Raw genomic sequence first — 115,343 nt, forward strand, 5'->3', positions numbered from 1 at the left:
TGTACTAACCCCCTAATAGACTGGACTAAATTTTAAAAAGAGTTTAGAACCAATTAAATTAGGGAACTATGAAAAGAGAAAGAAGAATTTTCAGTCCGGAGGATCGCTTAGCTATTCTTCAAGAAGGACAGCGAGAAGGCAATGTTGTTACTTGTCGGAAGTATCATTTATCACCTAGTCTATATGCTAAGTGGAGGACTAAATACCTTTCCAAAGGAGTTGAAGGGTTAAAGTCTGCCTATAAGCGAATAGATCCAGAGCTTAGAGCTTTGGAAGAAGAAAACGAACGATTGAAACGAATTATCGCTCGACAAGCATTGGAGATAGAATTCAAATCAGAGCTTTTAAAAAAAAGCCCTGTGCTAACCAAGACAAGAAGATGATCGTCTCACAATACATTCAACAGGCTCCTACACGTATGCTTTTATCTTGGTCTAACCTTCCTTCCAGCGTTTACTATTATAAGTCTACAGGTGGAAAACCGGGCGTTAAAGCCAGTTCTCATACGTGGAAACAAGATGGAGAGAAGGTCGAAAATCAGATCGTTATCGAGCAAATTAAAGACATCCTCTCGCAAGAATTTTGCTGCTACGGGTATGAAAATGTAACAGGGGAATTACGCAAGCTTGATTATTACATTAACAAGAAAAAAGTTTACCGATTAATGGACGAACACAACCTGCTTTTGGGTAAAGTGATACGAACCAGCGGCAAACGCAAGTTTGTCCAGCACCGTAAGATTCAGGCTTCCTATCCAATGGAATACCTATGCCTAGACATTAAATACGTCTATGTACACGGCGAAAAAAGAAACTTTTACTTGCTAACAATCATCGATGTCTTTTCTCGTAAAATCGTGGATCAGATATTTCAAAAAAGCATCAAACAAATTGATGTCATCAATGCATTTAGACGAATAAACAACGAATACGGAATCAAAGGAGTAACCATTCGAAATGACAATGGATCTCAATTTATCGCCAACAACGTAAAGCAATACCTTCGCACAGCGGAAGCCAATCAAGAGTTCACTCACATCGCAACACCGGAAGAAAATTCCTACATCGAAGCCTTTCATTCCATCATTCAGCGGGAAGTAATCGAACGTTACGAATTCACGGGGTTTTATGATGCAAAACAAACAATATTCGCACACACCATCTGGTATAACACCCGAAGATTCCACAAAGCAATCAAAATGACACCCATTGAAAAATGGGAACAAAATATCCACATCACGAACCAAAAACGTCTCGAACAAAATTTATCCGAAAACCAAAACGAAAATGTGGATGATTTAAATCAAAATTATAAATACTTTAGACAAAATTTAAACCCAAAAACAAACAATTATTACACAACTCTTTCAACAAATGTGTCCAAGTAATTAGGGGTTGGTACAAGATGCCTATGGCCTAGTCAACGTGAATATTGGAAATGGCAATACAACAGCCACGCAAAGCATGAGCACGGCGGGCAAATACACGAAATTTGATGCTGTCATCTGGGATGCAAATCCAAAGAAACTGAAAGTGGACGTGAGCTTTGACCAAGGCAAAACATTCACACAGGTTAGCACGCAGACCCTGAATTATTCAGCCTATGCCTTGTATGCGGAAAGTGTCGACTACCAAAATGTTCGCTCCGCTCCCACGAAATTATCTCAATTCACGGATGATATTCAAGTGGTTTCCAAAAAGGACTTAGACCCGATCAAAGCGGATATCCTCAAAAACAAACAGGATATTCAAGGAATCCAATCGGCCAATTTACAAACCACTTCACAGGTAGCTGTGATTAACCAATCGATCACCGATATCAATGTCATGAACGATGTACAAAATCGTCGTTTAGACCAATTAGTCACGCAAGCGAATGAGGTGAATGGGGTCATCACGAATTTGAATTTCACCTACGAAAGGTTGCAAAACAAATCGCCGGATACAAACCTAGGTGGTACCAATGCAAGGGATGGACTTTATCCAAGCCAACGCGCCGTGAAAGCTTATGTAGATGCACAAACAACACCGAATGCCACAACAAGCATTGCAGGTAAACTTATTTTGGCAGGAGATTTATCCGGAACATTCTTTGCTCCTACGGTTCCCGCTTTGATCACCAAAGAGAACACCGCCAACAAAAGTACCGCCGCGAATCTAGGGTCAACCAATCCCAGTGATGTATTATTCCCGACTCAAAAAGCGGTCAAAACCTACATAGACGCCCAAACTACGCCGGAAGCAACAACCTTGATCCAAGGAAAAGTGCAGTTGGCAGGCGATCTAGCTGGAACCGCCTCCGCTCCCACCGTACCCGCTTTGGCATTAAAGGAAAACCTGACGAACAAATCAGACAATTTGAACTTAGGCAACAGTACAACACTTTATCCTACGCAAAATGCGGTTAAGACCTACGTGGACGCACAAACAACTCCGGAGGCAACAACCTTGATCCAAGGAAAAGTACAGTTAGCGGGAGATCTTTCTGGAACCGCTTCCGCACCTACTGTACCGGCTTTGGTATTAAAAGAAAATCTAGCGAACAAATCTATTGCAACAAATCTAGGCGCCTTAGCAGCCAGCGACACCTTATATCCCTCACAAAAGGCGGTAAAGACCTACATCGATGCGCAAACAACACCGAACGCAACGACCAATGTATTGGGTAAAATCCAATTAGCCGGAGACCTTTCCGGCACGGCCACATCGCCTAGCGTTCCGGGCTTAGCGCTGAAAGAAAATGTAGTGAACCGCAGTACGGCTACCAACTTAGGGGCGACTGCACCGAGTGATACCTTGTATCCAACGCAACGGGCTGTCAAAACCTACATCGACGCGCAAACGACGGCAGATGCCACAACAACGACCTTAGGAAAAATTCAATTAGCAGGAGATTTAACAGGAACGGCTGCCGCTCCCCGACTAGCTACTAATGCGGTGAAATTTTCGAATTTGGCAGATAGCACGGTGACGACAACGAAGATTGTGGATGGGAATATCACCGATGCGAAAATCGCTTCGATGCAAGCGAGCAAGTTGACAGGCAATATCTCCGTAGCCAACGGCGGTACGGGCGTGAGTACACTGACTGGTATGGTTCGTGGAAATGGAACAGGCGCATTCAGCCAAGCGAGCTATGGCAGCTTTTATGATTTAAGTAATCAAATCGCCGCGGTAGCTGATTCAGCCGTGGCCATGAAACTAAGTAATACGGATTTTGCATCCGGGATTTCGGTGCAGAATGATTCGCAGTTGCGGTTTATCAATGAAGGGATTTATAACATTCAATTCTCGGCCCAACTGGATCGCTCGGCGGGAACAGCTGCTCAACTAGTCAAAATCTGGTTGCGGAAGAATGGCGTGAATGTACCCGCGAGTGCAACGGAGGTTGTTATATCCGGTGGATTAAATACCGCTGCGACAGTCGCATCATGGAACTTCTTTCAAAATCTAGCCGCTGGTGATCAGGTAGAATTAATGTGGAGCGTAACAAACCCACAAGTCTACATCGCCTTTAAAGCAGCGACCACCAGTCCAAGCAGGCCATCGGTACCTTCGCTCATTGTGACAGTGAATCAAGTATTTTAAAGAGAAGCCCGCAGCAAGCGGGCTTTTTTTATGCCAAAGCTTTCAGTGCCCGAACCAGCTGGTCGAGTTCTGCGGTAAACGGGAATCCAACAGAAACATACGTCCAACTACTCATCGGACTCGCGCCCGTTGTAATTTTGTGGGATAATACCTCTTTGCTACATCTCGCTAATCCCAAGCACAAAAGTGCCCATGTTAATTTTCTCATTCATTTAATGCTTTAACCAATTTGATAGATTGTGATTTGCCAGTCACGAGGGAAACCACCTTCATCACATAATTTCCGGCCGCAAGGTAAGACAAATCAACAAGCTCGTCATTCCCAACATTTGATTTACTCCAAACAATAGCGCCTTTGATATCCGTTAATTCCGCTGTAACCAGCGTACCAAAATCGGCCGGGTAACTGATTTTTAGACTTGACACAAAAGGATTGGGAGAAAGCATCAGCGGACTATCTTCCTTCTCCGTAGCCAGTACAATCTCACAGCCACTCGCATCAATCTTTGCACCTGAAACCGTGTTTGGACACTTATCCAATGCATTTTTCACCCCATCCCCATCATCGTCTGGACGTTTGTCCAAACTTTTATCCTTAATAATCAAGAGGTAATTTTCCCTGCCCTTCACACTGGGATCTAAATCTAAATTAACCGAAGGCTGAATTACCTCCAATGCTCCATCGCCATCTAAATCTGCGTAATCATAGGCATGTCGGCCTAAGTTATTCGCCAAAGGACCATAGTTTTTATCGGCCGTCGTAAACAACGAAATGTAATTAGGCTTCGATTTATGTTCAAACTTTTTGGTCGATGGATTAAAAGCAAAATATTGAAAATCAGCTGAATTATTCCAAAGGTATTTCGGCTCCAAGGTATTAACATAGGGAACTAAATCCAGGTTCCCATCTTGATCCAAATCGATGAAATACATGCCACTCTCATTCGTAAACCACTTAGCCAAATTCTTCTGATCCGGTATGAATTTTGCTGTCGTATTACTTAGCACACCTTTCGTATTGGTATAAACGACCACTTGGTTATGCGGTTCAATCAGCGCTAACTTCGCTGGCTGAAAATCCAAACTTCCTAAACCCGAGTACTGATTCGTCAGGTAACAAATAAACTCCGGATTACCGTCGCCATCCAAATCTTGCTTCTTGAACGCACGCATACTCTGATTCCCCGGGTTGATGGGATCTTTGGCATCATAAACCAAATCCAACGCTTTAGGATTCTGAAAATCGAATCGCCCACCGCCCAAATTATCAAATTGGTATAAAAAAAACTGCTTCGAATCACGCTTCTTCCCAACGCCCAGAAGTTCAACTTTACCATCTAAATTCAAATCATCCAGAATCAATCGACCTTCCGGAATCGTGATATCTGTGGGATATCTCGTCAATTTAAAATCCCCTTTCCCATCATTCAACATGATTGAAAAACTTCTTCCGTTCCGCGAATCAGCCATTTGAACCAAATCGACATCACCATCTTGATCAATATCTACAGATCCAATCGACTGAATGGAGTCAAAAATATTAGTCGGATCCTTTGCCCGTTCTGCCGAAATATCGATTTTGTTCACTTCATCAATTAGGTACGTTTGATCTTTGATGGTATAATAGCGGTTCAGCTTAAATTCCGAAACACTGTAATCCCGATCTACCCGATGATTATTGTTTTTTTCTAACCAAAATTGAAGATTAGGGTAATTCTGAGGACCTCCCATATCCCAATGGTAGCTTTCCCCTCCAGGAAAAATCTCCATTTTCCCATCTTTATCCACATCCAATAAGTCATAATTTTGGATGCCGTGAAAAATACTATAATCCAAGTAATTCGGATTGCGGTACACCTCAAAACTAAAATTTCCCTTATTTTTCAGATACAAGGGAACAGAAGTATGTCCCATCGCGATGGGTGTTTTAACACCATCAATATAGGTACTTGAATGAATGATATCCATCTTCCCGTCTTGGTTATAATCCAATAGAATTGTCCCTCGATCAAAAGGCGGATGAAATTCCTCCAAGCCATTCACGATGCGCCCGTTTTCATTTTCAAAAGCAAAAGGATTCTTAATCGCATAAATATCAACAGTCTCCGTACTTTTTACTTTGACAGGATTAACCAAATAAGTATTAACGACATCACACACATCACCAATACCGTCCTTGTCGGCATCCGCCTGATCCGGATTGTAATTCTTCGGGCAATTATCTGCATCATCCAACACACCATCTTTATCGACATCGCTTAGGTTCAACTCGACAATATCGATGTTATGATCCATGCGAATTTGCATGATTTCATAAATACCATCACCATTAAAATCGTATGGCATTTTAAATCCTTTCCAGTATCCCCCTTGGTCAAAAAACTCACTCGATTGGTCATTCGTAGGGAATACGACGGAGCGTTTAACCATTTTCTTGCCATTATTGATGAAAATAAAATACCCCCATTGGTCATTTTTCTTTTCATACCAACCGTTTTGCGGGACGATATCGACCAAGCCATCATTGTTCACATCGACCAAATGGATTCCATTGGCATGCGAATTTGTATTATCATAATTCAATCGATTATCGAACCATTGGGCAGAAATCTCCTCCCCTTTTAGGTTATAGATGCCTATTTTATTCGGCCGATTTTCCCCTTGCTTGTTGTTACCCCACTCTTGCGTAATCAGCTCTACCGTACCATCCTTGTCTAAATCAACGAAATAGGTACTCCAATCGTTGGTAATTCCATACGGAAATTCCCGTTGTAAAGTCCCGAAATCCTGGGCGCCATTCGGATCAAAAGCGCGCGTCAAATCATTCTTTCGGATCTGATATTGCTGCACAACATATTGATTATCAGACACATTCCAAGACGTAAAAGGAACAATAGAATTCGTGCTTTTATCCCAAACCTGCTCGTAATGCATCAAGAAATAAAAATCCTTGTTATCGACCACCTTGCCTCGGAAGGGTGCTGCTTCCAATTGATTACAACAAAAGCCAATTGGATTCGCATTCGGATATAAAAACTCCCGTTTCCATTGGTTATTGGCATCCAGCTCATAGGAATAAAACAAATCAAACAGGCCAGGCTTCCGTTGATACACATCATTCCCAAATTGACCTCCGATATGCCCAAAAATCACATTCGGGATACCATCCCGGTCTACGTCCAAAATGATGGGCTCTTTTTGATTCAAATAATCTCCATTGTTCAAGTCGCCTTGAAAATAGTCATCCGCTTTGACATAGGTAAATCCAGTCCCCGTATTGATTAGGTAGTTATCCGGATAATTATTCTTCCCGCCGATGAAATTTGCGGGTTGATTACCCGCCTTGCCATGGTAGTTTTGCGTGAATTGGTAAATATCCCGCTTGCCATCGCCGTTGAAGTCGGCCGACAAGCCCGTCACAAACCCGAAATCGGAATTTTGTTTGACACGGTAATTCACGTCCTCTACCAATTGCAATTTCCCATTGACCGTTTTCTGAACAAACAAGGCACTTATGTGGGCCTTTTCCGGATTTCCTGCATAATTGACAAATAAATCTTTCTTGCCATCGCCGGTAAAATCTTCGAATTCTAAGTAACGGGAAACGTGAAAACGATCCGTTAGCCCAAGATCACTGAGCAATTTGGGCGTACTCGCATCAAAAGCCAGTACATTTTTATTAACTGATTTTACGCGGATGTCCTGCGCACGACTCGTAAAGCACACAAAGGCGCTCAAAATAAGGAGTACTTGTATTTTCATAAATTAGTAGAATATTACGTATTCAAAATACTTTTTTTCTAGCGAGAAACCCGTGCATAATTCCGTTATTCACGTTATTGTACACATTTGACCGCGCAATAGACATGATATTTTCATCGAATTTCTTAATTTGCAGCATAACATGATTAGCGTGACCCAACTAGTTCGAAACATCATTCTATTTACTTGCATTTGCCTGAGCTTGACCAGCCATGCATTTGATTATTACATGGATTGGCTTCCTGCGCATGCTACATTGCGCTATCGGATTAATTTTAGCACACATAAATTAGAAAAAGAAATCAGTACGGATCAATGGGAAATCCAAGGTGATGTAATCATGGATGAACAAGAACTAATGCCTTTATCGGCTAAGAGTGCGCACCCTGATTTTTTCATTCTTCCAAATCAAAAAATTCGCTTTACCATTCAAGGAACGGGCTTAGTCTATGACTTTGATTTGCGGACATCCGTCTTTAAGCGCATCGATCGCACAATCCACAGTGGATATAATTTTAGCGCAACACATTTTTATCGGAATGATGTTTTGTACTCCGTAGGAGGCGAAGGATTTTGGAATTACAACAAACACATCACCTATTTTGACGATAAAACAACGAAAGAATGGGAAATTTTACGCCCTAAAAATAAGGGTCCCGAGATGATGTCTGATGGATTCCAAGGCTATTCAAAACAGGATGACGCCTTTTATTCAGGTGGCTCAAATAATAAAAACTATTTAGAGGATGAAAAAATCGAATATTCGAAGGTATTCCAACGCTTTAATTTCAAAAATAAAACCTGGGAAGTTTTAGGGAATATTTCAGATAAAATTCCATTAGTTGAGCACCGTATAATTTATTGGAATGGAACCCATTTTGTTCAAATGGCGCGTGATCGTATCTACATCATCGATCCAATGAAAAATGAAATACATCAGTACAAAGACAACGGCACCTATTTTGAAGGAGGTAGCAGCTATTACATCAGCGATGACACCATCAAATATTTTCATTATGCCGACCGAGGTCCACTTCAAATCATACCCGTTAATAGCCTTCTGAAAAAATCAACGTACCTAGGCAAGTTTTACCAGGTAGACTATACGAAATATTTTTTAGGTGGGATCATTGCATGTATAACACTTGTTTTAGGGGTTTGGATTTATCATAAAAAACGCAAAATTGAACCTACCTTCGATCCGTTGGAGCGTAAATTACTACAGGCACTATTGGCCGCGGGAGAAAATTACATCCCCACGAATGAACTGAATGACATCTTAGATTGCGGAACAAAATCCCAGGAGAACCAGCGACGCATTCGCTTCATGACCATCAAACAGGTGAATGAGAAGTTGGCCTTCTACTATAACATCAACAACGCCATCGAACGCACTGCCTCGACAGAAGATAAGCGTTTGATCACCTACCGCCTGAAAAAGGGCGTGCGAGAAAAGATCAAGGCAATCCTATAACATGACATGCATCACGTTTTGCGTGATCGCTGTTCGTTACATTTGGGTTCACAAAACAACGATCAGCATGGAAACCTTAGCAATTTTCGTAGAAAACATCAAGTGTGGCGGCTGCATGAGTGGCATCAAAAAGGCTATTTTAGAATTCCCGGGTGTACAATCCGTGGACATCAACCTCGAAGAGGAGAAAATCACGATTCAGGGTGAGCAATTAGACAAGGAATCCTATGTCAAGAAAATGGATGGCATGGGATACCCGGAAAAAGGACATAATACATTCCTGAAAGAAGCCAAATCCTATGTGAGCTGCGCGATAGGGAAAGTGACGGCTTAGGATAAAATGACGGCCAACTGGGAGGTAAATTCCTCCCAAGAGGCATCGTCCAGTACAAACGAGTGATCCGTATTCAATGGAATGATGTGAACATAGGAAGCCATGGGAATACTACTGATTTTCTCAGGAGCCCCATACGCATCTCGAATTCCTTGAAAAACATACATCGCCTGCCGCATCCTTGGCAAATACTTTACACGGTAGCTTTGCATCCCAAACACAGGATGAATAAATGGATATCCTAAGGCAATAACCGCTTTCACGGGAAACTCCATGGCTAAACGCGAGGCAACCAGAGCTCCGGCAGAACGACCCAAAATATATAGGTCTACCTGATCCCAATCCAATTGCTGCAAGGTAGGACGCAGCTGCCAAATGCGTCTCTCTATCTTCACTTTACCTAAATAACGTTCAAGAGGGGTAAGAAGCCGGTGAAGCGCAGTTCTCAAAATATTGAAAACACCAAAATATTTGAGAAAATGCACGAGTTGCGGGGAGCGTGCTTCGATGGGCATTTCACTCGAATTTTCCATGACCGACAAATCAAAGGATTTAACATAAGCCATTAATTGGGCATGAAATAACGCATCCGCAGATCGATTTTCGCGCCCACAAATTAGCATGACTTTTCGCTTCATCGCACAAAAAAAAGCCTCAACGAAAATCATCAAGGCTTTATCATAATCCTAGTTCTAAAAATACATTTTACTAAACAAGTGTTCAGAGAGATTTACTTTTTCATCACAATGATAATACGTATGAATCATATAAATAGGTCAACTTAGGTTTTAACATACAAAAATCCCATTCAAAAGAAAAGAATGGGATTTAACAATACATATTCTACTAATGACTTCTATTCGCGAACTAATGTAAAAGGGACGTCAAACCACTCTTCTTCAATGATACCTACAAATATCCCTGTGATTGTATATTTTATATCGATTCGGATGTCTTCGCCAATAAATCGGATTATTAGGAATGCTTCATCTTCAAAAACAGTCGATATTTGATAATTCATCAATCGTTCCATTAACTCTTGCTTGGAATATTGATTCAAATACCCCAGATAAGCAAACTGGCTAAAACCTCCCATTTTATTATTATTTAATTTGATAACGAGCTGATACCATAAATCCTAGACTAGCAGCTAACATTTCTCCTTGGTCGTAAGACACATGAAAAGAGTAGGTTAATCGTTCATTTTGGATACGATTTACGCGTAGACTGTATGACTGCTGCTGAAAAGTAGGTACAGGATTACGAGAAGGCCTTAAATGTGTTTGAATAGATCGAGACCCCCGAAATACCCAATCAAAATCCTCCGTAATATGCCCACGCATTCCCAAATAAATGACATTAACAGCATTGTAAGTGAATTGATTTCCACCCTGTATTGTCTTCGTATCCCGCATAATTAATGGGGTTCCTATTTCATCTGCCTGGTACCACCAGCCGGTAGAACGAGCGCCATTATACATGTATTCGATTTTTTCCCCATTGTGTGTGTCAACGGTGTTGAACAATTTTGCAATCCAAGACCGATAAAGACCTTGATTGCCTGTATAAAGATGTTCAACCAAAACACCTTCAATTAAATGTTGACCATCCAATCGAACGGATAGTCCTGTCAATCCATCATCAGCAGGAGTCAAATTAAACGCTGCACCTTGTTCATAGGCCGTCTGTTTATAAAATAGAACCCGCCCCCAATGTGTTTTGTATTCCGCAGCAATGTCAAAAGATCCCAAATGATTCCCATATTGATTATCTGTGTCGTCCGAAGTCGTATTGGGGTCCATCGCGACCCAATGCTTATTTTTTAATACTGTGACCACATAGAAATAGGTATTCAAACTACTAGGATACACATTAATCGCACGTTTTGTCGTGAGTGGAACAATCCGGTTTCCGCCCCATTGCACCTGGTGATTTAAGCCTCCGAATAAATTTAAACGGGAATCTGGCCGACCGATACGCCCGTATAAACTCTTCTGATGCAACATCACATTTTCCAAGGGTCCCCGGTTGTCAAAGTATCCATGTGCATAGCTCATCTTCAAACCGATCCACTGATTGAAAATATTGAGGTAACCCGGGGTGCCCAATTGGATTTTAGGCATGGGCAAAGCATTCCCAGACCAGGCATAAAACCCGGATGTCAAGGTCGTATCTCCTAAGCCATAAACTTCTTTCTTTCGTCCAGCCCACAGCTCCCATCCACCTCGCCGACCACTGATATAGGCTTCTGTAAGGAATAAAGTATTTTGCGATCCTACCCAAGTATTTACCTCTAGGCCATATTTCCAGTCATAGCGCCTCAAGGGATTGTAAGTTCGTGATAAAGAAATTTTTGTTCCCAATCCAGGATTTTCTAAAGGGACTGAACCGTATTGCAAACTACGCATCCAAAATGGAGTACTCTTTGAATCCGAAGCTAATGCTTTCAATTCAACATCAATGTGGTCATTCGTATCCACAGGAGCAGAAAAAATAAAAAGTAAGAAGGTTAATATCATGATTGAGTTTCCTTTTTAATCGTTGAGTAATGCGTTCGTTCCTCCGAAATTTGTGTACTTAATAATTGATTCAATTGCTCCAATCGTTCAATGCGATTCGTTTGTACTTGATTTCGTTTACTTAACGTGTACAATTCTTTGATAAGTAGAAAGGACGTAAACGAAATACCAGCTAATAAGCCGGAAGCGAAGTAGATATACATCATGGCATAAAAAAATTATGATTAATAGGCATTTTCATCCCCTACAAAGAGGAAGTAGATTGTTAAAAAACAAATCTTTAAATCTTGGATTATATTCCAATTTTCTATGTATTCAATGTCTTTTTGTATACGCGCTTGTAGGATTTCTTGGCCATCTACCTCGCCACGTAATCCACTGATTTGGGCAAGTCCTGTAATACCAGGCTTAACAAAATGACGAAAGGTAAATCCCTCCACTAGGCGCTGGTAAGTCTCTGAATGATAAAGCATGTGCGGCCGTGGACCTACCACACTCATATCCCCGAGTAGCACATTTATAAACTGCGGAAACTCATCCAAACTCGTCTTCCGAATAAATGCACCTATCCGCGTCAGTCGCACATCATCCTTCACGGCTTGCACACGATCGCTTGCATCATTCACCCGCATCGACCGGAACTTATAACACCAAAAAACCTTATTTCCACGGCCTGTCCGTTGTTGTTTGAAAATTACAGGCCCCTTGCTTTGCAGCTTGATGATCACCGCGAGAATCGGATATAACCAGGACAAAACGAACACGATGACCACTGCGCTAAAAACGATATCAAATCCTCGTTTGATCATCCGATTAGCTAAGGTATCAAGCGGTTTCACCCGATGCGTGATGAAATGAATCCCTAGCTCCTGCTGAACAGGGTAAGCCCAGCGCCGCTGATCCATAGCGGAAGGAACAATATTCAATCGAACAAACTTCTTCTCCGCCTCTTGAAACAGATAGTTTAAATCATGAATGTAATGGGTAGGGACGCAAACAAAGAGTTCCCGGATGTTTACTTCTTGAGCATAATCAATCGCGCGCAACACCTGTATGTACAGAGGCAAGACATCTTCAGATCTACTTAAGACCTTTTCCTCGTTGATAATACCCGCAAATTTTCGCCCATGGTATTGCATCTCAAAACGGGAGGCCAGCTGAATAGCATCCAGATTCAATCCATAAATACCAATCCGATTAAAATGATTCGAGCGATTTTCGATAATGTAATCAATCCGAAGAAGTAAAAATCGAACAGCAAAAATGAAGAAAAACAACAAGCCGACCTTGATAAAAATAACTTGCTCAAAGTAAAAATGCCCGGTATTCCATTTTAAAAAAAAGGCAACGACCAGTTGTTGGACCACAAGGGCTCGCCAGGACTGGCGTAAAAGCACATCGAGTTTATATTCCACATAAGCCCGATAAACACCCAAATAGAGGGATAACATAACCCATATAGAGACATTAATCCCCAAATTATGGTAAACAAGAAAACGCGGGCCACTTGGAAAATAAACTTGAAATAAGTCCACTAGAAAATAGGTTAACCCAAAACAAAATGTATCTGCTAGTAGTAGCAGGATAGCTCCCAAGAAACGTTGACCGGATCGCATTAAGCGTGCGTACTGAAAATAGAATTATTTTTAAATGGATATTCCGCAATCATTTGGGAAACAACGGGATCCGAAGCCATACGTTGCAAACCCGCGATGTGGTTCGCATGATGTGCATCTGTTCCGGCAAAGTCATACAAGCCCTCGCGTAGATAAGTGTGGGCAACCTGCATGACTTCTTTTCCATAATAGCCCCCCAGGGAAAGTAAATTCAATTGAAATAAAATCCCCGTGGCACGGATACGTTCCAGCATCACAGCTGGCTTGATGTAGGCATAACGTTCCGGATGTGCCAAAATAGGGATATAGCCCACTTTTCGTAATGCAAATAAGGAATCATGCCAGTGATAAGGCAATTCCATGTAAGGAAACTCAACCAATACATAGCGATGATTAGGTCGATTAGGCAAGCACAATAGTCCCGAGGGAATGATACGATCAAAATAATCGTCCAACATGTATTCCGAAGCAAATCCCTTGAGATTGACCTTTTCAGGAATCGTAGATGACTGAACCAAATCAAAAGCCGCTCCAATACTCGCAGGACTATTCAGGTAAATCCCCGCGGCCGTATGTGGCGTTGCGATAATTTCTTGAAAACCTAAGTCAGCTAAACCTTTTAATAAGAAGGCGCTTTGGTCTAGGTTTTGGGCCCCATCGTCGATGCCGGGAAGGACGTGATTATGGATATCCACGTGGATTCCCCAGGGAACGAGCGGAATAGGTTCTTTTTTACGATAAAGCCAGGAGAACATGATTTGAATTAGGTATTACCTATGAGAATTGTAATAAAATAGCTTTAATACTGAATATTAGTATCAAAAAAGCACAACGCTAATTGAAGCAATTCGTCTTAGAGTCTGTTGATCTAATCAAGAGGTACATTTGCCTTCCAATTAAATTTTGTTTTTATTGAATAGTTAATATTTCAAGCAGTATCCCAAGCTAAAACACAACGATTATGTATTCCACCCTTCATTTAGTTCATTCAAAATACCCGATAAGAGCAACCACATGCCGCGAATGCAAATGTTAGATATAACAGACTAAGCTAAATAGTAAAGAGTGAACTATAATTAGCAAACGGCAATATTCAGTCAGAAGAACATTGAAATAACCTAACCTTTTTTTACTATAATGAGGCCATTTAACCAAGAGAAATAGACACTTTGTAGCTTAAAATTAATATATGCAATAACGTTTGAACAATATTGGATTGATAAAGTCAATGCTTTCGAATTGCGCAAAATTAAAATGACATCCCACGAAAAACACCTATTAAAATCATGCCAAATGAAAGGTAGCATGGCATTTAGAGTTTCCGAAATACAAAAACTTAGTTCAAATTATGAGGAAAGTCTAGAAAGTATTTACATACTTATTAGCAATTTAATTCACAATATATAGATATAAATATTTTAAAATACATTAAAATGAAACACGATAATATATACCAATTAAAAATATTTATTTAAATGGATCTGTATATAAACCTAGCTTCTGTTTTAAGATGAGGTAAAAAAAAGGAAAATCATCAATTAAATAACGCTTCCATAAACGTCTAGGCTCACTCATCAACCTGTAAAGCCATTCTAAATAAAATTTTTGAATTATTTTGGGAGCCCTTTTTATATTACCAGCCTCAAAATCAATTGTAGCGCCTAATGCCATAAATATATCAATATTTGACATTTCAGATTTGTATTTCATAATCCACTTTTCTTGCTTAGGCGCACCAACACCCACAACTAAAACATTGGCACCAGATTTATTTACAATATCAATAATTTTAGAACATTCATTCTCATTCTTTTCAAACCCGAATGAAGGAGAATGAGCTCCAATAACGATTTTCCAACCAACTTTTTCATTAATGTTCTGCATCGCAACTTTTCCAACCCCAGGTGCTGCGCCTAATAGAAATATACTAATATTTTTATTCGCATTATGGAAGTTATAAAATGCAGGTAAGAATGAAGATCCAGGTATCACTTCTTTAAAACCTTTACCTAAGAATTTAGCTGCAAGGTTAACTATTCGACTATCACAAACTACCCAATCAGCAGTTTTATAGCAACATAAAAAATCGTAATCTTTTTGAAGCGTTACCAAGTGATCAACGTTAGGGGTAAATAATACTCCCTTTTTAAGTTGGTGCAATAATTCATTTAAAGTAAGAGAACTAATCTCAATGTTGAAAAGCTGAACTTTATCCATTATTTACTTAGCTATAATGCGAACCAATAAGAATAATCCAATGAATATTTAATATCAGTGGATCTAGCTTTTATATACCTAGCAGGGTTCCCTCCAACTATAGAATGAGGTAAAACATCTTTAGTTACAACACTACCAGCTAAAATAATTGCCCCCTCATGTATTGTAACGCCTGGCATAATCAAGCAATTGGAAAAAATAAAAACATTATCTTCAATAAATACAGGAGCTCCTTTTGTTTTAAAAAGTGGATCATCTATGTCATGACCTAACGTATAAATTTTGGTATCATGCGCTATTCCTACATTATTCCCAATATTAATACCTCTTCTATTGTCTAGGTAACAGCCAAAATTTATAGTAGAATTTTTCCCCATTGAAAAATTGCCAACATGGAAAAACTTAACATTACGATGTATAAAAGAATGCTTATTTACCTTTATACCAAATAATTTTAAATAGAATGACCTTAACGAAACCGGAAAAAAGTTAATGGTTGTATTTAAAAATTGTACAATTAAAAACTTTAATTGAAGCAAAATTTTGATTTTCATATTTTTATTTTTGATTGATTACCCTTTCGAATAGGTTCAACCAAAGATTATATATTTTATCTACAGAGAATCTTTTACTTGTATGGATTGCATTTTTAGCCATCTCTTGCAAGAGATTTTGATGTTTCATTACTTTTTCCAAATTTTCGGCCATTAATTTAGAATTAAATCCATTCTCATCAGGACTCACTATAATTCCATCAAATTCTGATCTTATTATATCATAAACGGCAGGATAACTTCCATAAACTATAGGAACTACTCCAAAATGCATACATTCTGCAATTACCAAAGGAAAGCCCTCATATTCTGATGTAAGAAGAAGAATTGAGGATCGTTTATAATATTCCTTGGGATTCTGGAATCCTTCAATCGTAACATTCCTCAAATTCAAATCTTTTATTTGACTTATTATATTTGATTTTTCTGGGCCATCACCAATTAAAGTTAATTTCCAATCAGGATTGTTTGATTCAATTAAGCCCCATGATTCAATTATCCTACTAACTCTTTTTTGATTGTGATCTAAACGTCCAACATAAATTACCTCTCTCCGTTTTTCCGATTCACTATAGTTAAAGTTCTTATCATCAATCGTAATTGGATTTGTAATTACTTCAAGTTTATTACAATGTTTTAAATTGATGAATTTTTTAAAAATGGGAATAAAACTTTGAGATAGTAAAATATAAGCATCACTTCTAAAATATACATAATGCATGCTTTTAGCAGTTATAAATTGAATCGCTTTTTTTTTAATTTTCAATAAATACTTGTTAAAACCTCTTGAATTGGCAATAGAAGTTTTAACTTTTACAAGTCTATCGTTATTATTTGGAACATTATGCTGAACAGAAATGTACTTGACTGATGTCCCCTTTTTTGCATTAAATGCTAGAAGAGTTGGTTCAAATGGAAGTCCCCACTGATTTATAATAATATCAATATTATTCTCAATGATAATATCTTTTAATTTTAAAACATTACTTTCTGAATATAGGGGTAAATCAAGTACGTGAATTACAATTCCCTTATTCAACTCATTAGTAAGTAATTCAGGAGGTTTTTCAAAAGCAACAAAAGTTACTTTATGTCCTTCGTCATAAAACTTATTTGCTAGAATTTGGCTTACAACTTCAACACCTCCTATTGCGTAGTTTTTCATTAAAAATAGGATGCGCATATTCTGTTTGTAAATAAAAAATCGAATCGAATTACAGATTTAAAACTAAATAACGATAAAGTATACCTATTTAAGTTAGTGAGCCATCCAATTTGATTAGTTATTGTATTAACTTGATATTTTATAAATAATTCTATTTTTAAAGTCACGTAAAAGTCCATAAAATAGGCATAAAATAGGAAAAGTAACTGAATTGTTTTTCTTGCATATTTTCCACCATTCAATACTTGTTGAGTAATTGTTTGAGCTGACACCTCCTAAACTAAATTTAGAAATACAGGCTTGAATCTGCTTAAACTTATAATTTTGTAAATAAGCACGTTGGATCAAATCAAAATCAGCTGCTAATTTGAAAGTTATATCAAAACAATCAAGGGCTACTATTACATTTCTTTTCATAATTAAACACTGATGATTTCCAAAAACTTTGAATCTGACTACTTTATAATCTAGTGCATACAAATTAGTCTCTTTTCCTTCAGGGGACACAACCGTATAGTTTCCATATACAATATCATAACCTTCCGAATTTTGTATTAGGGTTTCTATAGCATTGGGTTCTAACTCATCATCTGCTCCCAAAAAATAAACCCATTCTCCATTTGCATATTGAATACCTTTATTCATTGCATCAAATATTCCTTTATCTTTTTCAGAAATATAGAATAAATTGTCAAATTTTTTCAGAACATTAAGAGTACTATCTTTTGATAGGCCATCAATTATCAAAAGTTCTATATTTTGATAAGTTTGATTTTTGACACTATTAATTGCTTTATAAATAGTTCTGTCTGCATTAAGGGTTACTATAATGACTGAAACTAAATTTTTCATATTATAATTAAAATGGAAAATTTTTAATTTTTAATCTGAAAAATAAAATGGCTTTACAAATCTTAAAAAAAATGGCCTGCTTGTATTTTCTAAAAAAATCAACTGGATAATCATATAATTCAAAAGATATAATATCTAACTCATCTTTTAAAGACTCAATTTCTTTTCGAGAACCAAAAACACTAAAAATTTTAGACCCATGCCGAAATGATCTTAACCATCTAAATTTCATTATATTGGGATGAAAATTTAAACAAAAATTACCATAAGTTTCAAACTCACTAAATCCTTGAATAACTTCTGGATCTGTTGCATAAATACATTTTTCAAACCATTTTTCATTCGAGCTATATTTATAAAAACTGCTTTGCTCAATATTTAATAGCATTGATTTCATTATTTCAGTATCAATAATCATATGTTCTGATATAAATGAATGCGTGGCAATTATAGGTAATTTCAACAGACGTTCAATCGTTTCAAAATAAGGTTTATGATTTTCTGATTTAGGCAAAATATTATATTTGTCACCGTCGATAAAAGTCAGAGGATTTAATGCAACTGTATCAGAGTCCCAAATTAAATAGCATTTTTTAGCATATTGGGATTGAGAAAAAGCCAACTTAAGTAATTGTTGAAAGTACCAACCATAAGCCTTATCATTATGACAATGATTATTTAACGCCTCTTTAATTACTGACATATTAAGACCATCAATTAATTTGTTCTCATCAATAAGAACAATTGACTTTTGCAATTGTATATATTTGAAGTTCCTTGGGTCTGTAATTATATAAATAGTTGATGGAGAAAGATTCTTGAATATGAAATAAAAATTTTTATTTAAAAAATAGCAATCTTTAAGTGAAACGCATATGACAATGTCAATTGAATTATTCATTTTCATCTATTTTATTCCTTAGAACTTCAAGATACTTTTTTCCAAATTTCAAATCTGGCTCCAAGTAGTTGCCTTCTGCCCATTCATTCCAAGCTTTAATAAATAAAAACTGCTCGCCTTCTCTATCTTTTAATTGCTTCAAAACGCCATCTAATAATTTCCCCCACAATGTTGGTGTAGAATTGTGAAGAATTGTTGCTGCCCTATGGCTTCTGGGTGAATGATCGTAATTAGGTACAATACAAGGAAAAACATTAGTATTCTTGTTTGTTTCCTCCAAAACATGTTTTAAGTATTTCTTATATGAAATAATGTGTGGCCATTTGAATATGCGCTTCAAAACCCCCAAATAGAAATATTTGAAAAAATTATTATTTATATTTTTGGAAGAACCAACATATTCTACAATACTAGAATCATACTTATATTCAAATGGCTTATTTGCATTTTTATGTTGGGAATTAAAGGCTATAAAATGAATCCCATCTAGCCCATTCTCTTTAGCTAATTGATTCCAAACGTCTATAAAAATATTTACATCTGGTAAAGAGTATGGCTCATATAGCCCAAAAATAGGTTTATTATTGATTCTAATATATCTATCATCCAAAAAGAATTTCAACACTTTTCGAAAATGATTTTTATAGTCACCTATTCCTGGATATGTTTGCCTAAGAAGTAGTTTATCTTTGCCTTTTACTCCTTTTGAGTTCCAATTTTTTGCGTACCATGAATGATTTGCCCAACATAGTGCAAATGGCAATGTTATATTTTTATTTTCAAACATTTGTTCGATTGGCATTTGCATCATTTGCTTGCCTTCACCTAACCAATAATGCCAATAAATAAAACCATCAATTCCATATTCTCCAGCCATTATAGCTTGTTGTTCTTGAACTTCTTGCAATCTTAGATCATAAAAACCAAGATCTCCTGGAATTCGGGGTTGATAGTGTGTTGGAAAAAGTGGCTTTGCTTTTGATACATTTGTCCATTCAGTAAAACCTTTTCCCCACCAAAAGTCATTCTCTACAATTGGATGAAATTGCGGTAAATAAAATGCAAATACTCGTACTTTTTTAAAATTAGTTTCCAAAGCTACTTTAAACTTTAATAAATTAAATTATTCCGAAATCAATTCTTTTTTTTTTAAAAAATCTACATTATTATTTCTTACTGTAGTTTCAATCAATACAAAACAAAATGCTTGCAAAGCTAAATTACCCGCTCTAAGAATTTCGATTGTTGTAAATGATATTATAAGAATATACATAAACCAAACACCTAGGTACAAGTGCTCTTTTTTTGTTTTAATTCGATATGCTTTTATTGAATAAAATATTGATGTCAAAACCGGTATAATCCCAATTACCCAACTCATACTTAATAACCCCCAGTCGACCCAAGTTAGTCCTTGAGAAAGCAAAGAATCCATATATTTACCATAAGAACTCGCTTTGATATTATTCTCTTTATCGCCTCTTTGGGGCAGACCTGAACCTAACAGATATTCAGAATTACTTTTAAAATGCTCTGTCATGTAATAATTTAATTGCAACAACCTAACGTAATCATTATTGCTGAGGTTATCAGTTTTTTGTCTTTCAGACATAGAATTTAATTTATTAGAAACGACTTCCAAATTGAGTACAAATAGGGAAAATATGGATATCAAGATGGAATAAATTAGTAGACGACGATTAAATCCAATTATTTTAATTACAATTATTGAAGTCATTAAAACAATCCCTAGTAGCATTGTTCTAAAACCCATGAGCAAAATTGACAGTAATGTTGCTAACAACAGTAATAAAAAAAATAATCTATTTTTTTTATTTATCAATATTTTATTTAAACTATAAAAATATCCTAGTGAAGCTAGGCCCTGCCCTACTAAACGAACTCTAACATCATTAGCCTCATACTCTTGATCATTATATATGAAAACCATGCTTGGATAAACAGAATATTGATAAAAATATGCGACGCAAAAAAGTACAACTAAAATCACTAATACCCTTTCCATTGCAACTGCAGGAAGATTAAAAGCTTTTATCAAAAAATAAAATGTTAAAGCATATAGATAATTATATTGCCAGAATGATTCCATTAGTGTTTGATTCCTGAAATAATAACATGAAAGCATGCTAATGAAAAGACCAATAATAAATAAAATTATGTATCCTTTGAAAATACTTGGTCGTTTGTAATCAAAAAAAATAAATGGTAATCCCAAAAAACAAATAGCCTTAGCACCTTTACTCTCCCCCCCAAAAAAGTCCAACATTATTAGAATAATGACCAAAAGAAAATAAACTTTAACTCTATTATTAAATAATTTATTATTCAAACTGTCATAAAAAAATATACTAAAGAAAACTACTAATACAAACTGCATGAATTATAAAAAGTGAATAAGGATAAATTAAAAATTTGCATCTTTTTAATTAAATTATAATCTGAAATTACTTGAGAAATTTGATCACTTTGGCCGGTACTCCACCAACAACAACATTTTGAGGAATATCTTTTGTAACAACAGTATTTGCTGCAACAATAACACCGTCACCAATTTCAACTCCCGGCATGATACTAACTTTATCACCAATCCAAACATTATTTCCAATTAATATTGGACCTTTTGAGTACAAACTCCGTCTACATGGCATAATTTTAGATTCCTCAAGTAGAGAAGCTCCATGAGAATTATCTGTGATTGTAACCCTTCTTCCTATTAATACCCCATTTCCAATTTTAATAGAATTTATTGAAGTAATAAGACAATATTCTCCGATCGAACAATTATCACCAATTTTAATCGAAGAAGTACCTTTTTTACTGTTATCAGAATCCCAAAAGGTTATTACTCCATGTCTTCCTATACTAGTATTATCTCCAATTTCAATATATTGCCCGCCTTTCAAAAAGCAATCTTTTCCTATTAACGATTTTTCTCCAATTTGGAAAATATTATTACTTAACCACAATGTGTAAAAACGATCAATTCGGCCGCTCAATTTTCGACTGTAATTATAACTGTAAATAATATGCAAAACTTCAAATATAAACTTTATTAACTTAGAGTTAGTCAACATGTGATTTTTAGTGTATAAAATTAATTATTAAGTAATTTTTCATAAAATCTTTCAATATTGGTAACATGTTTCTCAATTGAATATTTATTAATAACTGTTTGATATGCGACACTTGTAATTTTATGATAATCCACGTCAGAAAGCCTAATAACTCTTTCTAAATTATATAAAAGTTCAAAATCTGTATTAAACCTGAAGCCTATTTCCATTCCATTTCTTTCGAATCCAATATCAAACTGTTCCTTGGTTCCAGCTGTATTTTTCCCAATTACTAAGCAATGATTATACATTCCTTCGACAGTAATAAAACCGAAACCTTCAAAACGACTAGGCACAATTAGAGCGACAGCCTCTTCCATTAATTTGTCTACATCATCGCGTTGACCTAATAACAAAACCCTCTTTTCCAATTTTAATGCAGCAATTAATAGACTGCATTCTTGTATATACTTTTCATCCCCACTCCCTGCAAATAGTAATTGATAATCATTATTTTTAGAAGCAAATTCTCCAAATACTCTCAATAATTTTTTTACTCCTTTTGCTTCCTCAATTCGTCCTACGAACAAAAAAAAGTTGCTTTTTTTAGGTACTATAGTATGTTCTCGATTAGCTACAACACCATCATAAATTATTTGATCTTTATTTTTGTCTAAATGCCAGTAATCAAATATATCTTGAGTAATACTTATTGAAAAATTATTAGGATGTCGATTTTTTTTAAAAAAATCGCTCTTGGAAGGGAAAAAACGAATATCAAAATCTAAATCCTGATATTCTCTAAGGTGCCAAACATGCTTTATTCTCAATTTAAGTGCCACTTTAAATCCAATATCTAATGGCCCCACATTTGTGTGTATAATGTCTGGGTTAATTTTTTTTGATACTTTTAATAGATACTTGTAAGCAATAAAATTCGAATATATTAACTTCAATAACCTGTATAAAAATTTAACTTTTGAACCTAAAGATTTGAATGGTGGATAAGCAGTTAAGTAATAAGTTGGCAAATAAATACATTTCACACCAAGATTTTCAACTTTTTTCGAGAAAGAACCTTTTTGAGGAAATATTAAAATGATCTCATGTTTATCACACAAGCCTTGAATAAGATTATATAAAGCTGTTGATGCTCCTCCAGGACCGCCACAGCTAGCAACATATAAAATTTTCATTTCAAACTATCAGACAAATAATTGATAGATGCTTGTTTAATTCTCTCTCTCTTTTCGTCCACTTTTGACCAATCAATGGGTTTGTAAACAACTTCGTCATTGTATGATATTGCTCTATCACTCAAATTCAACGATTTCAATAGCGATATGCTCCTTGAATCTTTTCCATCTCCCATTAAAATAGAGTAAAAAGGAACTTTGAATAAAGTTGAAAAAACAGTCCCATGAAAAGATGAACACAAAACAAAACTTGCGTATTTGAACAGGCCAAGATACTCGCTTGGAGAAGCACTTCTACAAAATGAGCTATTCTTAGTATCAATTCTAGCGGAAAGATAGACTATCTCCAAATTTAATTTTTCAGCAACCTTTTTAGCTAAAACTTCATTTTTGCTATTATTTCGCACTTGGTATAATAGCAGGTAAGGTTTTGATGATAAAGGTCTAACAGCAATTTTATTCCACAAGTTAATATCTGTTAGAAGTGTAGGATCTGCGACAACATTAATATTTCTACTTGTAAGTGGTTGCAAATGTTCTTTGAGGCTATCTTCTCTAACACCAATAGAATCAAAATTATTTAATAATCTTGCAATTAAAGACTTTTCTTTTTCTGACATATTGGGGACTTCCATGCTCGCAGCATAACTTACTATTTTTATTTTAGTATTTTTATTTTTAAAATTTGCCCAATAATATTCATCAAAGCCACCGGTTAGGTCGTAATTCCATACTTGATCGCTTCCAACTATAATTGCGTCATAATTATCCTCTAAAGAGTCAAAAGCTATATTTGAATCTATGGATAAATTAGATTTTATAAATAGGTTAAAAAAAACACTTCTTTTATATCTATACCACAAGAGATATAATTCAGGAAAAAATCTCAGACCTTTGCCTATAAAAAATTGACGCAAATTGACAATTTTATAAGCCCCCATTATTTCTTTATTTATGTGATCTATAAATTTGACATCATGTCCTAATTCTTTAAGTACTTCTTGTAATGCATATGCTTGCAAAACTGCACCATAATTATGTGCCCTATGGAAAGTTAATATTCCTATTTTCATGTAATTACTTAATCGTATTTTTTGTTAGGAGTTCATACCTATATGAAGAAGCTATTTTGAAATCTACAGGAGGAATACCACAAGATACCATTGCAATAAATACCTCTGACTCTTTTACATCACAAACTACTCTAAGCTTTAAATCTTTTTCCAACGAATTACTGCAGTTGAGTATACAAGCTCCAATTTTGTAATAATGCAAAGCATAAAGCAAATTCATCGCATACATTCCGCCATCTATAAAAACTTGATTTCTTTCTGCGACACTTGAAAACACACTAATCTCTGATGTGATTATTATTAATTTGTTAGTTAAATGTCCAAAACCCCTATTTCCACCTTGGATAGTTAGTATAGAATTTATATGTATTTTGTCTTCAAAAACATATGTCCTCCAGCTTTGTCTATTACAGGCAGAGGGGGTTGTTCTCGCCAAATCCAATGCGGACAATATTGCTTTCATTGGGACATTTTCATTCGTATAATTTCGTAAACTTGATCTAGATTTAGCAAATTGTGGAAACTCGGACTCAACGTATTTGAAATAATCATTTGCTGTTATTTCCTTCTGCTTACTTATCGGAATCCCACTTACTAAATTTTTCAATTTTTGAATTGATACAACTACTGAATCTTCTAAATTAAAATTCTGCTGTTCATGGAATTGTTCGTACTCCCAAATTACTCCAACAGCATGTCGTAGTTGTTCTTCCTCTTCTCCAAATAATTGTATGTATTGCATGCAATTATCCACTAAACTTAAAAGTAAATCTTTTCCAAAGCCTAATCTTGGATCTGGCATGGTTAAACCTTTTTCAATCACGTGATATTCTCGTACTATTTTACCTATTAATTGCTGAGCTGAATTAGTTCCAAATGAATCTGAATATTTTAAATATCTTTTCATATCAAACTCATAGGCTTTTTTAAAGTTTCTTTGAAGAATAAATTGTACTTTTTTTTGTTTTACATATTCAAATACTCTAACAGGTAAAATCAATTTAATTATTCTAACGAACTTCATATTGATTTTTTAATTGATTCTAATAAAAAAGATTTTTCATTTTTCGTAAGAGCAAGCAGATAGATTGTTGTAATTGACGTGATTAATCCTATAACAGATACTACTAAAAAGTTAGTAAAATTTTCTTTCAAATTCTGAGAAAGGATGAAAGTTGGAATATAAGCTACAATTGTAACAATTACGGAAGGTAAAATTACATGCAAAATAAAACTCGAAATAGGAAATTCAATCATTTTATTGAGCATTACCAAACGTAAAACCAAGGAAAACATAGAATTTAAAATCGCTAAGTAAAATACGATTTGCACAGGGTAACCCATTTCTAAAAATAAATATGCTAAAGGCAGATTTAAAAGCATCATTCCTCCCACAACTGACTGATAATTTCTTATTTTTCCTGTAGCTTGAGCAGCTGTTTGCAAAGAGTAGGAAAAGGATTCTATTAATGCAGACACAATATTAAGTCTAGTAAACATCACCACATTTTCCGGAACTATTTTGAGCCACAATGCGATTATGAAATGTGTTTTCAATAAAACCGGCATAGTCAACAAAAAAAGCAACAAAAATGAAAATTTAGAGCTTTGAAAAACCAATTTCAGCATTTTTTCATTTTCTCCATCAGCATAAAATTTAGTGATCTGGGGTCGAGCTGCTAACATAAAATTTTGAACAAATTGATTAATCGAACTGTTCACTTGATAGGCAATTCCACGTGCCGTATTTACAATTGGTCCAAAAAACATATTCAAAATAATATTTATTCCATTATTATTAAACACGCCTGCTAGGGCTCCAAACAAATTCCAACCAGAATAAGATGCAATTTCTTTGAATAGATTTGTATTCCAATACAAGCTAAAATTACATTCTTGAAATTTACGCTTACAGTACGACCGATAAATCAAAGTAACTATAGTAGTTACCCCAAAAACAAGTATTGAATACAATTTCAATTTATCTAATGAGAATACTAGTAATAGAAAAACAACAAATAACTTTAGCAATACCTCCAGAATGCTTACCCAAGCATAAACATTCATTCGTTCATGTGCAATAATTGCTGCATCATATGGTATGGTGAACATTGTCATCATAAACGAAAAGATAGAAAATTGATATATCCAATTGGCTGCTTCAATTCTCGCAACAGGAATTGTCATTTGAGTATTCAAGAACCAAAGACCAACAGTCTCAGACAACAATAATATCACGATTGCAATCAAAATATAGATATTCATTGTCATACTAAATATCATTTTTAGTTGCTCATAATTTTTTCTTCCCAGCTCAAATGCAAAAAAACGCTGAGAAGCAGAAGCCATTGTTCCACTTAAAAAAGAGAACATAGTCACAACTCCACCAACAACATTATATATACCATAATCAACAACACCTAATGTATTAAGAACAACCCTTACTGTATATAGTGATACTGCCATTGTCAGTAACATTCTAAAATAAAGTAATAAAGTGTTTTTCGCTATTCGCTTATTGTTTGCTGAATTGGACATTATTTCTCTTGGCTCATTTAGTTTTTTGTGCTTTTTAGAAAAAAAGAATCTAATTCCATAAAAATCTAATCTACCAGAGTTGATTTCTCGATTGCTAAACGCTCATAAACCTCTTTAACAGCTTGGCTCTGGTACCGCGGCACAACTAAGATGGTATCCTCGGTCTCCACGACAATCAAATTATCAACACCAATTATCTCAACATGCTTTTTCGTTTGACTAATCACAAAATTTGAATTTGCCACTTCATCTTTCGAAACCATTCGATCTTGATAATCCCACATGGCATCAAAAGACCCCAAATCTGACCACGCCATTTCGGCCGCAACAACTTGCAAGCGTCTACTCTTTTCCATGACAGCATAATCAACACTTTTAGATGGGATTTGCTTCATGTATGCCGCTGGAATAATGTGATCTATTTGTTTATTCCAGGCTTCTTTGGATGCATGCAAGATTTCCGGCTCATAGGTCTCTAATTCAGACAAAAAGACACCCACCTGAAAACAAAATATTCCCGCATTCCACAAATAGTCACCAGATTCAATAAAATGGGAGGCCGTTTCCAATGTTGGCTTCTCTCGAAAGGAAAGTACATCATTACCCTTGTATTGAATATATCCATAGCCCGTTTCCGGGTAATTAGGTTGAACGCCAATCGTAACGATAAAACCCTTGCATGCCAACTGGTAGGCCTTGCTTACCGCCTGAAGGTAAGCTTTCTCATCCCCGATCATATGATCGGATGGACAAACCAAAACGATATCCGTTGGATTTAGCCCCAGACAAGCTAAACAAATCGCTGCCGCCGTATTTCTAGGTTCAGTCTCCGTAACAAAAGACACCTGATCCATACCTTTAGAATCAAAAATTTGTTTTGATAAATGCTTGGTGGATTGATTGCCAACAACAAGGGTTCGATTTGTCAATGCTTGATTCCTTTCAACAGTAAGCTCAAATAAAGATTTACCCTCGAAAAGTGTAAGATATTGCTTAGGACAAGATTTCCTAGATAAGGGCCATAAACGACTACCTATTCCACCCGACAACAAAATGTTAATAATTTCCAACTTAAGAATTTTTTGAACGAGTTAATTTTGACCAAAGAGATCGCTTCTTGCCTTTATCCTCTGCGTAATAGCCGTACCCATATCCATATCCATATCCATATCCATATCCATAACCGTACCCATAACCATAACCTGTACCATACATCTTCATGCCTCTTGGCTTTAATCCATTATAAATCAAATTCAGCTTATTGAATTTATTGGAGACAAATAATTGCTGGATGAAATCCAAGTAGTTTTTGGTCGTGTAATTATGGCGCAACACATACATCGTTGCCTGCGCATGATGTGCGAGTACTTGCGAATCCGTCACGAGGGAAATTGGCGCGGTGTCCATCACGATGTAATCAAAGCGAACTTTAAGTTCTTCCATCATGGCTTGGAAAGCATCTGAACCTAATAATTCAGTAGGATTGGGGGGAATGGCACCGGCTGAAATCAAGAATAAATTTTCAGACTGTGGTACCGCTTGAATAATATCATCTAATGAGGCCAAATCAATCAAGTAATCTGTCACACCGCTCCCTTTCGCCAAGCCGAAATATTGACGTACTTTGGGTTTCCGTAAATCCAATTCCATAATCAAGACCGAACGACCCGTCAGCGCGATGGTCGCCGCTAAGTTTCCTGAAACGAAGGACTTTCCCTCTCCGGAGATGGATGATGTCACCTGAATCACATTGCCCTTTTCTTGATTCAATCCCAGATAAGCCAGGTTCGTTCGTAACATCCGGAATTGCTCCGCTAAAATCGTTCGCTTTCCTGCCTTCACCACGATGTGTTCCTCAGAATCTCCCTGTGCTAATTCACCCAAAATAGGCGCCTTCACCCGGCGCTCGATGTCCCCGCGGAACAAAACTGTTGGATTATAGGTCTCCTTGAATAATACATACAAGACGCCTAATCCAATACCAAGTGCCAGGCCAATCAAGTAAATAATATTTCGTTGGGGTTTGATGGGTGCAGGGCTGAAAACAGCAGGTTCCACGACCCGACTGTCCGCAATGGCCGAAGCAGAAGACAAGGCTGACTCTTCACGTTTCTGCAACAGAAAAATATAAATAGTATTCTTGATGGTTTGCTGACGACTAATCTCCACCAAGGCCTTTTCTTTAGACGGAATATCTACGAGCATGGCATTGCTTTCCTTGAGCTTTTTCTGCAAGTTGGCCTGCGCTGTCTTCAGATTCACTCGAATACTACCAATATTCTCTAATATAGAGGGTTTTAGCGCCGCGATCTCTTCGCGCAGCTGCGCCTGCAAATCCGACTGACCACCCGTTACCTTAGAAATACGAGATAATTGTAATTCTGCCTCATATAATTTGCCTAATAATTGTACTAGCGTGGCATCGTTTATGCCCATTAAGGATGGAACGACAGCCGAACTTGGCTTTTTAGCAGTAACATATTGTTCGATATCCTTTAAAACAGAAAGCTGAATACCAATTTCAGATAGCTTTTGATCATGTTCCTTAACAGATTCTAGAAAAAGTTTTCCTTGTTCACTTATATTGACAATTCCCTCGCGCGTCTTGTAATCTTTAATATTCTCCTCTACATGTTGCAATTCATCCGATACAATACCTAAACGTTGCTCAACAAACCTCAACGTATTTTTTGCAACTAAATTTTTATCCTCAATGGCAAATTCATCATATACCTTAAACAATTGATTGATCACATCGCGCCCTTTGTGTGGCACAATCGTCTCCATACTCAGATAAATAACGGTAGACTTTTTCGTACTCGCCTCCGCCTTTAAACTTGTCAAAAATTGCGCCGCCACATCTGCCACCGCATGCGTTTTAAGTAAAATCGTATAGGGCTTCGGCAAATCCTTTGCCGGAACAAAGGAAGGATTCAGCGAAACGTAATAATATTGTCCATTTAAATAGAGGCGTGAGCCTAGTGGATAAGATTTACCTTGTATGGAGAAACGTTTTTGTTGGAAATCAACATCGACAGGAATAGATACTGACATGCTTTGCACCGAATCCTTTTGCATCGCGACCAATTGAAGTGGTGCTTGCTCGCCATATAATTCACGATCCAATACATTCCCAATATGCGTTTGTGTCGTATATAGGTTTAAGTCACGAACGACTTGTTCCATTAAAGGAGCCGATTGAATAATTTCAATTTCGTTGTCAACGACCTTCTTATCCCCAAAAATATCCAAGGCATCCAACATTTGAGCTGCACCTGCCCCATTCTTATCATCCTTTACGAGCAATTTGGCATTTACCTGATATACCGGCGGAGTGTAACGCAGGTAAAAGAAAGAACCCAAGACACTTAAGAGGACAGTTAAGACAAATACAGGCCAAAAAGGCAGATAGGTCTGTGCAATTTGGGTAAATAAATTGCCGTCCTGTGATTGATTCAAATCGAATGAATCATCAAATTCTGATTGCATGAAATACTATTTAAAGAAGTTGTTGACTACGAGTACAAGCAAGGTCGCACTGCTGATGATGGCCGGTAGATACACCGACGTTTCGCTGCCTAAGTAGGATTTCGCTTTGTTGGGCTCTACATAAACCACATCATTGCTTTGAAGATAAAAATGCTGGGATTGAAATAGCTCCATCTTGTTTAAATTGACACGATGAAATTCTTTCTTTCCTTCATTTTCATGTATAACGAGAACATTGTTTCGATTTCCATAGGCGGTTAAATCCCCAGCCATGCCTAACGCTTCCAGCACAGAAATACGTTCATTGGAGACATTGAAGGTCGATGGACGTACTACCTCCCCCAGAACGGTCACGCGGTAATTCATAAAACGGATACTGATTACAGGATCCTTTAAATAAGGAATAAGTGCAATTTGTAGCGCTTGCGTCAGTTCCGATTTTGTCATTCCTTTTACGGTCAGTTTTCCAATTTTAGGTAATTGTATACTACCTTGATTATCAACGAGTAAGCCAGGCGTTACCGATTGTGTCATGAAGTTGGCCCCCGCCGCATTGTTGGCCGGCACCGCATTAACACTATTAAACAACGCGGAACTTTGGGGATCAGAACTACTGACACCAATGAATAAAATATCTCCGATTTGAATGCTCGGCTCGTAAGAATGTTGAGCCAGTGTGAGGGTAGTGTCTTGTTGGCCTTTAAAATAAGCCAACTCGCGATTAATACCACAGGATCCTAAAAACAATGCGATGGACGCAAGTAGGATTAAGCTTTTGTATTGCATAAAAATTGTTTAGTAGAACACAGCTTCGCTACCTTGAGTCACATGAACATACTACACACAGGAAGTAATGAATGACAAAAGGAATTCAGAAACACAAAACAACTTAATCTGAATTCAGATATGCATCAAAAACGGTTTTAACACAAAAATCAATAAGTAGGTTATTATCAGCAAGATGACCGTTAAATAAATTCATTTTTGTTATAACACATTTAACATAATGTGGCAAATATGACATACTATATTTAGTGATATAACCTATCTGTTCTAACATTTATAAAAACGTTATGGTAATCATTTCAGGCATCTTTCTTGCGTTAACGCTAGGCGTCACTATTGGACTTAATTTCAAGCGTATTCAAATTCACCCGAGGCAAAAAAATCTAACACCAGAAACAAATATTAAGGTTTCAGGGGAGCAAAAACATACGTTAATTCCATATTTGGACACCCTGGAAATTCGATTTATAAAACGAATATTAAGTCAAGAAGATAAACTATTATCAGTAAATGAGGCCAATGAAATATTACGCATTGAGCGATTGTCCAAAGAAAATCAACGACAGCGCAGACACATTTTTCTTAAAGAGCTCAACTTGAAATTAAAAATGATTTATCAAGTACCTGAATGCATCGAGCGGAAATCGACGGAATTAGATAGGCGATCAAAATATTACAGTCTACATGAACAAATCAGCAAAGAATCTATTGAAGAAATGCTGATAGAGGAAAATAGCAAATAGCTTTTAAATACCGTTAACTAAGCTAAAACAAATTAAGATGATTGCTATTAACCTAATTCACTCATTTACAGCGAAAAGTAAAACCTGTTATTCTATTTACAATGTCACAAATATGCCATTGTAAGCCTTATATTCCCATGTCAAATTTGCGGCATGGAATCAAGCAAAAAAGAGATTAGCAGAAAAGTAGGAGCCAATATTCGAGTAATTCGATTGGCTAAGGGCTTGACCATCGAGAAACTCGCTGCCGATGCGAACATGGAATATACACAGCTGAGTAGGATAGAGCTTGGACAAATAAATACCAGTTTATTTCAAGTTTACAAAATTGCACAAGCGCTCGATATCAAGATGTGTGAATTATTCCAAAACATCTAAAAAAAACCTCCCTGAATCTCAAGGAGGTTTTAAATAATCCTAGTTCTAATTTTTTCTATGCGGCAACCGGGAAATGCGAGCATTCATCCAACTGCGTACACCGAAATTTTATCTCGCAATTTACAAAATTCTAATCCGTTCTTCGCTGACATCCATCAGGATAATTTCTATAAATTAATTTTTTATCCTTAATATTACCGCAAATTGTCCTTGACTCAGGTCAAAGATTCAATGCATAAGCTTAGTTCTATAAACATTCTCCATTGGCTTTTTATTGCCTTCTTTTTTGTTTCCTGCAAAAACGAACTCTACCACGTTCGAGCGATTCATTACTTTTAGTAATATCTCTTTGGCAATCCTTTCTGGTTTGCCAAAGTTTGAGACGTCTTTCTGCGTCGTTTCCTTATGCTAAAGCCTACTCTTTGGCAATCCTTACAGGTTTGCCAAAGTTTGAGACGCTTTTCGCGTCGATTCCCCCAAGACTTACCTCCACTTAAAAAAAGGAGACACGATCACATCATGTCTCCTTTTCTGATAACTATGCGCGAGAAATCGCTTCTCTACGGGAAAACTAATTCGCCGTTAATTCAAACAGCTCCTTATCCAATTGCGGTTTCACCACACAGGCATTATCCAAATGCATGGTCGGCGTAGCACTCGCATTGTAAGCAGGCCACGTAGGCAAACCTTTGTGATTTGGATTACCTACACGCGCAAAATTGATCCACGCTTGGCTGACTTTGTCGGCCAACACATAAGCTTCTTTACCCCCACCCGTCATGTTTTCACAACGCGCAATGTTATTAAAGCAAAATGGCAATTCGAAACAGTGCATCGATTTATACTTGCCATCCATCACGGGCGATTGCCAAGTGAACAAATACATAAATACCGGCGCTGCATTCAAGGCCGACTTCATATTCGCTTGAACCACCGCACCAGGACGGAAACGCGTATCCACATCCATTAAATCAGATGGCTTCGTATCCGCAGGATAAGCTTTCTTCACCGCAGCTTTAAATGCCTCCGCTTTGTCACCATAGGTCTTTTTGATATAAGCCTCTACTTCCTCAGCACTTGCATTCGACATGTTGGTCATCAATGACGGCATGAATTCATTCTTCACGGTACCAATCATCAAAGGAACGTCCTTCGACAATTTCATCGCCTCATCCGAGAACAATTGGTAAGGCAATAATTCGCTGTCGATGCTTGGGCCCCAACTTAAGCCAAAACCCACAACCGGTTTGCCAGCTGCTTTCATTTGAGCGGCAACCGTTTGCAATGCTTTATTTCCTGCATTTGCCAAAGTCGCAAAGGGTAATTTTTGTAAGGAATCAACTTTCTCGGCAGGGATATTCAAGGCCTTCAACACCTCAGCGGTAATCGCTTGTGTTGTTGACTTTTCCAACATTGTTCCACGGAATGCACCACTTTGGTTGATCGCTTTGTGAAACAAACCTTTGGCAGATGGCATAGCCATCAAGGTATTCACCTTCGCGCCACCACCCGATTGACCGAAAATCGTCACGTTGTTCGGGTCTCCACCGAACTGACTGATATTCGCCTTCACCCATTCCAAAGCCGCCTTCATGTCCATCACGGAATTATTCGCCGAATACTTATACTTTTCGCCATAAGCTGACAAATCCAAGTAACCCAAAATATTCAACCGGTGATTGATCGATACCACAACCACATCCCCTTTTTTCGCTAAATTTTCGCCATCGTAGGACTTCAACTCCTCCGCAGAACCTGCCGTAAATCCACCTCCGTGAATCCAGAACATCACGGGACGCTTCTTCCCATCCTTAATCCCGGGCGTCCAAACGTTGACACGCATACAATCTTCATTCGTATAGCCCCATGAGTGATCAAAAACGAATTCCGATTCGTCTTGTACCTGCGTCGTAGGATTCATTAGTGGTGCCACAGGACCATAGGTCAAGGAACTTCTAACATTCGTCCATGCTTTTGGCTTATGAGGAGCCTCAAAACGATTTGCCTCCGCATAGGGAATTCCCTTGTAGGTATAAATACCTCCATGTACATAGCCACGAACTTGACCGGATTCTGTAGGCACAACGGCCACATCTTTACTTAACGTAATCTGCGCCTGCGCAGCCCACGAGCCCATTAGGCAAACGCCCAAGGCTAAGAATAACTTTTTCATTTTTGATAGGTTTAGCTATTGTAGTAATTTGATACAATAATAAGCTTTTTTTCCGAATTCCCTCCTCTCTTTGGCAATCCTTTCTGGTTTGCCAAAGTTTGAGACGCTTTTCTGCGTCGATTCCCTAGGCTAAAGCATCCTCTTTGGCAATCCTTCAAGGTTTGCCAAAGTTTGAGACGCTTTTCGCGTCGATTCCCTAGGTTAAAGCCTAGGGTTATCATCACGCTTAATTATAACCCCAGACTTTAGTCTGGGGATTACAGACTTTAGTCTGCGGCTCGTCCGAAGCAAACCCCACAGAAACCCCTAGGCTAAAGCCTAGGGTTATCATCACGCATACTTTATAACCCCAGACTTTAGTCTGGGGATTACAGACTTTAGTCTGCGGCTCGTCCGAAGGAAACCCCACAGGAACCCCTAGGCTAAAGCCTAGGGTTATTAAAAATTTTATACCTTTACAAACCTATAAATTACGACCATGAAAAAAAGAATACTCCTATTTGCATTCCTAACCATCAGTGCCATCTCAATCATGTCACTGCGCAAAAGCCCTGCTAAACAAGTCGCTATCGACGGACCCGCAGAGAAAACCTACACCCAATATTGTGCCTCTTGCCACGGCGAGAAAGTGGAAGCTTTCGTTGACCGTCAATGGAAACACGGCAATAAAAAAGAACAAATCATCGCCAGCATTTCTGGCGGCTATCCAGAATTAGGCATGCCTACCTGGAAAGAAGTCCTAACGGCACAAGAAATCGAGAAATTAGCTGATTTAATCGTTGAGAATTTAGCGGGCGTGGAGCAATATAAATTTGCCAACAAGCCTTCGAGCAACATCTTCAAATCGGATGGCATGACGATTCAATTAGACACGATCGTGACAGGTTTGGACAGCCCATGGGGTTTTGCTCAATTACCAAACCTCGATTATTTAATCACAGATCGTGCTGGTAAATTGTATTTGGTCGACCAAAAACAAAACAAAACAGTCATTACTGGAACTCCTGCCGTGATGGCTAAGGGTCAAGGAGGTTTATTGGACATCACCCTGCACCCCGCATACGAACAAAACGGATGGGTTTACATGTCTTATTCCAAATTCAGAATAGAAGCTGGACAAACAGAAACTACAACGGCCATCGTACGAGGTAAAATCAAAAACAACCAGTGGGTTGAATCACAAGAAATTTTTGAGGCGAAACCTTACACAAAAACCTTCCACCACTTTGGATCTCGTTTGGCATTCGATAAAAAAGGATTCCTGTTCTTCAGTGTAGGCGAACGCGGCATGGAAAAAGTATTCCCACAGGCTTTGGATAATGACAATGGAAAAATTCACCGCATCAAAGACGATGGCAGCATTCCAGCAGATAATCCTTTCGCCAAAAGCGCACATCCTTCGGTTTATACGTATGGCCAACGAAACCCTCAAGGCTTAACGCTAAACCCAAGCACAGGGGCTATTTGGGAAACAGAACACGGTCCACGCGGTGGCGATGAAATCAATATCATCCAAGCAGGTAAAAACTACGGTTGGCCTGTGATTTCCTATGGCATCAACTACGATGGCAAACCCATCACAGCGATCTCGAAGAAAGACGGCATGGAACAACCTATCTCGTATTGGATTCCTTCCATTGCACCTTCGGGATTGACTTTCGTGGTAGGCGATAAATATCCGGCTTGGAAAGGTAACTTGATGGTGGGTTCGTTGCGTTTCAACTACCTAAACCGTTGCGTCATCAAAGACAACAAAGTCATCAAACAAGAAAAGGTATTAGTCAACCTAGGTCGCATGCGAAATGTGAAACAAGGCTCAGACGGATATTTATACGTGGGGACAGAAAACCCGGGTATGGTCTTCCGATTAAGACCTTTATAACTCTTCAAAAAAAGCCTGATTCGTTCAGGCTTTTTTTTTGGCCACTCATCCTAATCTTGTTGGCCATGCAACGCATTCGTCGGAAATTGCATCTCGTATTTTTCATTAATTAATTATTCAATCCGCCTACATGCGTTTCATACTTTTATTCTTACTCATTTCCAGTACCGCTTTTGCACAAAATTCCTTGCAATTTCACTTGCAGGATAACAACAGGCAGCCTCTCCCCTTTTCAACGGCCATCCTAAAGAAATTGCCGGATTCAACGCTCTACAAAGGCTTTTTGACCGACGAGAATGGCTTGGGCAAAATCAATAAAATCCCCGCGGGCAACTATGTCCTACAAGTTCAATCCACAGGTTTTGCGAGCAAAAAACTGAGCTTACCCAGCATTACAGAAACATCCCAAATCGACCTAGGCATCATAAGCCTCTCGCCATTGACCAAAGAATTAGCAGAGGTCGAAGTACGTGCCACAAAACCACTCATCGAAAAAAAACTGGATAAGACCATCGTCAATGTGGAGAACTCCGCCATGGCTGCGGGAAATACAACCATGGAAGTATTGGAGCGTTCTCCAGGGGTCATCGTCGACAAAGACGGCAATATTTCCCTGCGTGGTAAATCAGGCGCGAAGGTCATGATCGATGGAAAAATCTCTTATTTGACCGGAACGGATTTGGCCAATTATTTACGCAATCTTCCCGCCGACCAAATTTCTACCTTGGAAATTATGACCAATCCTTCGTCGCGTTATGACGCCGCAGGAACCGGTGGAATTATCAATATCCGATTGAAGAAGAATGCGAACATCGGCATGAACGGTTCCGCGAATGCCACCTTAGCGCAAGCCTATTTCCTACGTCAAGCCTTAGGAGCTAACCTGAATTACCGAAATAACGGTTGGAACTGGTTCGGTAACGCCTCCGTGGGCCAGCGACCAAACATGGAACGCAACTATTTATTGCGCAGATTCACGGCCCAACAAGAGAACTGGGAACAAAGTTTTCGCTATGCCAACCAAAACAAAAATGCGCAAGTTAAAGGCGGTGTCGATTGGTATTATTCACCCAAAACGACCTTTGGCATATTACTTTCCGGAGGATACAATTACAACAGTCTAAACGACGGGCTGAACCAAACGGTTCAGATGAACAGTCAAAATGAAGTCTTGTCACGCCTCGACACCTACAACTCTTTGGAAAACCCTTTCTTCAATTATGCTGCCAATTTCAATTTCAAACATACCTATGACTCCACTGGGCGTGAATTAACGATTGACCTGGATCACGCGCGGTTTGTGGATGAGAGTCAAAACAACTACCGCTCACGCTATGTAAACGCACTTTTTCTACCCGTAATGCCGGACTCATTATTGCGCACCAATTCCGCATCGTTCATCAACCAATATTCCCTAAAGTCGGACTATGTCATCCCATCTTTTTTAAAGGCTAAGTGGAGCATGGGTATGAAATCCTCGTGGGTACAAACCGACAACGATTTGCAGTTCCGATCGAAATCGGCACAAGCGGCCTACTATAATTTCTTAACGGGCCAAAGTAATCGCTTTGTCTATACCGAACAAATCCACGCCTTATACCTGAATACCGAAAGGGCGATTGGGAAATGGAGTTACCAAATTGGGCTTCGTGGCGAATGGACCCTTGCGGATGGAACCTCATCCGCCTACACGGGTGAAGCCGACATGACCTTCCACCGGGATTATTTGCAGATTTTCCCGAGTGCCTTCTTACAGTATGAAGCCTCAAAAAAGCATACTTTGGGCATGAATTACAGCAGACGGATCGACCGACCGGGTTATTCCGATCTAAATCCCTTTGTCTTCTTCTTAGATAATTATACCTACAATGTGGGGAATCCGATGTTGATGCCCCAACTCACCAATTCATTCGAATTGAGTCACACCTACATGGGTGGAATTTCAACTACGTTGGGCTATAGCCACACGGATCAGGTGATTACCCAACTTTTGAAGCAAGAAGCCGAGACGCGCAAGACCTTTCAGACGACGGCAAATATGGCGCAGCGCGTTACCTATAGCCTAGGAATCTCCCTACCGATCCCGATCAAGAATTGGTGGACAAGCAACACGGATATCTTTATAAATCGGGCGGAATTGACAGGAAATATTTCGACCGCGAACATCAACACGGCGGGAAACATGTTCTACGTTTCCTCGAATCACACCTTTACGCTTCCCAAAGACTACAAAATTGAATTTGGTGGAAATTACTTTACGGGTGGACTCGAAGGCGCCTTTTTATTCGGTGCTGGAGGATCTTTGAATATGGGAATTCAAAAAACCATCATGAAGAAACGTGCGACCATCCGATTGAATGCACAAGACATATTGTACACATCGAACCCACCGGTAACCATTAAATATGCGGATTTGGATGTATTGGTTCGCCCGAAAAACGATTCACGCGTTGTCCGTTTGAACTTCACTTACCGATTTGGAAATGCTGCCATTAAAGGTGCTCGTCAACGTTCCACGGGATTGGACTCCGAAAAAGGACGTGTCAAAGGAGCGAATTAATCCTCCTCACCGGCTTCGTCTTCGTTGACCGCTTTCCGATTTTTAAGACCCGAATTTTTCTTCGAGCTGAGTTTAAACGCAAGACCGATGTAGAAAATTCGGGTTTCTTTTTTCTTTTTCAGATCATTGACAAAACCAAAAGGCCGCGAATCATAAACCGTCTGTTGCGTATTAAACACATCATTCAAGCGGGCATTCAATACCCAGGATTTCCATTCTTGCTTGAAACCCAAGTCCACGGTATAAAACCCTTGAATAATACCTAAGGGATGAATTTGGGCCGATTGATAAATGGCGCTCAACTGCACAGATGCCTGCGGTGTGAGATTCCAAATTTGGCTTAAACGACCATTCCAACTCCAGCGATTCAAATTCAAGGATTGTTCCTGCACCTGACCTTGCAGATCCGTTTGGTACAAGGAGCTCGTCACATTCACCTTCCAATTTTTCATCGGACTGATCGATGTAATGTTTTCCAGTCCCCAAGTCTCCGAATGCGAGATGTTCTCAAAGCGTGTCAACGTCGTGTCACCTTCCATCAAGGTTCTTACGCGACCCACCAATTGATTAACCCGACGGTAAAAAACCTGATTCGTCGTATGCAAAGTCCCTACATCCAAAGAATGTTCTAGCTCGAGTAAATACGTTCGCTCCGGCTGCAACATCGGGTTACCTGATTGCAAATTCAAGGGATCCGCGAAGGAAATAAACGGATTCAAGGCCTTAAACGATGGCCGATTAACCCGAGAACTAAGGCGCAAACCCAGCTGCTGGTTTTTCGTCAATTCCTTTTCCAATGAAAACGAGGGAAATAGCTGCACATAATTCAAATTAGCCTGCGTTGCCTCGGCACGCAAACCACCTTGAAAATCCCAGTTTTTACCTGCGTAGCGGGCAGCGCCATAAATCGCATGAATACGTTCCACATAGGTAAATGCATTGCTTCGTTTGGTATCTAACTCCCATGTTCCCTTCAATTTTTCATAGCGAAAATCCGTGTCAAAGAAGCGTTCTGTCACCTTAAATCCATAATCGAGGCGCAGTTTCTTGGACCATTGAGTTTCCCAGTCTCCTTGCAAAAGCAAGGTGTAATTCGAACTAAGCGCAGAAGATTGTTCAATCCGATTAGGAAAATTCGTGTTGGGGATATCGAAGCCATCATAGAAATAGCGCTGCGTGAAATCGTTTTGATCTGAACCTATGTTTCGAATCCATAAAAAATCAAGGTGAGCCGTTGTCTTTTGTTTAGCAATTGTTCCCAAGGAAATCAACACATCCATACCTCGATCATCACCACGCTTATCGGCATCACGTATGTAATAGCGATCCGCCGAACGAATAAATTGGGACAAATTTTGCCTGACTTCATTGTTATGATCTTTCGAATACCGCGTGATTAACTGCGTGCCTAAACTCCAGCGGGGATTCAAGCGATATTCGAGTTGGCTTTGCAAGGCATGGTTATAATCCCGATTCACCTCAAAGGTTTCTTGTTGGATTTGGGCTAAGCCATAGAGGCTCGAATTCTCCCGATAAAGTTGTTGGTAATTATCCCGTATGGACTGTTTGAAATTATAATCAAACGCATAGGTCAAACGTTTATAACCATTGCCATAGCGGGTCGAAAAGGCCAATTGGTCATGCGTTCCCCATTGCATATTTGCCTGCGCTTGCTTGAAACCTTTGCCTTTTTTCAAGACAATATTCAAGATTCCGGAGCTCCCTTCCGCCGAATATTTTGCCCCTGGGGAGGAAATAATTTCGATGTAATCGATGCGATCAGCCGGAAATAAACTCAGCGCATTCGCTCTGGAAGAGGCCAAAATACCCGAAGGTTTTCCATCAAAATAGATGGTGAGGCTTTGGCTACCGCGGTATTGAATGGTTCCATCACCCGCTACATAAATGGAAGGAATGTTGGCGAGCACATCCTGTAAGTTTCCGCCTAAATTGGTCAGATTCGCACTCGGATAAAAGACTTGCTTTCCGTATTCCGGCCTACTGGCCTTTACCTCAACATTGCTGAGCGTATCAACCTGTGCCGAAACATGGAGCGAAACGAGGAAAAAAAAGAGTAAGCTAAGCTTCCGCATCAGCCGAAAAGGTTTCATTATCCTTGGAATAATAATAAGCCTTTAATTGAGCAACGCCTCGTTGGTAATCTACCTTCACCACCTGCACCCGGTGAATCGGCTGGCCTGTTTTTTCAATCAGATCCTGAAGTAACAGGGCCTTTTGATCCGGTTTGACAAGAGCAAGGTTTTCGTAGGTTAATACCTGAAAGTTCTCGTGTGTTAGCGTTAAGAATCGGCCTAACAAAAAGGTCACGCCTACTAGCAGAGAATTAGCTAAAATCAACATGGCATAATTCTCGAGTGACGCGATGGAATTGATGATACCTAGCGTGACAACGAGGAAAAAATAACCCATTTCCCCGATCGGCACGGTAACTGTCCGGTAGCGAAACATGGAGAACATGGCAAAAAGACCAAAGGCAAATCCAAACTTCAAGTCGGCCGCTGCCAACAAAAAACAAAGCACAAATAAGATGGAATTGAATAGAAAAAAGGTAAATACGAAGTCCTTATTCTTGTATTGCGGGTAATATATGAATCGGATGACCAAAAAGGTAAAAAACAAATTGATCAAAAACCGGAGTGCAAAAAGCTCAATCATGTAAGTTAAATTTTTCAAATGTACGGAAATAATTAACCGCTTCGTAATCCGTCCAGCGCATAAAATTTAATCGTCGAAATCAAGGCATTGATGGGCCCGCGCTCCTAAGCCGTCGATAATGATGAATGTCATTCGAAACACGCGAAGAATTATCCTGATAAAAACTTAAATTGCATCTACATAACCCTGAAGAAATATGCAATCGAAAATGAAACGAAATGAATTCCTGAAATCCATGGGATTAAAGGGAGCATCCTTATTAGCTGTTTATTGTGGTGCAAGCGCGTTAAGTTCTTGCCAAAATGAGGCTTTAACGCCGGCATCCGCGGTTGATTTTAGCTTAGATCTTTCCAATGCATCGTATGCTGCTTTGAACACCGTAGGCAAATATGTCATTTACAATCAGATTGTAATTGCACGTGTTTCATCCACGAGTTTTGCTGCTGTTACCCAAATATGTACACACGAGGGAAAAGCACAGGTGATTTACAATGGAAGTAAATTCTATTGCAATGCGCATGGAGCAACGTTCAGTACGACAGGAGCGGCATTATCCGTGACAAGCAAGGCCTTAACGACGTATCAAACCGCTCTAACGGGCACAACACTCCGGATATATGCGTAACCTATTCATAGCATGTGTTCTTTTTTTGGGATCTATTCCGCTTCGTGCACAGGATGACCTGATGGCCATGTTGGAAAAAGAGGATGCCAAACAAACGAATTACACCTTGGCGACTTTCAAAGCCTCCCGACTGATCAATGGTCAGACGGTCGAGACGATTGCCAAACAACACCTCAACTTCTGGATTTCGCATCGTTTTGGGGCGATTAATTCGGGCTTTATCGATAATTTTTTGGGGTTGGATGAGGCACGGATTCGACTTGGTTTGGAATACGCGATTACGGATCGCTTGCTTATAGGAGCGGGTCGTTCTACCATCGAGAAAACCTATGATAGCTATGTCAAATACAAATTAATTCGTCAATCCAATAAGATGCCCGTCACGGTGACGGCGTATGGGAGCATCGCGAGTAATACGATGAAAACGGGCTACACGATGGAATCTGGTACGGTGATGCGGTTCAACAACAATTTACAGCGGCAGACATTTATGGGCCAATTATTAATTGCTCGGAAGTTTTCGGATAAATTATCTGTGCAGTTGATGCCAACCCTCTTCCACAACAACCTTGCCGAAAATATCTACATGGAAAACACGCAGGCAGCAATGGGATTTGGAGGACGTTATAAATTGAGCAATCGACTGAGCGTGTCGGCGGAGTATTATTATAATTTAATCGAAAAAGAGGAATACGAAGAAGCTGCAGGCCAAAAATACCCTTACCACAATTCATTGGCGATTGGATTCGACATTGAAACCGGCGGGCACGTGTTCCAGTTGCATGTGACAAATTCACGTGGCATGATTGAGAAACATTTTATCGGCCAAACGATCGGTACCTGGCAAAACGGGGATCTTTTTTATGGCTTCAACATGGCGAGAACCTTTAGCTTCGAACCCAAAATCAAAAAATAATGCGCAATCTTTTCATATTAGCACTTTGCCTGGTTGGATTATCAGCAAACGCCCAATTATACGCCACCCAAACGGGTGAAGTATCCTTTTTTTCCAAGACTCCGATGGAGGATATCGATGCCGTCAACAAACAAGTGGGTAGCATTATTAATTCAGCGACAAATGAGGTAGCTGTTCAGATGCGTGTAACAAATTTCATCTTCCCGAATAAGTTGATGCAAGAGCATTTCAACGAGAACTATTTGGAGACAGATAAATTTCCTTCAGCGACTTTTAAAGGGAAAATCAAAGAGAGCGTTGACCTCAAAACGCCCGGAACCTATGCGGTAACTGCGGCAGGAACAGCGAACATTCATGGAATTTCAAGACCCGTGGAATTAAAAGGAAGCATCGTTTCAAACGGCAAGACCTTACAGCTAACCTGCACCTTTGATATTCGTTTAGATGAATACAAGATTGATATCCCCAAAATTGTCTTTGCCAAAATTGCAGAAGTGGTGAAGGTAAAAGGCTCCTTTCAGTATAACCAACGCTAGATGAAACGATTCGTATTTTTCGGAATGTGTCTATCGCTTTGGGCGTGTTTGGAAGACAAGAACATCGAGATTATCCCACAAGAAAACAAGGTCGATTCTGTTGTCACCGAGGTACCTAGCACGAATAGCACCTGTGATACGATGGCGATATCTTTTGACAAGTCGGTTTGGCCTATATTGAACACCAACTGCGTTTCTTGCCATAATGCAAGCAATCCATCCGCGGGCGTGGATCTTTCTACCTATGCCAAGATTCAAACCTATGTCAAAAATGGTAAACTGTACGGATCCATCACACACGCCCTAGGTTATAAACCCATGCCCTCGGCAACAAGTAAATTAAGTAGCTGCGACATCACGATCGTTCGAAAATGGATACGCGGATCCGCGCCGAGTGGAAATATTTTGGTGGATCTTAACCCAGCCAATCCCGTGAACCCAGTCGTAGATGTGCCGGTCACTAAACCGCCGATTACTGTTAATTGCAGCCCTGATACGGTTTATTTCCAACAAAAAATATTACCCTTGTTGGTCTCCAACTGCGCCATGAGCGGTTGTCACGATGCCATTTCAAAGAAAGATGGGGTTATATTGACGGATTATGCCAACATCATGCGCGAAGTCAAAATCACGAATCCGGCGGGAAGTGATTTATATAAATCCCTGATTGAAACGGGTGAGGACCGGATGCCGCCGGCAGGTCCGCTTTCGACCGAAAACATTTCGAACGTGTTAACTTGGATTAAGCAGGGAGCGAAAAACAATTCATGTGATGCTTCAGCAAGTAATTGCGTGACGACAAATGTCAGCTTCAAAAATGTTATTCAACCGTTGTTGGCCACCAACTGCACGGGTTGCCACAGTGGGACACGCCCATCGGGGAGCATTGATTTGACGACCCATGCGAATGTGCAGAAATATGCAGCTAATGGTCAATTGTATGGTTCCATTGTGCATCAAACAGGCTATAAACCGATGCCCTCGGCGAGTGTTATATTGAGTACGTGTGAAATAGACCAAGTAAAATCTTGGATCACGGCGGGGTCATTAAATAATTAACACATGCAAAACTTGATACAGGACTCAACTGTCGAATGGACTGATTTAGGTGCAGGAATTAAACGAAAAATCATGGCCTATAATGATAGCATGATGCTGGTGAAAGTGGCTTTTGAGTCGGGGGCTGTAGGTGTTTTACACCAGCATCCCCATACGCAGGCATCTTATGTTTCCAAAGGTGTATTTGATATTAGTATTGATGGTGTAACAACGCGTTTACATGCGGGAGATGTCTATTTTGTTCCCTCCGAATTAATTCACGGTGCAGTTTGTATTGAATCCGGTGAATTAGTTGATGTTTTCAGCCCGATGCGCGAAGATTTCGTGTGATTTGTAGCAGGGTGATAGGTAGATAGGGTGATAGGTCGGCAGGGTGTCCACCCAAAAAACTGATTTTTCAGTTAATTTCATTGGCTTAAACTCCCCTTTTCGCAATTTATCAAGAAATCGATATACGTTTTCATATAGTGGACCGTTGACTAACGCTGCCGGGGTCTGAAGACCCCGGCAGCGTTTACCCCGGCTATACGTTAATCGAATCGTAAACGACAACTTTCTTCCATAAGTGTGAATTGTTTTTCACGAATTCCAAGTGAATCGGATGATCCTGATAGACTTTTTGACCAGCCTCATCATCGAAAAACATGAGTTCTGAGACATCCCAAGAAGTATCTACGACATCGCGCTTTTCAGTAGAAGCGAGCGTACCAATGTGAATCTGTTTGATTGTAGGGATCCCTTTCAAGGTTTTTAATCCCGCAATTAATTGCTTTTTATCCGCTTCTGAATTGGGGTTGTTCAACCAGAAAAACACGTGATGCAATAAAGGTTTTTCGGCAGAAGTTTGGGAACCTACGAGACCCACAAGAGGCGTTGCAGCTAAAAATGTTCTTCTTTTCATAATTTAATAGGCTATCTTTAAAATTGAATCAGCAAGAAACAAAGACTTGCAGATTTTTAAAAGCATTTATCTATCAAAATTATCCCCATGAACTACAAAGAAGTTCAAGATTCTGAGACCACCTATACCGAGTTAATGATTCCCTCTTATGCCAATTTTGGCGGGAAGGTACACGGAGGAATTATACTATCCTTATTGGATAAAGTTGCCTACATCTGTGCGTCCAAGCACAGCCATCAATACTGTGTGACTGTTTCCGTGGAAGGAGTCGAATTCAAAAGTCCGGTTGAAGTGGGTGATTTGGTAGAGATTAAGGCATCCGTTAATTATGTGGGTCGGACCACGATGATCGTAGGCATGCGTGTCGAGTCATTTAACCCGCGCGATGGCATTGTCCGACATACAAACTCCTGTTATTTCACCATGGCGGCGAAAGATGAACATGGAAATCTAACCGAGGTGCCAGGCCTGAAATTAACGACCGAAACGCAGGTGAGACGTTTTTGTGAGGGCAAGATTATTCGAAAATTGTCGCAAGAGAAACGTGAAATCTTGAAATCCGATTTGGCCTTAGCCGAAATGAAAGAACAATGTGCGCAGGAACGCTGTTCGATCACCATCTAATTCAAGTAAATTTTGATGCGCTTGGTCTTTAGCTGTTATAAACCGATAACAAGCTATGAGTCAAGTACATGAATCCTCTCGCAGAACCTTTCTAAAGAATGCGGCATTATTAACATCAGCGGCGGCATTTCCCGCTTTCATCTCCAAAAATTCAGGCGACAAAGTCAATTTGGCCTGCATCGGAATAGGAAACCAAGGGGGATTGGATGTCATGTCCTTATACAATACCGGTCTTTGTAATATTGTCGCGCTTTGCGATGTGGACATGGGGGCACCCCAAACCTTGAAGGTTTTGGAAAAATTCCCAGACGTACCCCGTTTTCAAGATTTCCGACAATTATTTGATAAAATGGGCAATCAATTCGAGGCCGTTTCGATTGGAGTGCCGGATCATTCCCACTTCCCTATTACGATGATGGCCTTGAGCATGGGTAAACACGTGTTTGTGGAGAAACCGATGGCGCGTACCTTCCATGAGGTTGAATTGATGATGGCTGCTGCACGTAAACATCCTAATTTGGTTACCCAAATGGGAAATCAAGGTCACTCGGAAGCCAATTATTTCCAATTTAAAGCTTGGAAAGAAGCGGGCATCATTAAAGATGTGACAGCGATGACAGCCCACATGAATTCCCCACGTCGTTGGCATAGTTGGGACCCCAACATCAAAAAATTCCCAGCGGCGGAATCGATTCCAAGCACCTTGGATTGGGACATTTGGCAAGGTGTCGTTTCGCCCCAACATGATTACCAAAAAGATTTCGTTAATGGGCAATGGCGCTGCTGGTTTGACTATGGCTTAGGCGCTTTGGGAGACTGGGGAGCACATATCATGGACACGGCACATGAATTTTTAGAACTGGGATTACCTACGGAAATTAATATGTTGCGAGCAGATGGACACAATGACTTCTTTTATCCGATGTCGTCGACAATTCAGTTTAAATTCCCATCACGCAAAAATATGCCAGCGATGGATATCACTTGGTATGATGGAGTCAATAATATTCCTCCGGTTCCGGCTAATTATGGCACTACGGAATTAGATCCAAACATTCCCGCGGCGAGTAATGGTAAAATCCAACCCGCAAAATTGAATCCCGGTAAAATCATTTACAGCAAAGACTTAACATTCAAGGGTGGATCACATGGATCAACACTTTCGATTTTAGGCGATGCCGGCAAGGATCTTAAATTACCAGATGTTCCCAAAAGCCCATCGAACCATTATGCAAACTTCTTGAAGGCCTGCATGGGTCAAGAGAAGACTAGATCTCCCTTCGCGATTGCTGGACCATTGAGTCAAGTATTCTCATTAGGTGTATTGGCGCAAAAATTGAATACGAAGCTCGTTTTTGATCGAGAGACTAAATTGATTACCAATAATAAATTGGCGAACCAATTATTAGTTGGCCCCTCACCTCGTAAAGGTTGGGAGCAATACTACAAGATCTAACGTTTATAGATATTCGGATAAAACCTCAAGTTTCCTTGATCGTCAAAATCCACGAGGCTATACCAGATAACCAGTGGAATATTGCGTTGAATGGTCAAGTAGGTTTGGGGTTTATCTGAATAAGCCGCTTGCGCATCGAGCGTATCGATGGCTGTGGAGTTCGGTTTCAACAACCAAGAACCAAGTGTCAAGGGTTTTTCCAAGCGGATACAGCTGTGGCTGTAGAAGCGTTTTTCTTTTGCAAACAATTTCTTTTCCGATGTATCATGGAGATACATCTTGAATGGATTATCAAATTGAATTTTCAAAATCCCTAAGGTGTTCCATTTGCCGGTTCTTTGGCGCATAGAATATGGGAAATAATTGGCGTTTAAGCGATGCCATGGAACTTTCTCGGGATCAACCTTTCGATTTTGTTGGTCAAATATCTCCAAATGACTCGCATAAAAATAGCGGATATTTTTCCGGATTTCAGGAACGAGCTCCTCTACACTGATGCTGCGAGGTACACTCCAATGCGGTGTGATAATGAGGTTTTTAATTTTGCTCGACAAGGTTTTACTTGGTCTACTCGGTTTGCCTAATACGACCTTCATTTGCAATACCTGTTTGTGGGATTCGAAGGCTTTGAGTTGGGTCGAGGGGATGTTGACCAAAACGAGTGAACGGTTAGCACGTACAGCGGCGAGCCAGCGATATTCGTTGGCCGCTTTAGCTAACAACTGCTTTTTCTCGGGGCTGTATTGGGAGGAATCTTGTAATACGTGAAGTATTTTTCGTACTTCATTCTCTTCATTAATTAGACGATTAGCTAATTCTTTAATCTTGAGTGTATTCCACAATTCGCCATAGCGTTTTTCGTATGCCTCGCGGGACAGTTTGAAATCATAGCCTTGAAAGCGAAGATTAGGTGCTTGCTTCCCAAACTTCAAGTCCAGCATGAATTGTTGGACTGCTTTTTTGGCTGCACTGCTATCGTTTGGGGGATATTGATAATCTTTTGAACGCAAACCAAGCGATTCGGCTTGTTGCATCAAGGAGTCGAGGGGACTCTGCGCGTGCAACGACGTGCTGATCAATAAAAATAAACAAATGATGTATTTCAATGTATCTGGGCTCGCTTCTTAACCTTTGGCAATCCTCCAAGGTTTGCCAAAGGTAGTGTTTTTGAAGGAGAGTTTTAGGGCATAAAACAGATTATCAATTAGCTGATCTTAAAAATCAGTTGGTGTCATTTCAACATCCCATAAAAAACCTAGCTTTGGCAAACCTTGGAGGATTGCCAAAGCTTAAGGACGGCGAGCGAGTTTTGTTTTTTCTTTATCTCGCGTAACCGAAAGAATATATCCAATACTAATCATCGTGAAGATCAGCGAGGTACCTCCTGCAGAAACCAAGGGTATCGGTTGGCCCGTGACAGGAATTGCACCTACGGCAACGAACATGTTTAAGAATGCTTGGCTGACGATGGAGAAGGTAAGGCCGGCCGATATAAGTCCTCCGAGGGGCTTAGCGCTGTAGGAGATGGCAAGTGCCCCACGCCAAAACAGCCACATAAACATGGCAGGCAGCAAAATACCAGCAATAAGTCCCCATTCCTCCACGATGATTGCATAGACAAAATCGGACTCAGCCTGCGATAAATGAAAACGAAATTGGCTATTCCCCGGACCTTTGGGCTGCATTCCACCCGAGGCAATGGCATAAAGGCTTTGTTTTAACTGAAAATTCGAACCTTGATCAGCGATTTCAATTTCCTCTTTGCTTTGTCGGCCCATCATCCGATTCATATAGACTTCCACACGATTAATAATGGTCGCAGACCTTTGGCCTACCCCAGAAAAAATCAGCGTAACGGCGAGGACGGCAAAAATGCTAAAGACCAAAGTGATCGTCCTCCCGGGTACTCGCCCAAAAATCATTAAAACGATGGAGGTACCAAAGACGATGACACTGGTAGAAAAGTTGGACAAGAATATCAAAAAACAAGTTCCGCCAATCTTGAGACATATCGCTACGAGCACGGATGGGTTGTAGGCATCCGGATCGGCTTGTCTGGCAGCAAACATCTTCGACAACGAAATGGTCAAACACAATTTGGCCATATCTGAAGGCATAAAACTTAGCGGGCCGACCTGCAACCACCGGCTGGCACCTCCTGCTTCTCGACCATAGACATACGCTAATCCAATCAATAGCCAGGACCCAAAGAGAGCCATATCGACGTATTTTGTAGATTTCAAGTAATCCATACGTGAAAAAATCCCCATGGCGTAAAATCCACCGACCAAAATAAGTAGCGATTTAAATAGGTGTTGGAGCGGAATAAGCGGGCCATCCATGGTCAAACGACCTTTGGCGGAAAATTGGACAACCACCCCAATGATGCTTAAAAATATGACAATTAATAAGATGTGGATATCCCCTTCAAAGTGTTTTTTGATACGTTCTGAAATAGTGCTCATGGATTTTTTTTGCGAATGTAAAGCTGCAAAATCCTTACATGAAACGGGTTAGTTACCCAAAAATAGAGTGACACTTTTAAGCTGAAATACGCGCAATCGAACCTGTCAAATCATTGATTACCAAGACACTGCTGCCATTTCAAAATGACAATTTACAAAAATCGACACCTGTCAGTTGTATTCGAAACCTGACTAATTTTACCCCATGGCAATCGAACTCGAATTTATCAATTTAGTGGTACGCAAAAGTACCTTGGTGTCAAAATACCAGGGAGGCATCGAACAATTCAAGAAAGACCTTCCGAATCAATCACTGCGTGAAGATGAGGAACTGGTCCGATTTGGCTGCATGAATTGGCATGACTTGGAACATTTCACCGACATCATTGTAGGAAAAGGCTTGGAATACAAAGATCAAGAAACGAAAGACTTTGTGGTAATTAGCTCTTTGCAGGGAGCTCTGTGGGAGGTCGATTGGATTCAATTTTCTAAAAATACGTGTTTCGCCGTTCCCCTCACTTAACCTTTGGCAATCCTTCTCAGGTTTGCCAAAGGTAGTTCTGAAAATGGAATTTAATTGATTTGAAAAGTTGATTATCAATAACCTGATTTTGATTATCAGTTTTACGATCGTTATTTAAACGTGCTCCAACTACCTTTGGCAATCCTCCTCAGGTTTGCCAAAGGTAAAAAGGAATGCCATGCGACCTAATAACACAGGGTTCATGACAAATCAGTACAATTTTATTAACTTGTCTCCAATTAAATGAGCCATTTGGAAATACTTGCGCCCGTGTTCGGCATCTTCACATCGTTTATCCTGTTGTACTACCTCAGTTCCTTAAACAGGTCTAACATCTTTTTAGCACTCTTTTTCTTGTGCTGCAACCTCGTTGTGATGGTCTATTTCGGCTTGCATTACAGTAAAATGGAATTTTGGGAAGGCATTTGCTTTGTGCATTTCTTGCCCCTCTCCTTCTTACTAGGCCCAACCCTGTTCTATTACGTTAAACACACCGTTTCAGAAAATAAATCGTTTAGCTGGACAGATGCTTTACATTTAATCCCCGCCATTTTTGTTGGCTTTGCTACCTTGCCCTTCACCCTATTGCCTTTGGAAGTTAAAACCCAAATGGCCCATCAAATCGTCAATTTCACAGAAGATTATAGCTTAAACTTCAATTGGGTTACCTTTGAGCAATTACTCTATGGCCGGTCCATTCATGTGATCTTGTACGCCTGCTTGTCGGTCGGTTATTTCTTCTGGAACAAACAAATGCTATTGAAAAAATATGGCAGCATTCCGAGTAACCACCCGATTATCCAACGGTGGTTTTTCACACTAATCACCTTACAAGTCATCATTGCTTCCACCAGTTTGGGGCACATGATTACTTTGTACTTTAAACCCGTGTATTTTCTAGGCATCTCATCCCTAAGCATATTTAGCGAGGAACATTTCTTTCGCATTTGCGGAGGTGGATTTTTCATCCAAAACTTCTTCTTATTTCTATTCCCCAATATCCTTTACGGAAACATTTCCTATTCGCTTGATTTGGATTCTGCGTCCACTTTCCAGAAAATCAAATCCAGTTTTGCCAAACAAGTCAAAGCCCTTGAAAACACATCTGAATTTGAGTTGCAATTAGTTCAATACCTCACAGATGCCCCCTTCATCAAAAAGGATTTCACTTTATCTCAAATGTCTTTTGACCTGAAAATTCCGGAACGAAATCTGTCGGCATACTTCAATAACGATTTGAATAAAACATTTGGGGAATGGAAAAATGACCAACGAATTGAATATGTCGTCAAATTAATTGAAGAAGGTCACGCCAAAGTCTATACGATTGAGGCGCTTTCCGCAGAAGCAGGATTTCAATCAAGATCCAAATTCATTGACGCATTCAAGAGTAGACAAGGCGTCACACCTTCTGCCTTCATTAAATCAAAAAAGCCCTCTACTAACTAGCAAAGGGCTTTCTGCATTACCTACTTCATCTAATATTAAGGTTGGATCCCGAGTTGTTTGAAAAACGCTAGGTTATCGAAGAAATCTTGCTCTTCCGTAATTTTACCACCGATGATGGTTGCAATCGTACAACCAATCACATCCACAGATTTTCCAGTCGCGGGAATACCAAAAAAGTTCCCTGTATGTTTTCCTTTAAATTGCCAGTATTTAACAAGCTTGTTTCCGGAAGCAAATGTTTCTTTGATGATGAATTCGCGGTCTGAAAAGCCGGTTACATAATTGTCATAATAGGCTTTGGCAGCTGCCTTCCCCTTGGTTTCTGGGACCGTATGCAAAACCACATTTTCTGCATAAGCGGTATCCAAAATATTGGTACGTCCTTCGTTGATGGCTACCTCCCAAACGCGCGAATAAAACGCGATATTTTCAGCAGCGATTTTTTCATTTTGTTCACTTTGTGTCGTACAAGAAAACAATGTTCCTGCCGTAACTAAAAGCATTAAGATTTTTTTCATTTCGTTTTATTGGTTAATGATCAAAAGTAGCCATTACCTACCCAGTACTTACCCAATCACGCATCTAATCTGTTCCCAAAAATGCAAAAGGGGACAAAGTGCCCATCCAAATTATTCGATTAGAGAATCAATCTTACTTTCTTGCTTATACAATTTTAAAAATCAAAAAACACATGAAAAAAATCGTACTCTTGGGTGCATTTGTTGCATCTGCATTGATGGTGAATGCACAAACAGTTGGAAAAGTTTTCGTAGGAGAAAACGAAGGAAAAGGCTTCCAACTAGGCTCTGATAAAAGCATGAATACCGTATTAGAAGCTACAAAAGCTTATAACGCTGTAAACCACGAAGCGGAAATCGCACTTTGGTCAGCCGAAATGGTTAAAAAAGATGGCGAAAATCACAAAAAAAGCATGGCATCGTTGACATCAGTGACCAACAAACCAATGGCCATGTTACCAATTAAAATTCAAGGATCAAATAATGAAATCGTAATGGTTCAATCTACGGAGGAGCGCGTTTTCAAAAATGGATCAAAGCAAAATTTAAATTTATTTGAATTGTTTTTCATCGACAAGGCAGGTAAAATTGAAAACTTCCAACAATACGTTAACATACCAGCTACAAATGAATATGGTAAAACTTCGGGAGGTAAATACATCTCAAGTAAACCAGGATCAGAAGCAGATGGTAGATCTTTACAATTTTCAAACCGTGGTGAAGTCGCTGCGATCGAAAATTTAGCGAAGGCATGGAACGCGATGGATGTGAAAGCTTTTGCTGACATTATTGCAGATGAAGTAAGCATTGAAGCTTATAACGGAACAAAATCTAAATTAACAAAAGCAATGCTTCCTGCGGAGTTCGCTCAATACAAATCATTGGATTGGAAACCAGGCTTAATTCTTCCTTTTAAATTGACAAATACAGACCCAGCGTCTGGCATTTTGGTATACTCATCAGAGAAGCGCGTCTTGAAAGACGGTACTGTTTGGGATAAAGAATTGGTGGAATTATTTGGCTTCAACTTAGCAGGCAAAATTGATTCGATTACCCAATTTGCAAGAGAAAAAACAAAAAAATAAATTGATTTAGTCCGTGTGCATATCGCACACGGACAATTTTTTAAACCCAAATAACCATGAAAAAACTTACCTTATTATTCCTTGCAATCTTTGCAATCACAGCGAGCACATTCGCACAAAACAAACCCATTTACATCAACATCGCATTTCACAAATTGAAGCCTGGCCACACAATTGACGAGGCAATGGCACTCGAAAAGCGTTGGAAAGTTATTCAAGAAAAACGTAAAGCAGCCGGATTGATTACAGGCTGGGCTGCTTATAAGATTTTAAATGAATACAAATCGGAGTCTGTTGATTACGATTATGTATCTATGAATGCATCGTATGACTTGAATAAAATCACGGAATATCCGATGGATATGTTTAATGCGCTAGTTAAGGAAGATCCAAACATGTATACAATTCTTGAAGAGACCGATAAAGTTCAATCTGTTATGCGTAATAAAATCACAAAAGCTATCGAATACACAGGTAGCTCAAATGATATGAATTCAGTGGTTTTAATGGAAACCATGAAAACAACGACAACAAACTATTTTGCCTACATCGATTTCGAAAAGCAAGTAAAGGCCATTCACATGGATCGTATTAAGGCGGGAAATATTCAAGAATGGGCATTTTGGCAACATTTGGCACCTATGTCGGATGATGGTCCTGGCCAATTCACTACAATTACATTCTTCAAAGACTTATCTAAGCTTGATGAAGATTCTAGCCCATCATACATCAATGGTGCGAAGAAATACATGAATTTGACGGTAGACCAATACCTTAAAAAAGCGGATTCATTACGTAAAATCAACCAATCCGTATTATTAAAATACGCAGTAGGTACATTCAACTAGTTCTAATATCAGGCCAACTCATTGAGTTGGCCTTTTTTTTTAAATCCCCACAAATCATGAAAAAATTAATGCTAATCGCTTGCGTAATCGCAGGTGGAATGATGTCTTGCTCGAAGCAAGAAAGTGCAATGCCTGAAGGGGCTGTCGGCTATGTCATAGACAAATCTGAAAACATTGAATTAACGAAGAAATCCATGCAGGCGCTAAGTGATGGAGATTCAGCAACATACCGAGCAACTTATTCAGAAGACGCTGTCTTTTATGACAATGCAGATACCATTACGTTGGACCAAAACGTAGCTATGTTTGCCAACATGAAAGCCAAAGGCATCACCATGAAATTAGATAAAATCGGAGAAATCACCGAAACGATTTACAATAAGCCGGGCTATTTTGATGCCGACCACTTCGTATATGCATACGCTTGGTTTACTATGACCCGAGGAGACAAATCGGTGAAAGTTATCATCCACTCCGTTGATGGAATAAAGGACGGCAAGCAAGTGGTTGAATGGTTGCGATATGACACGAAAAAGATTAGCGAAATCATGCAATAATTCTATTACCCCCCCCACTTAACCTTTGGCAATCCTCATCAGGTTTGCCAAAGGTAGTTGAAAAAGGAGGACAAACGTCTTCCTTTTTTTATAAAATCAGTATCTTGATTAACCAAAATTACGCCATCCGATGAAACACATTATTTACCTCGCCGTTGCACTCATTTCCTTCGGCAGTTTCGCACAAAACTTGCCCGCGGGAGACCCGGCCCAACTCGGTTTATCGAAAGAAGGTCTTGCGCGCGTTGATGCCTTCATGGTAAAGGAATCAGAAAATCAACACATTCCTGGGTCGATCGGCATGATTGTCCGCCATGGAAAAGTTGCTTATAAAAAAGCCTTTGGCAAAGCGAATCTTGAGACGGGTGAAGCGATGCGCACCGACCATCTGTTTCGGATGGCCAGTATGACTAAAATTATTACCGGAGTTGCGGGTCTTAAATTATTCGAAAGAGGATTATTTACGATGGATACGCCGCTGGAGACAATATTGCCTGAGTTTGCCAACATGCAAGTTTTGGTCGGATATGATACACTGAAACATCAATTCATCACGCGTCCTGCCAAAAATAAAATCTTAATGAAGCACGTATTTACACATACGTCGGGCATTGCCTATCCTCCCTTCTCAAGCCTAGGCCGCGAAGGGTATTTAAATGCGGGCGTTACGATTGCTTTTCCAAAGGGTGACACCAAACTCACACTCGCTGACATCATTCACAGCACGGCAAAATTACCACTAGTACACGAACCTGGTGAAAGTTGGACCTACGGCATGAACCTCGAGGTTTTAGGTCGCGTAATTGAAGTATTGGATGGCCGCACGTTCGCCGACTTCCTGCGCCAAGAGATCTTTACACCTTTAAAAATGACACGGACATTTGTGGGTGTTACGCCAAACGAATGGAATAACATGTCACAAGTATATACACAAGACAAGTCGGGAAAAAAGAGCGTCTACACGGATGAGGTAGGCAAGAAATTATTAGGGTTTTCAGCGGACATGTCGATGGACTACTATAAAAATACAAATACATCATTGGCCATGGGTGGAACGGACGTCGTTAGCAATGTAGACGATTATGCCCGTTTCTTCCAAATGTTATTGAATTACGGTCAGTTAGATGGGGCACAAATTTTGAGCAAAAAGACGGTCGAAATGATCGAAAAACCGCTATTCGACGTACATACCAATGACGGAGTCGCGATGGGCGTAACCGGGCGTTCACAATTCAAAGCAGGCGTTACGGTTTACGTATATCCAGAAGAGCAAGCCAAGTTTGAAACCATTTCAGCAGGTTCGTATTTCTGGAAAGGCTATTTTGGTACCCAATATTGGATCGATAGAAAGGAAGATATGTTTGCTTTGATTTTCTTCCAGCTCGCTCCGGAGCCTACCAATTTTAATGAAAAATTCAGACACCTTGTATGGGGAAGTATTGCTAAATAACAAAATCATGAAAAAACTAGTCGCGCTATTATTCACTCTCGTTGCTCTACAAGCAACTGCCCAAACGGCACAACCCGCCACCCTTCACGGCGCTGTAGCTTATGACATTCCCTCGAAATTCATCAAGAGCAACATTCGGGTTTCCGTTTCTGTACCGATGGGTTACGATCCTAAAGCTGACACAAAATACCCTGTGCTGTATGTTTTAGATGGCTTCTATTCTTTCCCCTTGATGCACGAAATGCACAAGATGATGGCTGGAGAAATCGAACCAGCTATTATCGTAGGGATTGGTGACGATCGCATAAGTCTGCCCGAATGGATCATTCAACGCTACCCGATCTTGAGTTTTGACAATGTAGCCTATGAAGATTCTTTCCAAGTGGCCATGGCATTACGTGGCGCTCCGGTGAAATTGCATTCTGGAGATGGCGCTTTGTATTACGATGCGATCAAAAAAGAGGTCATCCCTTTCATCGAGGCGAATTACAAAACTTCTACTGACCGCGGTTTAACGGGGCACTCGTTAAGTTCCTTGTTTGCTAGCCATGTCTTATTTAAAGATCCAGGTTATTTCTCCAAAGTAGGTATCAACAGCGCTCCCCTATTCGTCAATGACGATGAAACGATGCGTTTAGAGAAAGAATTTTATGCTTCGAAAAAATCCTTACAAGGGAAAATATTCATTTCTGCTTCCTCGTTAGAAGGCAAAAACCTTTTCGAGAAAAGAGCTTTGAATTTAGCCAATGCCTTGAAAAGCAGAAACTATCTGGGGCTAACGGTAAAACACCATGTGTTCCAAGATGAAAGTCACGTATCTGAAATAGGCGCCCTAACCGGCAAAATTCTCTATTTCTTCTATGGTCTCCCCGTCGATCGAACACTGGGAAAAGGCCATAAGGCAGACAAATAAATTAAAAGGCTCACCATCATTGGACTGAACCCCAAAAGTTTGACAAAGTTAGTAATTAATTATTAATGTGATGAGCTCGGTATTGCACCGGGCTCATTCCGTTTAAATTCAGTTTGATTCTTTCATAGTTGTAGTATTTGATATATTCATTGATTTCTTTTTTAGCTGTTTTATTGACTCATATTTGTTTAGGTAAAATAGTTCTGATTTTAATGTTCCAAAGAAGTTTTCCATGACTGCATTGTCCAAGCAGTTTCCTTTTCTAGACATTCTTTGTGGGATTCCATTGTCTCTCAAAACAGCTTGATACTGCTTCATTGGGTATTGCCAGCCTTGTTCACTTACGGCTTACGCTTTTTGTCTGCTTGAACTAAGGCTTGAAGCTTTTTTAGCAAGTCATTTTCAGCCCTTAGGTATTCATTTTCCTTAAGTAATTCTTCTTCTCTTGTTAGAGGCTTCTGGGCTTTCTTTACGTTGGGTTTGATGGAATTTGACATCTTAGCTGGTCGTCCTTTAGGTTTAGAATTCAAGCCCGCTACACCCTCTATTTCATATACCTATTCCCATTTGATAATTGTCGACTCACTTGGGATATTGAATCGTGCGCAGGCTTCCCGTAAAGATAGAAATTCCTTTTTAATAGACTGAAGCACCATGAGCTTAAAAGATGGCGTGTAGAATTGGTATTTTCTTTCTTTCAGCCCATCCTTGCCATATCGTTCATAGAAACGATACCAAAGGCGTAAATTAGTGATGTTAACTCCTTTTTTTTGAGCAACTGCTCGTATCGAGCAGTTGTCTTTGACTACAGCTTCAACACATTGAAGCCTAAACTTGTAATCATACTTGTTTCTTTTGTTCATAAAAATGCCCCCAATAAGTGTCTAACTTTTTGGGGGCAGTCTACATCCGGTGAGCCTTTTTTTATTTAATCGCGTTCTCTATCGCCAGCACTTTCTTAGCCTGTTCGTAGTATTTGCTTTCAACTAAAATATAGTCTGTATCAAAGGTGCTGATGGAAAACAGCGGAATTTGATTATCTGCTAAAGTCTTCGACAAAGCAGCCAAAATACCCGTCAACGAAAAATCGAGCGGACCTTCTACTTTGAAAACCTTCCAATTTTCAGCCTTCTTAATTCCTGCCGGTGCATAGCGCTGATCGACCACGATCGATAACTCGTCACTCGTTTTTGCGATGGAATAAAAGCTACCCTGATAAGCCCATTCTGGAACTTTGGCATCGGGCGCTAGCCGACAAACCGCATAGGTATCTGGCATGAGGGATAAAGTTAGATTCCGCTTCTGCGCTAGACTTAGAAAACTGATGGATAATAACGCTGCTGATAGCACAAGCGTGCTTTTGATTTTTGACATGAATTTTTATTTAGTGCTCCCCCGCTTAACCTTTGGCAATCCTCCTCAGGTTTGCCAAAGGTAGTTGAAAAAAGGAGACCGAAATCCCCCTTTTTTACGATTATCAACTACTTGATTTTTTTTATTTTTTCTGCGCTTCCGAATAAATATACTGTTGAATATTTTTCACTTGTTGGGCCGTAAAACGATTCCCAAAATTCGGCATACCCTTTGGCAAGAAAATCCCCTTACGAACGATATCATCAATCATATTCATGATTTCAGGTTTCGAATAAGTCAGATTAGGAATAGAACCACCCCCTCGCAAATCATGACAACCACCACAATTAACCGTAAATAACTTAGCCCCTTCCGCCAATTGTTCAGATGTAGCCATTACGGCAACATTCAATTTAGACTTTGGTTCTGCAGGAATGAGCGCCGGCATTTTACCCTTGCCCCCAATCTTAAACGTAAAGATGCGACCCGGCTGTATCGTTTCCGTATACTTACTCCATAAACCCATAACACCACCCCAGCCCACGGCAACGGTCACATATTGCACGCCATCAACTAAATAGGTAACTGGAGGTGCAATAATTCCAGATTTCAAATCAGCCTCCCATACCTTTTTACCCGTTTTAGCGTCAATAGCTGAGAATTTACCTTGTGCATTTCCTTGGAAAACTAAATCCGAAGTAGTCAAAACACCCGCATCCCAGATCGAAGCACCTGCTGAACGCCATACCTCTTTTCCCACAACCGGATCCCATGCAATAAGACGGCCCTCCATTTTATGGGCTTTGGGATCATCAATAGTCTTCTTCGTTTCATCAGGGTTCGATCCTGTGTTCCATGTCAACGGATCATATTTAAAATCAGGACGGTTTCCATGCGGATAAGACATTTCACGCGAAGGAATATAAACCAATTTCGTCACAGGATTATAGGCCATTGCCTGCCAGTTATGCCCACCGATGGGTGATGGAGAAACCAATTTGTTGAATTTCTCATAGCGACTGTTTGGCGTCTCTACCGGTCTACCCGTTTTTAAATCCACGTGCGTTGCCCAGTTGACATAGGTATAGGCATCCGCCTTTAACAATTCCCCTGTTTCACGATCCAACACATAGAAGAATCCGTTCTTTGGCGCCTGCATAATCACCTTACGATCTTTTCCTCCAATTTTCATGTCGGCCAAAATCATTTGTTGGACAGCCGTATAATCCCACGTCTCGCCCGGTGTCGTTTGGTAATGCCATTTATATTCACCAGTCTTCACATCCACCGCCACAATCGACGACAAAAACAAATTATCTCCACCACCTGGACTCCGAATTTCCCGATTCCATGGCGAACCATTTCCGGTACCTATGTAGACTAATCCCAACGCGGGATCATAGGCAAAACCATCCCAGGCCGTACCGCCACCACCAATTTTCCACCATTCCCCTTTCCAGGTTTTGGCAGCATCTTCCATGGCTTTCGACTCAAAACCCTTCTTAGGGTCGCCCGGTACCGTCCAAAAACGCCAAGCTTCCTTGCCATCTTCTGCATCGTAAGCAGACACATAACCGCGAACACCTAAGTCGGCACCTGAATTACCAATAATTACCTTTCCATCATACACTCGAGGTGCTCCTGTAATCGTATAGGCACGCGCGGTATCGACCGTAATCACCGACCAGTTCAATTTTCCGGTACTCGCTTTGATAGATACCAAACGACCATCTAACGTCCCCGCAAAAATATTGCCTTTGTACATCGCGATACCCCGATTGACAACGTCACAACAAGCCTTCAAACCTGTTTGCTTGGGTACCTCTGGATCATAGGTCCAAAGAATCTTGCCCGAACGGGTGTCGAGTGCATAAATCACCGACCACGGTCCACTCAAAAACATGATACCATCCACAACAAGCGGAGTTGCCTCAATTCCCCGATTAGTTCCTAAGTCGGTAGACCACGCCAAAGACAATTGACTCACATTATCCTTGTTGATCTGCGTCAACGGACTAAAACGATCTTCCTTGTAATTCAATCCATACGATGTCCAGTCACCCGGAGCATCTTGCGCATTCGTTAATGCATCGTCATCGATCGCCGAGGTCACATCGTCAATATGAGCTTCCGACCCTTTGGGAGCATCCTTTTTTTGACATCCAGTCAAAGCAGACGCCATTGCAAGCACAAAAATTAGTTTTTTAAGCATGGTTTAGAAGAATTTGGCATGTTTCTCTATTTTCCGATAAGGGGATTTCAAGAAATCTAGCACGATGGAATTGAAAATATCTTTGTAATATATGGGGGTGGAATGACCCGAATTTGGCAAAATCCAAAGATAGGATTTCGGAATTAGCTCCGCAATTTCAAGGGTATGTCGGGGAACGATCACATCATGATCACCTCCAATCACGAGCGTTGGGCATTGAATTTTAGCTAAAACAGAAGGTCGGATTTGCGGTTGAACTTGCATCATGTGATGTAGCTTTATCAATCGTTTGTTTTCCAAACTCGCGGGTAAATGCGACAAACTATCGACGTAATGATTTTCGTTTTCAACCACCCAAGGATCTACACTAACACCGGCATCTGGCGTTAAATTTGCTCCTGTAATGGCAAGCTTTTTAACCTTTTTCGGGTGCCGACTCGCTAATAACAGTCCATTGATACCACCATCACTCCAACCGATAACCTGGGCGGAATCAATTTTTAAATGGTCTAATAATCCCGCAAAATCATCCGCCATCATTTCATAGCTCAGAGAATCTTTCGTGTCAATTGATTTCCCGTGCGAACGGTTATCAGCAATGATTACGCGGTAATGCTGACTAAAAAAGGGAATTTGATTGGTAAAGTCGGCGATCGAACCACTATTCCCATGAATCAACAACAACGGCTCCCCAGAACCATAGGATTCATAATACATGTTGAAACCACGAATGGTAGCATATTTCCCAACTTGGGGATTTTGGCCAAAAGGTTTTTGGGCTAAAACAGAAGTTGCGAATAGTAAAAAACAGATTGATAATTTCATATAGTCAAATAGGTCATTTGAAAGTAAATTAACCAATTTTCTGGAATACAAGATGTTCCAAAAAGCGTATTTAGGAACAATTCGTTCGCTAAAATCATGCGAAATATGCCATAAAACCCGATATTGAGACAATGAAAAAAATTATATGCCTTTTGTGTCTATTGAGCCTAGGAGCTTCTGCACAAGAACCGTTGACAAACCCAAACGCCACGGGATACGTGGTCAAATCAAAGATTAATCCAATGTCGTATCATTTGGGTGTGTCGCTTCCCAACAATTACGACACCAAAAAACAATATCCCGTTTATTATGTTTTGGATGGTTTTTATTCAGCTGAAATTGCGCATGGGGCACACAAAACATTGAAATTTTACAACGAAATCGAAGATATTATTGTCGTAACCATTGCAGGGAATGAACAAAACAATTCCACGGCTTGGTTTGCAAACCGTTGGCCTGATTTAACATTCTCACCCAACCCTTCGGACGACAGTTCAGCAGCTATTTCGTGGAAAATTCCGGCACCTGGCTTAAAATCAGGAGGTGGCGAACGTTTCTTACAGGTTTTGACGAAGGAGATATTTCCGTTTATCGAACAGCGCTATTCAACGAATGGACATCGTGGGATTTCGGGCCATTCTTTGGGGGGATTATTTACGGGCAATGTATTATTTCACTCGCCGGAGTTATTTGATCGTTATGGCATCAACAGTCCTTCCTTTCTTGATTGGAACAAGAACGACATTCTCCTCGCGGAAAAGAAGTTTTCAGAGACACACAAGAGCCTACCGGTTAAGGTATTCTTATCTTTTGGTGGCTTAGAAGGTGCTGATAATATTGAAAACTTGCGCGAAATTGAGCGCTTAATGAAAGCCCATTATGCGGACATTGTCACGAATTATGTTGTTTTCGAAAACGAAACACACGCCTCGGTCGCATCAGCGATGATCAGTCGGTCCATGCGGTATTTGTATGCCAGACCGCGGAAAAAATAACCCCACTTAACCTTTGGCAATCCTCCTCAGGTTTGCCAAAGGTAGTTCTGAAATGGGGAATAAAATGGCATGTAATGATGATTATCAATAAACTGAATGCGATTATCAGTTTTACGATCGTTATTTAAACATGCTCCAACTACCTTTGGCAATCCTCAAACCAGGTTTGCCAAAGGTAAAGGGAGAAAGTTCTTACCAGCCATACGTCAAAGTTAGGCTATAATTTCGAGGGGTGATTGGATTCACCGAATTATCATCGTGCACATTGTAATTAATCACATCGCCCAGATTAGCCATTCTAGCGCGTAAAGACATCTTTTTATAGGTATACCCGGCAGTTAAGTCCGCCTGTAAATAGGCAGGCAATGCAATGAGTCGATAGGCGTCGTTGGCCACCAACACGCGCGTCGACCGACCGGCAAATCGTTCCCCGATGTAAACCGTCGTCAGACCCACTTGTAATCCCTGATGCCGAAATTGAATTCCGACATTTGCCGTGTGGCGCGGGTTATATTTCAGCAAACTGCCTTCGATGTAGGTATTGCTTTTGACATACTTCGTCTCATTGAAACTATAACCACCCGAAAAACTAAATCCAGCCACGGGCTTCGACATCAAGTCCAATTCAATCCCCTCGCTCTGAACGGAACCGGCCATTTCTTTGACATAAGAATAGGTCGTGGCATTGACCAATGAATTTTGGGCCAAATTATTATTCAAAATCCGATAGGCCGTCACATTCACCGAAACTAAACCATCCCAAATGTCATTCTTCACCCCTACCTCGTATTGATCAATCAACGAAGGAGGCAAGGCCTGGTTGTTGATATCCACACCCGTATTCAAGGTAAATGAATTCGAGTAACTCGCAAAAAACGCATGATTTAAGCTAGGCTTATATACGATTCCCAAACGGGGTGAAAATGCACCATCAAAATTAGATGAGGATGTCGTTTTCTTTGTCGTATAGTTATAAACGTCACTGAGTGTTTGTTGGTAAGAATAGCGAATCCCCGCCAACACCTTCCACTGCTCATTGAGGTGTATCAAATCCTGCGCATATATACCAAAGCGGCGAATCGGGGCCATGGTTTTCGTCAAAGGTGTCATGGCCGGTTGGTCATTACGAGCTGACGATAACGCATTGCTATATACGTTGACCGTATCGTAGCGATTAAACTGATTATAGGCATAGGTATCCGTGTCATAAAAATCGGAATCCACGCCTAGCAAGACTTGATGTTTCATGCCCGCAACCTTCAACGATCCAATGAAATCCAATTGGCTAATCCCGTAGCGCTCCTCGACTTCCGACTTCTGTAAATTGCGAATCCATTGCCCATCCGACGTGATTAAGGAACCTGCATTGGGACGCGTGTTTGAAAATAAATTACTACTGTTTTGGCGCAGGCCGCTCATCCATTTAACCGTCCATCGCTCGTTTATTTGATGTGTCAATGTGGCGTTCAGGCTACTTTGCGCCGACTTGATGTTTGACCAAGCAACACCCAAAAATCGCTCGCGAGGGATGTCAACAATTTGGTAATTAATGATTCCCGCACCAAAATCAGGCGTTCTTTGGTCGGCCAAATAATCCCCTTCCAAAATCAATTCCGTCTTTTTACTTAGCTTAAACAAGATCGATGGATTCACATAAACGCGTTCAGAAGAAACTCCTACCCGAAAACTATTGGCCTGCTCGGCACTCGCGTTCAAGCGGACGGCGATGTTTTGGGAAAGGCCGCCATATACGTCGACCGAAGGCTTGTACATGCCCCATGAACCCGTACGTAGACTTATCTCACCGCCGAAATTAAATTTAGGTTTCTTCGTCACCAAATTTAACACACCCCCAGCGGCCACATTTCCATACAGAATCGCAGCACTACCTTTCAGAATCTCCACTTTCTCCACACCACTCAGTTCCGAAATCATACCATTCGCGTAACGCATTCCATTCTTAAAGGTATTTGAGCTAGCCATCGAAAAACCACGCGCAGCAATCTCCTCTTGGTAGCCACCCGTAGCACCGAAAATATAAACCCCATTCGTGTTCATCAACACATCACTCATGCGGTTTACTTGTTGGGCCTCCAACAAACTTTTATCCAGCGTCACGACACTTTGGGGCAAATCCATGGGTTTGATAAGCAATTTCCCGATGGTAATCGGCTTTTCGTTCTGACTGACATAGCCTACGACAACAATTTCTTTCAAATCATTGCTGGCCTCAACCAATTCCAAATCCAAATGAAGTGTTTTATCTGCAACCAGATTTACTTTTTCTTGCAAGGTTTTGTAACCGACAAATGAAGCTTGCAAGGTGTACATACCCGGCTTCAAACCTTGAAAAGTGAATTTTCCTTCGGCATCCGATGGTTTTCCGCGCTTTAACTCGATTAACCGAACAGAAACACCAGGAACGACCTGCTGTTTGGCATCTCGTACAACACCTTCAAAAGAAGCCTGCTGCCCATAAACCACTGTAAACGAACACATTAGTAAAATTATTAGGCGTATCATATACTTATATTTGTTTAGACTAATTATAAATAGAGTCCAAAACTAAATCGCACACGCCGCAATTGCAAGCTTATTTAGAATTATTTTAAATAAGTGGGGATAAAAAAGAAATCACCCCGCTTTACCTTTGGCAATCCTCCAAGGTTTGCCAAAGGTAGTCGCAAGGAATCAATTAAATGTGTAATGAAAAAAGGTTATCAAGTTACTGATGATAATTATCAATTGAGAAATATGTGAAATTAGAATTCCGCACTACCTTTGGCAAACCTTGGAGGATTGCCAAAGGTTAAGCTATGAAGAACAAATACCTCGTATCGATTATCTTATTGACTTTTTTCGTCATCTCGTTCATTTCGAATATCATCGGGCCTATTATCCCCGACTTGATTCGGACCTTTCATCTGAGCCTTACCTTAGTTTCACTCCTCCCCTTTGCCTTCTTCATTGCCTATGGCGTGACGTCCATTCCGGCAGGAATTTTACTCGAAACATTCCATGAGAAAAAAGTGATGTTGATGGCTTTTGGCCTAGCAACTTTAGGGTCCCTGCTCATCGTTTTGTCGCCGCATTACCTAACTGCCTTATTATCTCTTTTCCTCATCGGCAGTGGCATGGCGATGTTGCAAGTCGTTATCAATCCGCTGCTAAGAACCGCAGGTGGCGAAGAAAACTATGCGAATTATTCGGTTTGGGCGCAGTTAATCTTTGGCTTCGCCTCGTTTTTAAGCCCGATGGTTTATCAATATTTCATTGGCATAAACCTACCCTGGCTTAGTTTGTACATCCTTTTTATTGGCATTTCGGCGGTCATGATGCTCGTAACAGTTAGCACCCCATTTCCCAAAGTCGAATTAGCCCACGACGAGAAACCGGGTGCCATTGCCATCCACCTCGAACTCTTCAAAAACAAACAAGTGATTTTGTACTTCTTAGCCATGCTCTGCTATGTAGGCACCGAACAGGGAATCGCGACATGGATATCGCAATTTCTCCAAACCTACCATGGATTAAATCCGCAGATTGATGGCGCCAATACGATCGCCTATTACTGGGGTCTGATGACCGCCGGAGGTATCTTAGGCATTGTTTTATTGAAATTATTGGACAGCCGAATTGTACTGGTGGCCTTCACCTTTCTAGCTATGATAGCGCTCGCTTTTGCGCTCTACGGCAACGCCACCATAGCACTAATCGCTTTCCCGTTAATTGGATTTTTTGCCTCCGTTATGTACCCGATTATCTTCTCATTGGCCCTAAATTCAGTCTCCGAACACCATGGATCCTTCGCCGGCATCATCGTTACCGGCATCGTGGGTGGCGCCATTTTCCCCTTCATCGTGGGTGGTATTGGTGATATTTTTGGCCTAAAAACAGGCATGAGCATCCTGTTTTTAAGCATGGGCTATATTTTTAGTATTGGTTTTTGGGCCAAACCTTTGGTTTCCAATAAGCGTATCTTCGATTAAAGTACCAAATCACCCCATCCTTGTCGGTAGGTTCTCCGCAGAAACTGATTCGCCGGTTCGTAATTCGTGACACGCATATTGGCCCCATCCCATTTCAACGCCTTGTAGCGTCCGCTATAGGAATAGCCTTCCATGGCACCATAGACGGGATCCATCTTTTTGACCTTTTCGCGGATGTTGAAACTCCTCAACAATAAATTACCCAATAACACGGTTTCCGTCAAGGGTCCGCCATAGCCTTCAAAAGGAGAACTCACCTCCATATTTCCATAACCCGCGATACTCGCATCAATCCACTGCCACCAGTGTCCATCCATGCCGCCTTTCACCCGGGCATATTTTTGCGGGATGTGACTCGCCGCCTCTTGCAATTCCTTCGAAAACAAGCGGGGATGTGAACCACCCCAGCCACAGGCAATGACGCCTTTGGTACCTACAAATAAAGTAGAACCCTCAAAATCATTTTCACCCGGATAATCCCCAAGCGCGTCATTCATATTCACGTCGGGTGCCAAAGCCTGTAAACGCTCCGGCGTAATCCCGCCATCCATCCAATACAAATCCAAATCCTTGCCATTGTTCATCGTAAACCGATATTTCAAGGAACTCGAAATAGGTCCACTTTCCGGATAGGCCGACTCCTTAAATACGCCACTGTAGGTCGTGGAAGCACTCCCCGACACCTCATGCGGATAACCCAAATTCAATAACTTAAACGGAGGTCCCATGATGTGGCATCCCATATCACCCAAGGCTCCCGTACCGAATTCCCACCAGCCACGCCAGTTGAAGGGCACAAGATTCTCAATGTAATTGGTTTTGGGGGCGGTTCCCAACCATAAATCCCAGTTTAATTCTTTCGGAATCCGACTCGGGGTTTTCGGCCAGGCAATGCCTTGTGGCCACACGGGACGGTCGGTCCAACAATAGACTTTGGAAATCTCGCCAATCAAATCCGCTTCGATCCATTCGCGCATGGTTTGCATGCCCTCACAAGAAGCGCCTTGATCACCCATTTGAGTAACGACCTTGTATTTTGAAGCGGCTTGCGTGATGATGCGCGCCTCGTGAATGTCATGGGTCAAAGGCTTCTGCAAATACAGATGCTTTTTCATCTGCATCGCGCGAAGACCCACTAAAGCATGATTATGATCCGGAATCGCGACGGTTACCGCATCGAAATGCTGGCCCTCTTTGTCGAAAAGCTCCCGCCAATCTTCGTAAAACTTCGCCTTCGGAAATTGCTTGCGTTTTGGAGCGGCTTGTCGCTGATCCACATCGCATAGAAAACCGATAGTCGAATTGTTATTGGGTGTTTTGGCTAAATGCTGAATGTCATTATCCCCCTCGCCTCCACAGCCGATGGCCGCGATGACCAATTTATCACTAGGTGCGACAAATCCCTTACCCCCTAAAACATGTCGGGGAACGATAAAAAAACCCGCAGAAGCGAAGGTACTTTTCTTTATAAATTCGGAACGTTTCATTTTTTCAAGGGTCTAACAGAAACTTCTTTAAAATACACCACATCTTCATCGCCGTGGTTTTGTAAACCAAAATACCCGGAATTCGGTCGGCGACCTGGGAAAGGTTCAAAATCAAATTTACGCGCCGGAACCGGTTCGCCTTCGCGGTAATCGGTTACAAGCTGATCGTTCAAGTACACAATCGTACGCGGACCATCCAAGGTGATCAATAAGGTATTCCATTCAGGACCCGGTTTTCCCGGCTTGCTTTTGGGTTTTGTAAATGCATAGAGCGTACCGCTGATGTGGTATTCGTCTTCGTTGGACGTTTCCGGATGGTTGTCAATTTGCACCTCATAGCCGTAAAATACGGGCATCCATTCTTCCTTAGGTTCCGCTGGCACACGAATGAATACGCCTGAATTGCTATTGAAATTTTGCATTTTGTAGACGACACGGATTTGGCAATTGCCTAATTTTCCACCCGTCCAATACAAGAGTCCCATGCCACCTTTGCTGGCTAATAAGCCATTCTCAACGAAACGGGAGCCTCCGCCTACGTGTTTCCAACCGGTCAAATCTTTGCCGTTGAACAAGGGTTTCCAAGTTTGTGCATGCAGGTTGAAGCTCAGCAAAAACCACAGGATCATTAAATAGTTATTTTTCATTTTGGTCAACTTGATGGATAAATTCAATTACTCCTTTCATATAGACTTGTTGGTCATCCCACATCGCCAAATGGCTTCCGTTCGGGCAGTACAAATAAGAACCCTTTTGGACCATTTTACTTTGTTCCTCCATGGCTTTAGGATCCATCGTATCGTATTTCGCGCCAATCATCAAGGTAGGCACTGAGATTTCTTTCAAGCGATTTTTGATATCCCATTTCGCCAATAAACCTGAAATCCCAAACTCGGACGGCCCTTGCATTTGGGTATAAATAAGTCCATTCGCATGTTTCAACGAACGATTCAGCGCATCAGGCCACTCCTGCAAGCGGCAAATGTGTTCGTGGTAAAAATTCGGAATCAGTAATTCCATGTAGCGCGGATTGGCGAAATCTTTTTTGGCCTCAATCGCACGAAGCTCCTTTAGCACGGTAGGATTCATTTGTTTGGCCAACACCTCATCCGCGTATTTCCCGTATTCGGTTGCGCTGGCAACCATGTTGGAGACCAACAAGCCCTTCATATTTTTCTGGTATTTCAGCGCATATTCCATGCCGAGGATGCCACCCCAGGAATTTCCTAAAATGTAGAAATTTGAGGCATCTGCCCCGATGGCCTTGCGAACTTGTTCGACCTCTTCGACGAAACGCTCGTTGGTCCATAAAGTCGTGTCGCTTGGCTGGTCACTGTAATAGGACCCCAGCTGGTCGTATTCGTAAAACTCAAAACCCTCCCGCTGGAAGAAAGTCTCGAAACATTCCATGTATTCATGCGTCATGGCGGGTCCGCCATGGAGCAATAAGATTTTGATTTTGGGATTATTGCCAAATCGTTTGGTCCAGACCTTGAACGTGCCTTTCGGGGTTTGAATGGGAATCATGCGGACCCCGGCTGCTTCGAGGGTATCAGCATAATTGAAATAGGAGGAAAGATTTGTTTCGCTCGTTGTGCAGGATTGCAAAGTCCAAAGAATGGCAAATAGCAGGAATATTTTTTTCATAGCGATGGGTTTAATTTCAGAAATATACAAAAAAACCTTCTCCCCCACTTAACCTTTGGCAATCCTTGAAGGTTTGCCAAAGGTAGTTTTTTCCAAGGAGAATTCTGGGGTCAACAAAATCAGCTTGTTGATAATCTTTATCAGTTGGCGGATGCGAAAACAATCGGCTACGAGCTACCTTTGGCAAACCTTGGAGGATTGCCAAAGGTTAAGGTGGTTTTTGTTTTAAAAGCTTTTGGAGTACTTTTGACGTCGATGAGCACAAAAAATCCCAAGGTATTTTTCATTACCCCACCATTTACCCAATTAAATACGCCCTACCCTGCGACGGCCTATTTAAAGGGGTTTTTGAATACCCTTGGATTGGAATCGCATCAGGCCGATTTAGGTTTGGAAGTCATCCTCCAATTGTTTTCGAAAGCAGGGCTCAAGCAATTATTTGCCAACATTGAGGCATCGGGCAAAAAACTGAATGAAAATGGGCAGCGAATGTTAAGACTCCAACAGTCCTATCTCCGTACCATCGACCCGGTTATATCCTTTTTACACGATAAAAACCCAACACTCGCACATGTCATAGCCGAACAAAATTACTTGCCAGAAGCGTCGCGTTTCCAACAAGTCACGGATTTAGAATGGGCATTTGGCAGCATGGGTGTACGCGATAAAGCGAGGCATTTGGCCACCTTGTACTTAGAAGATATTTCCGATTTAATCATTGATGCCGTGGATCCGCATTTTGGATTTAGTCGGTATGCGGAGCGGCTCGGTAGATCCGCCTCGAGTTTCCATGAATTAAACGTGGCATTAGAAGCTCCACTAACGTACATCGATGAAATATTGGTGGAAATATTGTCGGCTAAAATTCAGAGCGAAAAACCTGATTTGGTAGCCATTACGGCTCCCTTCCCGGGCAATTTATACAGTGCGTTGCGCTGTGGGCAGTGGATCAAAAAACACCATCCCCAGATCAAAGTCGCCTTTGGTGGCGGATATGCGAATACCGAATTGCGTTCGTTACAAGAACCTCGTGTGTTTGAATTTGTCGACTTCATCACGTTAGATGATGGCGAAACGCCCTTGATGAATCTGTTAGAACATTTGCGAGGCGAACGGGAATTAAGCGATTTGAAACGCACGTTTTGTTGCATCGATGGGCAAGTAACCTACTTGAATGGCTCCAAAGATTCAGACGTCAAACAGAAAGACGTAGGCGTTCCGGATTACACGGATTTGCCTTTGGACAAGTATTTATCGGTCATCGAAATCGCGAATCCGATGCATCGCTTGTGGAGTGATGGTCGGTGGAACAAACTGACGCTGGCCCATGGTTGCTACTGGGGCAAATGCACGTTCTGTGACATTTCATTATCATATATCAAAGACTATGAGGCTGCGACCGCACCGATGCTGGTCGACCGCATCGAGGCGATGATTGCCCAAACCGGCAACAATGGTTTTCATTTTGTGGATGAGGCCGCGCCGCCGGCTTTGATGCGCGATGTGGCGTTGGAAATTATCCGAAGGGATTTGACGGTGGTGTGGTGGACGAATATTCGTTTTGAGAAGAGTTTTACGAAGGATTTATGCCAATTACTCGTTCGATCAGGCTGTATTGCCGTTTCGGGCGGATTGGAAGTTGCTTCGGATCGGTTGCTAACCTTAATTGACAAGGGTGTCACCGTTTCCCAAGTCGCCCAGGTTGCGGATCATTTTACGCAGGCGGGGATTTTGGTCCATGCCTATTTGATGTACGGATTTCCGACGCAGACCGCGCAAGAGACCGTAGATTCATTGGAAGTGGTACGCCAACTCGTCGAAAATCAGGTGATACACTCGGGTTTTTGGCATCAATTTGCTTTGACGGCACATAGTCCGGTGGGGTTGAATCCGGATGCCTATCACATAAAAATATTGAATCCGGAACCGGGCAGCTTTGCGAATAACGATTTGGAACATGCAGATCCGCAGGGGACGGATCATGCGCAGTTTAGCGAAGGGTTGAAAAAGTCCTTGTTTAATTACATGCATGGCATCGGGTTGGACATGCCGCTGCAGGAATGGTTTGAATTCAAGGTTCCACGGACACAAATTCCGAAAAATTACATCGCGCGCATATTGACGCAGCAAGATGAAAAAATACCAAAGGCAAATGCCAAAATTTGTTGGCTCGGTCTCGTCCCCACATTGGGCAAGGTTTCTCCTGGTAAAACGGCTTTGTGCCTGAGCATGGGTCGGGAGGAAGTTGAATTGTTGGTACCTGAGGCATTGGGTACTTGGCTCGTTGACATATTGGCCCGCATATCGCTGGGCCCTGATAAGACCTGGACGTTTGATGAATTCCAAAAGGCATATAGCCAGTCGGGCCTTGGTAATTTTGAGCAATTCTGGCAGGGGGACATCGTCGAAGAATTGCGGGAAATAGGCTTGTTGGTGGTGTAACTAGATTATCAGAAAACTGATTTAATTAATCAATTTTAACTTGATAAAAGTCGCTGCATCGAACTACCTTTGGCAAACCTGAGGAGGATTGCCAAAGGTTAAGGGGGAGGTGGCAAAAAAAAGACCACATCCGTGGCCTTTTCGATATCAAGAGTAGACAATTAATTATAGAACCAAAGTAAGCTTTACTTTTTTGCTGCTTGCTTTCACGTAAGTACCTGTGGTTTCAAGCGATAAACTCGTTGCTGAGGGTGCAGATAGGACCGTAAATTCCAACACACCATTCGTTCCGGAGGGAGCACCTTCCGTACTTGTCAAACCGGATAAAGTCAATTTCTTGGCATCACTCGATAAGCTATACGTCCCAGTAAATTTCTTTCCATCAAATTCCGTTAAACTCACCGCCGTACTGCTCGATAAATCCAAGCGAAATTGGCTGTAACCCGCCACGATATTGGCAGAAGAAGATTTGTCAAATTGCGTCGTGCCGTCCCATTGAACAACACTGGCCGACCACACTTTTTTCACTAATTCAGCGGCCGTGGGTGCAGGCGCTACGGGCGTGGGTGCCGGGTCCGCCGACTTGCTGCAAGAAAATACAAGAAGCGCGAGCGCTACGATGAGGATGTTTTTCATATTCGAAACATTTACGATTCAATGATACAATAATCTTGTCGCGTCCCCAAAGAATTCTTATTTAACGGCCGAAATCTCCCGAGGTTTAGCAAACAAATAATTGTAATTTGGCGGGAAGAAAACATGCCCCCCCATGAAAAAGCTGATCGTTCTTATATTGATATTGCTTCCGTGTTTGGCGATTGCACAAGATTCCACTTTCGTGCGCGTCGAGCTAAAACAAGGTTCGCCTGTGGAGGGTGTCTTAAAAAACCAAAACGACAAGAGCATCAGTCTTGAAATTCCCGGCACCGGGCTTTTGACCATTCCCTGGGAAAGTGTACAGGCCGTTGTCCGTTTAGCCAAAGATGAAATTCCAGGCCAGGGAGGGCGCTGGGCGAATCCGCATCCCAACCGCTATTTCTTCGGTCCATCGGCGATTCCATTAAAAAAGAGGGATAAGTATTACCAAAACGCATACTTTCTTCTGAATTCCATTCAAATAGGCCTGAACGATCATCTTTCCGTGGGAGGCGGTGTGCTTGTGCCATTCGCTTTATTTTTAACGCCAAAAATTGGCTATAAAGTTGCTCCAAAACTTCACCTCGGAGGTGGGGTACTATTCGCAAGCTCCTTGATTCGCGATTTAAATTTTGGTGTGGGCGCACTGTATGGCTCTGCGACCTATGGCACGAATGAACATAATGTAACCCTGAATCTCGGATTGGGGGCCATCAGAGAAAATACTGGCATGGGAACTTCGGACTATCGTTGGAATTTTTCTAATAAACCCATGCTGACGCTTTCGGGCATGACGCGTATATCGAACCGCGTGATGTTGATGACGGAGAATTGGATTTTCAATGTAACGACTGTCAACTACGATGATGGCACGCAGGGATTTGTGAGTCGGGTATCGAATTACGAGGGAATCTTTTCGGCAGGGGTTCGGATATTAGGCAGAAAATCGGCGTTTGATGCGGGATTTTTGACACCGACCGGAGCACAGGCCGCTATACCTTATTTGGCCTATAACCTACGTTTCTAATCTCCCCCCCTTTAAGCTTTGGCAATCCTTCAAGGTTTGCCAAAGCTAGTGGACTTTTAGGAATTTTAAGTTAAATCAAAATCAGGAAGTTGATTTTTTTAATCAGTTTATAAGTCCATCAACGAATTGATAAGCACTACCTTTGGCAAACCTTGAAGGATTGCCAAAGGTTAAGTGGGGGGAAATTCAAAAATTTTCCCGTTCTTGTGGTCCTAAACCCCAACAACATGGCAAAAGGCATGAATTCCAAGAAGGCGGAGAAGAAGGAACCCGCGAAGACTCCCAAGGAGAAAAAGTTAGAAAAGAAAGACAAGAAACCAGGTTATCAATAGATTCCTGGTTTTTTTATGCCTAACAAAAGGCCCTCAAGACCTGAGCAAAAACCGGATCTGCTTTAGGAATTCTTCCAAACAGCACCATGCAGGATTTCAATTTGAGGGCATCTATTTGCCCTAAGATCTGTTCGATGGGCTTATCCGCATGGGTCAATAAAACTTTCGAGATTTTAATCAGTCGGAACCCTAGAACAGGATGTGCCAAATAGGCCTCCGCCTCTTCCTGCCCGCTGATTCCATAAAAGGTCGCATTATGAGACGTACCCAAACCCTTCATCTGCGGAAAAATAAACCACATCCAATGGCTCATTTTCCTGCCTTTTTGAATCTCCCGCAGCGCCTGTTCATAGGTATCTTCTTGCGCGAAGAGAAAGCGGTTTAGGTTATAGCAATCCATGGCTATTTTATCAATTAACTGTTCAAAATTTCAGGCTAAACGCTGTACCTTTGGCAAACCTCAAAGGATTGCCAAAGGTAATTCACCAAAACGAATATTGCCTTTGGCTAATTTGTTGATGCGGTGATTAAGGGATTCAAATGGGTCAAATTCATCAATCGTCCATTTCCCTTTTTTAAAGCGAAAGCTGTAGACGACCCGTTCCTCATAGGATTTCAAATTATTAATAACAATTTCCATGCGATCCCCAGCCTTGGGCTTGATCGGGATATCGAACGCATCAGATTCATTTAAACGTTCGGCCAATTTAATTTCGTTTGCCTTAAAATCAGAAACAAAATATTCAAATGGGGTTCTTGGCATACCCATGTAAACCTCCTCCTTCATCTCCCCCACGCGGTAATACAACCAATAATGTGGGAGTTTGGAGTAATGCCCTTGGGTGCAGGTGCAAAACTTGATTTGGTCGGTGATTTCACACATACTTATACAATAACAAATTCTTTTGAATCAAGGCGGTAAGCGACTAGGTGACCATCTTTGGCAACGCTATAATCCAAACAAATGGATTTCGCTAAAGCGTCCGTGGGTTTGCCCTTCAACCAATAATGACCAAAAAATACCGATTTATCTGCGTCATAGCGGTGAAGTGCAGCATGTATCGATTCATCCAAGACCAAATCGCCAAACTCCTCCCCGATTCCCAAGAAGACGTCCTTATGTAATTTGCGGTCTTCAACAGGTTGGAACCATTTGATCCGTGCGCTTTTACGTGTCGTTCCATCTTTATCGACGAACTCCTGCCCTGCTGGCAAATCAAATTCCTTGCCTTTCAATAACTCTTCCAAGACCTCGTAGACAGGAGATTTTTTGGCAGCATATTGTGCCAATACCATTTCGGAAATACGTTTTTGGCCTTGGATAAATTCGTATATGGAATTGGTTTCAAGCCAGTTGATGTGCGTATCATCCCAACAAGCATGCACGGCCCGGAAATCATCCTGTTCTAAATAGAGCGGCAGGGTATGAAACCAGGGCAAATACACTTGTTCCCATTCCTGTGTATAATTCCGAAACTGGCGTAGGGTTTCGATGTGTTGGTCTATTTCAACGACCGTATGCTTCCGATAAAAACCACCCCTCTCCTTGTCTTTCGTATGAAAACAAATCGCATTGAATTCATGGTTCCCCATGATCGCCCGCGCATGACCGGCATCACACATCGCCTTAACGATTTGCAGGGTTTCCCGAATTTTAGGACCTCGATCAATGTAATCACCCAAGAAAACTAATTTCCGTTTTGCGGGATGTTGGTACACACCCCCTTCTTTCACATAGCCCATGATTGCCAAAATCTCCTCGAGCTTGTCGGCATGGCCATGAATATCTCCAATCAAATCAACCATAAATAAATCTTAATAGGTAAATGTATCAAAGGGGATTCCCTCCTTCGTTAAGTATTTCTTAAACAGGGTATAGCCTGAATTATTCGAAAACATAGGGGCCAAAGCCTGTAGCAATGCCTCCTTATCGCCGGGCGCAATGCCATGCAGAGTATAGAGTGCTGCCAAATCTTTGGCGAGCACGGTTGCCGTATATTCATATTCGGAACTACCCCAATGTTCATCCACCGTGGTTCCCAAATCATGCCCGTCAAATTTTAGATCTTCGCCCTCGAAACCGAGGTTCATGTAAACACGCACATCCGCACGCTTGATAATCAATAGTTCGATGCTCGGATTCATATCGTTTGAATTTTACCGTATACATCAATTTACAAAATTTTGGGAAATTTAGAAATCCGCCGACTCTATTTGTCGGGATTTCAGTGACAAAAACAACTAGACTTTCGGAATAAAGAAACCCTTAATCATATCGAGATTCCTAATACAAACCTGAATGTGATTCTTTTTATGAAATCCCGCACCTGGAAATGCAGGACCACCTTCCGTAAATATTCCTCGAACAGTATCAAAATTACCAATACTTGAAAAGCCTGTCGAAATTCGTTGAAAATGACTCTCTGAAGCAATTTTAAAATGATAATACTCAATAACAGAACAATCTAATCTTCTAATTAGCTTGTCTTGGTGCAGGTCATTTTGAACTTGTTCATTTATCGGCAATTCAATTTTCAAATCAATAAAGTCACGCCGCATTTGATAAAAATGTTGCTCAATTGAATCAATAAATTCACTATCCGTAAAATCTAAACAATTTGATAAGGTATAAATAACTCCAACTACGGATGGCTTTTCGATTTCATTACGCCTAAATTTAACTTCTGCCCATCTCTTCGCACGCAAGAGATTATTTTCCCAAACATAAAATCCATTTCCCAGCCAATCATAGGGCTTTTGAGATTTTTTAACCTGATGGGGCAAAGCAATTAATATATCCCTTACAGATTCATCGCAACCATGGAATCCGATTTGAAGGTTGTGGCGGAAATTATACATTATTTATTCGTCCGCTTAAATTTTTGTAATTCCTTATACGGTTCCGTGAAATCCCCCTTCGTGTCTAATATCCCCGCACCTACAAAATCCGCTAAAATTTCCGCTTTTGTTCTTTTTTGTGCCTTCAACTTTTTGGCCAAAAGATTCAATGACTCAATTTGTTGTGTATAAAAGTCCATGCCCCTTGATTTAATACCCAAACTTACGCGAAATACACACATCTGCTTATTCGAAAACAGGGTAATTTATGCACAATTTGACCTAATCAATCCGCTCCCCATGCACCCCCGCATAGGCAATAAACGTCGCATAGCTCGTGGGATCCTCCGACAAATGATCATCAAAAGCCACATCCGGTCGTAAGCGAACCGCCTCCTGGTAATCCCGCAATGCGCCCGAAAAATCGCGTAAGTGGATCTTCGCCACCGTCCGACAAAAATAGGCCCAGGCCCGACCGTCCGACAGGGCTATGCTATGATCCAAATCCCGTAAGGCCCCTCGGAAATCACCGGCATTGTCTTTGGCCATCCCGCGTAAATAATAGGACAGCCCGATCATATCCGCATCCGCTTTTTGCGCCTCTACTTGTGCGATAATCCGTGTCCGTTCTTTGATCTCAGCAGCATACTGTTCTTCTTGGGCATAAACATCCGCCACCAACACCCGCGCGACGATATCCGTGGAATCCCTATCCAAGACTGCCTGATACTCCTTCATCGCCTGCGGATAACGCTTTTGGCGTGCATACACGCGCCCCGCATATTCATATGCCTCGGAACGCGGGGATTTGGCAAACTTTAATACCCGTATTTGAGCCAAACAAGCCGCATCCTGCTTCTTTTCAAAATAGACCTGCATTAACGCAAGCGTAAATTCCTCCGGAACATTTTTCTTCCACCGCGCCTGGGCCTGGTCTAAGTAAGACAAGGCCTCATCATACAGTTCTTCCCGCAGGTAACAATCCCCTAGGCCAAAATACCCCCGCGCATCGCTACGATCCATCCCGATGGCCCGATTGAAATAGGCTTTGGCCTTTTCGTAATCCTCATTTTCCAAATAGCCCCTCCCCACCCCCACACAGGTCTTCACCGCAGGATGCATGGCAAAGGCTTTTTCGTAGTCATGCAAGGCATCATTTTCCAAAGACAGGGCCGCATTGCACTCCGCCCGCGCGTAATAAGCATCCCAACGGGTCGTATCACGTTGGATCCAAAGACTCAAAGCCTCTTTGGCTTTTTCGTATTTCTTGTCGGCCAACAACTCTTTCCCCCATTCCAGCGTCGACGGCCGACAGCCCATGCAGGCCAACAATCCTATTACCCAAACGATCTTATGCATATTCCTTCCTTAATTCACTGCAAGAAAGTGAATTACAAAACCTGCCAAAAACCGCGCATGAAATTTCAGTGACAAAATTCACTTGCACGATAAGGCTAGGGAAAGATTAAGGCCATCAAATGAATCGTACTTTTGTAAAGTAAAAACTTCGCCAAATCTTATTATCAATTTCCATGTCATATCTAAACGATTTCTTAAACACACTAATGAACGATGACATCCAAATCATCCATCTCAAAAACAAACTTTTGAAAATCGAAAATCCTCGAATTATCAAATGTAATACCTGGGATGAATGTTGGGAAAGTGTTGATAATTTGGGATTAAAAAATAGACGAATATTCAGTATGACACACCAAAATTTCGAACTATATGACGCCCATGAAATGTATTTGAGTGATACCAATGTCAAAACCATGAAATTACACACAGGGATTGATCCATCGAAAAAAGAACAATTCAGTGAAATTTTGGAATCAATTAATCACATGGTTTTTTTATTGGATACACGGGATCTTATGAAAGAAAGGGATGAGCCAGGACAAATCAACAATAATGAATATTCTTCTACGATTTATAAATCACAAACAAAATCAAATCTTGAAAGTGATTTTAAAGTAAAAGGGATTACAATCATTATCTATTAAAATGACACCTTCAAACTAATTAAAAGAAGTTTACACGACCTCAATTCTTCGGTATTGATAGCAGTAATTTGATTCTGTTGTTTGAACTAATTGCCATTTACTGAAAAGATTTTCAATTCTTGAATCTGCAACTGAGAAATCTCTCAATTCGCGCATTCTTTTGTGAAACTCTTCCTCTTGTTTTTCTATCTCCATTAATTTTTCATGGATACGCCTTAAATGAACTTGTGAGTCAACAGTTCGATCATCGAAGGACCTATTTCTAGATCTTGTAAACGAATATGGGTTGAATCGAATAAAATTCTCAATATGACGTTTCTTTGTTTCAAACGTATAATCAACCCAGATTTCATTAATACCTAATACATCTAGATGTAAATAAATATAGTCCATTTTAACCCGGCTAGTTCCAAGAGAAGCTCCGCCGTCATTAACATGTACTAAAAAATCTATACGAATCTCATCGAATAGTAAATAGTCAAAGAAAAAGTTTGTGTTTTCAATTGATATATAGATCAATGGAATAATTCTTTCTTCAACTTTCACCTTAATCAAGAATGCCTTCAACTTATTGACTTCGGTTTCACCACATTCTAAAATTTCTTCATTGGGATTCCAAAGATTTAGCTTCAATTCTAAAGGCCAATACCAAAGAATTTCTGATTTAATATAGGTATGATGCCCCTTAAATTCTCCTTGCTCAAAAATAGGGTTTGGCTCCCCATAAAAGGAATTATCCAAAGTCATCATATCATTGAACACATATAGAATTGGTGCATTATCTGATATATGGACCAAAGGCCTAAAGTCATTACCCGCTGAAGGATACCAACAAGTTTTAAATTCAGAAACCAATTCAGGAAAATGATATTGAATTAATTTTTGAGATGAATCACTAAACAATTCAAGAATAGAGTTTTTCATTTTAATATGTGGGCTTTCAAATTCGAATTTAAATTATCTTGATCGTATGTAAATAAGTTTACCCAAGCCGTGTTTCGCAATTTCATCGAAAACATCCCCACGAAAAGAACTTACATGCCGTTTATTTTTGGCGATAACATCGTCTTGTTTCTTGATTTGCTTTTTTGCAGCTTCTTTCCGCTCAAGTGCCCGAATTTCGCCCAACCTCTTTTAAAAAAATGGAATTAATTTTTGATGCTCTGAATCACTAAACTTTGTCTTACCTTTTAGGCTAATATCTTTTTTAGCACTTAATGCCGCCAATTCTATTTTCGTAATATTCAATTTGGTACATAAGTTTTCAAAGTTTGCAGGAAATGTTGTCTCATAAGAAATTTGAATTAGCGGCCTTTGAATTTTTCTTCTGGGAACGCTAACTTCTGGACTCTGAAATTTCTTGGGTGGCTTATTTTTAATTTTTGGAACTGGGGGTACCTGGCGTTGTTCTGGGTGTTCTTGAAGAATATTGAATTTTAACAACTCCAATGCCAACAAGGAATTAGCTTTTTTGCGTAAGTCCTTGTCTACATATCGCTCAGTAATTAATTGCTTAAGATGATCTAACTCATCAGAGTCAAATCTATCTCTCTTGAAAAAAGCATGAATTTCCGGGTAACTATTTAGCAAATGCATAAAAATGAATGAACGGAGGTAAATTGAACGACAAATTACATATCAACTTTTTAGTTACGAAGATTAAACCACTACAATAAAGCGATTTATAAAATAAGCCCAAAAACTAGAATTAAATTTCAATGACAAAATCAAATTAGTTTTTAACATCAATACTTGAAACTTAATCAACCTACCATTCTCTATCAATTGTCTCTACTACAGATAACATTACATCTATAATATCTTCATTTTGCGAGAGCTCTTCATTTAACAACTCACCAATTCGAGGGTAAAATTCATACTTTACGGAATAATTGAGTTGCGCACTTTTTATGGAAGCAAGTTCTTCTACTAGCCAGCTAAGTGCGCCAGCATGGATAGAATAAACTACAACATCCCCGTGATGAAATGACCTATCGGGCTCATCAGTTACAATCAAATTTGCTCCACCAAAATGTTGATGTTCAGCAGGGAATTGGCCCTTATTAATTTTTGAGATTAATTCTTCATATTCATTTTTTGCACTTGGTTCATTTGTCATAGTTACTGGGTTTTCTGATTTAATAATTTAGAAAAATACGATTCACTTAAATAAACTTTGGCACACAAAAGATGGTCTAAATATTCTTTAGAGGGCAATATCCCATCCTTAATTTTATCTCTATGAGCAACATATACATATGCAAGAACTTCAATTCCATCTATTTCAACATTCATTAATTTTCGAATATAATCTTTAGATCTTACCCCTTCATATCGGTCTAACTTTTCAAGAAATGTTGAATTACTTGGATCAAATTCATATAAAAGCCCTTCAACATGCGAATATCTATTTAGCATCACATTTGCCGCACCACTTTCATCAGATTTTAATTTATTGAATTTCAATTCATAATCTTTCAATAGCGCTTTTCCAGCAAGGCGCACAATATTTTGTCCTACCCGTTCCTCTAGTCTTGTAAGGTTCATATTAGATCCATAAGCGAAGTAATAAACAGAGCAATTAAGTAATATTTGCTTGACTTTTCGAAGACAATTAACCCAAATAATATCTTCCCATTCAGCTTGAATTAGTTCCTGCTTATAATTAAGCAAGACTTGTTTGAGTGAATCTAGAAATTCATTTGCATTGATTACAAAATCATTAAAAAGTTCCGCATCATTTCTTCGAGTTATGCGCCAATTACCCGTAGTTTCGCCTTGATGTAATATTCCACAGCGAACATGTTTGTAAAATTCAATTGAATGCTTATCAAAGCTTTTAAATGATTCCTCACGATTAAAAAATGATTCAAACGCCGATTGTGAATTAATTTTCTCAATATTCCCTGTTCGAAAAGTTTCGAATGCCTCTATTAGCAAACAACTGTTAGCCAGTATATTAAATCCATTTTTATATTGAGCATCTACATGGATTAAAGGAAGTATATATCGTTCCGACAATCTTTTATAAACAAAATTTGCTAAGCCCTCTTTGTCTTTATTTTGTAAAAAAGCCTCCAAATCACTCAATGTTGTTGTACTATTTACTTTGATAGTAGCCTTGCTCATACTAATAAGATTTAGATGTCAGTAATATAAATGAAATCTATATGATAGTGTAAATCAAATAATTCACCAACCTAATTCCAAATTCACCTAATTGAATGGAATAAATTAAAATAAAGAATTAAAAATTTAAGAACCTTGAGATATAGGAAATCACTCAAAATTTCACTGACAAATCAAGTCATTTACCCAAATCCCTAAAAAACAATTCGTTATGTTTAAATTCTTAAATCGAATTTATGTTCAACCAACATCGGATTCTGCGGGTTTTCAAGTTGATTACCTTATTAAAAACTTTTCCTGCCAAATCCATCAAACGCCTAGCGCAATCCTTGGAAATCTCAGAGCGCAGCTGCTACCGCTATTTAGATCTATTAGCTAAAATGGGCTTTGAGGTAGATAAAGACCCCCATCATAAATTCTATTTACGTTCCGAATCGATTTCGGAACCCTTTACGAAGGAGGAATCCCAACTCATACACGAAGCCCTTTCGGTGGCTGCCAAAAACAATCCTTTGGCCGTTTCCATTCAAGCAAAATTACCGTACTTGGAAGAATCACAAACTCGGGCAAACCAAGTAATAGCGGGTCATATAGGTAAACTCGTTTACCAAATTCAGGAGGCGATTACTAACCAAAAACAAGTCCGAATTTTTAAATACCAATCAGCCAGCAGCGAAAGCATTTCCGACCGAATAATCGAACCAATAGGTTTTACCGACAACTACCAAACCCTATGTGGCTTTGAGGTTGAATCCCACCAAAATAAATATTTCAAACTTGAGCGTATGGGCAGCCTCGAAATATTAGAAGAAAATTGTAGATTTAAAGTTGCACACCAACTTTTGAAACCGGATGTATTTGGTTTTAACGAAACAGCAGAACGCTTTCACATCCAGTTAAAATTAAGCATGCGGGCCATGCTCTTCCTAAAAGATGATTATCCGGCAACGGCGCCTTTTTTGAACGAACAAATAGATGGAACTTGGTTACTTTCGGTAGAGGTCAATAGTAAGGAGCCGGCGGAAAGAATTTTGAGGGGAATGCCGGGTGAAGTGGAGATAAATTATTTATAGAAAAAACTTAAAAGGGCAAATTATTATATTTGATTATATATGACATTAAAAATTAGAGAGTTAAATTTCATTGATTTATTTGCAGGACTAGGAGGTTTTCATTTAGCCTTGAATGATTTAGGTCACAGATGTGTTTTTGCAAGTGAGATCAATGAGGACCTGAGGAAACTTTATAAATTAAATCATGGGATTGAATGCAGCGGAGATATAAACAAAGTAGATGTTAAAGCAATTCCCAAACATGATATAATTTGTGCAGGATTTCCATGCCAACCATTCTCCAAGGCTGGGAAACAAAACGGTCTTGAAGATGTTAATAATGGCAATTTTTTCAATAAAATCATGGAAATTGCAGATTTTCACAAACCAGAGTTTATTTTTTTAGAAAATGTTTCAAATCTCAAGGGGCATGATGAAGGCAAAACATGGAAGTTAATTCAAAATAAACTTTCTGAATTCTATGACGTTAAAGAAAAAGTCATTTCCCCACATAAATTTGGTATTCCACAGCACCGTTCTAGAATTTATATCGTGTGTCGATTAAAATCTAAAGGAGGACTCGGAGAATTTGAATTTCCTGAAAATAATTATGAAGGAACTTTGTCGATTAAGTCAATTATTGAAGAAAACCCTAAAGAATTTACACCCATCAGGTCCAATTCTTTAAATCACATAAAGGTTTGGCAGGAGTTTTTGAATAATTTAAAACCTGATGAAGTTCCTAGATTTCCAATTTGGGCAATGGAATTTGGAGCAACTTATCCGTTTGAAGATAAGGCAACAGCAAATTTCACCTTTGATGAGTTAAAAGATTACAGAGGTAAATTTGGTCAAAAAATCGAAGGAAAGTCATTTGAAGAACTGCTTGAATGTTTACCAACCTATTCGAAAACTAGTCAACCAGAATTTCCGAACTGGAAAAAATATTACATTAGAGCTAACCGTGATTTCTACCTTAAACATAAGCATTGGTTAGATGAATGGATACCTAAAATAAAGGGTTTTGAAAATAGCCACCAAAAATTTGAATGGAATTGCGGTAACAAAATCCCTTTAGTGATTCATGATAAAATTATACAATTTAGACCTTCTGGAATTAGGGTAAAGATGCCTGATTTTTCCCCAGCCCTCGTATTAACTTCAACTCAAATTCCAATTTTCCCTTGGCTAGGAAGATATATGACGACAAGGGAGGCTTCAAAATTACAATGCATGGAAAAACTTAATGATTTCCCTGACACCACATCAAAAGCATTTCGAGCATTTGGAAATGCAATTAATGTTTGCATTGTCAAAAAAATTGCTAAAAATTTATTGAAATAATTATGAGTAATATAGAGGCTGTATCTATTAAAATTCAAACTGGCGTTTATGGGCAGTTTCGGAATCTAAATAATAAGGTTTGGTTTGCGTTAGGTGAGTATGTTGACAATGCTGTGCAGAGTTTTGAAGACAACAAGGAACGATTAATATCCTATAGCAATGGAAATTATCAATTTGAAGTTAGAATAAATATAGACTGGGAAAATGATTTAATAAAAATATATGATAACGCCGCTGGAATTGACTCAAATAAATTTTTAAAAGCATTTGAACCAGCCAATATTCCTATTGATAATTCCGGTTTACATGAGTTTGGCATGGGAATGAAAACAGCATCAATTTGGCTAGCTGATTTTTGGAGTGTAAAAACTTCGGCTTTAGGTGAAGAAGAAGAACGTTTTGTAGAGTTTGATCTAAAGCAAGTTTTAGAAAATGATCAAGAAGTATTAAACGTAAAAAACTATTTTACTAACAAATCAACTCATTTTACTGAAATTGTTTTAAATAAATTATCCAAAAACTCGCCAAAGTTAATGCAACTAGAAAAAATAAAAAAACATTTATCTAGTATATATAGAAAGTACATTAGAACCGGAGATTTGAAACTTTACATAAATGAAATAGAACTTATTTATGAAGATCCAGAAATTTTAGAAGCCCCATTTTACAACGATTTAAATGGAAATAGAATTATATGGAAAAAAGAAATTAAATTTTCGTATGATAGATATAAGGCTACTGGTTTTATTGCCATTTTAAATACGATGAGTACTAGTGAAGTTAACGGATTGTCACTTTTCAGACGAGGAAGAGTAATTGAAGGTAGTCACGATGAAAAATATAGACCAAAAGCGATTTGTGGCCAAATTGGTTCTCCAAGATACAAGCGTATATTTGGTGAGTTAGAATTAGACGGATTTGAAGTGAGTTTTAACAAAGGAAGTTTCCAAGAACAAGGAGATTTGGAAGCCTTAATGGAAGCACTGCAGACTGAAATTTCCTCAAAAGAATTTAATCTATATTCTCAAGCGGAAAATTTCATAAAAGAAAAAACTAAAAGTGATGACGAAAAAGTAGCAAAAAAAATAGTAAGTAGATTAAAAAAAGCTAATAATGAAAGTAGTGATCTAAGAGAAAAAGTTAAAAACTCCCTTAGAGAAATTGATAATATTAGTATTGCTACTGAAAACGAAAAGCTAACAAGGATTGCTAAGGCAATCGATTCTCACGAGGAAATCATTGAAATTAAAGACGAAAAATATAGATTGACTGTCGAATTAATAACTGAGTCAACAATTACGGATTTATATTCTCTACAAATTGAAGATGGTGAACTATTTGTAAAAAAAATTACATATAAAATAAACCTAGCTCACCCATTTTTTAGAAGATTTGAAAGGCTAAAAAATGAAGAAGATTATCAGCCTATAATTTCCATAATACGTTCTTTGGTTTTGGCAGAAGTTGTAGCCCCATCTCAAGGTACAAGAAATGCTGGAAATGTCAGGATGAATTTCAATACTTTTCTAAGGAATATTTAAATTATGAGCGAAATTATAACAGTATTGCAGCCCAATTCTCCAAGTTTTCGTATTTCTGAAGGGGTTCGGACTAGAGATTTAATAAGTCGACTAAAAGAACTTGATTCTGATGAAAGAGATAATCTGGTAAATGAAACTACCGAAATTCTTAGTCATTGTGTTAATCCGGTTAACACCGTAGGAAGTACAACTGGTATAGCAGTAGGGTATGTTCAAAGTGGTAAAACATTGTCATTTACAACTCTTACTGCATTAGCAATTGACAACGGGTTTAGAATAATAATATATTTTGCAGGCATAAAAGTAAATTTGTTAGAACAAACCACAAAAAGACTAAAAAAGGATTTGCTAACCGATAGTGCAAATAGTAAATTTTTTAAAGTATATCAAAGTCCATCAATTGATGGAAATGTTCACTTAAAAATTAAAAATGCATTAGGTTTAAACCATAAACCTGCAATTTTAATTACCGTAATGAAACGTTACACTGATATAGACCCTTTGATAAAGATTTTTAAATCTCAAGAGCTAACTGACTCTTTAGGAAATAACGGTGTTTTGATTATTGACGATGAAGCAGATCAGGCAAGTTTAAATACTTTTGCACGGAAAAATAGCAAACATGAAGATTGGGAGGAAGATGATTTTAGTACTACATATTCTAGTATATTAAATCTTAGGGCGGGTTTACCTAATCATTCATATATTCAGTATACGGCTACTCCTCAAGGACCTATTCTAATTAATATTATGGATTTACTCTCTCCAAAGTTCCATGTTGTATTAACTCCAGGTAAATCTTATACGGGTGGTAAAACTTTTTTTGAGGATAATACAGATTTAATTCATACTATCCCAGATCAAGAAGTTTATCATCATAAAAAAAATCAACTTGTAGATTGTCCACAAAGCTTAATCGAAGCTTTACAGTTGTTTTTAATTGGGGTTTCAATAGTAGTAAATATACAAGGGAAAGAGAATTTTCTATCTATGATGATCCATGCTGCCAGCGAAAAGGATGCGAATAGAAAATTTAATAATTGGGTGAAAAAGCTAATTGATAGTTGGGCTGAAAGACTAAATCTGCCAGATGTTGATCCAAGTAAAATTGAGTTGATAAATGAATTCAAAGAAAATTATATTGAAGCAATCAGAAGAATTGAAAACCCACCAAATTTTGATTTAGTAATTAAAGAGGTACTACAAGTTATACTTGATACAAACATTGAATTAGTAATTGGGGGGTCAAAAGAAATAGAATGGAGCAATGCTACATCACATATATTAGTAGGTGCTGATATGCTCAATAGAGGATATACAGTTGAAGGATTATCGGTTTCATACATGCCAAGGTATAGTGTAGGAAAATCTAATGCCGACACAATACAACAACGTTGTAGGTTCTTTGGCTATAAATTAAACTATCTGGATAATTGTAGGGTATTCCTTCCTAACGATTCTATTATTGAATATAGAGAATATGTTGAGCATGAAGAAATGATGAGAACTCAACTTAAAGAAAACACTCTTACTCAACTTGAACAGATGTTAGTATTAAGTACAGCGATGAATCCAACAAGAAATAACATTTTATCATCAGATGTAATTAGACAAAAAATGATTGGATGGAGACAATTAAATGCATTACAGCATATTGATGAAAACTATTCATTTGTTTCTAAATTTCTAAGTGAACAAACATTTAAAAATTATAAAGATTATAGAACAAACGATCGAAATCATCGCTATGTGAAACTTGAAATCAAAAAAGTTATTGAATTTCTTAAAGATTTTAAAATTGCAAATATGCCAGACGCTTTAAGAAAGTCATCAACAATTCAATATTTGAGATATTTGGCAGACAATAAAGGCTTGAAAGATGCCTATATTTTCGAAATGAGTTTTGGGGTATTAGAAGGTAGAAAAAGAGGTTTAGAAGAAGACAAAGGTCATTTAAAAATAAAAAATATTTTTTCAGGTGAGGATCCAAAAGGTTCAGAAGTTTATCCTGGTGACAGGGCAATTAAATTTGAAGATTCTCTTTGTATTCAAATTCATAAAATTGCTGTAAAAGACGAAACTCTTTCTCTAAGATGGGGAGGGCAGTTATTATTTACCCTTGGTATTTATTATCCTGAGGATTTTGCTCATTCATTCGTCGGAATTAAATAGTATTATGAACTCAATTTTTAATGTATTTCAAGATTTAAAAAAACAGTCTATAGACTTAGATGAAAGTTTTAGAGTTATCTCTGTGCCTTTTATTAAAAATCACAAAATAGGTATTTCTAAAACTCAACAACCTATTTTTTTTATTAAATGTTGCGATACAGAAGATGTTAAATACATAGACATCAATCTTGAATATATTTCAATCCAATATGGTAGAATGTGCCAACTTAAAATTGATAATAATAAAATCGAGGAGGACGTTTATACTATTATTTCGTTAAAAACAGATTCAATTGAATTACAAGAATATTTTTTAGAAGTTGTGTTTTTATTAGTAAAAAAAATATCTGAAAATCCAGTTCTTAAAGGTTTAAAAGTCGAAATAGATGCTCTAATTAATTTATTTAATAAATTTTCAGCACCACCTGTAAAAACTATACAAGGATTATGGGCTGAGCTATTAATTATTGAGCAATCAAGTGATCCTGATTACCTGATAGGATCTTGGCATAATTCCAAAAGTGATAAATTTGACTTTAATGATGGATTAGACAAGTTAGAAATTAAAAGTACTTCAAAAAATAGAAGAATTCATAGTTTTTCCATTGAACAGTTGAATCCCAATAAAAGTTCGTGCTTAATTATTGCATCAATTTTTGTGATTGAAACAGGAATAGGTAAAAATATTTTTGATTTGGTAGATCTCATTGAAAAGAAAATAATTAACAAAGAATTGAGTTTTCGTCTTCATGAGATTATTGCACAAACTTTGGGAAAAGATTTCGAAAAATCATTTGAAATATTTTATGATTACAAGTTTGCTACAGATTCAATCAAGTATTATTACAGTGAATTTATTCCATCAATTAAATTGTCTGACATCCCAACTAAATTAACAAACGTTCGATTTGATTGTGACCTTACAGATATAGTATATTTAAAGTGTTGTAAAAATAAGTCGCTTCTCCACAATTCACTTTTCAATAGTAATTGATATGAGAAAAATTTTAGCTAAAGAATTGAAAATTAAATTTATTGATGTTCTAAGTGAATTAATTGAATTCAGTTACGATGAAGGAAATCCATTTTTAATTAAAATAAGATCAGAACAGTTCTTTGTATTTCTCAAAAATTTATCACCTGCTTATTTTAAAAACTCACCTGATATTACTAGAGTTCAGTTACCATTTAGCAATCATTTTTCGAAAATTTCTAATGCTGATATACCTTTTATTATTTTAGGGTATGATGTTGACAATGATTCTATGGTTTGTTGGAATCCATTAAATGTCAAACAGAGATTGAATGCTAAAAGTAATATTTCTTTGTACTCACGAGAATCTTTACAATCAAATGTAAAACCTAATGAATTTAAATCTGGCTATTTATCTAATGGAGAAAAAATAATAATTTTCAAAAGAGTCCATTTGCCTGAATTTTTCGATAACATTTCTACTCTTTTTGGTGCGCCCAAACGAGACATAATTTCAGATGATAATATATTCAATGTTAATGAATCTTTAACTGAATATGTTTCAGATAAGCTTCTTGAAATAACTGAAGAATCCTTAATTCTAGAATTAACGCCATTATTAATGAGAAATAAAGTTTTGGAAGCAGTTGAAGTATGCAGTTTATATTACAAAGGAAAATACGAAGGCATGACCTTTAAAGACTGGTATAAACTTGTCAACAAATATTATCAAAAAATTAATTCACAAGGTTAGCAATTTCATGGAAACGAAAGTATTTAAATTCCAATGTCCATTTTGTAAAGACAAAAAACAATATATCCCTCAGGATTTGTCACAACATTTCATTGAAAATCATTCAAATATAAGTCCAAGTAAAATGACTGATTGGTTTAGAGATAAAGCAATTTCGAAAATAAACAAGAAGACAAATAAAAATAATCAGTTTAAGGGTTATGATAAAAAGTTGAGGAATAGCAAAAACAAAAAGTGGATTAAGGTTATTTATACGCCAATGGGAAATGGAAGATAATTATTAAATAAGAAAAAAATAACCAAAAAAAGCCTCAGATTTCTCTGAGGCTTTTTTCTTAGTTGGCGGTCCGGACGGTGGGAATGAAACAAATCTGACTGAACTCAAATCGGACAAAAACGTCAAAATATAATAGTGTAGGTATTATATTGGTTAATCTAATTGTATCGAAATTGTATCAAATCAGGTGGTTCTGCTTCGGTTTTAGCACCACCCTAACCTACTTTTTAGAATCTCCAGATTTATGAATACGAGGTTTCAATGTTGGGTGCTTGGGTTTGCTTTTTGGTTTTATCCCACGTCTTTCATTCTGGGTACCACCAATTTTATTTAGCTTAGGACCAAGTTTAATTGCAGCAAATGTTTCCATAATTAAATGCCTTAAAGTAATAAAAATGATCTCAAAAATTTGACAACCCTTTTAAAATAAATGATAGTTCCAGTAGCCTCATAAGGCGGGATCAACCATTTATATAAAAAATAAAAAGGAACCGTATTTACCATTTCAAAACAACCTACAGATTTTTTTAAGGTACGAACAGGGAATAATTCTTTCCTGAATATTCTTTTTTATTACTTTTTAATCGAAAATTAATAATTCGAATATTTGGGAACAATTAATGAATAATGAAACCAAATGGAATAAATTAAACTTGGTGCCTTATTAATCTTTTAACAAAGAAAGGATTATTTTCCCTCCATTTTTTTGGGGGAAAACCAAATCAGTCAATACGACTTTACCTTCATTGGCGAATACTTCTACAATTGAATTATCTACAAAAATATCTAGTTTCAGGACACCATTTTGGGGAACCACCTGCATAGTTTCGATACTTGAGAAATTTTTGTTAAAGTCAATTTTTCCAGACTTGGTTCTGTCAAAAAACAATTTTTGAGTCATTGCATTATAAGTTAGCACACATTTCTCTTCCTTATTTTTTAGCAATTCCATTGCAAAACCATTGGAATTTCCTAAGTCAATAACTAAGCCTAGTTTGTAGGAATTATTTTTCATTTCCCAAGTTTTCGGTTTTGTCAATTCACTCGCTTTCAGTTTTAACTCTTTGGAGTGGATACGATTGGAATAGATTGGCTTTTGAACTAAACGAAATTGCCCATTTTCTTTGACCAAAGATAATTTTCGTGGCATAGAAAACATCCCTCTCCTACCTTCTGAAGGAATATCTCCTGCATAGCTCCAGTTGCTACCCCAACCCATAATGATTGGATTTTTGTCTTTTGAAGGGAGGTTTTGAAAGGGGATTGCAGCATAAAAATCTTTCCCTCGATCCAATCTTAAAACCCCTTCTTGTTTGTCTGACACGAATGATTTTCCATCAAATTCCCCTACGAAATATTGCATCCCAGTAAATTCTGTGGCCTCCGCTGCGCTCGAAACCAGCATTACCCATTTTGAATTATCTGAATTTTCGACAGGAACCTTAAATAGAGATGGACATTCCCAAATCTTTGCTACATCACCCATTTTGCCAAACTCACTCAATAATGTCCACTCTTTCAGATTTGTAGATTCATAGATCTGCACCATAAATTCCAGTGGTTTTGCAACAATCATTTTCCACTTTCCTTCCTGCATGAACACATTGGGGTCTCTGAAATCCTTCAAACCGATAGCTAAGACAGGATTCTTATCATAGAATTTCCATGTTCTTCCTTTGTCAGAACTATAAGCCAAACTTTGACTCTGTGCCATACCTTCTCCATTTTTATTTAAGTGAGAAGTATATATGGCCACCATACCTTTGGTAAAACCTTTCTCAAAAAAACCCGACGTATTTAGACTATCCACAACGGCCGCTCCTGAAAATACCATGTTAGTTGAACCATCCGCGTTCATCGTTTCAGGAATGGCAAGCGGTAGTTCTTCCCAAGTTTTAAGGTTTTTGCTCACAGCATGCCCCCAACTCATGTGCCCCCATTTATCTCCCGCTGGATTATACTGATAAAAAAGATGGTACTCTCCATCCAAATAGACTAATCCATTGGGGTCGTTCACCCAATTTTTCTCCGGAGTGTAATGGTAAGCGGGACGGTAAGTTACAGATGGGATGCAAGCATTTAACAGGCATACAACAGCCAAAAAAGTGACTAATTTTTGCATTGATTTTGAGTTTATAATTGATGAATTAGAAAAAAATGGTAGTAGTAAAAAACTACTACCATTCGAATCATTCTTAACCTCTACTAAAATTGTTAGATGTTTTAGAAACCTGGATTTTGCTTGTATAAACCATTCGTAAAAGTGATTTCCGCTTGTGGAATTGGTAGATATTCATCCCTTCCAGCTGTAAATTTCGCTGTAGCTAAATACGGTCTTCTAACTTTCTCTTTTGAAATGTATTCATTAAGCGTTTGTTCAGCAATACCCCAACGAACTAAGTCAAAAAAACGTGAGCCTTCTGTAGCAAATTCAATTCTACGCTCCCACATTAATGCTTTCCAAGCAAAATTCTGTGTCCAGGTTGTAGATGAATAAGGCTTTACATTATACTTGGAAGCAAATGTTCCGTCTGCTTTTTTTAGTCTTCCCGTACTTGCCGCTGCTCTATTTCTGATTTGATTAATGATGTCTAAGGCTTTCTCTTGTTGTCCTAATTGAATGTAAGCTTCGGCTTGCATTAACAAGACATCATCGAAGCGTAGAATATCATAATTTTTTGCAGTTCCCATAAATGGTCCAAGTTTGAAATATGAACCACTAGAGGCCAATTGTTGAAAACGCATGGTATGAAAATTGCCATATACACCTGCATCACGTACCCAACTATTGTTGAAAGGTTTTGAATTATCATATTTATATGGGTGTCCATCGATTCCAACGGTGTGGTCAAGGCGTGGATCAACGGTTTGAGTATTTAGATTTGCATTGCTTTCATTGAATGTTTCAAAATTTGGCAAACCGTCAATATCCGTTGTATGTGCATTCACTAAGTTTTGACTAGCTGCATGAAATCCACAACATCCATATTGTGGAGCACCATGCGGATAATTCAATCCATCTTCGTAGCTCATACGTCCTGCGGTCGTTCCATCATTTACAGTAAATTGGATAGCAAAGATGGATTCTGGACCATTCTCCGTTTCCTGCAAGAAATTATCTGCAATGTCCGAGCTTAATCTATATTTCCCGGAAGAAATAACTGCTTGTGTAAGGGAAACAACCTCTTGCAATCTTGTTTTATTGATATTTACAACTTTATGAGTTGCATCTTGCTCATAAGCCTGGTACAACCGCACCTTGGCTAAATAAGCTTGAGCTGCTAACTTATTTGCACGAGCTACCTCTTGTTGTGTAGTTGGTAAATTATCAATAGCAAATTGAAAATCAGCCGCAATTTTATTCCAAGATTCATCATTACTTATCGTATTAGAAACTTTTAGAATCTCTTCATCAGAAATAGTTTCATCGAAAATAGGAATGTTTTTGTACAATCTTTTCATAACAAAGTAGCTATGCCCTCTTAAAAAACGCAATTCAGCTAAACGTATTTTTTTAGATGGATATTTGGCTTCATCTAGAGTATTTACGGCACGAAGGGCGACATTACATCTAGAAATTGACTTGAAAAGGTTTTGCCAAGAACGAGTTACAAAGGCACCAAGCGTGGGAGTAGTCAGATTATAGTGTTCTAGGGCATCTATTTCTCCAACGTCACCCGTACCACCCCCACCTTTGTAGGCATCGTCAGAACGAACACTTCCGTATACCCAGTCACTATAGATGGGTCCAATCATATCACCATTTCCAATGGCCGCATAAGCAGATGTCACCAAACCATCAATGGCCGCTGGAGAGGTCAAATCAGATGAAGACAATACACCTGTGGGTGTATAATTTAGTTCATCCTGGCAGGAGCCGAATAAAAATAGGCTCGAAACGATTATAGTTGAAACTATTATGTTTTTCATTTTTTTAAAAATTTAAGTTTTATTACCCCCTTGGAGGTCATTCATTAATTCGATTTAGTTTTAAAAAGATGCGTTAATTCCGAAAGTGAAGGTTTTTGGAATCGGCACAGGGTCAAGGTCAATACGCTCTGGATCTGGGCTCAAGTAATTCTTGCTTTTTAACCAAAATAGGTTTTCAGCCATTCCATAAAAACGAATTCTTGAAAATACAGATTTAGGAGTGAGGGTATAACCTACTTGTATGTTTCGCATTTTGAAATACGAAGTATTGACGATGAAATAGTCAGATGTACGACCTTCCCCATTGTTATCCTTCAATGTTAGAGCAGGCACATTGGTATTTGTGTTTTGGGGTGTCCATGCGTTAAATACACCGGGACCAACATTTTCTCTACTTCTCATTAAATTATTGAAAACGGTATACACATCAAAACCTTCTCTACCCGCTACACCTGAACCGAAAATAGAGGCATCGAATTTTTTATAGGTCAAATCCAATCGTAATCCATATTCAAGTGCTGGTAAAGTGGTACCAATCCAAGTTCTGTCCAAATCATCAATTCTATTATCTCCGTTAATATCCACATATCGAATTCTTCCTGGGCCAGCACCTATTTGTTTAGGAGCCGCATCTACTTCAGCTTGCGATTGGAAAAGTCCATTGGTCTTGTAACCGAAAATATCAAATTGTGAATGTCCAATAATGGTATTTACCAAGTTCCCTGCATAAGCTGGACGTACATTTTCTGGCAATTCGGTAATTTCATCTCTGAAATGTGCAAAGTTTGAAACAAGATTGAATTTCAAATCATTTCCTACTGATCCACGGTATCCTAATACAAATTCCCAGCCTTTATTTGATTTTGATGCACCATTAACTGCTTTTGATTGTCCCTCACCAAGCGTTGCCGCTACTGGTGGCGTAATCAAAATGCCGGAAGTATTACGCGTGAAATAATCAAATGATCCGAAAATTTTATTGTTCAAAATAGCATAATCTAGACCTACGTTAATTTCATCTGTAGTTTCCCACTTTAATCCCGAATTGGCCGCTTGTGTTTGAACGAATCCTGAAGGCAATGTCCCGGTATTAGCTCCTGACAAAGAATAAGCTGTACCGATGTTCATATATTGTTCCCAAAAACCACCCACTAATTGAGCCTGAGTTGTTCCGTATCTTGTATCAAATAAACCAAAACGAGCTAAATCACCAATTTGTTGATTACCTACACGACCTACGCCGACTCTTGCCTTGAGTTCAGAGAAAATTTTATTACTCTTCATGAAATTCTCTTGGTCAATTCTCCAACCTAAAGAGGCTGCAGGGAAAATTCCATATTGATTATCTGAACCAAAACGAGATGAACCATCACGACGAATTGTAACCGCAGCTAAATATTTATCTGAAAAATTATAATCAACACGAGCAAATTGAGAGAATAAACGACTTCCTGTAGAACCTCCTGAAACAGTGGTGTTTCCTGTTCCAGCATTTAGCGTAAAATAATCTTCTGATTGAAGAGCAAATCCTTCTTTCTTCGTGAATTGAAAATCCAAATCTGTTTTGATATATTCAGTACCAACTAAAAATTTGAACTGATTCTTCGCATTCAAATCCCAATTATAACGCAATGTATTTGACCAAGTAGTACTGATGTAATGATTTTGGTCAAAAGCTAAGCTATTTGTCGTACGGTTAAAAGCACCTTCCGAAAATGTAGGCGTTATCACCTTATTTAAGTATGTCGCGTTATCAACGCCCAAATTCGATTTAAAAAAGAGATTTTTGATCGGCTGAATTTCTACGAAAATATTTCCAAATGAACTCAAACGATTTGCATTGTTCCATTTCGCAAGTTCTTGCATGTGCAAAGGGTTATTTCTATCCGAATAGCCACCGCCTGATGCACCCGCATAGGTTTTGCCGTCTTTCTGAAAAACAGGAATGGTAGGGACTAGCGTAGCAGCTAAAAAAGTAGTTGAAGCACCTCCCAAATCTCTTGCAGTAAGTGTTTCATTTGAATTCGCGACACGAAGATTAACACCAAACTTTAATTTATCATTGAATGCACGCGTCATGGCGTTGATGCTTCCGCTCAAACGGTCGTAGTTCGTATAACGCAACATCCCCGTATTTTTCAATTGCCCAATATTGATTTCTAACGAAGAATTTTTGTTGCCATAAGAAGCAGTAAAATCATTTTTTGTCACGATACCTGTTTTGTACATGACATCTTGCCAATTGGTATCACCTGCTGGTGTATTAGCGTCTCCACCTACATAAGGTTTAAGGGAAACGCCATTCAATTTTGGACTTTGGAAATTATTATTCCAGTCAAAGGAATATATATCACCATAACCAGCAGCGGGATCTTGTCCATCATTGACAGAGGCTTGCCACAAGGCTTTACCTCTATCCAAAGAGTTCAACATATTAAAACGCATCGATTTTTCTGATTGCGCAGAAATACTGCTGTTGAATTGAAATTCAATTTTTCCGTCTGTATTACCCCCATTTTTGGTGGTAACGATTATAACCCCATTCGAGGCTCTAGCTCCATAAATAGATTCCGCCGAAGCGTCTTTCAATACTTGAACTGATTCGATATTGGCTGGATTCATGTTTTGGAACACCTCAGGACGAGTAGTTGGAATTCCATCTATGATATAAAGCGGGTCGTTATTTCCTAAAGTATTGGCTCCACGAATCAAAATTCGGGAGTTACTTCCATTAGGAGAACCATCTTTTTCAATATACAAACCAGGTACACGCCCCTGCAAAGATTGCATCGGGTTACCTGAGCTGATATTTTTGATGGGTTTCAAATCAACCACCACCACTGATCCAGTCAAGTCTTGTTTTCTTTGAGATGTATAACCAACTACTACTACTTCGCTCAATTCTTTTCCATAAGCTAAGGTAATTTGTACATCGCTAACTCCTTTAATGGATACGTCCTGTTTTTCATACCCACTAAAACTTACTTGAATAGTAGAAGCACTTTCAGAAACTGAAACTGAAAACTTGCCATTTACATCGGTGATTGCACCAATTTTTGTACCAGTCACTAGTACACTTGCACCGATGAGAGGCACATTATTGTCGCCTCCTCGGACCGTGCCAGTCACCTGGCGTTGGGCATAAGCCGCTTGTAATGTTAAAAACATCACAATAAAAGATAATAGGGTTTTTTTCATAATTTGAATTGTTTTAATTGTATGTATTAAACTTTACTAAAAGGAACTCGTACTGAATGATTATTTATTAAAAGCTGAATTTGTTCTTTGGAAATTAGAGGAGAAGCTCCATGGTGAGTGGCCACACATGCTCCCATTGCACATGCTTCAATCAAGGCATTTTCTAGGGCGACGTTTTTTAAGAAATTTGAGATAAAGGAGGCTAAAAAAGAATCACCGCTGCCAATTGTATCCACTACATCAACCACAAATCCCGGACTATGGAAAAACTCCTTTTGATGTAAAAGCATTGCACCATCTTCACCCTGTGTTACACAAATCGTATCGATGTTAAATAATTCGGACAAATGATTTAGGTTTTCTTGAATTGTCCCTTTGGTACAAAACCAGCCTGATATTTCATCTAATTCAAGGTGATTAAGTTTCAGAAAATCTGCTTTTTTCAGTAAAAACGTGATAGTTTCTTTGTTGTAATAAGGTGGGCGTAAATTAATGTCCAACACTTTAAACTTTGCTACCTCCAAGAGTTTTTTAAGTGTAATAAAGGTTTCCTCTGACCTGGCTGAAAGACTTCCAAAGACGAAACAATCCGAATGTTTAACTGCTTCCAATGCATCATTTTCTACTCCGATATAATCCCAAGCTACGGGTTTGACAATTTTGTAGCTAACATTATTTTTATCTTCAATATTCACTTTCACAACACCAGTTAGGTGCGTTTTCCCGTGTTGGATAAATTGAGTTGATAGCCCATTATCTTTTATAAATCTGAGCAATTCATTCCCTAAATCATCTGTGCCTACTCTACTAATGATTACAGCATTATTACCCATATTTTTCAATTGAATAGCAACATTCATGGGGGCTCCACCAGGCATTTTTCCTGTAGGAAGCATATCCCAAAGCATTTCGCCAAAGCAAATGATCTTGTTTTTATGAATCTGCATATTTCTAGTGCGTAATTATTATGTTATCCATGTTTTCAAGTGATTTTCCTTTAGTTTCAGGCATGAGTTTCCATACAAAAAGCAATTGTAAAACCATCATAGAAGCAAAAAAGGCAAAGACGATCCCACCCCCAAAGGTTTCAGCAAAATAAGGGAAGGTAAAAGTGATGAAACTCGCCATTAGCCAATGTGTAAAACTGCCTAAGGCTTGTCCATTAGCTCGGACTTCATTAGGAAATATTTCCGAGATAAACACCCAAATAACTGCTCCTTGAGAGAAACCAAAGAAAGAGATATACGCGAAAAGATAAAAAGGAACATTTAAATTCATTTGTTGGCTAAATAATGCCTGAGAAACCAAAATAAGTGTAAGAATAAGTCCGACGGAGCCTACCTTCATTAAGGTTCGGCGTCCAAAATGATCAATCATCGAAATACCTAACAATGTAGAAATGAGGTTCATTAGCCCAATTCCCGCCGAAGACAATAAAGCCGAATCTTTACCAATACCTCCCATTTCAAAAATGCGAGGAGCGAAATATATAATGGCATTGATACCAGAAACTTGGTTAAATACCGCAAATAACACTGCTAACAAGATTGGCCGATTATAGGCTTTTTGGAACAAAACTACTTTCGCTTTAGTGGTATTTTTCTGGATTGAGACGATGATCTTCTCAGCAGCATCTTTGTCAATAGAATGAAGAATAGTTCGTGCGGTGGAAACATCTCCTCTTTGAAGTATCAACCAGCGTGGGCTTTCAGGAATTAACATAACCGTAATGGTAAAAATAAGCGAAGGGAAGGCTTGCACTCCTAACATCCAACGCCACTCATTTTCACTTATACCAGATAAAAAGTAATTTGACAGGTAGGCCATTAATATCCCTAAAACGATATTGAACTGAAACATCGCTACCAAACGTCCGCGCTTGTGAGCTGGTGCGATTTCGGATAGATACAAGGGAGCAACGACCGATGAAACACCAACGCCTAGACCACCCATAAATCTGAATATTAAAAATACCGACCAATCGAAAGCATAAGCGGTACCTAAAGAAGAAAGCAAATAAAGAATGCCGATAATGAAAAGCGATTTTTTCCTGCCAAATTTATCGGCAAGAATACCACCAATTAGAGAGCCTACAACAGTACCTATTAAAGCAATGGAAACGGTCACTCCGTGTTCTAAGGAATTGAGCTCCCAAAGTTTTTGAAGTGTTTGTTCAACTCCAGAAATTACGGCCGTATCGAAGCCAAAAAGAAAACCACCCAAAGAAGCCGAGAGCGACCAGAAAAATATTTTAATATTTTGATTCATTACAAACTTGTTACGTTTTTAATGAATCAAAATTAGAGCAATACTTTAGGGTAGGATATTAGAATTCTTTCAAATACTTACAGTTTTGCAACAATTTGCAAATGCTTTATTATCAATACTTTACATAATATTTAAAAAGAAATAAATCCCATGATACAAGGATTGTAACACGAAATACCATAATTGATACATTTAACTATTCCGCCAATCACTTGGCGTCTTATCTGTCTTTTGTTTGAAGAAGGTCGTAAAATAACTTGGCGTACTGAAGCCTAACTCGTAAGCAATCTCGGAAATGTTTTTTTCATGATCATTTAAGAGAATCTTTGCTTTTCGCATTTTATAATCAGCAATGTAATCCGCCACATTTCGGTTTGTCAAGGCAGATATTTTTCTAAATAACTGAACTCTGGACATTCCTAACTCTTGACTTAATTTCTCGACTGATAGTGAACTGTCTTGAATATTCTTTTCGATTAATGCTTCAAATTCAATTAAAAATCTTCTTTCGCCTTTCTGAACTTGATTGGGATGGATAACTTCAGTTGAGAATCTGCGTCTCATGCGTTCTCGATTTTCAACCAAACCTTTCAATTTTTCCTCTAATAATTGCTGGTTGAACGGTTTTAAAATATAATCATCTGCCCCAGCTTTTGTACCTTCAATTTGACTTTCAATTTGACTTTTAGCAGTCAATAAAATTACCGGAATATGAGAGGTTCTGAAATCAGATTTTACCTTCTGCGTCAAAGCGAAGCCATCCATACCCGGCAACATCACATCACAAATAATCATGTCAGGAATACAGTTTAAAATTTCTTGCCAACCATCTTCTGCGTTATCCGTAGCCACTACTGTATAGCTTTTCTCTAATTTTTGGGTTAAAAATTGGTTTAAATCATGATTATCTTCAATCACGATTAGCGTATTCTCAAACGCGGGTTTTGTACTGATTTTTTCTAAGGGAGCACTATCCTCCTCAAATTCAGTATTATTTTTAGAAGAAACTAGTACAGGATTATCTAACAAAAGGTGCTTTACCTCCATGATAGGAAGTACAATTCTGAAGGTGGTCCCTTTGCCTTTTTCTGAATTTATCGTGATTTCTCCCTTGTGCAAGGCAACAAACTCTTGTGAAAGAGCCAAGCCTAATCCTGTTCCTAAAGAAATATTTTTGTTTCCTCTGTAAAACAAATCAAAAGCATTAGCTTTTTCTTCGGGGGTCATACCGATCCCATTATCGGCAATGTTTATTTCAATTTTATCTATATTTCTTAAAATTGACACGTGAATCAAGCCCCCATCTGGGGTGTATTTGAAAGCATTTGAAATGAGATTGAATAAGACCTTGTCTAATTTTTCAGGATCAAATCCGAATTGAATCTCTTTAAAAGGACTAATAAATTGAAGGTCAATCTGTTTTTGTTTTGCCTTTAAATTAAAATCTTGTACTATATCTTTGATAAAAGCAACTAAATCATTTTGTCCAATTTCTAATTCCATTTTCCCTGCATCCAACTTTCTCATCTCTAAAAATTGATCAACGAGACGTAATAGGCGATAAGCATTTTTATTGATCAATTTTAGAGTTAATTGTATTTCCTTTAAGTCGGTACTTTTTCTTTGCAACAAATCCTCAGTCGGAGTAAGGATCAGGCTCAAAGGTGTTTTGAATTCATGTGAAATATAGGAGTAAAACCTCATTTTGTCTTCTGTTGCTTTTTTTGCTAAAAGAGACACTTTTTCTATTTCATTTTTTTGTTCGAGAATTGCCAAATTCTGCTCTTCTAAAATTCGATTAGACTGCTGTTTTTCATTTAAAAGAAAATACAGGAAAACCCCTAAAACAACCATAACCGTAAGCAAAGCAGTTATAAAATATAAAAGGTTTCCTTGGGTTGAGTAGGTTTTATTCAAATCATTAATTTTTAATGTTTTTCGCTCAATTTCAACTTGTTGTTCTTTTATTTTCTGGATTTGGGATAACATAATATTGACATTATCAGATGTTATCACATTTGTCAAAAGCTTCGTTTCTTTATTATAGGCTTGTCTATTTAGAATTTTAACAGCGGTTTGGATTACCTCAGCGCCACCCGTAGGATACAATAAAGTGGCATTTAATGTGCCATTTTTAACCAATTGCATACCATTTATCACCGGAATTGCATCAATACCAACAAAGAATAAGTCTTTTGCTTTCCCTAATTTTTGGGCCGTCCGATAGGCAGATAATGCTAAAAAATCAGTGTGCGCGAAAATAATATTCGTTTCAGGGTGATTTTTTAATGTACCTGCTAATTTCTTATTTATATCTAATTCGATATTTTTGACTTCGAGAGTCGCCACTTTATTCAGTTCGGGATAAAGGTTAATAGCCTCATTAAATCCACGATTTCTTTCGATGGCAGGTGAAGAGGTCATTTCCAATTCTAATTCAATGACATTACCTCGACCTTTAAACTGACTAGCGATAAACCTGCCTGCCGTTTTTCCTATTTCATAGTTATCTGCTCCAATGAAGGCAGAATATTGTTCGGAATTAGTTTTTCGATCAACATAAATTACTGGAATCCCCGACTTATATATTTCATCGATAGCAGTGGAAAAGGACTTGGATTCGTTGGGAGAAATAATTAATAAGTCAATTTTTTGCTTATCAATTTCCTTAATCTGTTCTAATTGCTTTTTAGTGTCACTATACGATTCAATGATTTCAAACTTAATATCTGGATGAAATGCCAACTCCCTTCTCATTTCACTATTCATCACATTTCGCCAATCATCGTGGCAGCATTGTAAAAAAACAATACGGTATTTGTATTCTTTTTTGAAGGAACATGAATTAGCAATCAGAATAATAAAAGCTAAAAGAAGCGAATTAATAAAAGTCTTCATTCAATAAAATTGGGGAATCCTACCTAAATATACTTATGAAAAAGAGACAAATACTATGAATAATGTTACAAAGTATATTTAATCAGGAGTCTTAAAGTGAAGGAATATTTACTTTAAATAAAAATAGAATTTATTTATAGCGCCCCATTCAGCAACGGGCATAAAAAAAGTCTCTGAAAAATCAGAGACTTAAGTCGTAGTTGGCGGTCCGGACGGGACTCGAACCCGCGACCCCATGCGTGACAGGCATGTATTCTAACCAACTGAACTACCGGACCGTTTGTTATTTGGTGGCACAAAATTAGGGAAATTCTGCTTGGATGCAATAGATGAATGAAAAAAAATGATAAAAAATTAGGGTTCGAGGGAATGGGGCTACTTATCCAACTGAAAATCACGACTTTGGCAGAGAAAGAATACGAGCTACCCCTAAATAAAAAATCAATTTCTTGATTCGCTTTATCAGTCCCGCCCCTTCCCTTTTTCCATTTTCCCCTGTACCTTTGGCAATCCTTTGCGCTTTGCCCAAGGTAAGCGAATAAACCCAACACATCATGCATTTCCCAGCCGCCTACGAATACCCCAATGCCCCCTATTTTGCCGAATACATGAACTTTCAGGCCGACGAGAATTTATTCGATGTCTTGAAAAACCAATCGGCCGAAATAATCGATCTGTTTGAAAAGCTCGAAAAAGGCCAAGCGGAGTTTGCGTACGAGGCGGGCAAATGGAGCCTAAAGGGTTTATTAGGCCACATGGTCGACACGGAGCGCATCGTGTCCTACCGCGTTTTGGCGATTTCAAGAGGCGAAAAAATTGACTTGCCGGGCTTTGACGAGAATGAATACCAGTTGGCCTCCGAATACGAAACCCAAGACCCCCACGAAATTCTCGCCCAATACAAGGCCACCCGAGCGGCAACCACCCTACTCCTACACTCCCTGTCCACCAAGCAATGGAACCAAATGGGCCAGGCGAATGGCAAAGCGACGAGCGCACGTGCCTGGGCCTGGATGATCGCTGGACACGAAAAACACCATTATAACATAATTCAAACACGATACTTGCCACATTTTTCTTAAATTAGGTCATGCAATTTTACAAATACCAAGGAACCGGAAATGATTTCGTCATCATCGACGACCGAAATCAGGCATTTAACCTCGATACCCCAGCGATTGCGGCTTTGTGCCACCGCCGTTTTGGGATCGGTGCGGATGGCTTGATGTTGCTCCAAATGGCTGAGGGTTACGATTTCCGCATGGTTTATTTTAATTCCGACGGCACCGAGGGAACGATGTGCGGAAATGGCGGCCGTTGTTTGGTCCGCTTTGCCGCAGATTTAGGCATCGTACAAGAAAAAGCACACTTTATCGCGGTGGATGGCCCGCATTTGGCCTACATTACACCCTCAACAATCTCCTTGCAGATGCAAGATGTGGCGAATATCGCCCAACACGATGACGATTATTTTACGAATACTGGCTCGCCGCATGTGGTGCGTTACGTCCAACAGGTGCAATTCACGGATGTGAAGAACATCGGCGCAGCGATTCGTTATTCGGAGGCTTATCAAGGCCAAAATGGCACCAACGTGAATTTCGTGGAGAAATTAGATCCCCAAACCCTCTTCGTTCGAACCTACGAGCGCGGCGTGGAAGACGAGACCTATTCCTGCGGAACGGGCGTGACGGCAGCGGCTTTGGTATCCAATACCACCAAAGGCATGCATAGCCCCATTCAAATCAAGACATTAGGCGGCGAATTAGCCGTGCAATTCGAAGGAAACAGCACGGACGGATTCACCGAAATATTTTTAATTGGCCCAGCCAAACACGTTTTTACCGGAGAAATTTAGGATATGACATTTGACGCAACGACCCAAGCAAACATCGACCAATGGTTAAACGGCCCCTACGATGCCGAAACCAAAACACAAATCCAAGCGATGATCGCTGCCGGCGAACAGACCGCTTTGACGGATTCCTTCTACAAATCCCTGGAATTTGGGACGGGCGGCATGCGCGGCGAGATGGGCGTGGGTTGCAACCGCATGAATCAATACACCGTGGGTGCAGCGACACAAGGTTTTGCGAATTACCTGAACAAATGTCTGCCTGGTCAAAAAATCAAAGTAGCCATCGCCCACGATTCCCGCAACAATTCCCCGGAATTCACGCGCATCGCAGCGAATATCTTCACTGCGAATGGCATTGAGGTCTACCTCTTCCCTGCTTTGCGTCCTACCCCGCAGTTATCGTTCACGGTACGCGAGTTGGGCTGCCAAGCCGGTTTGGTCATCACCGCATCCCATAACCCAAAGGAATACAATGGCTACAAGGCTTATTGGGCTGATGGCTCGCAGGTCGTAGCGCCGCATGACAAGAACATCGTGGCGGAGGTGAATGCTATTTCCACGGTAGCTGATATTAAATTTGAGGGCAATGATTCCCTATTGCACTTATTAGACGAATCGATCGATGCGGCTTATTTGACAACTATTAAGGATAATTGTCGGAAGCCCGACGTCATCCAACGACAAAAAGACCTCAAAATCGTCTTCTCTCCTATCCATGGAACGGGGATTACGTTGGTCCCCAAAGCACTAGACTTATTAGGTTTTGAGGCGGTTACGGTCGTGGAAGAGCAAGCAATTCCCAATGGCAATTTCCCAACCGTCGTATATCCGAATCCGGAGGAAAAGGAAGCGATGACTTTGGCCTTGAATACAGCCAAAGCGATCGATGCAGATTTAGTCATAGCGACAGACCCTGACGCGGATCGCGTGGGAGCTGCGGTAAAGAACCAACACGGCGAATGGGTACTGTTGAACGGTAACCAAATGGCCAGTTTGATCCTGTATTACTTATTGAAAGTAACGGATTTGAAGGGCAATGAATTTGTGGCCAAAACGATTGTGACCACGGATTTGATCGATAAAATGTGTGCGTCCAAAGGCGTGACTTGCTACAACACGCTGACCGGCTTTAAATACATCGCGCAGGTGATCCGCGAGTTGGAGGGCAAAGAAAAGTTCATCGGCGGTGGCGAGGAGTCCTACGGCTATTTAATTGGCGATGCAGTCCGCGACAAAGACGCGGTGGCCTCTTGTGCCATGATCGCAGAATTAACGGCTTACGCGAAAGATCAGGGCAAATCCCTGTTCGACTTCTTGGCCGAAATGTACATCGAGAATAATTTCTATTACGAAGGCCTTATCTCCTTAACCAAAAAGGGTAAAGCTGGCGCGGAAGAGATCAAGCAAATGATGATCAATTTGCGTTCGAACGTTCCTGCATCCGTGGCGGGTTCTAAACCGGTAACGGTCTTAGATTATGAGGGTTTAATCTCAACAGATTTGGTTACGGGAATCCAAACACCCATCGCGGTTGGCCGCGGCATCGAAGCCTCCAACGTGATCCAACTCATCCTCGCCGACGGATCGAAAGTCTCCGCACGTCCATCGGGCACGGAACCGAAGATTAAATTCTATGTGTCGGTGAATGCTCCTTTGGCATCCGCAGCTGATTTCGACAAGACCTTTGCTGCCTTGCAGGAGAAGGTTGGGGTGATTCAGAAGGATCTTGGGTTAGTTTAGAGGTAAGAGTGAAGAGGTTTTTTCTTCGGCATCCTTTTTTGTCTTTGGCAAACCTTACAGGATTGCCAAAGTTTGAGGCGCTTTTCGCGCCGATTATTGTACATCGCGTCTAGTCCCTAGGGGTATTTTAACCCCAGACTTTAGTCTAGGGATTCTAGTCCAAGGCTAGCGAAACGCTTAAATTTAACCAAGAACCTGATTTTCATTATCAGTTTTATACTTCTATTCCATTTCAAATAGCAAGTAATTGCAGGCATGAATCTGACCGATGTACCTGCACGCTATTATTTCGACACATCTATTTTTGGTGGATATTACGACGACGAATTTCTATTTGAAACCAATCTTATTTTTGAAAAAGTCCTATCAGGTAAAATCATCTGCCTATATTCTGAAATAATCGAAGAAGAATTAAAGAAAGCACCAAGTCGGGTAACAAAATTATTTAACACCCTAAATGATAATCAGAAAGAGAAAATTCACATAAGTGAAGAAATATTAATGTTGGCGCATGAATATATAACAGAGAAAGTCGTAGGAGAAACTAGTCTTTACGATTGTATTCACATAGCCGCGGCCACTGTTCATCAAGCAGATGCACTTATTAGTTGGAACTTCAAACATATCGTAAATTCGAATAGAATTATCGGATACAATCATATAAATTCACAGCGAGGTTTGACTCAAATCACCATTAAATCTCCCAGAGAAATCCTATGAAAACTACAGAAGGCACTATCAAAGGTTATCATTGTGTGAAATCATTTCGAAGAATTAAAACAAAGCTTAGCAAGGAATTATTTGGACTTTCGAATGAGGAAATACTTAAACGTCTTCAAAAGTCTAGTCGAGAATTTTTAGAAAAGGCGAAAAAAAACAAATAATGTAGGGACGCGATACCACGCGTCTATTCCCTAGGCTGAAGCAAGGTGTTATTAATTACCCGATTTTCGAATAGAATAAGAAGATACATTCCTGTAAATTCACAGCGAGGTTTGACTCACATCGCCATAAAATCACCTAGAGAAATCCTATGAAAACTTCTGAAGATACGATCAAAGGCTATGATTGCGTGAAATCTGTTCGACGAATAAGAGCTAAAATTAACAAAGAGTTAGAAGGCCTTTCCAATGAACAAATCCTACAGCATTATCGTGAGGCTAGTAAAAAGTTTCAGGAGAAAATGGAGAAACTTAAATAATGCAGAGATGCGCAGCATCGATTCATACCTATGGGTCACCCACATACCAAGTATTAAATCATCGAGTTACTCGGCGCGATCCATCCCTAGGCTGAAGCCTAGGGTTATTAATAACCCCAGACTTTAGTCTGGGGCTCTGCAGGTTTTAACCCGGGGTCTACAGACAGTAGACCAGCATGATTCCATGATATAGACTTCCCACCAGCCTACGGCTGGAATCCCTAGGCTAAAGCCTAGGGTTATTATTAACCCCAGACTTTAGTCTGGGGAATCGGCGCGAAAAGCGCCTCAACCTTTGGCAAACCTATAAGGATTGCCAAAGGGGCTATGCCAACTTAAACTCACTCGTAAAGTGGAATTCAATCTCGGGATTATTCGTTTGGTTCATGCGAAGAATCCAGTCGGAGTCCGCTAAGAACACGTAATTGCCATCTTTATCTTGTGCGATGTTTTGGCCTTTTAAACGCACAAATTCTTGCAGTTTTTTCGGGTCTTCGGAGGTGATCCAACAAGCCTTTGTCACCGACATGCCATCAAAGCGACATTTCGCGCCATATTCATGCTCCAAGCGATACTGGATTACCTCATACTGCAGGTCTCCTACCGTTCCCACAATCTTCCGATTACCCAATTGGGGCTGCGTAAATAATTGGGCAACACCTTCATCGGTCAACTGGTCAATCCCCTTCTCCAATTGCTTGGATTTCATCGGATCCAAATTGATCAATTCCTTAAAAATCTCCGGCGAGAAGCTCGGGATTCCTTGGTAATTCATTACCTCCCCTTCGGTCAGCGTATCACCAATTTTAAACGTACCCGTATCGTACAAACCGATTACATCCCCCGGGAATCCTTCCTCCACGACCTCTTTATCCTGGGCCATGAAATTGTACGGATTCGCGAAGCGTACATTCTTCTTCAAACGAATATGTTGGTAAAAGGTATTGCGATGAAACACGCCCGAGCATATACGTAAGAACGCAATCCGGTCACGGTGTTTCGGATCCAAATTCGCGTGAATCTTGAACACGAATCCGGTAAATTTCTTTTCATTGGGTTCCACCAAACGCACATCCGTCCCACGCGCTTGCGTCGGCGGAGCGATTTTGGTAAACGTATCCAACAATTCTTGGATACCAAAGTTGTTGACCGCCGAGCCAAAAAACACGGGCGCCAACTCCCCACTTAAATATTCTTCTCTGTCAAAGGTTTCGTAAACGCCCTCAATCAAATCCACATCTTCACGCAATTGGTTCGCATCACGCTCACCCACACGCGCATCCAATTCCGGCGTTGCGATATCAACCGCCACGACATTCTTTTCAATCTTCGTTTTATTCGCTGAGAACAAGTTCAAGGAGCGATCCAACAAATGGTAAACGCCTTTGAAGTTTTGGCCCATGTTAATCGGCCAGGTCAAAGGACGCACCGAGATGCCTAATTTCTGTTCTAATTCATCTAGTAGGTCAAACGGGTTTTGGCCCTCACGGTCCATCTTGTTGATAAAAATAATCACCGGCGTCTTGCGCATGCGACATACTTCCATCAAACGCTCCGTTTGTTCCTCGACACCCTTCACGCAGTCGATCACCAAAATTACTGAATCCACGGCTGTCAACGTCCGATACGTATCCTCCGCAAAATCCTTGTGACCGGGTGTATCCAGGATGTTGATTTTGACATCATTGTACTCAAACGTCATCACGGACGTCGCCACCGAGATCCCTCTTTGGCGCTCGATTTCCATAAAGTCGGAGGTCGCCCCCTTCTTAATCTTATTCGATTTCACCGCCCCAGCCGTTTGAATGGCCCCTCCGAAGAGTAGCAATTTTTCCGTCAGGGTCGTTTTCCCCGCATCGGGATGAGAGATGATACCAAAGGTCCGTCGTTTGGCAATTTCCGCGTCAATCTTTTGCATAATGATAAATCAAGCTGCAAAAATACGCCAAAAATAGCTCTTTGGCAAACCTTTATCTCTTTGGCAAAGCTCCAAGCTTTGCCAAAGTTTGAGATGCGCAGCATCGATTCCCTAGGCTGAAGCCTAGGGTTGTTAAAAACCCCAGACTTTAGTCTGGGACTCTACAGACTTTAGTCTGGGGACGAGAAGATAGGACATCACCACACAGCCTTCGGCTGGAATCCCTAGGCTAAAGCCTAGGGCTATTTATAACCCCAGGCTTTAGTCTGGGGCTCTACAGACTTTAGTCTGGAGACACGAAGATAGGATATCGCCCACACAGCCTTCGGCTGGAATCCCTAGGCTAAAGCCTAGGGTTATAAAATTGGGATGATGGGGCTCCCAAATCCCTAGGCTAAAGCCTAGGGCTATTTATAACCCCAGACTTTAGTCTGGGGACCATAAAAAAAGCCCCTTACACAGGGGCCTTTCCATTATTCTCTCGTATTCAAGTGCGACTTCGGTCGGCCGTACAAGAAGTAGACCACCAAACCGAACACCAACCACGCTAATGCGAATACTTGGGCTGTCCGACCTAAATTCAAAATCAAAAAGGTATTCACCAAGATTCCCAAAGGAGCCACGATGTTCAAACCTGAAACCTTAAACGGACGATCACGATTCGGATCACGGAAACGTAAAATCCATACCGCTAAACACACCATCGTAAAGGCAAATAAGGTACCAAAACTCGTCATATCACCCAATAAAGAAATTGGGGTAAAACCAGCCACGATCGAAACCACAGCGCCCACCAAAATCGTCGATTTCCAAGGTGTCTTGAACGTCGGGTGAACCTCCGCAAAAAACTTTGGCAATAAACCATCCTTCGCCATGCCTAAGAAGACACGTGTTTGGCCCAACATCATCACCAACATCACCGACAATAAACCTGCCGTCGCCGCTGCCGTAATCAAAAACACAGCCCATGGCTGACCTGATGCCTCAAATGCATATGCTACAGGCGCCTTTAACGCATCACCCGTAATGTCCTTGTAATTCAACATCCCTGTCAATACCAATGAAACCGCGATGTATAAAACCGTACAGATCAACAACGAAGCGATAATCGCAAATGGCATATCTTTCTTCGGATTGATCGCCTCACCCGCTTGCGTCGAAACCGCATCAAATCCAATGTAAGCAAAGAAAATCGCCGACGCACCTGAGATGATACCACCCCAACCGTACGCTGGCAACATTTCACCGTTCTCATGTTGGACCAAAGTCTCCTCCGGAATAAACGGCGTCCAGTTTTCTACATTGATGTAGAACGCTCCCATGATGATCACGAACAAAATCACCGCCACCTTCAGGATAACAATCATGTTATTCGCACTCGCTGCTTCTTTGATCCCTTTAACCAAGATCCAAGTCACAAACCAAACAATCACCAAAGCAGGTAAATTCACAGCCGCTCCACCAAACGACACCGGGTCATTGGTTAAGTTGGCCGGCAAATGTATCCCAAACAGGTGTAAGAGCTTATTAAAATACCCCGACCACGATACCGCAACGGTCATCGCACCCATGGCGTACTCGAGGATAAGTCCCCAACCGATAATCCAGGCAAACAATTCACCTACGGTTCCGTAAGCATAGGCATAGGCACTACCCTCTACCGGTAACATCGCCGCAAACTCGGCATAGCATAGTGCAGCAAAAATACAGCCGACACCCGCAATAATGAATGAAAGCGCCAAAGCTGGTCCTGCGTGAAAATGCGCGGCTGTTCCTGTTAATACAAAAACACCCCCACCGATAATCGCACCGATACCAATCGCCGTAAGGCTCCATTTTCCCAATACGCGCTTGAGCTCGCTTTTTTGCATGTCTTGCTCAAACATGTGCATGGGTTTCTTTCTCCAGATACTGTTGTTCATAGTTGATTAATTTGTTGGAATATATAAATGCCGGTCACCCTTTCGAGCAACCGGCATGAGAACTTATTTCTTTGATTTCGAAGATGTTCCTAAGTCGATTACGATTGGCGCCGCTACAAAAATAGAAGAATATGCACCAAATACAACCCCGACGAACATCGCGAATGAGAATCCACGTAACACATCACCACCGAAGATCAACAACACCGTTACCACTAAGAATACCGTTGTTGCCGTCATCACCGTACGTGACATGGTATGGTTAATCGACTCGTTGATCGTTTTGATCATCAATTCCTTATTACCCAAATCTGGATTCACACCGATCTCCTCACGGATACGGTCAAATACGACCACGGTATCATTAATTGAATAACCAATCACCGTCAAGACCGCCGCGATGAATACTTGGTCAATTTCCAATTCGAAACCGAACAAACGAACGATACCAACCATACCCAATACCACTAAGGTATCGTGTAACAAGGCTACAATACCGCCCAATGAATATTGCCATTTGCGGAAACGAATCAAGATGTAGATAAAGATCGCGATCAAGGCATAGAAAATCGATACAAACGATTGCATCAAGATATCATCCGCTACGGTCGCTCCTACCTTCGACTCAGAAACTACTTTCGGAGCGTTTGAAGCGAAATCCTTCAAACCTGTTTCCAATGCCGTACGAACCGTATTGTTCGCCGTAATTGACTCGTCTTCTACTAAATAAGAAGTCGTTACTTTCAATTTCGTAGGACCGTTGAAAGTCTTCACCTCAACACCTTTTCCTCCGAAATCATCCACCAAAACTTCTTTTACTTTATCCGTAGGAACCGCTTGGTTAAACTCAACCACATACGAACGTCCACCTTTGAAGTCAACACCTAAGTTGAAACCACCTTGCATAATCACAACGATAGCACCCGCAGCGATTAACAACCAAGAGAACCAGTATGAATACTTACGTTTTCCGATGAAATCAAAGTTCATGCCTTTGAACAAATCACGTGAGATAAATGTCTCAAACGTCATTTCCTTCTCTTTACCTGCCTTGATTGCACGTTTTGCCATCCAATTCACCAATAAGTGTGAGATGTAAACCGCAGAAAATACCGACGTAACCAAACCGATACAAAGTGTTACTCCAAATCCTTTCACAGAACCTGAACCGAAGATGATTAAAATCACACCGATCAATACCGTCGTGATGTTACCATCCAAAATCGCACTTAATGCTTTCTCGTAACCAAGGTTGATAGCTTCCAATAAACCTTTTCCTTTGTGTAATTCCTCACGAATACGCTCGTTGATCAATACGTTGGCATCAACCGCCATACCCAATGTCAACACGATACCCGCGATACCTGGCAAAGTCAAAGCTGCTTGGATTTGAACCAATACACCTGCGATGAAGAATACGTTGAAGAACAAAGCCAAATTAGCCATCCAACCTGGAGTTCCATAGTAACCGACCATAAACACGATCACCAAAAGCAAACCTAATAACATCGACATATAGCCTTGGTTGATCGCCTCCGCGCCCAATGATGGACCTACGAATGCATCTTCCACGATACGTGTTGGCGCTGGTAATTTACCCGCTTTCAATACATTCGCTAAATCTTTTGCTTCTTCTACTGTGAAGCTACCTGAGATCGAAGAACGACCGCCTGGAATCTCACCGTTGATAACTGGAGCTGAATACACATAACCATCCAATACAATCGCAATGCGACGACCGATGTTCGCGCCTGTCAAGTTTTTCCAGATACGAGCACCTGTTCCGTTCATCGACATCGTTACTTCTGCACGACCTGTTTGGTCAAAATCTTGTGCAGCATCTGTGATTACATCACCTTCCAAAGGAGCCTTTTGGCCTTCCGCTTGTTTCAAAGCTTCTAGTGCTAAGATCTCATCGCCATTTGTTGCTGGAACACCTTTCGCTGCCCAAGCAAATTTCAAATTCGCTGGAAAGAAACCTTTCACGTCCGCACGACGGAACAATGCGTTCACACGCGCTGTATCTTTTACGTATACACCGATACCGTTACCCATTTGGATAAACAATTTCGTCAAGGCAGAACCTGAGGTATCTGCCTTCGCTTTTCCTGCTGAATCTTTCGCTGGAGCTGCTAATTGAGATGCCAATGCATTCGCTGCCGTATCTTTCGCTGCTGGTGCTGCTGCTGTAGCTGCGACTGCTGGAGCCTTTGCCTCACGCTCTAAAATCGCGCCTAATGCATTTAAACCTCCACCGTATTCGTTCAATTCATAACACTCTACAAATTCTAATTTCGCTGCACCTGATAATAATTTACGTGCACGCTCTGGATTCTCTACACCGGGTAATTCAACTTGAATACGGTTAGAACCTGGTAAACGTTGGATGTTTGGATTCGCAACACCAAACTTGTCAATACGCGCTTGGATGATCTTGTAAACACGATCCACCGCACCGTCGATCTCCGCATCAATCACACGCTTTACTTGCGCATCTGATGATGTAGATGAAATCTTACCACGGTTTACCGAGTTTGAGAATACAGATGCCAACGATTGTTTCGGAGCAATACGAGCAAATGCCTCGTAGAACAACTCATTAAACGATGACGTCGAAGTCGCTTGTGCAGCACTTGCCTCTGCTAAAGCCTTCTCGAAATTCGGGTCGTTTGATTGTCCAGAAAGGGCACGCAAGATTTCTACGGGAGAAACCTCTAATACGGCGTGTAAACCACCTTCTAAGTCAAGACCTTTTTGTAAGGCATATTGCGTAACCTCTTGTAAGGTATATCCGATGTAAACCGGTTGCTTCCAAAGGGAATCAATGAAATGCAAACGCTTCGCTGCATCTACTTTGCCATCGGCTGTAGTCGCATACTTGATCGCTTGTTCTTTTAATTGGTTTGACTTCCACGTAAACGAAAGGAAGAAAATACATAGGGCTGAAATAATCGTAGACAGCCAAATAATGGCACTTTTGTAACGCATAACTTTAAGTTAAATTGAAAATAAAAATTGTAAAAATTCTTTTAGACGTTGGACATTGGACGTTAGACCTTAGTCATTTGACTAGCGACTAGTGACTGACGACTAGCGACTAGTGACTGACGACTAACGACTAGCGACTAGTGACTAGCGACTGCCTTTCATGGCGCCAGTGTAGCAATAAATTGAGTTAATAAAATGCGCATGAATTGCGTCCGATGGACCACCGAAGGCAATTTAATGGCTGTAGAAGAAACCTTCGTAAGAATTACTTGAAGGCTAGGGAATACAAAATCCTGCGGAAAATCGAGCTGTGTGCTAGAGCTTGTTTGGTAAACATGCTGTTCCGCGACTTGAATCGTCTTTTGTTGCTTCTCCGTTTTTACCTTTGCTTGGTCGGCCTTAACGAACGATATTGGCTTAGCCACGAGCCAAAACAGCACGGGCATAAACAACGATAAATGAAATACGTTAACCTTCTTTTGCATGATAAGCAGCAAAAATAGGATAATTTTCTTAGAAATCAATTCGGAATGGAATTTTCGTAAATTTGCCTTTCCAAAAAATCGACATGTTCAATTATTTAGCGCCGGATTACGTACAAGCTTTTATCCAAGCTGCCCTCGCAGAGGACATCGGCAATGGAGATCACACCTCCCTTTCCACCGTCCCTGCTGATGCAAATGGAACAGCACAATTGCTGGTGAAAGACCGCGGAATTCTCGCTGGGGTAGAATTATCTTTAGCGATTTTCAAGGAAGTGGACGCGTCCTTGCAGGTGCAAGTCTTCATCCACGATGGCACTTGGATCGAACCGGGCCAAATCGTTTTGGAAGTAACAGGTTCCTCGCAATCCATCTTGAAAGCGGAACGTTTGGTACTGAACTGCATGCAAAGGATGTCGGGGATTGCGACATATA

Annotated in this window: 104 protein-coding genes, 1 tRNA gene and 1 pseudogene (1 of these 106 running past the window's edge); 42 read left to right on the forward strand and 64 right to left on the reverse strand. The window is 39.8% G+C overall.

The annotated features are described in order from the left end of the window. Positions 1–68 precede the first annotated feature (68 nt). Genes PQG45_RS07555 through PQG45_RS07565 form a run of 3 tightly spaced genes read left to right on the forward strand, consistent with a single transcriptional unit; the run spans position 69 to position 3,587 of the window. Positions 69–383, forward strand: coding sequence for a transposase (locus PQG45_RS07555; protein WP_130895643.1), 315 nt, complete (start codon positions 69–71; stop codon positions 381–383). Next, positions 380–1,387, forward strand: a complete 1,008-nt coding sequence (locus PQG45_RS07560; RefSeq protein WP_236633171.1) for an IS3 family transposase — start codon at positions 380–382, stop codon at positions 1,385–1,387. Before PQG45_RS07555 ends, PQG45_RS07560 begins: the two co-directional genes overlap by 4 nt. A gap of 7 nt (positions 1,388–1,394) precedes the next feature. Further along, on the forward strand, positions 1,395–3,587 hold the full coding sequence (locus PQG45_RS07565) for a hypothetical protein (protein WP_316070598.1): 2,193 nt from the start codon (positions 1,395–1,397) through the stop codon (positions 3,585–3,587). A gap of 28 nt (positions 3,588–3,615) precedes the next feature. Here the strand turns inward: PQG45_RS07565 and PQG45_RS07570 are convergent, their stop codons facing one another. Together PQG45_RS07570 and PQG45_RS07575 are read right to left on the reverse strand one after the other, a co-directional pair. Continuing rightward, positions 3,616–3,795 carry a hypothetical protein gene (locus PQG45_RS07570; RefSeq protein WP_316070599.1) on the reverse strand — a complete coding sequence of 60 codons (180 nt, stop codon included), beginning with the start codon at positions 3,793–3,795 and terminating at the stop codon, positions 3,616–3,618. Next, positions 3,792–7,349 (reverse strand): T9SS type A sorting domain-containing protein, encoded by a 3,558-nt coding sequence (locus PQG45_RS07575; protein ID WP_316070600.1) that lies wholly within the window; start codon positions 7,347–7,349, stop codon positions 3,792–3,794. Before PQG45_RS07575 ends, PQG45_RS07570 begins: the two co-directional genes overlap by 4 nt. A gap of 151 nt (positions 7,350–7,500) precedes the next feature. Between PQG45_RS07575 and PQG45_RS07580 the strand changes: the two genes are divergently transcribed. Together PQG45_RS07580 and PQG45_RS07585 are read left to right on the forward strand one after the other, a co-directional pair. Further along, a complete protein-coding gene (locus PQG45_RS07580; protein WP_315577242.1) occupies positions 7,501–8,823 on the forward strand; it encodes a hypothetical protein in 1,323 nt (440 codons plus the stop codon). A 1-nt stretch (position 8,824) separates the two neighbouring features. Continuing rightward, complete coding sequence (locus PQG45_RS07585) at positions 8,825–9,157, forward strand: heavy-metal-associated domain-containing protein (protein WP_315577241.1); 333 nt, start codon at positions 8,825–8,827, stop codon at positions 9,155–9,157. On the opposite strand, the gene PQG45_RS07590 is transcribed toward PQG45_RS07585, so the two are convergent. From PQG45_RS07590 to PQG45_RS07690, 21 genes are all read right to left on the reverse strand, one after another. Further along, positions 9,154–9,825 carry an alpha/beta family hydrolase gene (locus PQG45_RS07590; protein WP_316070691.1) on the reverse strand — a complete coding sequence of 224 codons (672 nt, stop codon included), beginning with the start codon at positions 9,823–9,825 and terminating at the stop codon, positions 9,154–9,156. The genes PQG45_RS07585 and PQG45_RS07590 overlap by 4 nt on opposite strands. A gap of 188 nt (positions 9,826–10,013) precedes the next feature. Continuing rightward, positions 10,014–10,253, reverse strand: coding sequence for a hypothetical protein (locus PQG45_RS07595; RefSeq protein WP_316070601.1), 240 nt, complete (start codon positions 10,251–10,253; stop codon positions 10,014–10,016). Positions 10,254–10,260: 7 nt separating this feature from the next. Beyond that, the gene (locus tag PQG45_RS07600) at positions 10,261–11,676 is read right to left on the reverse strand and encodes a capsule assembly Wzi family protein (RefSeq protein ID WP_316070602.1); all 1,416 of its coding nucleotides are present in this window, start codon (positions 11,674–11,676) and stop codon (positions 10,261–10,263) included. Next, a complete protein-coding gene (locus tag PQG45_RS07605; RefSeq protein WP_316070603.1) occupies positions 11,673–11,882 on the reverse strand; it encodes a hypothetical protein in 210 nt (69 codons plus the stop codon). Before PQG45_RS07605 ends, PQG45_RS07600 begins: the two co-directional genes overlap by 4 nt. A gap of 18 nt (positions 11,883–11,900) precedes the next feature. Beyond that, positions 11,901–13,292 (reverse strand): exopolysaccharide biosynthesis polyprenyl glycosylphosphotransferase, encoded by a 1,392-nt coding sequence (locus PQG45_RS07610; protein WP_316070604.1) that lies wholly within the window; start codon positions 13,290–13,292, stop codon positions 11,901–11,903. Then, positions 13,292–14,047, reverse strand: a complete 756-nt coding sequence (locus PQG45_RS07615; RefSeq protein WP_316070605.1) for a tyrosine-protein phosphatase — start codon at positions 14,045–14,047, stop codon at positions 13,292–13,294. The genes PQG45_RS07610 and PQG45_RS07615 overlap by 1 nt, the downstream gene beginning before the upstream one ends. Positions 14,048–14,759: 712 nt before the next feature. Further along, entirely contained in the window at positions 14,760–15,509 is a 750-nt protein-coding gene (locus PQG45_RS07620) for a WecB/TagA/CpsF family glycosyltransferase (RefSeq protein WP_316070606.1), read from the reverse strand. 11 nt (positions 15,510–15,520) lie between these two features. Continuing rightward, positions 15,521–16,063, reverse strand: a complete 543-nt coding sequence (locus PQG45_RS07625) for an acyltransferase (RefSeq protein ID WP_316070607.1) — start codon at positions 16,061–16,063, stop codon at positions 15,521–15,523. Between the two features lie 4 nt (positions 16,064–16,067). Beyond that, positions 16,068–17,246, reverse strand: coding sequence for a glycosyltransferase (locus tag PQG45_RS07630; RefSeq protein WP_316070608.1), 1,179 nt, complete (start codon positions 17,244–17,246; stop codon positions 16,068–16,070). A gap of 108 nt (positions 17,247–17,354) precedes the next feature. Continuing rightward, complete coding sequence (locus PQG45_RS07635; RefSeq protein WP_316070609.1) at positions 17,355–18,080, reverse strand: glycosyltransferase family 2 protein; 726 nt, start codon at positions 18,078–18,080, stop codon at positions 17,355–17,357. 7 nt (positions 18,081–18,087) lie between these two features. Then, the gene (locus tag PQG45_RS07640; RefSeq protein ID WP_316070610.1) at positions 18,088–18,981 is read right to left on the reverse strand and encodes a DUF6492 family protein; all 894 of its coding nucleotides are present in this window, start codon (positions 18,979–18,981) and stop codon (positions 18,088–18,090) included. Further along, on the reverse strand, positions 18,974–20,077 hold the full coding sequence (locus PQG45_RS07645; protein WP_316070611.1) for a glycosyltransferase WbsX family protein: 1,104 nt from the start codon (positions 20,075–20,077) through the stop codon (positions 18,974–18,976). Before PQG45_RS07645 ends, PQG45_RS07640 begins: the two co-directional genes overlap by 8 nt. 27 nt (positions 20,078–20,104) lie before the next feature. Next, positions 20,105–21,379, reverse strand: a complete 1,275-nt coding sequence (locus tag PQG45_RS07650) for a hypothetical protein (protein ID WP_316070612.1) — start codon at positions 21,377–21,379, stop codon at positions 20,105–20,107. A 67-nt stretch (positions 21,380–21,446) separates the two neighbouring features. Next, complete coding sequence (locus PQG45_RS07655; protein ID WP_316070613.1) at positions 21,447–22,076, reverse strand: acyltransferase; 630 nt, start codon at positions 22,074–22,076, stop codon at positions 21,447–21,449. Positions 22,077–22,096: 20 nt separating this feature from the next. Then, positions 22,097–23,251: a glycosyltransferase gene (locus PQG45_RS07660; RefSeq protein WP_316070614.1), complete on the reverse strand. Its 1,155-nt coding sequence runs from the start codon at positions 23,249–23,251 to the stop codon at positions 22,097–22,099. Beyond that, positions 23,248–24,324, reverse strand: coding sequence for a polysaccharide pyruvyl transferase family protein (locus PQG45_RS07665; protein ID WP_316070615.1), 1,077 nt, complete (start codon positions 24,322–24,324; stop codon positions 23,248–23,250). Before PQG45_RS07665 ends, PQG45_RS07660 begins: the two co-directional genes overlap by 4 nt. A gap of 4 nt (positions 24,325–24,328) precedes the next feature. Continuing rightward, positions 24,329–25,348, reverse strand: a complete 1,020-nt coding sequence (locus tag PQG45_RS07670) for a nitroreductase family protein (protein WP_316070616.1) — start codon at positions 25,346–25,348, stop codon at positions 24,329–24,331. Further along, positions 25,345–26,790 (reverse strand): hypothetical protein, encoded by a 1,446-nt coding sequence (locus PQG45_RS07675; RefSeq protein WP_316070617.1) that lies wholly within the window; start codon positions 26,788–26,790, stop codon positions 25,345–25,347. The genes PQG45_RS07670 and PQG45_RS07675 overlap by 4 nt, the downstream gene beginning before the upstream one ends. A 137-nt stretch (positions 26,791–26,927) precedes the next feature. Further along, on the reverse strand, positions 26,928–27,932 hold the full coding sequence (locus tag PQG45_RS07680) for a mannose-1-phosphate guanylyltransferase (RefSeq protein WP_316070618.1): 1,005 nt from the start codon (positions 27,930–27,932) through the stop codon (positions 26,928–26,930). 1 nt (position 27,933) lies between these two features. Continuing rightward, complete coding sequence (locus tag PQG45_RS07685; RefSeq protein WP_316070619.1) at positions 27,934–30,351, reverse strand: GumC family protein; 2,418 nt, start codon at positions 30,349–30,351, stop codon at positions 27,934–27,936. Positions 30,352–30,357: 6 nt separating this feature from the next. Next, positions 30,358–31,137 (reverse strand): polysaccharide biosynthesis/export family protein, encoded by a 780-nt coding sequence (locus PQG45_RS07690; RefSeq protein WP_315577224.1) that lies wholly within the window; start codon positions 31,135–31,137, stop codon positions 30,358–30,360. 287 nt (positions 31,138–31,424) lie between these two features. On the opposite strand from PQG45_RS07690, the gene PQG45_RS07695 reads away from it, so the two are divergent. Together PQG45_RS07695 and PQG45_RS07700 are read left to right on the forward strand one after the other, a co-directional pair. After that, positions 31,425–31,880 (forward strand): hypothetical protein, encoded by a 456-nt coding sequence (locus PQG45_RS07695; protein WP_315577223.1) that lies wholly within the window; start codon positions 31,425–31,427, stop codon positions 31,878–31,880. Between the two features lie 153 nt (positions 31,881–32,033). Next, positions 32,034–32,258 carry a helix-turn-helix domain-containing protein gene (locus tag PQG45_RS07700; RefSeq protein WP_315577222.1) on the forward strand — a complete coding sequence of 75 codons (225 nt, stop codon included), beginning with the start codon at positions 32,034–32,036 and terminating at the stop codon, positions 32,256–32,258. A 571-nt stretch (positions 32,259–32,829) separates the two neighbouring features. On the opposite strand, the gene PQG45_RS07705 is transcribed toward PQG45_RS07700, so the two are convergent. Next, entirely contained in the window at positions 32,830–34,431 is a 1,602-nt protein-coding gene (locus PQG45_RS07705; protein WP_316070620.1) for a carboxylesterase/lipase family protein, read from the reverse strand. Between the two features lie 478 nt (positions 34,432–34,909). On the opposite strand from PQG45_RS07705, the gene PQG45_RS07710 reads away from it, so the two are divergent. Both PQG45_RS07710 and PQG45_RS07715 read left to right on the forward strand, forming a co-directional pair. After that, a complete protein-coding gene (locus PQG45_RS07710) occupies positions 34,910–36,313 on the forward strand; it encodes a PQQ-dependent sugar dehydrogenase (RefSeq protein ID WP_316070621.1) in 1,404 nt (467 codons plus the stop codon). Between the two features lie 130 nt (positions 36,314–36,443). Continuing rightward, positions 36,444–38,873, forward strand: coding sequence for an outer membrane beta-barrel family protein (locus PQG45_RS07715; protein WP_316070622.1), 2,430 nt, complete (start codon positions 36,444–36,446; stop codon positions 38,871–38,873). Here PQG45_RS07715 and PQG45_RS07720 read toward each other — a convergent pair. Both PQG45_RS07720 and PQG45_RS07725 read right to left on the reverse strand, forming a co-directional pair. After that, the gene (locus PQG45_RS07720; RefSeq protein WP_316070623.1) at positions 38,870–40,966 is read right to left on the reverse strand and encodes an outer membrane beta-barrel family protein; all 2,097 of its coding nucleotides are present in this window, start codon (positions 40,964–40,966) and stop codon (positions 38,870–38,872) included. The two genes, PQG45_RS07715 and PQG45_RS07720, sit on opposite strands and share 4 nt — an antisense overlap. Then, positions 40,953–41,549: a DUF4956 domain-containing protein gene (locus PQG45_RS07725; protein ID WP_315577216.1), complete on the reverse strand. Its 597-nt coding sequence runs from the start codon at positions 41,547–41,549 to the stop codon at positions 40,953–40,955. Before PQG45_RS07725 ends, PQG45_RS07720 begins: the two co-directional genes overlap by 14 nt. Before the next feature lie 196 nt (positions 41,550–41,745). On the opposite strand from PQG45_RS07725, the gene PQG45_RS07730 reads away from it, so the two are divergent. Genes PQG45_RS07730 through PQG45_RS07750 form a run of 5 tightly spaced genes read left to right on the forward strand, consistent with a single transcriptional unit; the run spans position 41,746 to position 45,015 of the window. Further along, positions 41,746–42,174: a Rieske 2Fe-2S domain-containing protein gene (locus PQG45_RS07730; RefSeq protein WP_316070624.1), complete on the forward strand. Its 429-nt coding sequence runs from the start codon at positions 41,746–41,748 to the stop codon at positions 42,172–42,174. Then, positions 42,167–43,090: a DUF5777 family beta-barrel protein gene (locus tag PQG45_RS07735; protein WP_316070625.1), complete on the forward strand. Its 924-nt coding sequence runs from the start codon at positions 42,167–42,169 to the stop codon at positions 43,088–43,090. Before PQG45_RS07730 ends, PQG45_RS07735 begins: the two co-directional genes overlap by 8 nt. After that, positions 43,090–43,626: a YceI family protein gene (locus PQG45_RS07740; RefSeq protein WP_316070626.1), complete on the forward strand. Its 537-nt coding sequence runs from the start codon at positions 43,090–43,092 to the stop codon at positions 43,624–43,626. Before PQG45_RS07735 ends, PQG45_RS07740 begins: the two co-directional genes overlap by 1 nt. Next, the gene (locus tag PQG45_RS07745) at positions 43,627–44,685 is read left to right on the forward strand and encodes a c-type cytochrome (RefSeq protein ID WP_316070627.1); all 1,059 of its coding nucleotides are present in this window, start codon (positions 43,627–43,629) and stop codon (positions 44,683–44,685) included. A gap of 3 nt (positions 44,686–44,688) precedes the next feature. Beyond that, positions 44,689–45,015 (forward strand): cupin domain-containing protein, encoded by a 327-nt coding sequence (locus tag PQG45_RS07750; protein WP_315577211.1) that lies wholly within the window; start codon positions 44,689–44,691, stop codon positions 45,013–45,015. 193 nt (positions 45,016–45,208) lie between these two features. On the opposite strand, the gene PQG45_RS07755 is transcribed toward PQG45_RS07750, so the two are convergent. Further along, entirely contained in the window at positions 45,209–45,586 is a 378-nt protein-coding gene (locus tag PQG45_RS07755) for a Dabb family protein (RefSeq protein WP_316070628.1), read from the reverse strand. An 87-nt stretch (positions 45,587–45,673) separates the two neighbouring features. Here PQG45_RS07755 and PQG45_RS07760 point away from each other — a divergent pair, with 87 nt between their 5' ends. Together PQG45_RS07760 and PQG45_RS07765 are read left to right on the forward strand one after the other, a co-directional pair. After that, on the forward strand, positions 45,674–46,210 hold the full coding sequence (locus tag PQG45_RS07760) for an acyl-CoA thioesterase (protein ID WP_315577209.1): 537 nt from the start codon (positions 45,674–45,676) through the stop codon (positions 46,208–46,210). Between the two features lie 55 nt (positions 46,211–46,265). Continuing rightward, positions 46,266–47,666 carry a Gfo/Idh/MocA family oxidoreductase gene (locus PQG45_RS07765; protein WP_316070629.1) on the forward strand — a complete coding sequence of 467 codons (1,401 nt, stop codon included), beginning with the start codon at positions 46,266–46,268 and terminating at the stop codon, positions 47,664–47,666. Here the strand turns inward: PQG45_RS07765 and PQG45_RS07770 are convergent. Together PQG45_RS07770 and PQG45_RS07775 are read right to left on the reverse strand one after the other, a co-directional pair. Continuing rightward, complete coding sequence (locus tag PQG45_RS07770) at positions 47,663–48,772, reverse strand: L,D-transpeptidase family protein (protein WP_316070630.1); 1,110 nt, start codon at positions 48,770–48,772, stop codon at positions 47,663–47,665. The two genes, PQG45_RS07765 and PQG45_RS07770, sit on opposite strands and share 4 nt — an antisense overlap. A 183-nt stretch (positions 48,773–48,955) precedes the next feature. Then, positions 48,956–50,131: an FtsW/RodA/SpoVE family cell cycle protein gene (locus tag PQG45_RS07775; protein ID WP_315577206.1), complete on the reverse strand. Its 1,176-nt coding sequence runs from the start codon at positions 50,129–50,131 to the stop codon at positions 48,956–48,958. Positions 50,132–50,336: 205 nt separating this feature from the next. Here PQG45_RS07775 and PQG45_RS07780 point away from each other — a divergent pair, with 205 nt between their 5' ends. Together PQG45_RS07780 and PQG45_RS07785 are read left to right on the forward strand one after the other, a co-directional pair. Further along, positions 50,337–50,654, forward strand: a complete 318-nt coding sequence (locus tag PQG45_RS07780) for a hypothetical protein (protein WP_315577205.1) — start codon at positions 50,337–50,339, stop codon at positions 50,652–50,654. A 243-nt stretch (positions 50,655–50,897) separates the two neighbouring features. Next, on the forward strand, positions 50,898–52,103 hold the full coding sequence (locus PQG45_RS07785) for a helix-turn-helix domain-containing protein (protein WP_316070631.1): 1,206 nt from the start codon (positions 50,898–50,900) through the stop codon (positions 52,101–52,103). A gap of 35 nt (positions 52,104–52,138) precedes the next feature. On the opposite strand, the gene PQG45_RS07790 is transcribed toward PQG45_RS07785, so the two are convergent. Then, positions 52,139–52,621: an ester cyclase gene (locus PQG45_RS07790; RefSeq protein ID WP_315577203.1), complete on the reverse strand. Its 483-nt coding sequence runs from the start codon at positions 52,619–52,621 to the stop codon at positions 52,139–52,141. A gap of 173 nt (positions 52,622–52,794) precedes the next feature. Between PQG45_RS07790 and PQG45_RS07795 the strand changes: the two genes are divergently transcribed. The 5 genes from PQG45_RS07795 (at position 52,795) to PQG45_RS07815 (ending at position 57,474) form a co-directional block, all read left to right on the forward strand. Next, complete coding sequence (locus PQG45_RS07795; RefSeq protein ID WP_315577202.1) at positions 52,795–53,706, forward strand: hypothetical protein; 912 nt, start codon at positions 52,795–52,797, stop codon at positions 53,704–53,706. Positions 53,707–53,762: 56 nt separating this feature from the next. Continuing rightward, the gene (locus PQG45_RS07800; RefSeq protein WP_316070632.1) at positions 53,763–54,554 is read left to right on the forward strand and encodes a hypothetical protein; all 792 of its coding nucleotides are present in this window, start codon (positions 53,763–53,765) and stop codon (positions 54,552–54,554) included. Between the two features lie 56 nt (positions 54,555–54,610). After that, positions 54,611–55,111: a hypothetical protein gene (locus PQG45_RS07805; RefSeq protein ID WP_316070633.1), complete on the forward strand. Its 501-nt coding sequence runs from the start codon at positions 54,611–54,613 to the stop codon at positions 55,109–55,111. A gap of 130 nt (positions 55,112–55,241) precedes the next feature. Then, entirely contained in the window at positions 55,242–56,561 is a 1,320-nt protein-coding gene (locus PQG45_RS07810) for a serine hydrolase domain-containing protein (RefSeq protein WP_316070634.1), read from the forward strand. 7 nt (positions 56,562–56,568) lie between these two features. Beyond that, a complete protein-coding gene (locus tag PQG45_RS07815) occupies positions 56,569–57,474 on the forward strand; it encodes an alpha/beta hydrolase (RefSeq protein WP_315577198.1) in 906 nt (301 codons plus the stop codon). 55 nt (positions 57,475–57,529) lie between these two features. Here the strand turns inward: PQG45_RS07815 and PQG45_RS11825 are convergent. The 6 genes and pseudogenes from PQG45_RS11825 to PQG45_RS07835 all read right to left on the reverse strand — a co-directional run. Further along, positions 57,530–57,816 (reverse strand): annotated as a pseudogene (locus PQG45_RS11825) (IS3 family transposase); the annotation flags it as partial. Continuing rightward, on the reverse strand, positions 57,816–57,971 hold the full coding sequence (locus tag PQG45_RS11830) for a hypothetical protein (RefSeq protein WP_199873915.1): 156 nt from the start codon (positions 57,969–57,971) through the stop codon (positions 57,816–57,818). The pseudogene PQG45_RS11825 and the gene PQG45_RS11830, both read right to left, overlap by 1 nt. A 60-nt stretch (positions 57,972–58,031) precedes the next feature. Further along, entirely contained in the window at positions 58,032–58,337 is a 306-nt protein-coding gene (locus tag PQG45_RS11835) for a transposase (RefSeq protein ID WP_390825923.1), read from the reverse strand. Positions 58,338–58,398: 61 nt separating this feature from the next. Then, entirely contained in the window at positions 58,399–58,848 is a 450-nt protein-coding gene (locus PQG45_RS07825; protein WP_315577197.1) for an ACT domain-containing protein, read from the reverse strand. Between the two features lie 121 nt (positions 58,849–58,969). Then, complete coding sequence (locus tag PQG45_RS07830; protein WP_315577196.1) at positions 58,970–61,039, reverse strand: PQQ-dependent dehydrogenase, methanol/ethanol family; 2,070 nt, start codon at positions 61,037–61,039, stop codon at positions 58,970–58,972. 3 nt (positions 61,040–61,042) lie between these two features. Continuing rightward, positions 61,043–61,864, reverse strand: a complete 822-nt coding sequence (locus PQG45_RS07835; protein ID WP_315577195.1) for an alpha/beta fold hydrolase — start codon at positions 61,862–61,864, stop codon at positions 61,043–61,045. Between the two features lie 131 nt (positions 61,865–61,995). Here PQG45_RS07835 and PQG45_RS07840 point away from each other — a divergent pair, with 131 nt between their 5' ends. Next, positions 61,996–62,859 (forward strand): alpha/beta hydrolase, encoded by an 864-nt coding sequence (locus PQG45_RS07840; protein ID WP_315577194.1) that lies wholly within the window; start codon positions 61,996–61,998, stop codon positions 62,857–62,859. 192 nt (positions 62,860–63,051) lie between these two features. On the opposite strand, the gene PQG45_RS07845 is transcribed toward PQG45_RS07840, so the two are convergent. Further along, positions 63,052–65,358, reverse strand: coding sequence for a TonB-dependent receptor (locus tag PQG45_RS07845; protein WP_316070635.1), 2,307 nt, complete (start codon positions 65,356–65,358; stop codon positions 63,052–63,054). A gap of 317 nt (positions 65,359–65,675) precedes the next feature. On the opposite strand from PQG45_RS07845, the gene PQG45_RS07850 reads away from it, so the two are divergent. Then, complete coding sequence (locus PQG45_RS07850) at positions 65,676–66,848, forward strand: MFS transporter (protein WP_315577192.1); 1,173 nt, start codon at positions 65,676–65,678, stop codon at positions 66,846–66,848. On the opposite strand, the gene PQG45_RS07855 is transcribed toward PQG45_RS07850, so the two are convergent. From PQG45_RS07855 to PQG45_RS07865, 3 genes are read right to left on the reverse strand one after another with little or no spacing between them, the layout of a single operon-like run. Continuing rightward, entirely contained in the window at positions 66,845–68,335 is a 1,491-nt protein-coding gene (locus tag PQG45_RS07855) for a Gfo/Idh/MocA family protein (RefSeq protein ID WP_315577191.1), read from the reverse strand. The genes PQG45_RS07850 and PQG45_RS07855 overlap by 4 nt on opposite strands. Further along, positions 68,332–68,982 carry a 3-keto-disaccharide hydrolase gene (locus PQG45_RS07860; RefSeq protein ID WP_315577190.1) on the reverse strand — a complete coding sequence of 217 codons (651 nt, stop codon included), beginning with the start codon at positions 68,980–68,982 and terminating at the stop codon, positions 68,332–68,334. Before PQG45_RS07860 ends, PQG45_RS07855 begins: the two co-directional genes overlap by 4 nt. Then, complete coding sequence (locus PQG45_RS07865) at positions 68,972–69,982, reverse strand: proline iminopeptidase-family hydrolase (protein ID WP_315577189.1); 1,011 nt, start codon at positions 69,980–69,982, stop codon at positions 68,972–68,974. The genes PQG45_RS07860 and PQG45_RS07865 overlap by 11 nt, the downstream gene beginning before the upstream one ends. Before the next feature lie 255 nt (positions 69,983–70,237). Here PQG45_RS07865 and PQG45_RS07870 point away from each other — a divergent pair, with 255 nt between their 5' ends. Continuing rightward, the gene (locus tag PQG45_RS07870) at positions 70,238–72,424 is read left to right on the forward strand and encodes a B12-binding domain-containing radical SAM protein (RefSeq protein WP_315577188.1); all 2,187 of its coding nucleotides are present in this window, start codon (positions 70,238–70,240) and stop codon (positions 72,422–72,424) included. 165 nt (positions 72,425–72,589) lie between these two features. On the opposite strand, the gene PQG45_RS07875 is transcribed toward PQG45_RS07870, so the two are convergent. Further along, positions 72,590–73,060, reverse strand: a complete 471-nt coding sequence (locus PQG45_RS07875) for a hypothetical protein (RefSeq protein WP_315577187.1) — start codon at positions 73,058–73,060, stop codon at positions 72,590–72,592. 133 nt (positions 73,061–73,193) lie between these two features. Between PQG45_RS07875 and PQG45_RS07880 the strand changes: the two genes are divergently transcribed. After that, complete coding sequence (locus PQG45_RS07880) at positions 73,194–74,087, forward strand: hypothetical protein (protein ID WP_315577186.1); 894 nt, start codon at positions 73,194–73,196, stop codon at positions 74,085–74,087. 351 nt (positions 74,088–74,438) lie between these two features. Here the strand turns inward: PQG45_RS07880 and PQG45_RS07885 are convergent, their stop codons facing one another. The 7 genes from PQG45_RS07885 to PQG45_RS07915 form a co-directional block, all read right to left on the reverse strand. Beyond that, positions 74,439–74,819 (reverse strand): DUF1810 domain-containing protein, encoded by a 381-nt coding sequence (locus PQG45_RS07885; RefSeq protein WP_315577185.1) that lies wholly within the window; start codon positions 74,817–74,819, stop codon positions 74,439–74,441. A 60-nt stretch (positions 74,820–74,879) separates the two neighbouring features. Next, on the reverse strand, positions 74,880–75,302 hold the full coding sequence (locus tag PQG45_RS07890; protein ID WP_315577184.1) for a hypothetical protein: 423 nt from the start codon (positions 75,300–75,302) through the stop codon (positions 74,880–74,882). A 2-nt stretch (positions 75,303–75,304) separates the two neighbouring features. Then, entirely contained in the window at positions 75,305–76,225 is a 921-nt protein-coding gene (locus tag PQG45_RS07895) for a metallophosphoesterase (protein WP_315577183.1), read from the reverse strand. 9 nt (positions 76,226–76,234) lie between these two features. Next, positions 76,235–76,564 (reverse strand): hypothetical protein, encoded by a 330-nt coding sequence (locus tag PQG45_RS07900; protein ID WP_316070636.1) that lies wholly within the window; start codon positions 76,562–76,564, stop codon positions 76,235–76,237. A gap of 96 nt (positions 76,565–76,660) precedes the next feature. Beyond that, positions 76,661–77,278 (reverse strand): hypothetical protein, encoded by a 618-nt coding sequence (locus PQG45_RS07905; RefSeq protein ID WP_316070637.1) that lies wholly within the window; start codon positions 77,276–77,278, stop codon positions 76,661–76,663. Further along, positions 77,278–77,457 carry a hypothetical protein gene (locus tag PQG45_RS07910; RefSeq protein ID WP_316070638.1) on the reverse strand — a complete coding sequence of 60 codons (180 nt, stop codon included), beginning with the start codon at positions 77,455–77,457 and terminating at the stop codon, positions 77,278–77,280. The genes PQG45_RS07905 and PQG45_RS07910 overlap by 1 nt, the downstream gene beginning before the upstream one ends. Positions 77,458–77,539: 82 nt before the next feature. After that, positions 77,540–78,616: a tetratricopeptide repeat protein gene (locus PQG45_RS07915; protein ID WP_316070639.1), complete on the reverse strand. Its 1,077-nt coding sequence runs from the start codon at positions 78,614–78,616 to the stop codon at positions 77,540–77,542. A gap of 206 nt (positions 78,617–78,822) precedes the next feature. On the opposite strand from PQG45_RS07915, the gene PQG45_RS07920 reads away from it, so the two are divergent. Then, the gene (locus tag PQG45_RS07920; RefSeq protein WP_316070640.1) at positions 78,823–79,263 is read left to right on the forward strand and encodes a hypothetical protein; all 441 of its coding nucleotides are present in this window, start codon (positions 78,823–78,825) and stop codon (positions 79,261–79,263) included. A 30-nt stretch (positions 79,264–79,293) separates the two neighbouring features. On the opposite strand, the gene PQG45_RS07925 is transcribed toward PQG45_RS07920, so the two are convergent. The 4 genes from PQG45_RS07925 to PQG45_RS07940 form a co-directional block, all read right to left on the reverse strand. Further along, a complete protein-coding gene (locus PQG45_RS07925; RefSeq protein WP_316070641.1) occupies positions 79,294–80,187 on the reverse strand; it encodes a DUF7663 domain-containing protein in 894 nt (297 codons plus the stop codon). A gap of 210 nt (positions 80,188–80,397) precedes the next feature. Further along, positions 80,398–80,859, reverse strand: coding sequence for a hypothetical protein (locus PQG45_RS07930; protein ID WP_316070642.1), 462 nt, complete (start codon positions 80,857–80,859; stop codon positions 80,398–80,400). Positions 80,860–81,031: 172 nt separating this feature from the next. Then, positions 81,032–81,382 carry a hypothetical protein gene (locus tag PQG45_RS07935; protein WP_316070643.1) on the reverse strand — a complete coding sequence of 117 codons (351 nt, stop codon included), beginning with the start codon at positions 81,380–81,382 and terminating at the stop codon, positions 81,032–81,034. 2 nt (positions 81,383–81,384) lie between these two features. After that, a complete protein-coding gene (locus PQG45_RS07940; protein ID WP_316070644.1) occupies positions 81,385–82,392 on the reverse strand; it encodes a gamma-glutamylcyclotransferase family protein in 1,008 nt (335 codons plus the stop codon). Positions 82,393–82,628: 236 nt separating this feature from the next. Between PQG45_RS07940 and PQG45_RS07945 the strand changes: the two genes are divergently transcribed. Genes PQG45_RS07945 through PQG45_RS07975 form a run of 7 tightly spaced genes read left to right on the forward strand, consistent with a single transcriptional unit; the run spans position 82,629 to position 90,505 of the window. Then, entirely contained in the window at positions 82,629–83,465 is an 837-nt protein-coding gene (locus PQG45_RS07945; RefSeq protein ID WP_316070645.1) for a helix-turn-helix transcriptional regulator, read from the forward strand. A 39-nt stretch (positions 83,466–83,504) separates the two neighbouring features. Beyond that, a complete protein-coding gene (gene dcm / locus PQG45_RS07950) occupies positions 83,505–84,788 on the forward strand; it encodes a DNA (cytosine-5-)-methyltransferase (protein ID WP_316070646.1) in 1,284 nt (427 codons plus the stop codon). A 2-nt stretch (positions 84,789–84,790) separates the two neighbouring features. Next, positions 84,791–86,329 (forward strand): ATP-binding protein, encoded by a 1,539-nt coding sequence (locus PQG45_RS07955; RefSeq protein WP_316070647.1) that lies wholly within the window; start codon positions 84,791–84,793, stop codon positions 86,327–86,329. Positions 86,330–86,332: 3 nt separating this feature from the next. Next, on the forward strand, positions 86,333–88,501 hold the full coding sequence (locus PQG45_RS07960; protein WP_316070648.1) for a Z1 domain-containing protein: 2,169 nt from the start codon (positions 86,333–86,335) through the stop codon (positions 88,499–88,501). A gap of 4 nt (positions 88,502–88,505) precedes the next feature. Beyond that, positions 88,506–89,495 carry a PD-(D/E)XK motif protein gene (locus PQG45_RS07965; protein ID WP_316070649.1) on the forward strand — a complete coding sequence of 330 codons (990 nt, stop codon included), beginning with the start codon at positions 88,506–88,508 and terminating at the stop codon, positions 89,493–89,495. Position 89,496: 1 nt separating this feature from the next. After that, entirely contained in the window at positions 89,497–90,228 is a 732-nt protein-coding gene (locus PQG45_RS07970) for a hypothetical protein (protein ID WP_316070651.1), read from the forward strand. A gap of 7 nt (positions 90,229–90,235) precedes the next feature. Beyond that, the gene (locus tag PQG45_RS07975) at positions 90,236–90,505 is read left to right on the forward strand and encodes a hypothetical protein (protein ID WP_316070652.1); all 270 of its coding nucleotides are present in this window, start codon (positions 90,236–90,238) and stop codon (positions 90,503–90,505) included. 220 nt (positions 90,506–90,725) lie between these two features. Here PQG45_RS07975 and PQG45_RS07980 read toward each other — a convergent pair whose 3' ends face one another. The 8 genes from PQG45_RS07980 to PQG45_RS08015 all read right to left on the reverse strand — a co-directional run bounded on the left by PQG45_RS07980 (position 90,726) and on the right by PQG45_RS08015 (position 103,077). Beyond that, the gene (locus PQG45_RS07980; protein ID WP_316070653.1) at positions 90,726–90,875 is read right to left on the reverse strand and encodes a hypothetical protein; all 150 of its coding nucleotides are present in this window, start codon (positions 90,873–90,875) and stop codon (positions 90,726–90,728) included. 294 nt (positions 90,876–91,169) lie between these two features. Then, positions 91,170–92,627 carry a glycoside hydrolase family 32 protein gene (locus tag PQG45_RS07985; RefSeq protein ID WP_316070654.1) on the reverse strand — a complete coding sequence of 486 codons (1,458 nt, stop codon included), beginning with the start codon at positions 92,625–92,627 and terminating at the stop codon, positions 91,170–91,172. 101 nt (positions 92,628–92,728) lie between these two features. Next, positions 92,729–94,435 (reverse strand): RagB/SusD family nutrient uptake outer membrane protein, encoded by a 1,707-nt coding sequence (locus tag PQG45_RS07990; protein ID WP_269007215.1) that lies wholly within the window; start codon positions 94,433–94,435, stop codon positions 92,729–92,731. Positions 94,436–94,495: 60 nt separating this feature from the next. Beyond that, positions 94,496–97,633, reverse strand: coding sequence for a SusC/RagA family TonB-linked outer membrane protein (locus PQG45_RS07995; RefSeq protein WP_269007216.1), 3,138 nt, complete (start codon positions 97,631–97,633; stop codon positions 94,496–94,498). A 26-nt stretch (positions 97,634–97,659) separates the two neighbouring features. Beyond that, complete coding sequence (locus PQG45_RS08000; protein ID WP_316070655.1) at positions 97,660–98,580, reverse strand: carbohydrate kinase family protein; 921 nt, start codon at positions 98,578–98,580, stop codon at positions 97,660–97,662. A gap of 4 nt (positions 98,581–98,584) precedes the next feature. Further along, a complete protein-coding gene (locus tag PQG45_RS08005) occupies positions 98,585–99,901 on the reverse strand; it encodes a sugar porter family MFS transporter (RefSeq protein ID WP_316070656.1) in 1,317 nt (438 codons plus the stop codon). Positions 99,902–100,093: 192 nt separating this feature from the next. Next, the gene (locus PQG45_RS08010; RefSeq protein WP_316070657.1) at positions 100,094–102,799 is read right to left on the reverse strand and encodes a substrate-binding domain-containing protein; all 2,706 of its coding nucleotides are present in this window, start codon (positions 102,797–102,799) and stop codon (positions 100,094–100,096) included. A 201-nt stretch (positions 102,800–103,000) separates the two neighbouring features. Further along, positions 103,001–103,077, reverse strand: a tRNA-Asp gene (locus PQG45_RS08015). A 276-nt stretch (positions 103,078–103,353) separates the two neighbouring features. Between PQG45_RS08015 and PQG45_RS08020 the strand changes: the two genes are divergently transcribed. The 6 genes from PQG45_RS08020 to PQG45_RS08045 all read left to right on the forward strand — a co-directional run bounded on the left by PQG45_RS08020 (position 103,354) and on the right by PQG45_RS08045 (position 107,598). Then, positions 103,354–103,881: a DinB family protein gene (locus tag PQG45_RS08020; RefSeq protein WP_316070658.1), complete on the forward strand. Its 528-nt coding sequence runs from the start codon at positions 103,354–103,356 to the stop codon at positions 103,879–103,881. A gap of 8 nt (positions 103,882–103,889) precedes the next feature. Continuing rightward, positions 103,890–104,657 carry a diaminopimelate epimerase gene (gene dapF / locus PQG45_RS08025; RefSeq protein ID WP_316070659.1) on the forward strand — a complete coding sequence of 256 codons (768 nt, stop codon included), beginning with the start codon at positions 103,890–103,892 and terminating at the stop codon, positions 104,655–104,657. A 3-nt stretch (positions 104,658–104,660) separates the two neighbouring features. Beyond that, the gene (locus tag PQG45_RS08030; RefSeq protein ID WP_316070660.1) at positions 104,661–106,397 is read left to right on the forward strand and encodes a phospho-sugar mutase; all 1,737 of its coding nucleotides are present in this window, start codon (positions 104,661–104,663) and stop codon (positions 106,395–106,397) included. 255 nt (positions 106,398–106,652) lie between these two features. Then, complete coding sequence (locus PQG45_RS08035; RefSeq protein WP_315577162.1) at positions 106,653–107,117, forward strand: hypothetical protein; 465 nt, start codon at positions 106,653–106,655, stop codon at positions 107,115–107,117. Continuing rightward, positions 107,114–107,281, forward strand: a complete 168-nt coding sequence (locus PQG45_RS08040) for a hypothetical protein (RefSeq protein WP_316070661.1) — start codon at positions 107,114–107,116, stop codon at positions 107,279–107,281. The genes PQG45_RS08035 and PQG45_RS08040 overlap by 4 nt, the downstream gene beginning before the upstream one ends. Positions 107,282–107,430: 149 nt before the next feature. Then, positions 107,431–107,598, forward strand: a complete 168-nt coding sequence (locus PQG45_RS08045; RefSeq protein ID WP_315577161.1) for a hypothetical protein — start codon at positions 107,431–107,433, stop codon at positions 107,596–107,598. A gap of 325 nt (positions 107,599–107,923) precedes the next feature. On the opposite strand, the gene PQG45_RS08050 is transcribed toward PQG45_RS08045, so the two are convergent. The 4 genes from PQG45_RS08050 to PQG45_RS08065 form a co-directional block, all read right to left on the reverse strand. After that, a complete protein-coding gene (locus tag PQG45_RS08050) occupies positions 107,924–109,516 on the reverse strand; it encodes a peptide chain release factor 3 (protein WP_315577160.1) in 1,593 nt (530 codons plus the stop codon). A 473-nt stretch (positions 109,517–109,989) separates the two neighbouring features. Next, the gene (locus PQG45_RS08055) at positions 109,990–111,438 is read right to left on the reverse strand and encodes an APC family permease (RefSeq protein ID WP_315577159.1); all 1,449 of its coding nucleotides are present in this window, start codon (positions 111,436–111,438) and stop codon (positions 109,990–109,992) included. Positions 111,439–111,501: 63 nt separating this feature from the next. After that, positions 111,502–114,426: a protein translocase subunit SecDF gene (gene secDF / locus PQG45_RS08060; protein ID WP_315577158.1), complete on the reverse strand. Its 2,925-nt coding sequence runs from the start codon at positions 114,424–114,426 to the stop codon at positions 111,502–111,504. A gap of 158 nt (positions 114,427–114,584) precedes the next feature. After that, positions 114,585–114,911: a hypothetical protein gene (locus PQG45_RS08065; protein ID WP_316070662.1), complete on the reverse strand. Its 327-nt coding sequence runs from the start codon at positions 114,909–114,911 to the stop codon at positions 114,585–114,587. A gap of 83 nt (positions 114,912–114,994) precedes the next feature. On the opposite strand from PQG45_RS08065, the gene nadC reads away from it, so the two are divergent. Further along, positions 114,995–115,343: the start of a carboxylating nicotinate-nucleotide diphosphorylase gene (nadC, locus tag PQG45_RS08070; protein WP_316070663.1), read on the forward strand. Its footprint extends 506 nt past the window's final position; 349 of the gene's 855 nt are visible here — the first part of the coding sequence; its start codon is at positions 114,995–114,997; its stop codon lies beyond the right edge, outside the window.

The organism is Aquirufa regiilacus (assembly GCF_032470275.1).
Classification (GTDB): domain Bacteria; phylum Bacteroidota; class Bacteroidia; order Cytophagales; family Spirosomataceae; genus Aquirufa; species Aquirufa regiilacus.

Bases quoted from the DNA above. Each gene is read 5' to 3' on its own strand.
- PQG45_RS07945 (WP_316070645.1), top strand. From the start codon at position 82,629: ATGTTCAACCAACATCGGATTCTGCGGGTTTTCAAGTTGATTACCTTA.
- PQG45_RS07910 (WP_316070638.1), bottom strand. From the start codon at position 77,457: ATGGACTTTTATACACAACAAATTGAGTCATTGAATCTTTTGGCCAAA.
- PQG45_RS07720 (WP_316070623.1), bottom strand. From the start codon at position 40,966: ATGCGGAAGCTTAGCTTACTCTTTTTTTTCCTCGTTTCGCTCCATGTT.
- PQG45_RS07740 (WP_316070626.1), top strand. From the start codon at position 43,090: ATGCGCAATCTTTTCATATTAGCACTTTGCCTGGTTGGATTATCAGCA.
- PQG45_RS07990 (WP_269007215.1), bottom strand. From the start codon at position 94,435: ATGAAAAACATAATAGTTTCAACTATAATCGTTTCGAGCCTATTTTTA.
- PQG45_RS07815 (WP_315577198.1), top strand. From the start codon at position 56,569: ATGAAAAAACTAGTCGCGCTATTATTCACTCTCGTTGCTCTACAAGCA.
- PQG45_RS07735 (WP_316070625.1), top strand. From the start codon at position 42,167: ATGCGTAACCTATTCATAGCATGTGTTCTTTTTTTGGGATCTATTCCG.
- PQG45_RS07775 (WP_315577206.1), bottom strand. From the start codon at position 50,131: ATGAGCACTATTTCAGAACGTATCAAAAAACACTTTGAAGGGGATATC.
- PQG45_RS07675 (WP_316070617.1), bottom strand. From the start codon at position 26,790: ATGGCAGTATCACTATATACAGTAAGGGTTGTTCTTAATACATTAGGT.
- PQG45_RS07695 (WP_315577223.1), top strand. From the start codon at position 31,425: ATGGTAATCATTTCAGGCATCTTTCTTGCGTTAACGCTAGGCGTCACT.
- PQG45_RS07810 (WP_316070634.1), top strand. From the start codon at position 55,242: ATGAAACACATTATTTACCTCGCCGTTGCACTCATTTCCTTCGGCAGT.
- PQG45_RS07840 (WP_315577194.1), top strand. From the start codon at position 61,996: ATGAAAAAAATTATATGCCTTTTGTGTCTATTGAGCCTAGGAGCTTCT.
- PQG45_RS07805 (WP_316070633.1), top strand. From the start codon at position 54,611: ATGAAAAAATTAATGCTAATCGCTTGCGTAATCGCAGGTGGAATGATG.
- dapF (WP_316070659.1), top strand. From the start codon at position 103,890: ATGCAATTTTACAAATACCAAGGAACCGGAAATGATTTCGTCATCATC.
- PQG45_RS07635 (WP_316070609.1), bottom strand. From the start codon at position 18,080: ATGAAAAATTTAGTTTCAGTCATTATAGTAACCCTTAATGCAGACAGA.
- PQG45_RS11835 (WP_390825923.1), bottom strand. From the start codon at position 58,337: ATGAACAAAAGAAACAAGTATGATTACAAGTTTAGGCTTCAATGTGTT.
- PQG45_RS07640 (WP_316070610.1), bottom strand. From the start codon at position 18,981: ATGAATAATTCAATTGACATTGTCATATGCGTTTCACTTAAAGATTGC.
- PQG45_RS07590 (WP_316070691.1), bottom strand. From the start codon at position 9,825: ATGATTTTCGTTGAGGCTTTTTTTTGTGCGATGAAGCGAAAAGTCATG.
- PQG45_RS08045 (WP_315577161.1), top strand. From the start codon at position 107,431: ATGAAAACTTCTGAAGATACGATCAAAGGCTATGATTGCGTGAAATCT.
- PQG45_RS07940 (WP_316070644.1), bottom strand. From the start codon at position 82,392: ATGAGCAAGGCTACTATCAAAGTAAATAGTACAACAACATTGAGTGAT.
- PQG45_RS07795 (WP_315577202.1), top strand. From the start codon at position 52,795: ATGAAAAAAATCGTACTCTTGGGTGCATTTGTTGCATCTGCATTGATG.
- PQG45_RS07560 (WP_236633171.1), top strand. From the start codon at position 380: ATGATCGTCTCACAATACATTCAACAGGCTCCTACACGTATGCTTTTA.
- PQG45_RS07800 (WP_316070632.1), top strand. From the start codon at position 53,763: ATGAAAAAACTTACCTTATTATTCCTTGCAATCTTTGCAATCACAGCG.
- PQG45_RS07960 (WP_316070648.1), top strand. From the start codon at position 86,333: ATGAGCGAAATTATAACAGTATTGCAGCCCAATTCTCCAAGTTTTCGT.
- PQG45_RS07925 (WP_316070641.1), bottom strand. From the start codon at position 80,187: ATGAAAAACTCTATTCTTGAATTGTTTAGTGATTCATCTCAAAAATTA.
- PQG45_RS07835 (WP_315577195.1), bottom strand. From the start codon at position 61,864: ATGAAATTATCAATCTGTTTTTTACTATTCGCAACTTCTGTTTTAGCC.
- PQG45_RS08000 (WP_316070655.1), bottom strand. From the start codon at position 98,580: ATGCAGATTCATAAAAACAAGATCATTTGCTTTGGCGAAATGCTTTGG.
- PQG45_RS07885 (WP_315577185.1), bottom strand. From the start codon at position 74,819: ATGGATTGCTATAACCTAAACCGCTTTCTCTTCGCGCAAGAAGATACC.
- PQG45_RS07850 (WP_315577192.1), top strand. From the start codon at position 65,676: ATGAAGAACAAATACCTCGTATCGATTATCTTATTGACTTTTTTCGTC.
- PQG45_RS11830 (WP_199873915.1), bottom strand. From the start codon at position 57,971: ATGTCAAATTCCATCAAACCCAACGTAAAGAAAGCCCAGAAGCCTCTA.
- PQG45_RS07600 (WP_316070602.1), bottom strand. From the start codon at position 11,676: ATGATATTAACCTTCTTACTTTTTATTTTTTCTGCTCCTGTGGATACG.
- PQG45_RS08005 (WP_316070656.1), bottom strand. From the start codon at position 99,901: ATGAATCAAAATATTAAAATATTTTTCTGGTCGCTCTCGGCTTCTTTG.
- PQG45_RS07705 (WP_316070620.1), bottom strand. From the start codon at position 34,431: ATGAAAAAGTTATTCTTAGCCTTGGGCGTTTGCCTAATGGGCTCGTGG.
- PQG45_RS07655 (WP_316070613.1), bottom strand. From the start codon at position 22,076: ATGTTGACTAACTCTAAGTTAATAAAGTTTATATTTGAAGTTTTGCAT.
- PQG45_RS07660 (WP_316070614.1), bottom strand. From the start codon at position 23,251: ATGAAAATTTTATATGTTGCTAGCTGTGGCGGTCCTGGAGGAGCATCA.
- PQG45_RS07935 (WP_316070643.1), bottom strand. From the start codon at position 81,382: ATGACAAATGAACCAAGTGCAAAAAATGAATATGAAGAATTAATCTCA.
- PQG45_RS07665 (WP_316070615.1), bottom strand. From the start codon at position 24,324: ATGAAAATAGGAATATTAACTTTCCATAGGGCACATAATTATGGTGCA.
- PQG45_RS07745 (WP_316070627.1), top strand. From the start codon at position 43,627: ATGAAACGATTCGTATTTTTCGGAATGTGTCTATCGCTTTGGGCGTGT.
- PQG45_RS07620 (WP_316070606.1), bottom strand. From the start codon at position 15,509: ATGGATAAAGTTCAGCTTTTCAACATTGAGATTAGTTCTCTTACTTTA.
- PQG45_RS07845 (WP_316070635.1), bottom strand. From the start codon at position 65,358: ATGTGTTCGTTTACAGTGGTTTATGGGCAGCAGGCTTCTTTTGAAGGT.
- secDF (WP_315577158.1), bottom strand. From the start codon at position 114,426: ATGCGTTACAAAAGTGCCATTATTTGGCTGTCTACGATTATTTCAGCC.
- PQG45_RS07995 (WP_269007216.1), bottom strand. From the start codon at position 97,633: ATGAAAAAAACCCTATTATCTTTTATTGTGATGTTTTTAACATTACAA.
- PQG45_RS08030 (WP_316070660.1), top strand. From the start codon at position 104,661: ATGACATTTGACGCAACGACCCAAGCAAACATCGACCAATGGTTAAAC.
- PQG45_RS07765 (WP_316070629.1), top strand. From the start codon at position 46,266: ATGAGTCAAGTACATGAATCCTCTCGCAGAACCTTTCTAAAGAATGCG.
- PQG45_RS07605 (WP_316070603.1), bottom strand. From the start codon at position 11,882: ATGATGTATATCTACTTCGCTTCCGGCTTATTAGCTGGTATTTCGTTT.
- PQG45_RS07870 (WP_315577188.1), top strand. From the start codon at position 70,238: ATGAGCACAAAAAATCCCAAGGTATTTTTCATTACCCCACCATTTACC.
- PQG45_RS07900 (WP_316070636.1), bottom strand. From the start codon at position 76,564: ATGAATCCGAGCATCGAACTATTGATTATCAAGCGTGCGGATGTGCGT.
- PQG45_RS07970 (WP_316070651.1), top strand. From the start codon at position 89,497: ATGAGAAAAATTTTAGCTAAAGAATTGAAAATTAAATTTATTGATGTT.
- PQG45_RS07965 (WP_316070649.1), top strand. From the start codon at position 88,506: ATGAACTCAATTTTTAATGTATTTCAAGATTTAAAAAAACAGTCTATA.
- PQG45_RS07860 (WP_315577190.1), bottom strand. From the start codon at position 68,982: ATGAAAAATAACTATTTAATGATCCTGTGGTTTTTGCTGAGCTTCAAC.
- PQG45_RS07785 (WP_316070631.1), top strand. From the start codon at position 50,898: ATGAGCCATTTGGAAATACTTGCGCCCGTGTTCGGCATCTTCACATCG.
- PQG45_RS07625 (WP_316070607.1), bottom strand. From the start codon at position 16,063: ATGAAAATCAAAATTTTGCTTCAATTAAAGTTTTTAATTGTACAATTT.
- PQG45_RS07710 (WP_316070621.1), top strand. From the start codon at position 34,910: ATGAAAAAAAGAATACTCCTATTTGCATTCCTAACCATCAGTGCCATC.
- PQG45_RS07855 (WP_315577191.1), bottom strand. From the start codon at position 68,335: ATGAAACGTTCCGAATTTATAAAGAAAAGTACCTTCGCTTCTGCGGGT.
- PQG45_RS07650 (WP_316070612.1), bottom strand. From the start codon at position 21,379: ATGCAGTTTGTATTAGTAGTTTTCTTTAGTATATTTTTTTATGACAGT.
- PQG45_RS07555 (WP_130895643.1), top strand. From the start codon at position 69: ATGAAAAGAGAAAGAAGAATTTTCAGTCCGGAGGATCGCTTAGCTATT.
- PQG45_RS08050 (WP_315577160.1), bottom strand. From the start codon at position 109,516: ATGCAAAAGATTGACGCGGAAATTGCCAAACGACGGACCTTTGGTATC.
- PQG45_RS07700 (WP_315577222.1), top strand. From the start codon at position 32,034: ATGGAATCAAGCAAAAAAGAGATTAGCAGAAAAGTAGGAGCCAATATT.
- PQG45_RS07980 (WP_316070653.1), bottom strand. From the start codon at position 90,875: ATGGAAACATTTGCTGCAATTAAACTTGGTCCTAAGCTAAATAAAATT.
- PQG45_RS07575 (WP_316070600.1), bottom strand. From the start codon at position 7,349: ATGAAAATACAAGTACTCCTTATTTTGAGCGCCTTTGTGTGCTTTACG.
- PQG45_RS07915 (WP_316070639.1), bottom strand. From the start codon at position 78,616: ATGCATAAGATCGTTTGGGTAATAGGATTGTTGGCCTGCATGGGCTGT.
- PQG45_RS07825 (WP_315577197.1), bottom strand. From the start codon at position 58,848: ATGTCAAAAATCAAAAGCACGCTTGTGCTATCAGCAGCGTTATTATCC.
- PQG45_RS07615 (WP_316070605.1), bottom strand. From the start codon at position 14,047: ATGTTCTCCTGGCTTTATCGTAAAAAAGAACCTATTCCGCTCGTTCCC.
- PQG45_RS07755 (WP_316070628.1), bottom strand. From the start codon at position 45,586: ATGAAAAGAAGAACATTTTTAGCTGCAACGCCTCTTGTGGGTCTCGTA.
- PQG45_RS07880 (WP_315577186.1), top strand. From the start codon at position 73,194: ATGAAAAAGCTGATCGTTCTTATATTGATATTGCTTCCGTGTTTGGCG.
- PQG45_RS07930 (WP_316070642.1), bottom strand. From the start codon at position 80,859: ATGCATTTGCTAAATAGTTACCCGGAAATTCATGCTTTTTTCAAGAGA.
- PQG45_RS07920 (WP_316070640.1), top strand. From the start codon at position 78,823: ATGAACGATGACATCCAAATCATCCATCTCAAAAACAAACTTTTGAAA.
- PQG45_RS07905 (WP_316070637.1), bottom strand. From the start codon at position 77,278: ATGTATAATTTCCGCCACAACCTTCAAATCGGATTCCATGGTTGCGAT.
- PQG45_RS07715 (WP_316070622.1), top strand. From the start codon at position 36,444: ATGCGTTTCATACTTTTATTCTTACTCATTTCCAGTACCGCTTTTGCA.
- PQG45_RS07890 (WP_315577184.1), bottom strand. From the start codon at position 75,302: ATGTGTGAAATCACCGACCAAATCAAGTTTTGCACCTGCACCCAAGGG.
- PQG45_RS07760 (WP_315577209.1), top strand. From the start codon at position 45,674: ATGAACTACAAAGAAGTTCAAGATTCTGAGACCACCTATACCGAGTTA.
- PQG45_RS08040 (WP_316070661.1), top strand. From the start codon at position 107,114: ATGAAAACTACAGAAGGCACTATCAAAGGTTATCATTGTGTGAAATCA.
- PQG45_RS08055 (WP_315577159.1), bottom strand. From the start codon at position 111,438: ATGAACAACAGTATCTGGAGAAAGAAACCCATGCACATGTTTGAGCAA.
- PQG45_RS07985 (WP_316070654.1), bottom strand. From the start codon at position 92,627: ATGCAAAAATTAGTCACTTTTTTGGCTGTTGTATGCCTGTTAAATGCT.
- PQG45_RS07595 (WP_316070601.1), bottom strand. From the start codon at position 10,253: ATGGGAGGTTTTAGCCAGTTTGCTTATCTGGGGTATTTGAATCAATAT.
- PQG45_RS07610 (WP_316070604.1), bottom strand. From the start codon at position 13,292: ATGCGATCCGGTCAACGTTTCTTGGGAGCTATCCTGCTACTACTAGCA.
- PQG45_RS07730 (WP_316070624.1), top strand. From the start codon at position 41,746: ATGCAATCGAAAATGAAACGAAATGAATTCCTGAAATCCATGGGATTA.
- PQG45_RS07750 (WP_315577211.1), top strand. From the start codon at position 44,689: ATGCAAAACTTGATACAGGACTCAACTGTCGAATGGACTGATTTAGGT.
- PQG45_RS07955 (WP_316070647.1), top strand. From the start codon at position 84,791: ATGAGTAATATAGAGGCTGTATCTATTAAAATTCAAACTGGCGTTTAT.
- PQG45_RS07570 (WP_316070599.1), bottom strand. From the start codon at position 3,795: ATGAGAAAATTAACATGGGCACTTTTGTGCTTGGGATTAGCGAGATGT.
- PQG45_RS07670 (WP_316070616.1), bottom strand. From the start codon at position 25,348: ATGAAGTTCGTTAGAATAATTAAATTGATTTTACCTGTTAGAGTATTT.
- PQG45_RS07865 (WP_315577189.1), bottom strand. From the start codon at position 69,982: ATGAAAAAAATATTCCTGCTATTTGCCATTCTTTGGACTTTGCAATCC.
- PQG45_RS07725 (WP_315577216.1), bottom strand. From the start codon at position 41,549: ATGATTGAGCTTTTTGCACTCCGGTTTTTGATCAATTTGTTTTTTACC.
- PQG45_RS08010 (WP_316070657.1), bottom strand. From the start codon at position 102,799: ATGAAGACTTTTATTAATTCGCTTCTTTTAGCTTTTATTATTCTGATT.
- PQG45_RS08065 (WP_316070662.1), bottom strand. From the start codon at position 114,911: ATGCAAAAGAAGGTTAACGTATTTCATTTATCGTTGTTTATGCCCGTG.
- PQG45_RS07790 (WP_315577203.1), bottom strand. From the start codon at position 52,621: ATGAAAAAAATCTTAATGCTTTTAGTTACGGCAGGAACATTGTTTTCT.
- PQG45_RS08035 (WP_315577162.1), top strand. From the start codon at position 106,653: ATGAATCTGACCGATGTACCTGCACGCTATTATTTCGACACATCTATT.
- PQG45_RS07585 (WP_315577241.1), top strand. From the start codon at position 8,825: ATGACATGCATCACGTTTTGCGTGATCGCTGTTCGTTACATTTGGGTT.
- PQG45_RS07630 (WP_316070608.1), bottom strand. From the start codon at position 17,246: ATGCGCATCCTATTTTTAATGAAAAACTACGCAATAGGAGGTGTTGAA.
- PQG45_RS07690 (WP_315577224.1), bottom strand. From the start codon at position 31,137: ATGCAATACAAAAGCTTAATCCTACTTGCGTCCATCGCATTGTTTTTA.
- PQG45_RS07685 (WP_316070619.1), bottom strand. From the start codon at position 30,351: ATGCAATCAGAATTTGATGATTCATTCGATTTGAATCAATCACAGGAC.
- dcm (WP_316070646.1), top strand. From the start codon at position 83,505: ATGACATTAAAAATTAGAGAGTTAAATTTCATTGATTTATTTGCAGGA.
- PQG45_RS07875 (WP_315577187.1), bottom strand. From the start codon at position 73,060: ATGAAAAACATCCTCATCGTAGCGCTCGCGCTTCTTGTATTTTCTTGC.
- PQG45_RS07780 (WP_315577205.1), top strand. From the start codon at position 50,337: ATGGCAATCGAACTCGAATTTATCAATTTAGTGGTACGCAAAAGTACC.
- PQG45_RS07895 (WP_315577183.1), bottom strand. From the start codon at position 76,225: ATGGTTGATTTGATTGGAGATATTCATGGCCATGCCGACAAGCTCGAG.
- PQG45_RS08020 (WP_316070658.1), top strand. From the start codon at position 103,354: ATGCATTTCCCAGCCGCCTACGAATACCCCAATGCCCCCTATTTTGCC.
- PQG45_RS07975 (WP_316070652.1), top strand. From the start codon at position 90,236: ATGGAAACGAAAGTATTTAAATTCCAATGTCCATTTTGTAAAGACAAA.
- PQG45_RS07830 (WP_315577196.1), bottom strand. From the start codon at position 61,039: ATGCTTAAAAAACTAATTTTTGTGCTTGCAATGGCGTCTGCTTTGACT.